Raw genomic sequence first — 115,343 nt, 5'->3', positions numbered from 1 at the left:
CAAAAGGAATTCTTCACTTTCAAGACCACAGAAGGAGTGGACCTGAACGGATGGATGATGAAACCTGTGAACTTCGATCCTTCAAAACGCTATCCGGTACTGATGTTCCAGTATAGCGGTCCGGGTTCGCAACAGGTTCTGGACAAATGGGGAATCAGCTGGGAAACATACATGGCAAGTCTTGGCTACGTAGTGGCTTGTGTGGACGGTCGCGGCACAGGAGGCCGTGGAAGCGAATTCCAGAAGTGCACCTATCTGAACCTGGGCGTAAAAGAGGCAAAAGACCAAGTGGAAGCTGCCAAATATCTGGGTGGCCTGCCTTATGTGGACAAAGGACGCATCGGCATCTGGGGATGGAGCTTCGGCGGATACATGACCATCATGAGTATGAGCGAAGGTACACCGGTATTTAAAGCCGGAGTCGCTGTTGCCGCACCTACAGACTGGAAATATTACGATACTGTATATACCGAACGCTTCATGCGTACTCCGAAAGAAAATGCCGAAGGCTACAAAGCTGCTTCAGCATTCAGTCGTGCAGACAACTTGCATGGAAACCTGCTTTTGGTACACGGTATGGCAGATGACAATGTTCACTTCCAGAACTGTACCGAATATGCCGAACACCTGGTACAGCTTGGAAAACAGTTCGACATGCAGGTATACACCAACCGGAATCACGGCATTTATGGCGGAAATACCCGGAATCATCTGTATACGAGGTTAACGAACTTTTTCCTGAACAATTTATAAGAAATCGTTCGAAGAGATGTCAGAGTTCACCACAGATTACACAGATTAATACAGATTATTCATGTTGATAATCAACGATTTGAAAACTAATACTGTGTTAATCTGTGTAATCTGTGGTGAATATAACTTTTGAGACAGCCTCTCTATCATTAAACAAAACAGTACTATCATATGGGAAACGATCAACGGGTACGCAAACCCGAATGGCTTAAGATCAGTATCGGAGCCAACGAACGCTATACGGAAACCAAACGTATTGTCGAATCGCACTGCCTGCACACCATTTGCAGCAGCGGGCGCTGCCCTAACATGGGCGAGTGCTGGGGAAAAGGTACGGCCACGTTCATGATTGCCGGTGACATCTGTACCCGCAGTTGCAAATTCTGTAATACCCGGACCGGTCGTCCTTTGCCTCTGGACCCTGACGAACCGTTGCACGTTGCAGAATCGGTTGCCTTGATGAAGCTTTCACATGCAGTCATCACATCGGTGGACCGCGATGATCTACCCGACTTGGGCGCCGCCCATTGGGCGCAAACAATTCGTGAAATCAAACGCCTGAATCCGGAAACGACCACCGAAGTACTGATCCCCGACTTCCAGGGGCGCAAAGAACTGGTTACCCAAGTGATAGAAGCCGGTCCGGAAATCATTTCCCACAATATGGAAACCGTAAAACGTATCAGCCCACAAGTGCGTAGTGCGGCCAATTATCACACCAGCCTGGAGGTGATCCGTCAGATAGCCGAGAGCGGTACAACAGCCAAATCGGGTATTATGGTCGGTTTGGGCGAAACTCCTGCCGAAGTGGAGGAGTTAATGGACGACTTGATTGCCGTCGGTTGCAAAATCCTTACCATCGGACAATACCTACAACCGACCCATAAACACTATCCGGTTGTGGCATACATTACCCCGGAACAATTCGCCATCTATAAAGAAACAGGGCTCAAAAAGGGATTCGAACAAGTAGAAAGCGCACCATTAGTACGTTCATCATATCATGCGGAGAAACATATCCGATTTAATAAGAAGTAGTAAGAACATAACAGGCTCCTTGTTTGTTTTACAAGTAAACGGCAAAATAATACAATAAAAAACATATGGGTAACAAAGGAGTACTTTCTTCCGCATTTAATATGTCATTGGGCTTTATCCCTGTTATTGTTTCCATCCTTTTATGCGAATTTATAACACAGGACATATCAATCTATATCGGTACAGGTATCGGACTTATCTTTTCATACAGGTCCCTGTCCCGTAAAGGGGCGCGCATACCCAATTTTATCCTTTATATCTCTACGGGAATTTTGACACTACTGACTCTGGCAAGTCTCATTCCCGGAGATTTTGTCCCGGTAGGAGCTTTGCCCCTGACACTTGAAGTCAGTATACTGATTCCAATGGTTATTCTTTTCTTACACAGGAGAAGGTTCATTAACCACTACCTGCGCCAGAGTGCCCAGTGCAACCGCCGACTGTTTGCCCAGGGAGCGGAATCGGCTGTCGTATCGGCACGGGTTGTTTTGATTCTGGGTATTCTGCACTTTGCCGTTATCAGTCTGACTATCCTGATAGCACACCCTCTCACCCCGACTTCCACGTTAGTGCTTTACCACATATTGCCGCCTGCCATATTTATCCTCAGCATTCTGTTCAACCAGATAGGCATCCGTTATTTTAATCATGTAATGGCCCATACAGAATACGTGCCCATCGTCAACACTCGTGGCGACGTAATTGGAAAAAGCCTGGCTGTAGAAGCTATCAACTACAAGAATGCTTATATCAACCCGGTAATACGCATTGCCGTTTCTACCCACGGCATGCTATTTCTTTGCAATCGTCCGCAAAGCTGTATTCTCGATAAGTTCAAAGTGGATATACCGATGGAATGTTACCTCCGGTACGGAGAGACGCTGGCCGAAGGTGCCAACCGTTTATTGAGTAATGCTTTCCCAAAAGCTTCGGATCTGAAACCGACATTTACCATCTCCTATCATTTCGAAAATGCACAGACCAACCGTCTGATTTATCTGTTTATTGTCGACATGGAAGATGATTCTATCCTCTGCGATCCACGGTTCAAAGGAGGAAAACTGTGGACTTTCCAACAGATAGAACACAACTTAGGCACCCACTTCTTCGGCGAATGCTTTGAGTTGGAATATGAACACCTGAAACAGGTTATTGGTATAAGAGAAAAATACAAGGTATCTTAGCCAGATCGGGCACTTTTCCCTGCCACTCTTTGATGGTCTTGGTGCGGATGTACTCGCCCTCACAAGTGATATTCGCTGCAATGCAAAGACGTGTTTGCGGACGGCAGTTATGCAAAATATCCTCCACCATCTTATTATTCCGGTAGGGCGTTTCTATAAACAACTGTGTCTGATGTTCGGCATATACCCGTTGTTCAAGAGCTTTGAGCTTTTTGGCACGCTCAGTCGGCTCTATAGGCAGATATCCGTGAAAGGCAAAGCTTTGTCCGTTAAATCCCGATCCCATCACAGAAAGAATGATAGACGAAGGGCCCACCAACGGGACTACCTTCAGGTTCTTACGTTGCGCAATAGCCACGACATCAGCTCCCGGATCGGCAACAGCCGGACAACCGGCTTCCGAAATCACTCCCATAGACAATCCACCGATCAACGGTTTCAGGTAACCGGAAATATCTTCAGGAGAAGTGTGCTTGTTTAAGGGATAAAAGGTGAGCGAATCGATGTCAATCTCACGATCTACCTTTTTCAGGAAACGGCGGGCCGAACGGACATCTTCGACAATAAAATGCCTGATGCCCAGAATAATTTCTTTATTGTAGGGTGGTAATACAGACTCGATGGGAGTGTCGCCCAATGTAACGGGCAAAAGATAGAGAGCGGTATCCATGAACAAGGGATTTTTATAATAAGAATGTTACGGATTAAAACGAGATTCAGTGAACATACGTTCGTAATCGTTCATCTCAAGCAATTGCCGTAAAGTTGTTTTTTTATGATGTTTCATATACGAAGTGATGATTTTTGTACCAATCCAAGTACCCACCATCGAAGGCATGTTCTCACCCAGAGTATTGGTGAAAGGAGCCGGACGGGTATATTGGCGTACCACCATCGGATCTGTTGCATGCAGATGATCTTTTTCAAGAATATATCTCCACACCTGCTGCTGGTTCTCTTTGCACCATTCTCTTTCTATATCCGAATAACCTAATGCTTCTTCCGAGGAAGAATAATCTAACAGGTGCTGCACTACATAATTGATTTTACCGAAGTGCATCATCACATCGAGCAGTGTACGGGAATAATCCATCGGGAAAGGATACTGGCTCATCAGATAGAACACCAGACAATCGGGTACAATCCGGTCGGGACGCATAGTGCGCCGCTGATAAGGATAATAGTAACGCTTGTAAAGCGGATAATCTTCACCCATATACTTGTCAAGGCTGATGCCCAGTACGCTGTCGGACAGAACGATAGATTCATTGAATGCCGAAATTTGTGTGTATATCATGGGAATCATGATATCCGGCACTTCCTTCTGCAGTTTTCTGAAACCTTTGGTCAATTCTTTCTCAACGGATCCCAATTCGGGATATCTGTTTTCCACATCCTCTATCAGACGAATCAGAGTGGTGTCCGAATAGAAAGTTTTCAGCCTCTGGAATATATGGTCATCACTTACCTGCCCGATGACCAATACATCCTCAATCAGCAGTTTAGTAGGCAGAGAATATTCCAGATTCATTTTTTGTAAAGCAGAAAAGCTGTTGAAACGAACGTATTCGTCCAACAGCTTATCATATCTGACTACGGAAATACCCTCTTCCTCCATTGGATCTGCTACAGGCTCCGCCTTCCCCATCCGGCAGGATACGAAAAGCAGGCTTAACAAAACAAGGAGAATATAGTCCTTCCGCATTTTCATAGCCTTAACCGTAAATGATATTACCGTTTTCGTCTTTATATTCGTCCAGCCCCTTTTCATAAGTAGCCATAGCACGAAGACTCATACCAACACTCGAGAAACCACCATCGTGGAACAGGTTCTGCATGGTCACCTTACGGGTAAGATCAGAGAACATTACGATGCAATAATCTGCACACTCATCAGCAGAAGCATTGCCCAGCGGAGACATACGGTTGGCAAAATCGTACAGTTTGTCCATACCCTTCACACCGGAACCGGCTGTGGTAAAGGTAGGCGACTGAGAAATCGTATTTACACGCACATTATGCTCACGGCCATAAATGTAACCAAAGCTGCGGGCAATAGACTCGAGCAACGCCTTAGCGTCAGCCATATCGTTGTATCCATAGAAAGTACGCTGTGCAGCTACATAGCTCAATGCCACGATAGAACCGTATTCGGCAATTGCGTTTTGTTTCTTGGCAGCCTGAATCATTTTATGGAATGAAACAGCTGAAACATCCAGGGTAGTATTCAACATATTATAGTCGAGATCATCGTAAGTACGTTTCTTACGAACGTTCGGCGACATACCGATAGAGTGCAATACAAAATCAATCTGACCACCGAGAACTTCCATCGAGCGTTTAAATACGTTCTCCAAATCTTCTACGTTAGTGGCATCTGCAGCAATCACTTCGCAATTCAACTTCTCAGACAAAGCAGAAACCTGTCCCATGCGGACAGCAACAGGAGTATTTGATAATGTAATAACAGCACCTTCTTCAACGGCTCTTTCGGCTACTTTCCAGGCAATAGACTGCTCGTTTAATGCACCGAAAATAATACCTCTTTTTCCTTTCAACAAATTGTAACTCATACCTTTTAATGTTAAATTAGGTTGCAAAGATATAGATTTTCTGCATAAAAGCATGAAAAGTGTGCAAAGAAAAGACCGAAACCACAAAAAATACACTGAAATAGGGTCTTTATTACACATAACAGCCACTTCCGTCGCCACAAAGGCCGGATTATTAAAGCAACCGTCTGTCACCTTAAATGACGGCAGCATTCGTCGTTAATGCCGGTTGCATTTACAGAGTCTCCTGCCCTGTCCATATCAGTAGTCCATAAGAGCAGATATATTATTCACAATTGTTTATCGGGATTGAAGATAAGAGAGATTGGTCGTGGAAATAAAAAAAGAGAAGTAATTCAAGAAAAATAAAAAAAACGCCATAGTTTTCCAGGTACTTATCTATAATTAACGGTCCAGAATATCTTTACCTAATATTAAGTTAACAAATACATTGTATTCATAACAAGTCACTCTGTTTCGAGGCAAAGATAAGAAGAACTTTTAATAAACGATAAATTTAAAAGCTTTTTTTTATTTATATCATAAAATATGTTCTCGGGTTTTATAAAAGACTCAACTATTCACAAAACAAAGTAGACTATTAGTAATACACAATGTTATCGCTAAAAGCCCATAATTCGGTTTCTAACAGGCAAATCTCAAAACAGAGAAGACAAAATAAAATTCAGGGATTAAATAAATTATGATTTTAGTCGTGTCTGGAACTTCGATAAACAAGTTTAATGCTTCATGATCTATTAAGTACCTGGAATACTTAATAAAAACTGAAAGAGATTGGCATTATCAGCACAGTTCAGAGAGGAGAAAAACGAGAAAGGAAATACAGGAGAAATACAATAACCCTAATTCGATAAGCTTATGAAATAAAAAAACAGAAAGAAACTTTTAACTCAAACTCCGAAGCGACCAAGCTCCATCGGAAAACCTAAAAACAAACTATTCAAATTTATGTTTAACCGAACAATTTAGTGTATGACAGAAAAAACTAACCTGTTTCCGAACCTAATCCGGTTTCGAGAAACAAATCGCCTGAAAATGGCAATCGCTGCTTCTATCATGCTATGGTGTGCTACACCGCAGCAAGCAGCAGCCAATACTTACGAAGAACACGGAATTGAAACTGTACAACAAGCCAACACCAAAGTAAAAGGTACAATAGTGGACGAAACCGGAGAACCCATGATCGGCGTATCCGTAAAAGTCCTGGCAAACAATACAGGTACAATCACGGACCTGAATGGAAAATTCTCTATCGACGCCCCTAAAGGAAGCACAATTGAAATTTCATTTATCGGTTACAAAACCGTCACAGTGAAGGTAGACGGCTCTCCTATCAACATTACGATGAAAGAAGATTCACAACAGTTGGATGAAGTGGTCGTAGTGGGTTATGGCTCACAGAAAAAGGTCAATGTGACCGGTTCTGTCAGCATGGTGGACTCTAAAGTGATTGAGTCTCGTCCGGTACAAAACGTATCTCAAGCACTTCAAGGTGTAATCCCGGGATTAAACATGTCAGTGGGAAGCAGTGGTGGTACTCTGGACAGTAGCCTGAATATCAATATCCGCGGTGGTGGTACCATAGGCGAAGGTTCAAGTGGCAGTCCGTTAGTGCTGATTGACGGTATCGAAGGCGATATGAACACAGTAAATCCAAATGATATTGAAAATATTTCGGTATTGAAAGATGCTGCCTCCTCTTCTATTTATGGTGCACGTGCTTCGTTTGGTGTTATCATGATCACAACCAAAAGCGGTAAAGCTGGTAAAACCAGAGTCAACTACTCGGGTAATGTACGTTTCTCGGACGCGATCCAAGTACCCGAAATGGTAGACTCTTATACATTCGCACAATACTTTAACAGAGCAAGTACAAACGGTGGAGGTAATCCGGTGTTTAACGACGATGCCATGACCAGAATTAAAAACTACATCGATGGAAAATACACCGACCCGACACAACCCGAATATTACGGAACCGTGGCCGGAACCGATGGGAAGTGGCAAAACTACGGCGGTGCTTTTGCCAATACTGACTGGTTCTCCGAGTTTTACCGCGACTGGGTACCTTCTACAGAACATAACCTCAGCATCAGTGGAGGTACTGAGAAACTGACTTACATGATCAGTGGAAGTTTCCTTGACCAGACCGGCTTGCTGAAACATGGTGAAGACAAATTCAACCGTTACACCCTGAATGCAAAAATCTCGGCAAAACTGACAGACTGGGTCACTTTGAATTATACCAGCAAATGGACACGTGAGGACTATCACCGCCCGACATACCTGACCGGTTTATTCTTCCACAATATTGCACGCCGCTGGCCGACTTGCCCGGTAATTGACCCGAATGGACATTACCAGCGTGACATGGAAATCGTTCAGCTGGAAGACGGAGGTAAACAGACAAGCCAGAAGAACTGGTATACCCAACAGTTACAGGCTGTTTTCGAACCGATTAAAGACTGGCGCATCGTGGCAGAAGGAAGTATGCGCACATATATCCGCAAACAACATTGGGCTGTATTGCCTATTTATGCTTACGATGTAAACAACGAACCATATCTTCTTTCTTGGAACGGTGGTGCCGCAGGTTATTCGGAAGTGCAGGATTCACGTGAAGACGAAGACTACTTCTCTACCAACATCTATTCGGACTTCACCAAAACACTGGGCGATCATTACTTTAAAGTTATGGGTGGTTTCAATGCCGAACTTTATCGTCCAAGCGGCCTGACCGGTTTCGGTACAGATCTGATCAGTCCGGAAGTTCCCTCACTGGGATTGACTCAAGACAACAAAAAGGCCAGCGCATGGCAACGTGAAAGAGCTATCGCCGGTTTCTTCGGACGTGTCAACTATAGCTACAAAGAACGTTATATGCTGGAAGCTAACTTACGTTACGACGGTTCTTCCCGCTTTATCGGTGACAAACGCTGGGGACTCTTCCCTTCATTCTCTGCCGGATGGAACATTGCACGCGAAACATTTTTCGAACCGTTGACCAAAGTGGTCGGCACATTGAAACTGAGAGGTTCTTGGGGACAGCTCGGTAACAATAATACGGACAATACAGACGCATGGTATCCGTTCTATCAGAATATGCCAACCGGAACAGCCTCTTCAGGATGGTTGCTGGGTGGTAAAAAACAGAACACAGCAGGTCTTCCGGGCATTGTTAGCAGCTTGATGACATGGGAAACCATCGAATCATGGAACGTAGGTCTCGACTGGGGATTGTTCAATAACCGCTTGACCGGTTCGTTTGACTACTACAACCGTTACACTTACGACATGATCGGCCCGGCTCCTACACTGCCTTCTGTTTTGGGTGCCAGCGCTCCTGCCATCAACAACTGTGACATGAAGTCTTACGGATGGGAACTCGAACTCTCATGGAGAGACCGTGTTCAACAATTCAACTACGGTGTTCGTTTTGTACTGTCGGACAACATGCGTAAAATCCTGAAGTATCCGAATCCGACAATGTCTCTGGATAAACACTATGGCGGTAAGATTCTTGGAGATATCTGGGGATACGAAACAGTAGGAATCGCACAAAGCCAGGAAGAAATGGATAAACATCTGGCAAATGGCGGTACACCAAACTGGGGAACAGCCTGGGGTGCAGGTGACATCATGTATGGCAATATCGACGGTAAAGACGGTGTCAACAACGGCTCAAACACACTGAACGACCACGGTGACCTGAAGGTAATCGGCAATAATACTCCGCGCTACAACTTTGGTTTAACACTGGACGGATCCTGGAAAGGCCTCGACTTCTCTATCTTCCTGCAAGGGGTAATGAAAAGAGACTACTGGCTGGACGGCCCATACTTCTGGGGAGCTGTTGGCGACGGACAATGGCAATCTGCCGCCTTCACAGAGCACATGGACTACTGGCGTCCGGAAGGTGACCCTCTGGGAGCCAACACAGGTGCTTACTATCCGAAACCTTACTTCAACACCGACAAAAACCAGCGTACGCAAAGCGGTTATCTGCAAAATGCTGCTTATTGCCGTCTGAAGAACATGCAAATCGGATATACTTTGCCGAAAACATGGACCAAGAAAGCCGCTATGGAATCGGTACGTATCTATGTATCAGGAGACAATCTGCTGACGTTATCTGATATCAGTGGTGTATTCGACCCGGAATTGCTGGGTAGCGACTGGGGTGATGGAAAACTGTATCCGTTGCAGAGAACTATTTCAATCGGTTTAAATGTTAACTTCTAATTCATCGAACGAACTATGGGACTAAAATTAAAACATATATACTTCTGCTCATTAATAGGAATGGGCGGATTGGTAATGACTTCGTGTGAAGACTTCCTGGATCGGGCACCACTCAGCCAAGTGACTCCGGAAGCCTACTTCACTACGGTGGACCAGGTAGGAAGCTATATCATTAATTACTATAATGACTATCTTGAAAACTCCAATGGTACCAAAATGTATCATCAGACAGCATGGAACTCGGGTGTACAACGCAATGATGCCAACACGGACAACCTGTTGGCTGATGAAAGTAACCTGAATTACTTTGCAGGCAACTGGCAAGTAAGTGAAGGTAAAACAATACAAACCCCGCTGAATCGTATTCGTACCTGGAACTATTTGCTTGAGCAAGTGTTACCTAAAGAAGAAGCCGGTACCATCCAAGGCTCTGCCGAAGAGTTGAGCCATTACATTGGTGAAGCTTATTTTTTCAGGGCACTGGCCTACTACAATGCTTTAGTGAAATTCGGAGATTATCCAATTATTGAAAAAGTATTGCCGGACCAGAACGAAGTATTGATTGAAAACAGCAAACGTGCACCCCGTAACGAGGTGGCCCGTTTTATTCTCAAAGATCTGGATACTGCTATCAGCCGCTTGAAAGATCAGGGTTTTAAAGACAATCAACGCATCAACAAACAGGTGGCTCAGTTATTTAAATCGAGAGTCGCTCTGTTTGAAGCCACTTTTGAAAAATATCACCAAGGGACAGGACGCGTACCGGGAGATACGGATTGGCCGGGTGCTAAGATGAATTACAACAGTGGTAAAACCTTTAATATCGCAGGTGAAATAGACTTCTTCCTGACCGAAGCCATGAACGCTGCCGCAGCAGTAGCCGATCGGGGCACACTGACGGAAAATTCTCATGTGATGGGTCCTGAATACGGACAGATATATGACTGGAATCCATATTTCGAAATGTTCAGTACCCCCGATGCTTCCGGTTACAACGAAGTGTTGTTGTGGAAACAATATATCAAATCATTGAGTGTTTCCCATTGCGTTCCGGCACGTTTGAAGAACGGTGACCGCACCGGACTCACTCGCGCACTTATCAATAGTTTCGTAATGAAGAACGGTTTACCTATCTATGCTTCCGGCTCAGGCTATCATGGAGACGTTACCATCTCAGAAGAAAAACAAGACCGCGACGAACGTCTGCAATTGTTTGTATGGGGTGAAAAAGATGCGTTACTTACTGATACCAAGAATACGGCAGTGGCTGATACGGGCGTAGTGATCCACTTCGAAAAACCAGGTATCATTTCAGAACAGGAACAGACTCGTGATGTAACAGGATATCGCCCACGCAAAGCCTATACATACGATGACGATCAGAGTAAGAGTGACGAATTGTTGGGAAGCAATGCTTGCATTATTTTCCGCGCGGCAGAAGCTAACCTGAATTACATGGAAGCCTGCTACGAAAAGACCGGTTCGCTGGATGCCAAAGCCCAAGGATACTGGAAAGCACTTCGCCGCCGTGCCGGTGTAGATGAAGATTACACCAAAACAATCGCCGCTACAGACCTGACACAGGAAAACGACCTGGCAGTCTACTCCGGTGACAAAATGATTGATGCAACTCTCTACAATATCCGTCGCGAACGCCGTTGTGAATTTATCGGTGAAGGTATGCGCTGGGATGATTTGAAAAGATGGCGTTCATGGGATCAGCTGCTTACAAAGCCTTACATCATTGAAGGTGTAAACTTCTGGGATGCCGCTTACAAGAACTATACAAAAACAGTAGACGGTAAAGAAGTTTCGGCAGTAGTTGCCGATGGTACAACAGAAGCTAATGTCTCGCAGAAAGAAGACAGCAAGTATTTACGCCCGCTTCGCAGAACGAAAACAAACAACCAGTTGTATGACGGTCTGACTTGGCGCAAAGCATACTATCTGGATCCGATCGGTTTGCAAGACATGCAACTGACAGCTACCAATCCGGAAGACATCAATACTACGGTAATGTATCAGAACCCGTATTGGCCGATGGCTGCCGGCAAAGCACTGGAGTAAAAGTTTTCCAATAGGAACGAAGTATAATAATATAGAATTTTACTAAGTATTGATTTTTAGTATAATAATAAGATGTTGCGGTAAGAGATTTATAGCAACTACATAAGGTTTAAAAAAGGAAAAAAAGGGAAGGGAGGTCCGTGAGGATGTCCCTTTTCTGTTAAATCATAATCGCATTGTACGTACATCAAAAAAGGAAAGCCGCCCGAATTTCTCCGAACGGCTGTCTTTTATATATACCATCTTCAAACGGCTTATTCCCATTCAATCGTTGCAGGTGGTTTTGAACTGATATCGTAGGTTACACGGTTTACACCTTTTACCTTATTTATAATATCATTTGACACTTTACCGAGGAATTCATAAGGCAAATGCGCCCAGTCGGCTGTCATGGCATCTGTTGAAGTCACAGCACGCAAAGCTACTGCACGCTCGTATGTACGTTCGTCTCCCATTACTCCTACAGACTGAACCGGAAGCAAGATAACACCTGCCTGCCATACCTGATCGTATAATCCCCAATCGCGTAAACCTTGAATGAAAATATCGTCAGCATCCTGCAAGATACGCACCTTTTCGGGAGTAATATCACCCAAAATACGAACCGCAAGTCCCGGCCCCGGGAAAGGATGACGGGTAATCAAGTGCTCGGGCATACCTAACTCACGGCCTACACGACGAACTTCATCTTTGAACAGCAAACGCAGCGGTTCACAAAGTTTCAGGTTCATCTTTTCAGGAAGTCCACCCACATTGTGGTGACTCTTGATAACAGTACCGGTGATGGAAAGAGACTCGATACAATCCGGATAGATAGTACCCTGAGCCAACCATTTCACATCTTTCAGTTTATGTGCCTCTTCATCGAATACATCGATAAAGCCTTTACCTATAATTTTACGTTTGCGTTCGGGCTCGGTTACACCTTCCAGTTCTGAGAAGAACTTACGGCTGGCATCTACACCGATCACATTCAGTCCGAGGCATTCGTAATCATGCATTACATTCTTGAATTCGTCTTTGCGGAGCATACCGTGGTCAACGAAAATACAAGTCAGATTCTTACCGATGGCCTTGTTGAGCAGCACAGCGGCTACTGAAGAATCAACTCCTCCGCTTAAACCTAATACTACTTTGTCATTGCCCAACTGAGCCTTCAATTCGGCAACTGTACTTTCGATGAACGATGCCGGACTCCAGTCCTGCTTGCATCCACATACATCGACAACGAAATTACGAAGCATCTGTGTACCATCCTCACTGTGGAAAACTTCCGGATGGAACTGTACGCCCCATACTTGTTCACCTTCCACCTGATAAGCGGCAATAGCCACTTTGTCTGTAGACGCAATCGTTTTAAAATTCTCAGGAACAGCAGTAATGGTATCACCGTGGCTCATCCATACCTGCGTACCCTCTCTCACACCTTTGAACAACACATTGTCCTTGCAGAAAGAAGTCAGGTGAGCACGTCCATACTCACGGGTACCTGCCGGTTCTACTTTGCCACCATTGGTATACGCCATAAACTGTGCACCATAGCAGATGCCCAGAATGGGGTATTTACCTCTGATTTCGCTCAAATCAACCTTGAACGCACTCTCGTCATACACGGAGAAGGGGCTTCCCGACAGAATCACTCCCTTGACAGTTTCGTCGTCTTTGGGGAACTTGTTATAGGGGACAATCTCGCAATACGTATCCAACTCGCGCACCCGGCGACCGATAAGCTGCGTGGTCTGTGAACCGAAATCAAGTATTATAATTTTCTCTTGCATATATAGATATGTTATGAATTTGGCGCAAAATTACTGCTTTTCTTTCAATAAATCACGTATTTCAGTCAACAATATCTCTTCTTTTGTAGGTGCGGGCGGTGCAGCAGGAGCAGCAGGCGCCTCAGCTTTCTTCTGGGTCAGCTTTGTAATCAGTTTAATAAATAAAAATATAGAAAAAGCGATAATAAGGAAATCGAAAGTTGCTTGCAGAAAGTTACCATAATTCAAGGTAACAGCAGCCGCAGTTTCTTTCCCATCAGCTCCGTACTGCGCAGCTTTCATTACCCATTTCAAGTCCGTAAAGTTCACTCCCCCAATGAGTAACCCCAGGGGAGGCATAATGATATCGGCTACAACCGACGAAACGATTTTGCCAAAGGCACCACCAATAATCACACCGACAGCCATATCCACCACATTCCCTTTCATGGCGAAAGCTTTAAAGTCTTGTAAAAAAGTACTTTTTCCCATCTTTTTTTATATTTAATATGAATTTAATATGCGAATATAAAAACATTTTCTTACTTTTGCACCGCATTCTAATGAAACAAATGCGAATTTAGAAAAGTATTTGAACAAATATTATAAAACCCTTAAAAGTTTAAACAAAATGATTAAAGTAGGTATTAACGGTTTTGGCCGTATCGGACGTATGGTATTCCGTGCAGCAGTTAAGAACTTTGGTAACGACATTCAGATCGTAGGTATTAACGACTTGTTGGATGCTGAATACTTGGCATACATGCTGAAATATGATTCAGTACACGGTCGTTTTGAAGGCGAAGTTGCTGTAGAAGACGGTGCTCTGATTGTAAACGGAAACAAAATCCGTCTGACTGCAGAGATGGATCCTGCTAACTTGAAATGGAACGAAGTTGATGCTGACGTTGTAGTTGAATCAACTGGTTTCTTCCTGACTGACGAAACAGCTCGCAAACATATCCAGGCTGGTGCTAAGAAAGTTATCATGTCTGCTCCTTCTAAAGACTCTACTCCTATGTTCGTATACGGTGTAAACCACACTTCATACGCTGGACAAGACATCATCTCTAACGCTTCTTGTACTACTAACTGCTTGGCTCCTATCGCTAAAGTATTGAACGACAAGTTCGGTATCGTTAAAGGTTTGATGACTACAGTTCACGCTGCTACTGCTACTCAGAAAACAGTAGACGGTCCTTCTAAGAAAGACTGGAGAGGTGGTCGTGGTATCCTGGAAAACATCATCCCGTCTTCTACAGGTGCTGCTAAAGCTGTAGGTAAAGTATTGCCGGTATTGAACGGTAAACTGACTGGTATGGCATTCCGCGTTCCGACTTCTGACGTTTCTGTAGTTGACCTGACAGTTGTTTTGGAAAAAGCTGCTACAATGGAAGAAATCAACGCTGCTATGAAGGAAGCTTCTGAAGGCGAATTGAAAGGTATCCTGGGCTACACTGAAGATGCAGTTGTTTCAACTGACTTCCGTGGTTGCGCTAACACTTCAATCTACGACTCTAAAGCAGGTATCTCTTTGGATTCTAACTTCGCTAAAGTTGTTTCTTGGTATGACAACGAATGGGGTTACTCAAACAAAGTTTGTGAAATGGCTCGCGTTATCGCTGCTAAATAATCAAGCTAAGATACAATATATGGAAAGCTGTTTCGGGAAACTGGAACAGCTTTTTTATTTTACGGCTCACCCTAAAAGACGTACGAAGACACGGAATGCTTATTTTACAGTTCAGCTCTTCTCTCCGTCTCCCATAGCAAAAACTACAGTGAAACACGTTAAATAAGAAGAAAACTATACGGAAGTCTGTGATACTCTGTGGTGAAATTTGTAATTTTGTAAATGTAACATTGATATTACTTGATATGACAAATATAGCAAATGCACAAAATCCATTCTTCGAGAAATATACGACTCCGCATGGGACCGTTCCTTTTGATAAAATAAAAACAGAACATTATGAACCGGCCATTCGCGAAGGTATCAGCCGTCAGGCAGCAGAAATAGATGCCATCGTCAACAATCCGGAAACTCCTACATTTGCTAACACCATTCTGGCCTACGAACAGTCCGGAGAATTACTCGACCGGGTAACAACCGTATTCGGCAATTTACGCAGTGCCGAAACTAATGATGACTTGCAGCAGACTGCTCAGGAAATGATGCCGCTGCTGAGTGAGCACAGCAATAATATCAGCCTGAACGAGGCACTGTTTGAACGCATCAAAGCTGTATACCTGCAGAAAGATTCTTTAGGACTGACTCCGGAACAAATGAAACTTCTGGAAAATGCCTATGACGGATTCATCCGCCGCGGAGCCAACCTACAAGGCGAAGCTAAAGAAAAATACCGTGAATTAACCAGAGAGCTGAGCAAACTAACGTTGGACTTCAGCGAAAACAACCTGAAAGAGACCAACAACTATCAGCTGGCACTGACAGACCAGAGCCAACTGGACGGTCTGCCTGAAAGTGCTATAGAAGCCGCAGCCGAAACAGCACGGGAAAAAGGAGTGAATGGATGGGTATTCACACTGCATGCCCCCAGTTACATTCCCTTCATGACGTATGCCGACAACCGCGATTTACGCCGCGAACTCTATATGGCCTACAATACGAAGTGTACGCACAATAATGAATATAACAACCTGGAAATTGTAAAAAGGATAGTAAATATCCACATGGAAATCGCACAATTACTGGGTTATGACAATTATGCAGAGTATACACTGAAGAAACGCATGGCCGAAACCAGCGATGCTGTATATACCCTTCTCAACCAACTGCTGGATGCTTATACTCCCACAGCACGCAAAGAATATGAAGCAGTACAGGAGTTAGCCCGCAAAGAGCAGGGAGACGATTTTGAGATAATGCCCTGGGATTGGAGCTACTACTCCAACAAGCTGAAGGACCAGCAATTCAACATCAACGAAGAGATGCTTCGTCCCTACTTCGAACTGAACAAAGTGAAAGCGGGAGTCTTCGGATTAGCCACTCGATTATACGGAATCACATTCCACAAGAACCCTGATATTCCGGTATATCATAAGGATGTGGATGCTTATGAAGTAATGGACAAAGACGGTAATTTCCTTGCTGTGCTCTATACGGATTTTCACCCGCGTGAAGGTAAACGCTCCGGTGCCTGGATGACAGAATTCAAAGGCCAATGGATAGAAAGCACAGGCGAGAACAGTCGCCCGCACGTATCGGTAGTGATGAACTTCACCAAGCCGACAGAAAGCAAACCGGCTTTGTTGACTTATGACGAAGTAGAAACTTTCCTCCACGAGTTCGGACACGCTTTGCATGGAATGTTTGCCAACTCAACTTACCAGAGCCTGAGCGGGACGAATGTCTATTGGGATTTCGTAGAACTCCCCTCACAGATTATGGAGAACTTCGGCATCGAGAAAGAATTTCTTCATACCTTTGCCAGCCATTATCAGACAGGAGAGCCTTTGCCCGACGAATTAATCCAAAGACTGGTAGATGCCTCTAACTTTAATGTAGCGTATGCCTGCCTCCGCCAAGTCAGCTTCGGTCTGCTGGACATGGCATGGTATACCCGCAACACTCCATTCGACGGAGACGTAAAAGAGTACGAACGCCAGGCATGGTCCAAAACACAGATACTGCCTATGGTACCGGAAACTTGTATGAGCACTCAGTTCTCACACATATTTGCCGGAGGATATTCGGCCGGATACTATAGCTACAAATGGGCGGAGGTTTTGGATGCGGATGCGTTCTCTCTGTTCAAGCAAAAAGGAATCTTCAACAAAGACGTAGCTGACTCCTTCCGAAGTAACATTTTGTCGAAAGGCGGAACGGAGCACCCGATGATACTTTACAAACGTTTCCGGGGACAAGAGCCTACGATCGACGCATTACTAATCAGAAACGGAATAAAAAATAGAAAGAAATGAAATATAAATACTTATTATTATTACTTTTGATGCTCCCTTTTGTAAGTGGATGCAACGATTCGGACGATGTGAATGGTATCTTTACCGGAAAAGTATGGAAATTGACGTATATTACCAAGAAGAACGAACATAAACCTTATGACTTCTGGGGTGACAAAGACAAGTATGAACAATCTATCAAGAATTACATAAATAAAGAAGGTGCATACACAATCAAATTCGAAGGGGAGACCACAGACAATGTCATCAGCGGAAAGTTTAACGGAACGCTTTTGTCACATTCCTACACCGGAACCTGGAGCGCCAATGGCGAAAGCAATGCTTTCTCAGCTTCCGTGAAAGGGTCTGAAAGTGATCCGTTGGGATTTAGCAACAAATTTGTCGAAGGCCTCAACAGGGCTACCTCGTACAAAGGGAATTATGACAACCTCTTTATCTATTATAAGGATGAAGGAGGAAGAGAGTTATGCCTGGTATTTCATGTGGATAAGGACAAGAATAAATAATATAGCAGCGAATGGACACAGCAAACAGCAAACAATCAGATTTGGACAAGCGTTATATCCGCATGGCTTCCATCTGGTCGGAAAACTCTTATTGCCAACGCCGTAAAGTAGGAGCACTGATTGTCAAAGACAAAATGATTATCTCAGACGGATATAACGGAACACCATCCGGCTTTGAGAACGTTTGTGAAGATGATAACAACGTCACCAAGCCCTATGTTCTGCATGCTGAAGCCAATGCCATCACCAAGATAGCACGTTCCAACAACAGTAGTGACGGTGCTACGATGTATGTCACTGCTTCACCTTGCATCGAATGTGCCAAACTGATCATACAGGCAGGCATCAAACGAGTGGTGTACTCTGAGCACTACCGCCTGGAAGACGGAATAGAGTTACTGAAACGTGCAGGTATCGAGGTCGTTTTCGTCGATACGAGTGAAAAATGAAACAACATACATAAACAACTGACTACAACGCAGCTCCCCGGTAGTTTGTCGTCCGTAGCCAATAACCATAAAAAAGATATGAGTACAAAGAACTCTTCACGGTTTACCCCTGTCATCATTGCTATCAGTGTGGTAATCGGAATTCTGATAGGTACATTTTATGCCAAGCACTTTGCCGGCAACCGGCTCGGCATTATCAACGGATCTTCAAACAAGTTGAATGCCCTGCTACGCATTGTTGACGACCAGTATGTAGACACCGTCAACATGGCCGACCTCGTAGAGAAGGCAATGCCACAGATTCTGGCAGAGCTGGATCCCCACTCCACCTACATTCCGGCACAAAATCTGGAAGAAGTGACATCGGAACTGGAAGGCAGCTTCAGCGGTATCGGTATCCAGTTCACCATTCAGGACGACACCATACACGTGAACAGCGTTATTCAGGGAGGTCCTTCGGAAAAAGTAGGACTGATGGCAGGTGACCGCATCGTGATGGTAGACGACAGTTTGTTTGTAGGAAAAAAAGTGACCAACGAACGTGCGATGCGCACTCTGAAAGGGCCGAAGGGTACTCAAGTGAAACTGGGCGTGAAGCGCGCTACGGAGAAAGAGCTTTTGAACTTCACTATCACACGTGGTGACATTCCGCAAAATACCATCGATGCGGCATACATGCTGACAGATGACTTCGGCTATATACAAGTTAGTAAATTCGGACGTACTACACATGTTGAGTTGCTGAATGCCATTGCCTTACTAAATCACAAGAACTGCAAAGGACTGATCATCGACTTACGTGGCAACACAGGAGGATATATGGAAGCTGCAGTGCGCATGGTCAACGAATTCTTGCCCGAAGGTAAACTGATCGTATACACAGAAGGACGCAAATACCCTCGTGCCGACGAGTTTGCCAACGGAACAGGCAGCTGCCAAAAGATGCCTATCATCGTACTGATCGACGAAGGTTCGGCTTCAGCCAGTGAAATCTTTACCGGTGCTATCCAGGATAACGACCGCGGTATGGTTGTAGGACGCCGTTCGTTCGGCAAAGGTCTGGTACAGCAACCCATCGATTTCAGCGACGGCTCAGCTATCCGCCTGACCATTGCCCGCTACTATACTCCATCCGGACGCTGTATCCAACGCCCTTACCAGAATGGCAAAGACCGCAACTACGAAATGGATTGGCTGACGCGTTATGAACATGGAGAATACTTCTCGAAAGACAGTATCAAGCTCGACGAAAATCTGCGCTACTCTACAGCTTTGGGACGTCCGGTATACGGTGGTGGCGGTATCATGCCGGATGTATTCGTTCCACAAGATACAACGGGTGTTACTTCATATCTGACCGAGGTACTGAGTAAGGGACTTACCATTCAGTTCACGTTCCACTATACGGATAACAACCGCGATAAGCTGAAGAAATATGAAGATGAAGAATCATTGTTGAACTACCTGCGCCGCCAGGGACTGGTCGAACAGTTCATACGCTATGCTGACAGCAAAGGAGTCAAACGGAGAAATATTCTGATTCAGAAATCATATAAGTTACTGGAAAAGAGCATTTACGGTAATATCATCTACAATATGCTGGGAAAAGAAGCCTATATTCAATATCTCAACCAAAGCGATCAGACTGTGAAAAAGGCTGTCGAACTACTTGAGAGCGGAGAAGCATTCCCCAAGGCTCCCGTCAGCGTAGAACCTCAAAAGGAGGAAAAGAAAGATGGAAAGAAAAAAACAACTGCGCAAGTGGATAGCACAGGAGAAGAAGAAATACTCCGACTCTACGCTTAAGGCATTGTCGGAGAAGGTGCTAACCACCCTTGAAGCATACCCTGAATTCCAAAAAGGGCATACCATACTGCTCTATCACTCAATGAAGGACGAAGTACAGACTCACGCCTTCATTGAGAAATGGAGCCGGTCAAAGAAAATTATACTTCCCGTAGTGATAGGTGACGAATTGGAACTACGTGTCTACACAGGACCTCAGGATCTTGCCATAAGTTCGTATGGCATTGCCGAACCGACAGGAACACGATTCACCGATTACCGGGCGATCGATCTGGCAGTCATTCCGGGTGTCGCTTTTGATCGGCACGGACATCGTTTAGGGCGCGGCAAAGGTTATTATGACCGTTTACTCCCTCAGATCACGGCACCCAAAGCCGGAATTTGTTTCCCGTTTCAATTGATTGAAGAAGTTCCTGCAGAAGAATTTGACTTCCGCATGGATACCGTCATAGCGCAATGAAAACGAATTATCATACACATACCACTCGCTGTATGCATGCCGTAGGAGACGACGAAGACTATGTGCGTAGCGCTATCAAAGGTGGTTTTCAGGAACTGGGCTTCTCTGACCATAGTCCGTGGAAGTATCATACGGACTTTGTATCGGATATACGTATGCTGCCGGAGGAATTACCGGAATACGTAGAAAGTATCCGCACCTTGAAAGAAAAATACCGCAACCGGATCAGTATCAGAATCGGATTGGAATGCGAATATTTTCCCGAATACACCCATTGGCTGAAAGAAATCATCAGAGAGTACCGGTTGGACTACATCCTTTTTGGGAACCATCATTACCACACCGACGAAAAGTTTCCATACTTCGGACACCACACTACCAACCGGGACATGCTCGACCTCTATGAGGAAAGCTCTATTGAAGGAATGGAGAGCGGACTATTCGCCTATCTGGCCCACCCCGACCTCTTTATGCGCTCCTATCCGGAATTCGATACACATTGTACCAGCATTAGCCGCCACATCTGCCGGGCTGCGGCACGACTAAACATCCCGTTGGAATACAATGTCGGTTATATGGCCACCAATGAAGCCCGGGGAATAATGACCTATCCCTGTCCACAGTTTTGGCACATTGCGGCCAATGAAGGATGTACGGCCATCATCGGACTGGATGCACACAACAATCTCGATTTAGAAAATCCGGTCTATTACGACCGGGCTTGCAAAGAGCTGAAAGAGTTGAAAATGCCGGTCATAGATACGATTCCATTCCTGGAATATTAAGCAAACAACGTTTCACTGAAACAGAGGCTTTATCCACTCCGGACAGAAGCTCTGTTGACCAAGAACGAAGGCTCTGTTTGATACAAACAGAGCCTTCGTTCTTGGTAGAGATAACGGTTGTCAGCGAAAAATAATATTAGTAATCACCGTAGCACCGACTTTCTGGTTAAGATTACGAACCAGCAGTTCCCTTCCCATCATCAACTCCTGACGAAGGGCAGCAGAAGTCAAATGCACATATAATACTTGATTACGAATATATAAATCTCTTGTATACGACATTATAGTAGGTCCCAACACTGTTTCCCACGAATCCAGCAAACGCTGTTCGTTCAGTGGAGATTCCAGACTCTCTTGACGTAGATATTTCTGAATCAGTTTGCCAATAGGCTCCGCATCATTCCGTTTCATTGGTCTTTTTCCTCCATTTCATTAATTGCCCCGTTTTCTACACGGAACATTTTATAATCACTGCCTACCTTATATAATATACGATCCAAATGCTCACGATTTGTATCCGTTATAAAAATCTGCCCGAAATTGTCACCCGCTACCAACTTCACGATTTGTTCTACGCGCGAAGCATCCAGCTTGTCGAAAATATCATCCAACAGCAACAAAGGCACCGTGCTTCCCGTACGTTTCAGAAAATCAAACTGGGCAAGCTTCAACGCTACCAGATAAGTCTTGTTCTGCCCCTGCGAACCTTCCCTTTTAATGGGAAAGTCACCCAGTAACATATTCAACTCGTCCTTATGTATCCCCCGGAGTGAATATCCCATAATCTTATCCCGTACCCGACTCTCCTTCAAGACTTCAAGCAGAGAAGCCCCCCTTGCATGTGACTCGTAAATCAGCCCTACCTGCTCCTTATCCTGCGAGATATACGAATAGAATGACTGGAATATAGGGATAAACTCACTGATGAATGCCTCCCGCTTCCGGAACACCACCTCACCGGCCTGTGCCATCATTTCCTCCCAAACCAAAAACAATTCTTCTTCCACCGGCTGTTCACTCTTCAGCAGCGTATTTCGTTGCACCAATGCTTTATTGTAACGGATCAAAGCATCCAGATACTCTTTGTCATACTGTGAAATAACCACATCCATAAACCGGCGCCGCTCGTCACTACCACCGGCTATCAATTCCGAATCGGCCGGCGAAACCATTACCAAGGGAATAAATCCGATGTGATCCGACAAACGGGAATATTCTTTCTTATTGCGTTTGAATTGTTTTTTCGACCTACGCTTCATTCCGCAATAAATCTCTTCGGGTGTTCCGTCCATCGCCTCATAAAACCCTTGAATGACAAAAAAGTCCTGTTCATGACGAATATTCTGCGAATCGATCGGATTTCCTGCACTTTTACAAAAAGACAAAAAGTAGACTGCATCGAGCAGGTTGGTTTTTCCCATCCCGTTCTGCCCGAAAAAGCAATTCAACTTAGCCGAAAAATTCAGTTCTACCTGCTCCAGGTTCTTATAATTCAGTATAGATATACGCTTCAGTATCATGTATGCACATTGAGTTTGGTTACAAAAGTAGAAAGATTTTCGGGGTTTTAGGCCGTAAAACAAAAAAAGATGCCTCTAAATTTCGTTTATATATATAAAAAAACTACTTTTGCTGACCAAAATATCCAGTTGAAAAAATAACAAAAAGAATCATATAAAAATGGCAGAACAAAAGAACCACAACAACGAACTGAATGTGGAAGATGCACTGACACAGTCGGAAGCATTTCTTGTTAAAAACAAAAAAGCAATCATTGGCGCCGTTGTAGCCGTAATCGTAATCGTAGCAGGTGCAATCCTCTACAAGAATTTCTACGCAGAACCTCGTGAAGAAAAAGCACAGGCTGCTCTTTTCAAAAGCGAACAGTACTTTGAGCAAAGTGCATACGAACAAGCACTGAACGGTGATAGCATCGGTTCTATCGGTTTCCTGAAAGTAGCCGATCAATTCAGCGGTACTAAAGCAGCCAATCTGGCAAAGGCATACGCCGGTATCTGCTACCAGAATTTAGGTAAATATGAAGAAGCCATCAAAGCACTTGACGGTTTCAGTGGAGACGACCAAATGGTAGCTCCTGCCATTCAAGGTGCCATTGGTAACTGCTACGCTCAGTTAGGTCAGCTCGATAAAGCAACTTCTGCTCTTCTGAAAGCGGCAGATCATGCAGACAACAGCACCCTGAGTCCTATCTTCCTGCTCCAAGCCGGAGAAATCCTGATGAAGCAAGGCAAGAACGAAGAAGCAGTAAAAGCCTTCACCAAGATTAAGGACAAATACTTCCAGTCTTATCAGGCAATGGATATCGATAAATACATCGAGCAAGCTAAACTGCTGAAAAAATAATAACGGGGTATATACCTTATTATATAGAAAGCTACCCAAACCAATCTGGGTAGCTTTTTTTCAACCAACCAAAAACATATAGATTATGGCAACAGCATATCATAACTTATCAGATTACGATTTTAATTCAGTTCCGAATGCAGAAGAAATGAAATTCGGTATCGTTGTTTCCGAATGGAATGCTAACATCACCGGTGCCCTGCTGGACGGAGCTGTGAAAACTTTGAAGAAACATGGAGCCAAAGAAGAAAATATCCTGGTAAAGACAGTCCCCGGAAGTTTCGAACTTACCTTCGGCGCTAATCAGATGATGGAAAATAGCGATATAGATGCAATTATTATCATTGGTTGCGTAATTAAAGGAGATACTCCACATTTTGACTATGTTTGCATGGGAGTGACACAAGGCGTAGCGCAACTGAACGCAACTGGCGATATACCAGTTATTTACGGATTAATTACCACCAACACTATGGAGCAGGCAGAAGACAGAGCCGGCGGCAAACTGGGTAATAAAGGAGACGAATGTGCAATTACTGCAATAAAAATGATCGATTTTGTTTGGAGTTTAAATAAATAGTTGTATCTTTGCATCGCAATTGAGAAACAAACCTACTTAAGAGAAAGCAAAGGGACTCAAAAGCAAACAAAAGGGCAAATACCAGAGTGGCCAAATGGGGCAGACTGTAAATCTGCTGTCTTTCGACTTCGGTGGTTCGAATCCATCTTTGCCCACAAAAATTGCGGAAGTAGCTCAGTTGATAGAGCATTAGCCTTCCAAGCTGAGGGTCGCGGGTTTGAGCCCCGTCTTCCGCTCTAAAGAGAATCTGAGAAATTAGATTCTCTTTTTTTATATATAACCCTAACATCCTAACCACATATGAGAACTCCTTCACAAACACATGTGCTCGGACTGGCACATCCTCCCATGCCCATTGTGCGCCTTGCTTTCATTGGGCTTGGCAATAGAGGTGTATTGACTTTACAACGTTATCTGCAAATCGAAGGAATCGAAATCAAAGCACTTTGCGAAATCAGGGAAGGTAACCTAACTAAAGCGCAGAAAATTCTCCGGGAAGCAGGCTATCCCCAACCGGATGGTTATACCGGGCCGGATGGATGGAAACAAATGTGTGAACGGAATGATATTGACCTGGTGTTTATCTGTACCGATTGGCTGACACATACTCCCATGGCAGTTTATGCTATGGAACACGGTAAACACGTAGCCATCGAAGTTCCGGCAGCCATGACCGTAGAAGAATGCTGGAAGCTGGTAGATACAGCCGAGAAGACAAGGCAACACTGTATGATGCTTGAAAACTGTTGCTACGATCCATTTGCACTGACCACACTGAATATGGCACAACAGGGTGTATTCGGAGAGATAACGCACGTAGAGGGAGCATACATACATGATCTGCGCTCTATCTACTTCGCCGACGAAAGTAAAGGAGGATTTCACAATCATTGGGGAAGGAAATATAGTATAGAGCATACCGGTAACCCCTATCCTACCCACGGCTTAGGCCCCATTTGCCAGATACTGAATATTCACCGGGGCGACCGCATGAATTATCTCGTTTCATTATCGAGTCTGCAAGCCGGCATGACGTCGTACGCCCGTAAGACATTCGGAGAAAATTCTCCCGAAGCCCGTCAAAAGTATCGGTTGGGAGATATGAACACCACCTTGATTCACACAATGAAAGGCAAGAGTATCATGGTTCAGTATAATGTCGTCACTCCACGCCCGTACAGCCGCCTCCATACAATCTGTGGTACGGAAGGCTTTGCCCAGAAGTATCCCGTTCCCTGTATCGCCCTTGAGCCCGATGCAAGTGCTCCTCTCGAAGGAAAAGCGCTTGAAGATATTATGGAACGCTACAAACACCCTTTTACAGCTACTTACGGTGCAGAAGCCCATCGGAGAAATCTGCCCAATGAAATGAATTATGTCATGGATTGCCGTTTGATTCATTGCCTGCGCAACGGGCTCCCATTGGATATGGATGTATACGATGCCGCCGAATGGTCATGCATCACAGAACTAAGCGAGCAATCGGTATTAAACGGCAGTATTCCTGTAGAAATACCGGATTTTACAAGAGGAGCATGGGAAAATAATTAAAACTATATAAAAACAAGAAAAGGGACCGGTTTTAAAAGAGGGCACTGAAAAAGTCCTGCTGTATCTCTTCTACTTAAAAAATGACGGTATAAATCCAAAATAATACGGCTTTATACCGTTTTTTTGTATCTTAGAGTCACCAAAAGAATACCGCAATGCTAGCATCTCAAGAACGTTTGACTTTTAGTGATTATTCAAGTCTTTATGATTTGATCATCCCTCAGGATAACCTACTTCGACGTATCAACTCGCTGATAGACTTTTCCTTTGTTTATAATGAGCTTGTTTCCAAATATTGTCCGAACAATGGTCGTACCGCCGAGAGCCCTATTCGTATGTTCAAGTACCTTCTTTTAAAAACAATTTATGATTTGTCTGATATTGATGTGGTTGAACGTTCACGCTATGATATGTCCTTTAAATACTTTTTAGGAATGGTACCGGAAGAGGATGTGATAGACGCCAGCTCTTTATGCAAATTTCGTAAGCTCCGTCTGAAAGATATGGACTTGTTGAACCTGCTTATCAACAAGACGGTAACTTTGGCAATAGAGAAAGGCATTATAAAATCCACTTCTGTAATCGTTGATGCCACACATACCGGTTCGCGTTCAAATCCCCATTCTCCTATTGAGATACTGAAGTTGCGTTCCAAACAGTTACGTAAATGTCTCTATGAAGTGGATGAAAAGATAAAGGAACTATTACCCGAGAAGAATTCTGATGACGTTCTGGAACATGAGCTGACTTATACGCAAACACTGATTGATACATTAAAAGAACAGGCCCCCTTCGTCTGTATTCCCAAAATAAAGGAAAAATTGAACCTCTTAAAAGAGACATTGGATGATATCAGCGACCATTACACTGTCTCTGAAGATGAGGATGCACGTATCGGGCACAAATCGGAAGATAGTTCTTTCTTTGGGTATAAGACGCATATCGGAATGACCGAGGAGCGCATCATAGCAGCGGCTGTCATAACTTCCGGTGAGAAGGGAGACGGCCCCCAGCTACCCGCATTGATTGAACAAAGCCGAAAGAATGGTATCGATGTACAAACAGTGATTGGTGATTCAGCTTATTCGGGAAAGGATAATCTGGAGAAAGCTCGTGATGAACACTTTGAGTTGGTAGCTAAATTGAATCCCGGTATCAGCCAGGGTTTCAGAAAGGAAGAAGACAAGTTTGATTACAATAAGGATGCCGGCATGTTTGTTTGCCCTGCCGGTCACATAGCTATACGGAGGGCAAAACAGGGGAGAAAAAATGGAGCATGGAATCAGGCGTATACTTATTATTTTGATGTGCATAAGTGTCAATGCTGCTCAAGACGAGAGGGGTGTTATAAGCCGGGAGCTAAATCTAAAACCTATTCTGTTCCCATAAAAACCGATGAGCAGCAACAACAGGTAGAGTTCCAACAAACCGAACGGTTCAAAGAGAAGGCTGCCGAACGTTATAAGATTGAAGCTAAAAATGCGGAACTGAAACAGGTATATGGATATGACAGGGCGCAGTCCTACGGATTGTCATGTATGAAAATGCAAGGAGCAATGGCTATTTTTGCAGCAAATCTCAAGAGAATACTCAAACTGAGTTAAAGTAAATGTAATCCATGTCCGTGGACGACAAATACGGCTTGTATAAACCAAAGAGTTGAGTTATTCTCCTTAATATAAGAAAAAGTTGCATGTGAATGAAATGCAGCATTCAACATACAACTTTTTCCGGTAATTTCTAAAAAGGATTGGAAGCTAAAAAAAGATCACTTTTTCAGTGCCCTCTTTTAAAACCGATCCCTTTTTTCAACCTTTAATTAAGAGATATCTGTGTTAAATTAATATCCCGGGTTCTGATCGCCAGCCAATAACGGATTTAAGTCAATAGCTGTTTGCGGAATTGGTTTCAGACGCATACGAGAACTCCATTTCATTGTAAGTTCCGTATCACCGTCAGGAGTCATGATGGATACATTGTTCATGTGCTCTTTCCAGTAATCGTCACTATAACGAGTCATATCGTCACCACGGAAACCTTCACCGGCCAATTCAATACGACGTTCGTTCTGAATCAGTTTCAAACCTTCTTCTTTGCTCAAACCAGAAGGAACATCCGGCATACCGCAACGGTCACGCAACTGATTTAAAGCTGCTTCTGTTGCAGCATCATACCCAGTAGTCTGTGTATGCGCTTCAGCATAAATCAATAAAATTTCAGCATAACGGATACAAGGATAATCACCGGTTGCCTGTCCATCGCCATTAGCATCATTTTCCAATGAAAGCATCTTGCGGAAGTTAAATCCGGTCTTTGATTCGTTATTACCATTCTTTATCCATTCATACACAAACTTATCACCATAATTAGATTCATACCAACTCTTGAATGGCATCAAGATAGAAACATACATACGGCTATCACGGTTACGGAACTCCTGAATATATTTATAATCTTTCAATGTTCCATTCTTTATCTTTTCCTGACAGAAAGCGATAAACTTAGCTTCTCCTTCGGGTTTTTGATAAGCATCCAAGTCTGCCTTAATCTCGTTGTACGCTTTAGCACGTTCTTCCGGAGTAGGCAACTGCGGTACACTGTGGCCATCAACTCCCCAATAAGCATCTACCAGATTCTGTGTCGGAGTTACAGAAGACCAACCACCCAACTGATTCGGACGCATACTTGTATAACGAGTCATATCTTGATAATCCCAACTGGAAGCAGCATATTGACGAGTCATAATGTATTCGGGATTATCCGGATTAGCATTTTCTGTATGCCACAAAGCTTCATAATTAAACATACCCTTAATGAATTCGTCTTTATCGATTCCTTTTTCTTCAAAATCAATATACAAACTCATTTCTTCCGCCTCTTTCTTCTGTGCTTCCGATAAAGAAGAAATCTTGAACAAAGAGAAGCCTCCCTTATCCATCACTTCCTTAGCAGTAGTTTCTGCTAAAGCGTAGTCTCCAAAATACAGAGCCGCTCTTGCTTTCAATGACAAACAAGCATATTTTGTGATACGTCCCTTTTCATTCGGATAACCACCAGTATATTTCTCAGGCAATATTGCAGCAGCCTCAGTAAGTTCTTTCATAATAAAATCACGAATAACACTTACCTCGTCACGGGGAATATTAGGCGAGTTATAATCCAGCACTTCAGTAATCAAAGGCACTTTACCGAATGTCATAGTCATGCCCAGATAAGTCCATGCACGCATTGCACGCACCTCCGCCTTGAATCTTTCTCTTAAAGATTCATCCATCTCACAATTACCGACTTTCTGCAAAAATAAATTCTCCTTACGGATTGTCTCAAAGTTCCAGCCTTCGTCATATAGAGGACTAAAACCATCTTGCTGGAATATTTTTGCCTTAGACTCGTGTGCATATTGACAATATACATCATCCGAATAAGCATCTCCGTAAATACCGATACCCGGAATTGCTGCAGAATAAATTGAGTTCAGATTATACCAAGCATCTTTTTCAGATGTCCAATATGTCTCGGCCGCAATATTAGCAGGCGGCTCCACTTCCAAGTCGCAACTACTAACACTTACACTAACTAAAGTGCAAAGGAATATACCCTTGAATAATTTATTTATAGTTTTCATCTTTTATAATCAATAATGTTAGAATGTTAGATTTACACCAAAAGCAATCGAAGACGTACCACGAGTATTAACGCCGCGTCCTGAAGCTGTTTCAGGGTCGAAATCTTCCATACGGTGGTCAGCACGAATAGTAAACGGATTTTCAGCCGCAACATAAAGCTTCAATGCCTCCAGACTCAACTTCTGCAAAACCGGCTTCTGGAAAGAATATCCGAATGTTATATTCTTGATGCGGAAATAATCGGCATCGAACAACCAGTAGTCAGAGAAGTATTGGTTATAAGTTGAATGTTTACTTGTACGGGGATAAATGCGCGGATAAGCTGCATTCGGATTAGGATTGTCTACCGTCCATCTCTTCAAGTGATATTTACGCGGACTTGCATAATCTGAAAATGCCCAAGCATTTTCCATACTGAAGTTTACTTTTGTACCGGTAACTCCCTGACCGAACATACTTAATTCAAATCCTTTATAACGAAGATTCAGATTCACACCATAAGTAATATCAGGTACATCACAACCGATATAAGTTCTGTCTTTGTCGGTAAGTTTACCATCACCGTCCAAATCTACATATTTTATATCACCAGCCTGAGGTACCAAACCATCGGTGATGTAATTACCAGCATCAATATCCTCCTGAGTCAACAAACCGTCAGAGCGGTATCCATAGAAAGTACCGATTGCATAACCAACCTTTTTAATCCACGGACTTTCAATAATCGGGTCATTGGCTCCCAGGTTAGTTACCTTATTCCAGTTCTTACTCATGTTAAAACCAACTGTATACGCAAAGTCACCCAGAGTTTTATTATGTGTAATACTCAGTTCTAACCCCTTATTACTTACTGTACCAATATTTTGTGAAACCTTGAAATCAGAACCGATACCGATTTCTTTCGGACTCGGATATGCCAACAGGATGTCATCTGTCTTCTTGTTATAATAATCGGCTGTAAAGCTCAACAGACCATTGAAAATATCAAAATCCACACCGATATCAGTAATAGTAACTGTTTCCCATCCCAGTGTCGGATTGGCTGGTTTAGATTCTACAATACCTGAAACGATGGCATCCTCAAAGTTATAGTTACCTCCCTGCTGATAGGAAGAGAAATAGTCATATTGACCTACGTTATTGATATTCCCCAACTGTCCCCAAGATGCACGTACCTTCAAGTTATTGATCCAGTTGATATCTTGCATAAATCCTTCCTGATTAATACGCCAACCTGCAGAAAATGAAGGGAAAACGCCCCAACGATTATCCTTATGGAAACGAGAAGAAGCATCAGCACGGATATTGGCCTCTAATAAATAACGATCCATAAATGAATAATTTACACGACCAAAGTAAGACATCAACTTATCTTCGTTACTTCCACCTTCAGCATAAGTATCATCCGGCGCACTTGAACCACCATTCATGTCTGTCATACCATTAGTCGGGAATTTCAGACGATATGATTTTTGTTTCTGATATTTATAATGTTCGTAAGATACACCAGCCAATACATTCACATTATGCTTTTCGTTACTCCAAACGTAATTGGCCAATGCATTATAAGTAAGACGACTGTTTTCTTCCCAGCTGTATTCCATCTTAGAGTTGGTTACATCTGTACCATTCAACTCAGTACCGGTCTGAAAATCCTTAATCTTATTCTTATTTGCAGTATAAGTCTTAGATTTATAATCCCAGGCTTTATAAATCATTTCACCAGTCAACACCAGCCCTTTTACAGGTTTAATATCTAAGGCCAGATTTATCAAAGTATTTTCAGTCTTACTGTTCGACCATCCTCCTTCTTCCAAACGACGTAAAGGGTTACGTTCCATGTTTACTGTTGCAGCAGGCTTTCCACCTTCATAACTACCCCATTCACCGTTACTATGACGAGCAACATAAGTTGACGGGATTGTCAGCAAGTGTGTATAAATAACCCCTCCTTTGTCATTATCAGAAGTACTTTGGATATAATTGATGTTAGAACGCATCGTCAACCAAGACTTAATATCTGAGGAAATGTTGGTAGTCAAGTTATAACGTTCACTTTTTGCACCAGGAGTAAATTTATCATCATACATATATCCTAATGAAGTGAAATACTTCACTTTATTACCACCACTAAAGCTTACAGAATGTTTCGTCATAACAGCTTCATCCTTCAATACTAAATCATACCAATTCGTATTCGGGTACATATCTGGATTAGAACCATCACGGAACATTTGTATCTCCTTATCAGTATAAGGAAGCGTGCTTGTATTCGGGTTTTCATTCAAAGCAGCTTCATTACTCAAGCGTGCGTACCATTCAGAACTCAATACATCAGGTGTATAAGTTGCCATTTTCACTGCAACCGAACCATCGTAACTGATCTTCAAATCACCTTCTTTACCACCTTTTGTTTTTACCAACACAACACCATAAGCTGCACGAGAACCATAAATTGCAGAAGATGCTGCATCTTTCAAAAACGAAATACTTTCTATCGAATTCGGATCAAGGCTTGAAAAGAAAGAAGCATCAGCAATTGCACCGTCAATAACAAACAGAGGAGAAGAAGTTCCCAAGTTTCCGCGACCACGCATATTAATTGATGGAGTAGATCCCGGACGAGATATAATGGTCACTCCCGGAACCTGTCCCTGTACAGAAGCCAACACGTCTGTATTTACACGTTCTTTCAATTCATCTGCGCCAACAGAAGATACTGCACCTGTCAAATTGACTTTTTTCTGAATACCATAACCAACAACCACAACCTCATCTAAAGTTTTAGTGTCCTCCTTCATTATGACATTGTAATTGTTAACTCCCGGTTTAAGTACAATGGTCTGAGGTACGTAACCGATATAAGTAATCTGAAGTTCCTTACCAGCAGTATTTAAGGTAAATTCACCTTCAATATTAGTAATGGTACCATTAGAGGTAGTACCTTTTTCTACTACTGATGCTCCGATGATGGCTTCACCCATTGCATCTTTCACGACTCCGGTAATTTTTCTCTGCTTCTGCTGTTGAACAGCCTGCACATCCTTGGCAGCTGCAGTCACAGTAGACACTACGATTTGATTGTCTACAATCTTATAGGTATATCCCGAGTTTTTGAAAACTTCGTTCAGTACAGTTTCGATCGGAGCATCCGACACATTGATGGATACTTTCTTGTTCAGCTTTACCTGATTGTCATTGTAGAAGAAAGTATACTCGCTTTGTTTTTCAAGTTCACGCAGTACACTCTCGATGGATACGTTTGTCTTCGTCATTGAAATCTTTAGTACTTGAGCGAAGGCACTCACAGGTACCATAGCTATCAGGCTAACTGCCAAAGCAAAAGCCAGATGCTTTTTCATTCTTTGCGGACTAAACCACCGCATGTTGCATTTTCTCATAAATACGATTAATTATTAGATTGTAATTTTGATTGATAAAGTGAGCACAGGACACTTCTAAAGCATCGCTGCACCAGGTTAACGTCATTTACGGTTTCTCTCTCATTCTTTTCTTTATTAATTTAGGTTTAAAATTTGATGTTTGGTATAAGTTCTAAACGAACTTGGTATAAATCTTATCTTTTGTCCTGTTTTCCAAGTTCCGTATGAACTTAGCTTTTATTACTATTTTTTTATTTCTTAAATCGTGTTCTACTTAAGTTCTTCGAGAACATAGTAGTCATTGCTTATTAATTTATAATTTAATGGCGCACTATGCGACATAATATTCAGAATCAGATCCAATGGTTCATTTCGCAATGTGAATGTAAAGCGATAATGATCAGCCACTTTCTGTGAGCAATCGATCTTTTGACCATACCATTTCTCTAAACGAGGTAAAATCATGGCCAATGTTTCGTTCTTGAAACTCAATCGTCCTCCAATACGCCAAGCAGAATATGAATTAGCATCTACATGATCTATACGCACATCACCGTTTGCTTGGCAAGTCAATTTTTCATTCGGACGAAGAATGTATTCTCCTTTAATTTGCTCTTTGTTATCCTTAGGTTCTACCCTAACTTTGCCATTGAGCAATACTGTTTCTACACTTTCGTCACCATCAAAACTAAAAACCTCAAATGCTGTCCCTAAAGCTGTAACATCCATATTCTTGGTTTTTACAACAAAAGGATGTCCCTTATCCGGATGAACATTAAAAAAAGCTTGTCCTGAAAGAGTTACTTCCCGCTTTTCTCCGGAAAACTCTTTAGGATATGTCAAACGACTTCCAGCATTCAACATCACCAATGTACCATCTGCCAGTCTCACTGAATCCATGGATTGGCGTCCTGAATTCAGAACATACCAAACTTTTGGATCTGATTTTCTGGATAATAACATTAAAGATAATGTTCCGCAAATTAGCAATAATGCTATGGATGCTACCCAGCTATACCGATGTAAGCTTTGCCTAAAACGTCCGCTTTTTCCTTTCTTTATTTGGTGCATAACGTTTGTTAGCATTCGTTCTTCCTTATCGACATCGGTATACATATCAGAAGTCTGTTCCCATTGACTATAAATTGCCTGATTCACAAATTTATAGTTATTAAGTTTTTCTCGCTCTTCCGGCGATAGGCCATCAGTCAGCAGCTTCTTTATTATATTCTTATTTCCTTTTGTCGCTTGTTTCATCTTTATTACCTTCTTATTACCTATCTATTTATAAATACACGCAACACCATAACATCCCCCAAAGAAAATTTAAAATCTTTAAAATAAAAGGGAAATCATGAAATAAGCTCTCTATACCTTATTATTATAGAGAAAGAAATATGATAAATAAATAGATGTTTTTACGTAAAAATTTTAAGGCTTCATTAATATGTCGCTCTACAGTTTTCTCACTGATAGACAGCCGAGTAGCTATTTCTTTATAGCTAAGGTGCTCTTCACGGCTTAAGTGAAATACTTCTTGTTGCCGAGGCGTCAGTTCAGAAATTAATTTCTTTATATAGGCCTGAAGATCGGCTGCATCCATTTCATCTTCAATATCATATTCAACTTCTGCACTACTGAGTATAGTCGTTTTATACGCATTTTCATTGAAACTTTTACGAAATTGATTAAAAATTATATTGCGGGTTATAATAAATAGAAATCCTTTGAAGCTTTCATTCTCTTTCAAGAAGATACGTGCCTCCCACAATTTTACGAAGACCTCCTGTACCACTTCTTCTACTTCAGCCATAGAAGATAGGTATAAACGGGAAAAGTTGTGAACTTTAGGCCAATACATTCTGTATAGAGCAGTAAATGCAGCTTCGTCCCCCAGTTTTAATGATACAATAAGCTCTTTCTCGGTCATAAATCTATCGGTGTGATGTGCAAACATACAATTTTTTAGGGAGAAACAATACAAATTTTAAAATAAAAATAGAGGATTTATAGCAAATGGGCGCATTTGAATATAAAAAGATGTGTTTAAATAATAATGATTATAGAAATATAAAAAAGATAGTAAAATTCATTTTAGGTTGACATAAGGGAGAGGATCTTTATATTTAGCTAACTCAGACTTTCTTTAAAAAGATGCTATAATAATTTCTTCTTGAATAAAAATACTATTATCATGCAATATAAAATTGCCTTTTTAAGTAAAAATACATTTTATTGCAGGATCTTATTCGTTTCCTGAATATAGGAAATTAATTCTCTATCTGTACGAAGTTAATATCCTGTTGACAAAACCTTAATTCTTTATTTATACGAAGTTAACATCTTAAAAAGTTAGAGTTCAAAAATCTGCTTTAAGAAGCTATTTACTAATTTTTCCCGTTTACATTTCTACTATCATAAATCATCGTTAATTCACTTAATACATATCATTAAAGAGCTATATCGTTTGTTTTATCGAGCAAATACACAAAATTGGAGGCTTTATCCTATCAAATATAACTTTCTCTAACAGCAACACAGCTGTTTTTTTCCTCAGATCTTTGGTTCGGGTGCTAAAACCAGCAATACAGATGAGATAGAAAATACAAAATGATAAAAAAGCATGAAATAATCAAAATGTAAACAGGACCCAATAATAAAAATAAATAAAGGATAAAAATGCAATAGTTCTCGAAGAACTTAAGTAGAACACGATTTTACACCCTAAAAAGATTCAAATAAGAAAATTGGAAAAAACAGTGAAACATGTTAATCAAGCACGGGATTCTTAAAGGGCAACACCTATTATTTGTTAAATTTAAATTATAATCTAATAATTATGGTATTTATGAAAAAATGCAATCAAAAGTGGTTTAATCCACAAAAAGTAAAAAAGCAAATAGCAATTGCTGTTGCTATTAGTTTAGTTTGTGCAATACCTATCAGCACATTTGCACAAGTACTCAAATTCTCAATAAAAAAGAGTAACACTTCTATCCAATCGGTATTACAAGAGTTAGAAAAAGGAAGTGAATATACTTTTTTCTATAATGATAATCAAGTGAAGTTAGATAAAAAGGTTTCTATAAATGTAGAAGATGCTCCGATAGAAGTTGTTCTAAATCAGATATTTGAAAATTCCGGGTACTCTTATAGAATAGTAGAGAATCAAATTGTTATATATACAATCCCCACCACAACTGCGCAACAAACGGTTCAACAGCAAAAACAACAAAAAGTGACCGGTGTAGTAAAAGATATTGCAGGAGATCCTATAATAGGAGCATCTATAATAGAAAAAGGATCTTCTTCAAACGGGACTATCACTAACGTGAATGGCGAATTTTCTCTTATAGTAACGGGCAATGAACTCCAGGTTAGTTACATTGGATATATTCCTCAAACCATTAATCTCAAACCGGGGGTAAGCTCTTATAATGTAATAATGAAGGAAGATACCAAAACATTAGATGAAGTAGTGGTAGTTGGGTATAGTACACAAAAGAAAGAGAGCTTGACTGGTGCGCTACAAACAGTTAAGAGCGATAAACTAAAAGATATTACTACCCCTTCAGTAGAAAATATGTTAAACGGAAAGGTTCCGGGAGTATATGTAGCTCCAGGGTCGGGACAACCCGGGTCAGGAGGAGCTGTCGTGATTCGTGGACAAGCAACTTTAAGTGGGACCACTGCTCCATTATGGGTTATTGATGGAGTGATTGTTGGTTCAAATGCCGGTGCTTTGAATCCAAGTGATATAGAAACAATGACTATCCTAAAAGATGCTGCTTCTACTGCTATTTATGGTTCACAAGGAGCCAACGGCGTTATTCTGGTAACAACCAAAAATGGTAAAGCAGAAAAGATGACAGTAAATGTCTCTGCAAAAGTTGGTATCAGTAAGTTAGGGAGAGGAAATATGGAAATGATGGATGGAGCGGAGCTATATGATTACTATAAATCATTCTCAAATCAGGAAGCGATTACTTTTTCACGTTATAATGATGAACTGCGAAATTGTAATTTCGATTGGTTTGATTTGGCTGCCCAAACAGGAGTTACCCAAGATTACAATGTTTCTTTATCCGGAGGTAATGAGAAAATCAGATCTTTCCTTTCCATCGGTGTCTATGATGAAGAAGGAGCAGTGAAAGGCTATGATTACACACGATATAACTTCCGGTTAAAAACAACCTATAACCCCTTTGAATGGTTGAGTATAAAACCTGCACTGGCAGGATCGCGACGGGATATTGAAGATAAACAGTATGATGTTACTTCCATGTTCCAAAGACTGCCATGGGATAGTCCTTTTGATGAAGAAGGGAATTTGGTTCCCAATAGATATACAGGATGGGTGAACAGTTCTAATAGCAATTATCTATACGATCTGCAGTGGAATAAATCGAACTCTACCAATTATGAATTTATGGGTAATTTAGATTTTGATATTAGAATTACTGACTGGCTGAGTTTTTCATCCGTCAATAACTATAAATACATAGGCTATAATTACAGTGAATATACAGATCCGCGCTCAAGTAGTGGAGAGGGAGTAGATGGGCGTATGCGTGAATATCAAACTACCACTGTACGTCGTTATTCTAACCATATCATACGTTTTAACAAAATGTTTGGTAAACATTCAATAAATGCGTTGGCTGCTTATGAATTCAACGATTATTGGGCTAAAGCAACAGATATGTATGGAATAGGATTTATTCCCGGTTTCGAAGTATTGGACGTGGTAGCTAAACCGGAGAAAGTTGGTGGTAGTATTAGTGAGTGGGCGGTACAGTCTCTTTTATTTAATGCAAACTATGCTTTTGATAATAAATATCTGGCACAACTATCGTTCCGTCGCGATGGAGCCTCTAATTTCGGAGATAATGCAAAATATGGAAATTTCTTTTCTATCAGTGCCGGATGGAACATTAATCGTGAGAAATGGTTTCATGCCTCTTGGGTTGATGTATTGAAATTACGTATATCTTATGGCTCGGTGGGTAACCGACCAAGTTCACTTTATCCCCAATACGATCTCTATTCAGTATCTTCTAAATATAACGAAGAATCCGGAGCCTTGATATCACAATTGGGCAATAAAGACCTTACTTGGGAAAAGACTTATACTACAGGCATCGGAGTTGACGTAGCTTTTTTTGATAATCGGTTGAGAGCAAGTTTTGACTGGTATAATAAGTACACAAGTAATATTCTATATGCAGTACCCATTTCCGGATTAGTAGGAGTGACAAGTATGTGGAAGAATATTGGTGAAATGCAAAATCAAGGATTTGAATTGTCCATTGGCGGTGATATTATCCGTACGAAAGACTGGGATTGGAATATAGAAATTAACTTGGGACATAATAAGAACAAATTAAAGAAACTCTATAAGACAAAGAACGCTGAGGGACAATTTGTAGAAAAGCCAATTATTATTTCAGATGGAACATCGATTGCAGGTACAGCCAAAAGAGTATTACAGCCAGGTTATCCATGTGATACTTATTATCTGAAAGAATGGGCAGGTGTAAACCCGGAAAATGGGGCACCTCAGTGGTATAAAACCGTAGAAAATGAAGATGGAACTTTATCACGTCAGAAAACAAGTAATTATTCTGAGGCTGATCAAGTGAAATGTGGAAGTTCATCTCCAGACATCTTTGGAGGATTTAGTACGGTACTCCGCTGGAAAGATATTGATCTGAATGCAGTATTTGGCTACTCTGTAGGAGGGCAAATCTATAATTATTCTCGCCAGGAATATGATTCAGACGGAGCATATAACGATCGAAATCAAATGAAACTTCAAAAGGGATGGAATCGTTGGGAAAAACCGGGAGATATAGCTACACATCCGGTGGCTTCTTATAGTAATACGAGTAAGTCGAACAGTTCTTCCTCGCGCTATCTTGAAAAAAATGACTATCTTAAATTGAGATCATTATCAATCGGTTACAACCTAAAATTGCCTCAATATTATATTAATAATATGAGAATTTTCTTCACTGGAGAGAACCTGTTCTGTGTTACAAATTACTCAGGCGTAGATCCGGAAATTCCGGCCAGTGATGGTTCTGTAATAGGTACTGCATTACCTTCGGTTTATCCAACTGTACGTAAATTTATGTTTGGGCTTAATTTAACATTCTAAAAGTAACGATTATATGAAAAAAATAATAACTCTACTATGTGCGGTTGCCACTTTAACCGCTTGTGACATAGACAGACTTCCTTATGGTTCAATGTCAGCCGAACAAATAACTCAGGATCCTACCTCTTCATTAGAGTCACTTGTAAATGGATGCTATGCACAATTAAAAAGTTGGTCGGATCCTATGCATCGTTTAGGGGAATATGCGGGTGATAATATGGCGAAAGATAAATCATCAACGGATGCCTTTTTCGATTTTATTTCTTATTCCCGCGATGCTGATAATTATCGTCTACAAAGCTTTTGGGACTCCGGATACAAAGCTATTGCACAAGCTTCGAATATTATTAAAATGATTGATGAAGGACAAAGCAAAACCATTGATTATCAACTGGGTGAATGCTACTATATCCGTGGTATGATGTATTTTTATCTTGGACGTGCTTTCGGACGTCCTTATTGGGACAAGCCGGAAGGACATATGGGAGTCCCTATTGTAAACGGTACGCCAGACGATGTGAATAATCTTAATCTTCCTGATCGTTCGACTGTTCAAGATACTTATGAACAAGCTATTGATGACCTGAAAGCAGCGGCCCGATTGATGGAAAATGGAGAAACCAAACGAGAAGGTCCTGCATATGCATCTAAAGAAGCGGCATGGGCCATGTTGTCTCGTATTTATTTATTTATGAGTGGAACTTATGAAGCACCCAATAGTGAAAATGCCCAGTTGGCCATTGATTATGCAACTAAAGTCATTGAAAGCACCACTGATGAAGGTGGACTGAAATATGAGTTGCTCTCCCGTGAAAATTTTATGCGATATAATACATTCATGCCGGAAAATAATAAAGAATCTATTTTTGTAGTAAAAATCATGGCATCAGAAAAGCCGGATTATTGGAATTCTATTGGTGGAATGTATTCTTATGCTGGACAGCAAGGCTGGGGAGAAATGTATGCGAGTGCCAAATACATGGATTTATTAAATGAACAGGGACGTAACGATTGGCGTCCTGACAAGAAAAAGATTGTAGATGCACGAGCAAATTTCATTTCACCAAGCTACATCACGGATAGTGATGGTAAATATGTTGAAGTATTCCGTTTCATAAAGAATGTATACAACAAAAACAACATACATACAGGATATACATATGTACAATTGCCCGTTTCTAAAAGAGGTAACACTGTGACTTGTAAAGAGGGGGAAACTAATTACACATTGTCATTAATAAACAGTAGTGAAGAAAAATATTCAATCAGCTATTCAGACGGTCAAATCTATCACGGTGTTATTGATTATGAAATAGAACTCTCAAGCGGGCAACCCAAATTCTATATTCTCAAATGTTCGAATGAAGGAACTGCAAGCGGAGAAGCTGAATCTCAATTACATTCTCCTGTCATCTCTCGTTTAGGCGAGGTTTACTTGAATCGTGCAGAAGCATATGCCAAAAAAGGTGATTATCCTCATGCACAAGCAGATCTGAATATCATTCGTGAACGCTCTTTACCCGGCGGAGGTTATAATGACTTAAATGCTTCCAACGCTAAGGCGCGAATAGAAAAAGAGAGACAATTAGAGCTGGCCTATCAAGCAGAACGTAGTTATGATGTATTTCGCAATTGTGAAACATTAACTCGCAAATATCCCGGAGTACATGATGCCATGCTTGAAATTCCTGCTACAGACTATCGGGTTATTTATTTTATTCCACAAAGTGCTATTAATTCTTATCCCGGAACCTTAACACAGAATCCGACCAGTAATTAGAAGCGTTTGACGAAACGTACTTCAATAGATTTTCAATAAAAATGTGAGGCTTATCTATAACTAAATAGATAAGCCTCTTTCTATATGTAATACGATTATTATTAGTTGTCTTTTTGAAATTGCCCTTATACCAAGTTCATACGGAACTTGGAAAATTCATCATTTTAAACCTAAATAAAAAGAAAGAAATGCACAAAGAAAAATGACAACTTAGTTAGCCGAGGTACGTTGGTACAAAAAGAATCATGTACCCTCTTTATCAATCAAAATTACAATCTAATAATTAATCGTATTTATGAAAAAATGCAATCTGCGGTGGTTTAACCCGCAAAAAGTCAAAAAACAACTGGCGTTTGTTTTGGCAATCTGTCTGGTTTGTATGGTGCCTGTCACTACCTATGCCCAAATTCTTAAAATATCCATGAAGAGGACTAATGTCTCTATTCAAAATGTGATACGGGAATTAGAGCAAAAAAGTGGGTATACCTTCTTTTACAATGACAATCAGGTAAAACTCAGTAAGAAAGTTTCTGTAGATGTTACGGATGCACCTATTGAGAAAGTATTGGATCAGATTTTTAATAACTCCGGTTATACTTATAAAATAGTAGATAATCAGATTGTTGTTTCGGCAGCAAAGATAGAAACTTCTAAAACATCCTCTCTCCAACAACAGAAAAGTGTACGTATCACGGGACAAGTGAAAGATACTGCCGGAGAACCGATTATTGGTGCTTCTGTTGTAGAAAAAGGATCGGCAAGTAATGGTACAATTACTGATATGGAAGGAGGTTTCAAGTTAACAGTATCAGGTAATGAATTGCAAATAACCTATATTGGTTATATGCCACAGACCGTAAAAATTCATCCGGGAGTAACCAACTATAGTATCACAATGAAGGAAGATACCAAGACTCTGGACGAAGTGGTAGTGGTAGGTTATGGTACACAAAAGAAAGTAAACTTAACCGGTTCGGTAGCTTCGGTTAGTACTGATGAAATCAAAGACCGCGTACAGACGAACGTGTTGTCGGCTGTGCAAGGTACAGTACCTGGAGTAACCGTTATTTCACGTCCCGGACAAACACCAAGTATTAACTTCCGTGGACGTGGTAACTTAGGAACTTCGTCACCTCTCTACGTAATCGATGGTGCAATTGCGGATGCCACATTCTTTTCTAACCTTGATCCAAATAGTATCGAATCTATTTCTTTCCTGAAAGATGCTGCTTCATCGGCCATTTACGGTTCACGTGCGGCCTATGGTGTAGTATTGGTAACTACCAAACAGGGAAAAAATGATAAAATGAACGTTTCGTACAGTGGTTACGTAGGTTTGAGTAACCCTACTTACAAACCGGAGTACGTCAATTCTACCCAATATGCAGAGTTGTACAATGAGGCTCTCTACAATTCCAATTCAAAAGGTGGAAAATACCAAGGGTATACCGAGGAAGAAATTGGCTATTTCAGAGATGGTTCTAAACCAGACTTATATCCAAACACAGATTGGAATGATCTGATATTAGACAAAAATGTACTGACCACTCAGCATTCCTTGGATTTCAGTGGTGGAACAGATAAGATACGTTACTTTATCGGTTTGGGCTATGTGTATAAAGACAACATGATCCCCGGACAAGATAGCCAACGTTACAACTTGAATACCAATCTGAGTTCAGATATCACCAAGTGGCTGACTGTAAAGGCAGGAGTAAAATATATCCGCAATGATTCCGACCGTGATTGTGGCGCACCTTCATTGGCCAGTTTCTCAATGGTACCGGTTACATTCGTTGCAAAACAGTCAAATGGTGATTGGGGAACTGTGAACGGAGGTCAATCAGCAACAAGTAGCTTCATCACAAACAATCCACTCCGTGCATTGAGCAAATCGGATTGGAGTAAATCAAAAAGTGAAAATACCATGTACGATCTCGGTTTTGATATCAAACCGGTAAAAGGGCTTATTATTAGCGGACAAGGTGTATTCAAAGGATATGAATATAAGAGCAAAAGTTACACCGCCTTACAACCTAATGCCATAAATTACTTTTCCGGAGAAGAAATAGTTGGAACCGGAGTAACCAAAAATAAAATGAGTATGGACTGGCAGAGTACAAATACAATGCTTTATACGGCGACAGCCAGATATGACTGGTCGAATGATAAACATTCAGTAGGAGCATTGGTAGGTACATCTTACGAGCATTATAAATATGAAAGACTGGCAGGATCACGTGAAGAGTTTCCATCTGACGCATTAACAGATATGGAAGCCGGCTCTACGTCGGGAGCAGGCTATACCAATGGTGCAGGTTCATCAGAATATAAGATGTTGTCTTATTTTGCTCGTGTTAACTATACTTTGATGGATCGGTATTTATTGGAAGTAAACATGCGTGCAGATGCATCTTCACGTTTCCACAAAGATCACCGTTGGGGATATTTTCCTTCATTCTCGGCTGGATGGAGAATGAATGAAGAAGGCTTCATGAAAGACATCGAGTGGATCAATAATCTGAAAATCAGAGCTTCTTATGGTACTCTTGGTAATATAAACAATGTAGGAAATTATGATTATTTTCAGAATTACAGCAGTGGAAACCATTATAATTTCAGTGATTCGCCCGTAATCGGTATCGGTGAATCCAAACCTGCTAATGAAACGCTCGGTTGGGAAAAAGTTGCTTTAACTGATATTGGTTTGGATTTCGACATTTTCAATGGACTTCTGGGTGTAACAGCTGATTACTATATCAAAAACACAAGTGATATTTTGTTGGGATATAATGTACCTACAGAAACCGGTATCACAGCTGCACCTTCACAAAACATTGGTAAAGTGAAAAACACAGGTTTCGAATTAGCCTTGAATCACCGTAACAAGATTGGAGCTGTTAACTACAGCATCGGAGCTAACATTGCTACCAATAAAAATAAAATTACCAACTTAGGCGGTTCGGACAATATTATTCAGACCAGCAGTTATATCGTGAAGTATATCCTGAAAAAAGGGGAATCAATCGGTTCTTTCTATGGATTTAAAACAGACGGACTGTATACTCAAGCTGATATTGATGCCGGGCATTACTACACATTAAGTGGAGTAGTACCTAATGCAGGTGATGTTAAATTTGTTCCTCAACGTGACATCGAGTACAAACAGGAGATCACAGACGAAGATCGTACTATTCTTGGTAAAGATGTGCCCGACTTCACATATGGTGTAAACTTAAGTCTACAATATAAAGGTTTTGAATTCAGTATGTTTGGACAAGGAATCAGTGGAACTAAGGTAGCATTTGACGTATATGGTGTTCACCCATTCTACCATGGTCAGGATAACCCAAGAAAATACCATCTGAAGAGATGGACAGAAGAGAATCCAAATCCATATGCTGCTTATCCTCGTCTCTACTCGGCAAGTAGTGTACACACAACTTATAATCGTAATTTCAGTGATTATCATTTGTTTGACTCGGACTATTTCCGTTTCAAGACTTTGTCATTGGGATATACGGTACCATCTGCCACAGTGAAGAGCTGGGGATTGCAGTCATTGAAGGTATATGTAACAGGAGAAAACCTGTTCACAGTACGTGCTGATAAAAAGATGGAAGACTTTGATCCGGAAACAGCCGGTGGTGTGATTTATACGCTGGGAACCAAATCGGTAGCATTTGGTGTAAACATATCATTCTAAAATCATTCATTAAAAAATAGAATTCACAATGAAAAACAATATAAGAAAAATTGCATTGGGATTATGTCTCACAGGAGCGTTAACAGCCTGCGATTTAGATGTGGTTCCACCTGCTGACATTGCAGCAGAAAACTTTTGGCAAACGGAAAAAGATGCATGGTATGCTTTAAATACCTGCTATTCTACATTGGATGGTGTAGACATTTGGGATGAATTGTGTACAGATAATGCACATAGCCACAAACCTTGGGAAGGAAACTTCGAAATGGTACAACAAAACGGTATAAGTACAGCCAATGGATATGGAAGCTACTATTTTGGTACCGTTCGTGTAGTGAATAACTTTATTGCTAATGTAGATAAATGTGCAGTCAGTGATGAACTAAAAACACGCATGAAAGCAGAAGCACGTTTTTTCCGCGCTTTAAGTTATCTTGATTTGACCACGAAATTCGGAAAAGTTCCGGTAATTACGGACGTTTTAGCTTATGACGCACCGAATGTTAAACGTGACGAAGTGGAAACTGTCCGGAAGTTCATTCTTGACGAATTGGCAGAAATAGCGGAAATCCTTCCTGATAGTTATAACGGTAGCTACATGTATGAAACAGGACGTATCACTCGTGCCGGTGCTCTGGCCCTTCGTGCACGTGCCGCCTTGTATTTTGGAAATTACGCCGAAGCAGAGTCATCTGCCGGAAAAATCATTTCTGAAGGACATCATTCTCTATTCCGTGTGTCGTCACTCACCACAGCGCAACAAAAAGAAGCCAACGAAATGGATGCTTATATTGATTATGCAGCCAAAGGTATCGATAAAGATAAATTCGTGAAAGGTATGTTCAGTTATGAATCATTGTGGCACAAAGGTAACGCATCTCCCGCCAATCCGGAGTATATTGTAACACGTGAGTACATGGCTGATGCAAACAACTATGATTGGACAAGATATACATATTTCATACCCAAATCATTCTCTCAATACGACGGATACTGTTCTTATGAACCGATGCAGGACTTAATTGACGCATACTGGGATGTGGATGGTAAAACAATGCGTAATGACATCACTATGGAACAGCGTAAAGAACGTTATGCCGAAATATGGAAAGACTTTAAAGATATGAGCCAATCTCAATTCATTGAAAAAGTTCCGCAAACGGATATTATGAAATACGACTATATGAAAGAATTCCGCAATCGTGACAGTCGTTTATATGTATCTATGATGTTCCCTTTCAAAGGATGGCATGAAACTGTTAAAGGCACATTCTATTTCCGTTGGGATCCGGATCTGATAAATAAAGATGGTAATGAATCATGGACGGGATATTTTTATCGTAAAATGGTTACTCTCGATCCTTATGATACTTGGACTGCTGAAGAAGATTATCCGGTGATTCGCTATGCTGAAGTATTGCTGACATACGCAGAAGCACGTATCCAGAACTCCGGATGGGATACAGAAGTACAGAAAGCATTGAATGACCTGCGCGATCGTTGTGGTATGCCGGATGTACCGACTTCCATGCCTTCTAAAGAAGAAGCTCTGGCTTTTGTACGTAATGAACGGCGTATTGAATTAGCGGCAGAAGGCCATCGTTTTGATGATATACGCCGCTATGGAAACGACTATTGCAGCAAGGCTATGAATGGTCCTTCTTATGCTCCAAACGGATATGTTGTAATCAACAAAGTTTGGGATGAGCGTTTGATGCTTATGCCTATACCTCAAGGTGCAATTGACTTGAATCCATTGTTGAAAAACGATCAGAATCCGGGATATTAATTTAACACACATTATTTATTGAGGGTTAAAGCCCGTTCATGGTAATACATGAGCGGGCTTTTTTATGTCCCAATTTATGATATTCAGAACTGCAATTTCCTCATTTATAACCATTCAGGTGATAACCGGTTTTACATCTCTTCTGCCCAAGTTCGTTTAGAACTTATACCAAACATCAAATTTTAAACCTAAATTAATAAAGAAAAGAATGAGAGAGAAACCGTAAATGACGTTAACCTGGTGCAGCGATGCTTTAGAAGTGTCCTGTGCTCACTTTATCAATCAAAATTACAATCTAATAATTAATCGTATTTATGAGAAAATGCAACATGCGGTGGTTTAGTCCGCAAAGAATGAAAAAGCATCTGGCTTTTGCTTTGGTAGTTAGCCTGATAGCTATGGTACCTGTGAGTGCCTTCGCTCAAGTACTAAAGATTTCAATGACGAAGACAAACGTATCCATCGAGAGTGTACTTCGTGAACTTGAAAAACAAAGCGATTACACTTTCTTCTACAATGACAATCAAGTAAGACTGAACAAGAAAGTATCCATCAACGTATCCGACGCTCCGATCGAAACAGTATTGAACGAAGTTTTCAAAAACTCGGGATATACCTATAAGATTGTAGACAATCAAATCGTAGTGTCTACTGTGACTGCAGCTGCCAAGGATGTGCAGGCTGTTCAACAGCAGAAACAGAGAAAAATTACCGGAGTCGTGAAAGACGCAATGGGTGAAGCCATCATCGGAGCATCAGTAGTAGAAAAAGGTAATCCAACCAATGGTACGATTACTGATATCGATGGAAAATTCAGTTTAACTGTAGGAGGTAACGAATTGCAAGTTACCTATATCGGCTATATGCCTGAAATCGTTTCTTTGAAAGCGGGGATAAGTTCTTACAACATAACGATGAAAGAAGATACTAAAACCTTGGATGAGGTGGTAGTAGTAGGTTATGGTGTACAGAAAAAGGCTAACTTAACAGGTTCTGTATCATCTATTAATGCAGAATCGCTGGAATCTCGCTCTGTATCAAGTGTTTCTGCTGCAATGGCCGGAACAATGCCCGGTGTAACAGCTATCCAATCTTCTGGTGCTCCCGGATTGCAAACCGGTACGATTACCGTACGTGGTAAGAACTCCGTAAACGCTGCCAATCCGTTGGTTATTGTTGATGGTGTCCCGGGTAGCATGAATACAATTGATCCTCAAGACATTGAAAGTCTGACAGTATTGAAAGACGCTGCTTCGGCTGCTATTTATGGCGTACAGGCCGCTAATGGTGTAATCCTTATTACAACCAAAAAAGGTAAAAAAGGACAGGATGCCAAAGTGTCATATTCAGGAAGTGTAGCATGGGCAACCCCAACTACTAAACTCAATTTCCTTGGTGCGGCAGACTATGCTATGCTATACAATGAAGCAGTAAAAAATGAAAATCCCAATGCCAGTCTACCTTATAGTGATGAAGACATTGAACTCTTCCGGAATGGAACTGATCCAATTGGACATCCCAATACAGATTGGTATAAAGAAACATTCAAGAATTTCGCCTTTGAACAGCAACACAATTTCTCAATCAATGGTGGATCTGAAAAGACAAACTACAGTGCATCTGTCGGTTACCTTTATCAGGGTGGTTTAACAAACGAAAATGACTACAATCGTTTTACAGGTCGTATTAATGTTGAGTCTGAAATTAGCAAATGGTTCTCAGCCGGACTGAATGTATCCGGATATAGAGGAACACGTGAAGACGGTGCTGTAGGCTTCGGAACACTTATGAGTGAGGTAACCCGTAATAGCCCGACATTGCCGGTATACAATGAAGACGGTACATTTAACTATAGTGGAAAAGCCAACCCTGTAGCCGAATTGGGAAGAACTGGTTTCTATCGTCAAATGGACCAGCAGTTAAATGCTATCTTGCATGCTACTGTACATATCTTACCGGAATTGAGTGTTAAGGGATTATTCTCTGTACGTAACGATATTCGTAATATCGATTATTTCAAGAAACATTATTCTTATGGTTCAGGATCAAATATTTCTGATTCTGGTCTGAGAGAAGGATATGATAAATATTATATCTGGAATGAATACACTTCACAATTATTGGTAAACTACAACAAATCCTTCCAAAAGCACACTATCGGTGCATTGTTTGGTTTTGAGCAATGGGAGCAGATTTATAAATACACAGAAGCAACACGTAAAGGTGGTGGTAGTGATGAACTGACCGAATCATTGAATACACTGGACAAATCATCTCAAACCAACTCTGATGGTGGCACAGAACTAGCCCGTCGTTCATATTTCGGTCGTATCCAATACGATTATGCTGACAGATATCTGTTTGAAGCAAACTTACGTGCAGATGCATCTTCGCGTTTCCCGAAAGATAATCGTTGGGGTGTATTCCCTGCTTTTTCTGCCGGATGGAGAATCTCAGAAGAGAACTTCATTAAAGATAATCTGGATTGGATGAGTAATCTGAAGTTACGTTTAGGCTGGGGACGTACCGGTAACGAAGAGTTGAGCGATATCTATCCTGCTGTAGCAACTTATGCTTATGGATCTTATATGTTCGGCAACACACTGAATACAACCGCTTATGAAGCCAGATACGTAAACAGTGCACTCCAATGGGCAACAGTAACCAACTATGAAATTGGATTAGATGCAGGATTCTTAAATAACAAACTCGGATTTGAACTTTCTGTTTACAAGAAAAAAACAGATGATATGCTATTGAAGCTCCCGGTACAAGGTATTCTTGGTATGTCGGCACCAGTTCAGAACGCAGGTAGTGTAGAAAATACAGGTTTCGACTTGAATATTTTCCACAATAATCGAATCAATAAAGATTTTAGCTATGCAGTTAATTTAAACCTCGCTTATGTAAAGAACCGCATCACGAACCTTGAAGGAACTGAAGGAGAAGATCCTGACAATAACAAATTGTGGCGTTTGGAAGGTTATCCTATCGGCGCATTCTATGGCTACAAAGCAATTGGCTACTTTAATACGGAAGAAGAATTAGCTAATGATCCCAAACGTACCGGTACAGAAAAATTAGGTGATATTAAATACGCCGACTTGAATGGTGACGGTAAAATTGATGCAGCCAATGACCGCACAGTAATTGGACAAAACTTCCCGAGTTGGACCGGTGGCTTAAGCATTAATTTATTCTGGAAAGATTTTGATTTCTCTGCATTGTTCCAAGGTGCATTTGACGTTGATAAATACTGTGAAGCCGAATCTTCATACGCATTCTATAATGGTGGTAAAGTGCTGAAAAAACACTTGGATCGTTGGACACCCGAAAACCATAACGCAAGCTATCCGCGTATTACCAAAGATTCACAGACCAACTTCGTAACTTCTTCTTTCTGGTTGGAAGATGGCTCATATGTTCGTTTGAAGAATGTTTCATTAGGCTATAACCTACCTAAGAGTTGGTTGAACAGAATCGGTGTTAGCAGAATCAAAGTATATGTAGCCGGTGAGAATTTATTGACATTCTGTGGTCTTGAAGATATTGACCCGGAAGAATCGAGCACACGTGGATGGTCATATACCAACGTGAAGAAAGTTTCATTAGGCTTAAAAGTTTCATTCTAAATCCTCAATACTATCAAAAATATGAAAAAGAATTACTTATATATATTTGCAACAGCCCTTGTAGTAGGGTTCAGCTCTTGTAGCGACTTTCTGGATCGCTATCCGCAGGAGGAACTTTCTGACGGTAGCTTCTGGAAAACGCCGGATGACGCAAACAAAGTAGTATCAGATCTCTATGGCTATCTGTCTACTTGGGATCAAGACAACGACATAAACTCCGACAACGCCACAATGGGTATCAAATGGGCGGCAGGCAATGTTTCAAAAGGTATTTATGACCCAGCAGATCAAGGTTGGAGCGGTGATTATGCCAATGTTCGTCAGTGTAACCTGATCCTTTCTAAAATCGATGAAATTCCTGATTATCCTGAAGCAGATAAGACAAAAGCATTGGGACAGGTATATTTCTTCAGAGCATATATCTATTTTAATCTGATTCGCTCATTTGGTGACGTTCCTTACATTGATAAGCCATTAGACTTAAAAGAGATGGATGGTATAACACGTATGCCGAGAGCAGAAGTCTATGAAAAAATAATGGCTGATTTTGACAGAGCTATCGCTGCTTTGCCAACAGAATGGGGAGCTTCCGATTACGGACGCGTCACTAAAGGTGCAGCTATGGCTATGAAGGCAAGAGCGGCTCTTTATTATGGAAATTGGGATACTGCAGCTACAGAAGCTAAAAATGTAATGGATCTGGGGCTGTACGAACTGTACGATAAGGATAATACAGGTAAATATGCAGAGCTATTTTGGGAAAAAGCTGACGGATGTGATGAATTCATCCTTGTCACTCAGTTCAACTATCCGGATAAGACCCATTATCTGATGGGATGGGAATGTTTTCCAACAAAAGGCTGGGGTGGTATGAACCCCACTCAGAGTTTGGTAGACGCATTTGAAGACAGTGAAGGAGCTCCTATCAGCAAATCTAAAGTATACGACCCGACAGATCCGTTCAAGAACCGTGATCCGCGTTTGGAAGTAGACATTCTGCATGATGGTGAAGAAATGTATGGTGTAACAATAAAAGTTGCTCCTTTGGCCTCAAGTGGTAGTACCGGTATCAATCAGCACAATGATGCTACAGAAACCGGATATTACGGACAAAAATGGTTAGACCCAAGTCTCGATCCTCAGTCAGACGGTTGGAATATGGGTAAAGATTGGGTTCACATCCGCTATGCAGAAGTACTTTTGACTTATGCTGAAGCTAAAAACGAATTGAAGGGATTAGATCCGGAAGCTTTTGACGCAGTGAATCAGGTTAGACGTCGTGTAGGTATGCCCGAACTCCAAAATACCAATGCAAACTTACCAACTTATTGTGCAACTCAGGATGACCTTCGTCAGCGTATCCGTAACGAATGGCGTGTAGAGTTCGCACTAGAAGGAGGAAAACGTATGTGGGATATTCGTCGTTGGGGTATTGCAAAAGATGTACTAAATGCTCCATTTGAAGGATTAAAATATAAGATTGTAGACAATCCGAATGATCCCGACAAGAAAGTAGATGGTGGAAAGATGTGTATCCTCTATCAAGGAGAGCCTATTAAATTGGTAGGAAGCAGATACTCGGACAATAACTATTTGTTCCCCGTACCTCAGAGTGAAATAGACTTGAATCCTGCCCTCACACAGAATCCGGGTTATTAATAATAGTGTTTTAGACAATGGGGGCATTCTATTTGGGGTGCCCTCATTTCACTTATTATCTTCCACCTATACTTATGAAACGGTTACCGTATCTACTTTTCACCCTCCTTTTTATCATCTATTTCCTTTGTTACCAAGGGGTGCTGTCACATGTGATATACTATCACGAACAGCATCATTTGTTTCTATTCTCTAAAGAATATTTTCTTAAGCAGATTCATACGGAAGGACTGCTTAGCTATCTGACTGATTTCATTATTCAATTCTTTTACATGCCTGCATTAGGAAGTGCTATATTAGCCGGTATATTGGCGGGAATCTATCTGTTGACACATTACAACATAAAAAAAATAACCGGACAACCGGACATACTGCAATTATCATTGATCCCATCAGTATCCCTTTTCATCTATACGCTGCCTGTAGATCATTCACTGACTCTGATTATTGGAGCATTCTTAGGACTTCTGATGCTTGGCTGCATATCTTTTCTCACATCGAGGATATGGAGAAACATTACACTGCCCCGAATAAATATTCGCGGAAAGAAAAAAAAATTAATTATTTCTACGGTCATCATAACCATATATGCCATTGGAGCTTGCTATATATTCATACATTCATATAATATGCCCGAACGCATTATGATAATAGCGGAAAAAAGTGTAAAAGAAAAGAATTGGGAAAATGTACTGACACAAACCGAAAAATATATCAACTCGGGAAGAACCAACCAGCTGATCTCTTACTTTCATAACTTGGCTCTGTATCATACGGGAAAATTGCCTTATCAACTATTCGATTACCCACAAAAATTAGGAGTCAAGGCACTATACTTCCCATGGAACAGCAATAGCCGTGAGAGTGAGTACGGACATTTTATATATGAAGACTTAGGATACATCAACGAAGCACAGCGGTGGGAATTCGAAGCAATGGTGGTATGGGGAGAAACCGCACCCCATTTGCTTAACCTGGCAAGATACAACATAGCAAACAAAAGGCCTGAAGTGGCACAACGGTTCATCAATCTCCTAAAGCAGTCCCTCTTCTATAGGAGAGATGCCGAGGAATTGGAAAAACAGCTTCATGCAGGCAGTGTACCGGGTCTGCGCCTGGCACTTGAAAACAATAAAGAACGCCCCATACGATTTGCAAACGTCATCAATATAGGACCCGAATTACAATATCTGTGTGAGCAGGACACGACAAACAGAATGGCTTTTGAATACCTGATGAGTGACCTACTGCTGAGCAATAACGTAGTACGGTTTGTGAATAACCTGAAGTTCATACGTAATTTCAATTATCCTCAAATGCCACCCGTCTACGAAGAGGCGCTCTATATCTATAAATTAGGGATAGATGAAGAAACTTTTTCAAAATCAGGATTCAACGTCAGCGAAAAGACGGAAAAGAGATTCCAAAGGTATTACAGCCTATATAAAAACAGGGAAATGCAGAGGCTGAAAGCGGAGTTTGGAAATACCTACTGGTATTACCTGAACTTCATCAGTCCGTATGGAGATAAAATCATAAGGAACTAATATGTAAAGACATGAAAACAATCTATATACTTCTTATCATGGTTCTCAGCTGGAGTCTGCAGGCATGCACACCCCAATGCGGCAAACCGGATGCCTGCACGGACAGTATTCCCCGTATATATCCCGATTATGCGGGAGTCACATTCCCGCTGAATATTGCACCTCCCAATTTCAGGATCGGGGAGAATGCGGATGCCTTCCAGACGGAAATAGGCACAGGGAAGACTGCGGACATCCTCTACACAAGCAAGAGACCCGAAGTGATTATACCGACAAAGAAATGGAAGAGACTTCTCCAAAAGGCGGCGGGAAAAGACATCTTTATCCGAATCACCCTCTTAAAAAATGGGAAATGGACACGCTATGCGGATATCAAGAATACCATATCGAACGAACCGATAGATGAGTATCTGGTCTACCGGTTGCTGTACCCGGGATATGAACTATGGAACGAGATGGGGATTTACCAGAGAAACCTGACTGGCTATGAAGAGACTCCGATAGCGGAGAACCGAAATTTCGGCAAACAGTGCATCAACTGCCATACATTCAATCAAAACTCTCCGGAAACCATGATGGTACATGTACGGGGAAAGTCGGGAGGGACACTGATATGCAAAAACGGAAAAGTGGAAAAGGTAAACACCAAACCCGAGGGATTCAAGAACGGGGGAACCTATGCGGCCTGGCATCCTTCAGGAAGATATATTGCATTCTCAATGAATGAGATACAGCAATTCTTCCATTCATCGGGACAGAAGCCCATCGAGGTATCCGATCTGGCCGCCGACCTGATGGTTTATGATACGGAAAAGAAAACATTCCTCACTGACTCACTGATATGCGGAGAGCAGTACATGGAAACATTCCCCAACTGGACACCGGCCGGGAAGACACTGTATTTCTGCCGGGGAAACGCTTATAAAGAGAAGATGCCGCTGGATAGTATCCGTTATGACCTGTGCAGGATCGGATTCGACCCGGAATCCGGTAAATTCGGTACGCCGGAGTGTGTGTACAGAGCCTCCGCACAGGGAAAAAGTGTTTCTTTCCCAAGGATCTCACCGGATGGAAAATACCTGATGTTCACTCTGTCGGATTATGGAAACTTCTCCATCTGGCATCCGGAAAGCGAACTTTGTCTGTTGACAATGGATACAGGAGAAATACGGCTTTTAAATGAAGTGAACAGCGACGATGTGGAGAGTTTCCATACATGGTCATCATCCGGACGCTGGTTTGTTTTCAGCAGCAAACGGTTGGACGGACTATGGGCTCGCCCCTTCTTTGCCAGTTTCGATCCGGAGACCGGAAAGGTGGGAAAACCTTTCCTGATGCCGCAAAAAGACCCGGACTTTTATGACACGTTCACTAAAACTTATAACCTGCCGGAATTGATTAAACAACCCGTAAGAAACGGAAATGAAATGATAAAAGCTATACATTAATTTAACACACTTTATTCTGAAAGAGAGGGCTTTCTATTTTGCAGGAAGCCTTCTTTTTTAGAACTTTGCAACATCACTCAATAAACATTTAATTCAGAATAAACACATGAAAAACATTTTCTTTACCTTGAGTCTGACTATAGGACTGCTTCTTCCTGGCAAGCTACATGCCCAAAGCCAGTATCCATTTCAGAACACGACATTATCCACTGAAGAAAGAGTAAATGATCTTATCCAACGAATGACCCTCGAAGAAAAGATTGATCTGCTTTCCGGATACAATGATTTCTACCTGCATCCCTGCGAACGATTAGGCATACCGGCATTCAAACTGGCCGATGGCCCGCTAGGCGTTGCATCCTGGGGATTATTCGGACGTGCCACCGCATTTCCATCGGCACTTTCGCTGGCTGCCTCCTGGAACAAAAATCTGGCAGAGAAAACAGGAGCAATGTATGCTCAGGAATGGCGTGCAAGAGGCATTCATTTTCTCTTAGCACCCGGAGTCAACAACTATCGGGCTTCAAAAGGAGCCCGTAATTTTGAGTATTTTGGCGAAGATCCTTATCTGGCATCCGAAATGGTAGTACCTTTTATAAAAGCAGTACAAGACGGGGGAGTTATTGCCACCATCAAACATTTCGCTGCCAACGATCAAGAGTTTGACCGATACACTGTCAGTTCCGAAGTATCCGAACGTGCCTTACAAGAAATCTATCTGCCTCCTTTTAAAGCCGCTGTACAAAAAGCAGGTGTCAAAGCCGTCATGACGGGTTACAACTTAGTGAACGGAGTACATTGTACTGAAAACAAACATCTGATCGATATTTTAAAGAAGGATTGGGGTTTCAAAGGTATGCTAATGTCAGACTGGGCATGTACCTATTCCGCCGACAATGCCGCAAACTACGGTTTGGATCTTGAAATGGGCAGCAATGACTGGTTCACCCGCAAAGAACTTCTCCCACTCATTAAAGAAGGAAAGGTTACAGAAGAAGTGATCAACGATAAAGTACGCCGCATTTACGGTGCCTGTATTTCAATGGGATTTTTCGACAGGCCTCAGCAAGACACCGATATTCCGACTTTTAATCCTCAAGCCAATCTGATGGCTTTGAATACCGCTTGCGAAGGAATCATCCTGTTAAAGAACGAACAGAATGCATTGCCGATCCACCAGCCTAAAGTGATAGCCGTAATCGGACCTACTGCCAATCCGGCTATCGTTTCAGATAGAATATACAATGTAAACAGCATCGTTTACGGTGGTGGAGGAAGTTCGAAAGTTCATCCCTGGTATGTAGTATCAGCGTTAGAAGGTATCCGTCAAGAGTTTCCGGAAGCAACCGTACTTTACACGGAAGGAATATCCAATCAATTCAAACCCAGTTTATTCCGTAACAGTAAATTCCGTACGAAAGAAGGTAAACCCGGACTGGAAGCGAGCTATTATGCACTATCTTCCGACACTTCTGCCACACTCTCGGACAAAATGATCCAACAACAAGCAGTAGCGGCAGGAAGAACCGTAAGCGTTAATCAATCGGCCGACCGAACTGTAGAAACCAATAAAGAAGAAACCGGATTGGTTATCCGACGCACCGACCGCACAGTAAATTATGAATGGTGGGGATATCCTTTCAACGAAAGTAAATTGGGAAATGATTATCGGGTATGCTGGGAAGGATATGTAGATGCCGAGAAAACAGACAGTATCCGATTCTTTGTCGACGCACAAGGTGCCTATCGTCTATGGATAGACGGAACATTAGCATTGGATGCCTCTCAATCTCAATCATTCGATGTTCGCAATACCGCAATTTCCGCACAAAAAGGGGATGCCAAACATATTCGGCTGGAGTTCTGCAACCAACGCAGTACACCGGCAGAGATCCGGATGGGATATGCTTATCAAAGTGATATTGACTTTTCTGAAGCGAAACGACTGGCTGCCAAAGCCGATCTGGTGGTTTTCTGTGCCGGACTGGATGGCAGTATCGAACTGGAAGGGCGCGACCGTCCTTTCGACCTGCCTTACGGACAAGATATGTTGATTCAGGAACTGGTAAAAATAAATCCTAAGCTGATAGTTGCCATCCATGCAGGAGGCGGAGTAAACATGACCCGATGGATCGATCAGGTGCCTGCGGTAGTACACGCCCTCTATCCGGGGCAGGAAGGCGGACATGCTTTAGCCCATATTCTTTCGGGTAAAGTGAATCCGTCAGCCAAACTTCCATTCACTATTGAGAAAAAATGGGAAGACTCACCTGCCTGCGGTCATTACGATGAAACTCGTAAAGAAAAGAAAGTATATTATACTGAAGGAATATTCACCGGTTACCGTGGATACGATCAAAAAGGTATCGAACCCCTTTTCCCTTTTGGATTCGGTCTTTCGTATACCACCTTTGACTATTCGGACCTCAACATCCGTATGACGGATAAAAAACAGAAGCAGCTCGTCGTTTCATTCACCGTAACCAATACCGGACAGCGAGACGGATATGAAGTCGCTCAACTTTATGTACGCGACATGCAATCTAAAGAGCCACGTCCCTTGAAAGAATTAAAAGGTTTCGACAAGGTATATCTGAAAGCAGGAGAAAGCAAACAGATAGAAATCGGTTTGAGTGAAGACGCATTCCAGTATTTTAACGCCAAACAAAACCGATGGGTATTTGAAAAAGGTGAATTTGAAATTCTAGTAGGCGCCTCCTCTAAAGACATCAGACTGGCAGAGAAAATAAAAATGTAGTATTTATCAGAAGGAAGGCGTGTCGGAACTCACTACAGAGGACACAGAGTAGCACAGAGTGAATTTCCCGTCATTGGTTATCAACACTCTTAATCTGTGATAATCCGTGGTGAATACGAGTTTCGACACACCTTTCTTCTTTGCTGCCTTCCTTTTATCCTTTCTTTACCTTTTTATATTCCCTGGGAGACATTCCCATTATCTGGCTGAACAGCCGTGAGAAATAATAAGCATCTTCAATACCCACTCTATAACAGACCTGATTCACTTTCATATCGGTAAAATCGAGAAACTGACAGGCTTTCTGAATCTTAATCTGATTAAAATAACTCAATGGGGCATATCCTGTACGCTTCAAAAACAGATTAGAGAAATATGAGGATGAATACCCCGTGTAATCAGCCAGCTCGGCTAAAGTCAGCTTCTTGCCCAGATTCTCCTTCATATAATGAATAGCTGCATTTACAGGATCTTCTTCTCCTACCGGACGATGCTCTGAAAAAGCCTCCCGATACTCTCTGAGATAGCGCAATGATCCCAAATAATGATGGAATACAGAACTGGCATATGAAAGATTCTCCAAGCTATACCCCATCTTCAGTACCCGAAAGATCTCCTCAAACAGTTCTGTCCGATAACTAATACGCGAATGCATTCCCGGTTTTATATCCGTGAGCCTACAGGTACGATGCGTACAATAAAGCGGAGCAAGTGTTCCTCCGAAGTGAATCCAGTAAATTGTCCATGGTTCCTTTTCATCAGCGCCATACGCATGAGGAAGTCCTGCAGGAAGTATAAAGTATTGGTTAGGCACTACCGGGTGTTTCTGCCCATCGAGACTGAACCATCCTCTACCCTCCGTACAATAGATAAACACATACTGGTCAATCGGAGTTTCCCGCTCCCGAAAGTGATTATAAGCCTTTGGATAATAGCCTATATCGGTTATATAGAGTATAGAAGTTGCAGGATCAGTCTTCATACGTTGCACAATGGCAGGAGGCAACACCAATGCCTGTTCGCCCAGAAAGCCGTCTTTTTGTTTTGCCATACTAATAAGATTCATCGGTTCACGCCGCAAATATAGAGATAAAAAAGAAATATAGTCCATCTTTTTAATCGGTTTCTCTATTTATTTCTATTCTCAAACCCGCTTACTTTGCAATATCAATTAAACCATTTAATAACATGAAACAGACACGAGGCTATTTACTACTTATCTGCATCGTCTCAGCCATGGGCGGATTACTGTTCGGCTATGATTGGGTTGTTATCGGAGGAGCTAAAATCTTCTATGAACCTTTCTTTGGTATTGAAAACTCTGCGGCTCTACGTGGCTGGGCTATGAGCAGCGCACTGATAGGCTGTCTCGCAGGAGCCTTGCTCTCAGGAATCTGGAGCGACAAATACGGACGCAAAAAGATGCTTGTCATAGCCTCCTTCCTGTTTGCACTTTCGGCTTGGGGTACGGGAGCAGTCGATCATTTTTCCTACTTCATCTTCTATCGCATTGTAGGCGGATTGGGCATCGGCATCGCATCCAACATTTCTCCCGTATATATTGCAGAGGTATCTCCTGCCCATGTACGCGGCAAATTCGTATCGCTCAACCAGCTCACCATCGTATTGGGTATCTTATTGGCACAATTGGCCAACTGGCAAATCGGGGAATACTACACACAAGGTTCCGATATACTCAGCGAAACAAGTGTGCAATGGGCCTGGCGATGGATGTTCTGGGCAGAACTGATCCCGGCAGGAATTTTCTTCCTGTTATCGTTCATCATCCCCGAAAGTCCCCGTTGGCTGGCTACCGTCCATCAACAGGAGAAAGCACAAAAGACACTGACACGCATCGGAGGGGAAACGTATGCCCGCCAAACCCTGGAAGAACTGAACCAACTCACTCAATCTCAAGGCAACCGGCAAAACGACGAATGGAAATCGGTCTTCCGCCCGGAAATGCGCAAAGTACTGATCATTGGAATCGTTCTGGCCATATTCCAGCAATGGTGCGGCATTAATGTTATCTTCAATTATGCCCACGAGATCTTTTCATCAGCCGGATATGCTGTTTCCGATGTACTGATGAACATCGTAGTGACTGGGATCACTAATGTGATATTTACGTTCGTCGCCATCTATACGGTAGACAAATGGGGACGTCGTACACTGATGCTGATCGGTTCGGCAGGATTAGCGCTGATTTACCTTATATTGGGAACCTGCTACTTCCTGGATGTAAACGGTTTACCCATGCTTCTACTGGTGGTACTTGCCATCGCTTGCTATGCTATGTCACTTGCCCCGGTAGTCTGGGTGGTGTTATCCGAAATCTTCCCCGTGAAAATACGAGGTATGGCTATAGCCATCTCTACCTTCTTCCTTTGGGTGGCTTGTTTCATACTGACCTATACCTTCCCGGTATTGAATGAAAGTATAGGTGCCGAAGGAACTTTCTGGCTATACGGTGGTATCTGCCTGGCCGGATTCCTGTTCATACGCCAAAACCTGCCCGAAACAAAAGGGAAAACACTGGAAGAAATAGAAAAAGAATTAATCAAATAATCCATAAAACAAGATGAGAAAAAGTGTTAATGTATGGGAGGAAGACATCCTGCTCCCTACCTATGGCATCGGACGCCCTGAGAAAAACCCGATGTTCCTGGAGAAACGTGTCTACCAGGGCAGCAGCGGAGTCGTATATCCGTATCCGGTCATCGAGAAAATTGAAGATACCTGCGAAGAGAAAAGTTATCATGCCGTATGGCTGGAGAACGAATACATAAAAGTCATGATCCTGCCCGAATTAGGAGGACGTATTCAAATGGCATTCGACAAGGTAAAGCAACGGCATTTTATCTACTACAATCACGTAATAAAGCCGGCACTGGTAGGACTCACCGGTCCCTGGATCTCCGGAGGCATTGAGTTCAACTGGCCTCAACATCACCGTCCCAGCACCTTCTTGCCGGTGGACTACAGCATCGAACGATGTAAAGACGGAAGTGTCGTTGTATGGGTAAGCGAACGGGAACGGATGTTCGGTCAAAAAGGAACAGCCGGATTTACACTCCGCCCGGGACATGCCGTACTTGAGATACAAGGAAAAGTTTCCAACCCGACTCCGCTTCCACAAACTTTCCTTTGGTGGGCCAATCCGGCCGTAGCGGTCAACGACTGCTATCAGTCAGTGTTCCCATCGGATGTCAACGCTGTATTCGATCATGGAAAACGAGACGTGTCTCGTTATCCTATTGCTACCGGAACCTACTATAAAATGGATTATTCCGCCGGCGTGGATATTTCCAGATATAAAAATATTCCCGTACCGACCTCCTACATGGCAATCCGGTCTAACTATAATTTTGTAGGCGGATACGAAAATGATACACAGGCAGGTGTCCTGCATGTGGCCAACCATCACATATCTCCCGGAAAAAAACAATGGACCTGGGGAAACGGGGATTTCGGACAGGCATGGGACCGCAACCTGACTGATGCTGACGGTCCGTACATAGAACTGATGACCGGAGTCTATACGGACAATCAACCGGACTTCAGTTGGTTGCAACCTTATGAAGAGAAGACTTTTACCCAATACTTCATGCCCTATCGGGAATTGGGAGTTGTGAAAAACGCCTCCTCCGAACTCTTAATGAATCTGGAAACCGAAGGAGAAGAATGTCGTTTGAAGCTGTTTGCCACCTCGGCTCAGCAAGGATTACGCATCGTAGTCCGTCAAGCGGGTGTTATACGCTTTGAGGAAATCGGTAGCCTCTCGCCTGAACAAGTATTCGACCGGCTGATCCCCATAAATGATCTTCACGAAGCGGAAGTCATTATCTACGATACCAAGGGACGAGAAAAGCTTAGTTGGAAAGCCGAACCGGAAACAATCAAAGCAGTTCCGGAAGCGGCCAAACCCGCCCTTGCACCGGAAGAGATCAAAACCAACGAAGAACTCTATCTGACCGGACTGCATCTGGAACAATATCGTCATGCCACTTATTGCCCGACCGACTATTATCGGGAAGCACTCCGCCGAGACAATGGAGATGCACGTTGCAACAACGCCATGGGACTATGGCTGATACGCAAAGGAGAGTTTGCGCAGGCTGAACCATATCTTCGGAATGCCATTGCGCGACTCACCGAAAAGAATCCTAACCCCTACGATGGAGAAGCTTTCTATAACCTCGGACTTGCCCTAAAATTCCAGGGAAAAGACGATGAAGCCTACGATTCGTTCTACAAATCGTGTTGGAATGCGGCATGGCAAAATGCAGGCTACTATTCGCTGGCCCAGATTTCCGTGTCCCGTGGCAATTGGGAAGAAGCTCTCGGAGAGATTGACAAATCCCTGCTTCACAATTGGCACAATCTGCGCGGACGCCATCTGAAAGCAATCATACTCCGCCATCTCGAACAAAAGGAGGAAGCTCTTGCCTGGATAGAAGACTCCTTGAAGACAGATGCATTCAACTTCGGCTGCCTGTTCGAAAAATACCTGATCACCCGGGATGAAACAGTATTGATCCAACTTCGGAATCTAATGAAACGTGGAGCACCCGATTACGAAGCCCTGGTACTCGACTATACTTCTGCCGGACGATTTGAAGAAGCACTGGCTGTAGCCGAACTTGCCATTGCTCGACCTGTCGGTGAACAGACACTCTTACATTATTACAAGAGTTGGTGCCTGATCCGTTTAGGAAAAACAGCCGAAGCACAAATAGCCATTGACGCTGCCGAAAAAGAACCGGCCGATTACTGTTTCCCCAATGCCCTGGAAGCGATAGAAGCCCTTCAGTGTGTAGTCGATTTTGCGGGAAAAGCCCCCAAAGCACTTTATTACCTGGGAAATCTGTGGTATGATAAACGCCGGTATCCCACTGCCATCGCAGCTTGGGAGCGCTCTTCGCGCGAAGACGAGACATTCCCCACCGTATGGCGTAATCTGTCACTGGCTTACTTCAACAAAATGAACCGCTCGGACGAAGCTGTCGCCTTACTGGAAAAAGCATTCCGCCTGGATCACACGGATGCCCGTGTACTGATGGAACTGGATCAATTGTACAAACGGCTGAACCGTCCGCACATAGAAAGACTGTGCTTTCTGGAACAGCACATAGATATCGTAATGACCCGCGACGACCTGTATCTGGAATACGTCACTTTACTGAACCAAACCGGGCAATATCGGGAAGCAATCCGACGGATCGACCAAAGAAAATTCCATCCGTGGGAAGGAGGAGAAGGAAAAGTACCCGCACAATATCAGATAGCACGCCTGGAACTGGCAAAGGAGTTGATAAGCCGGAAAAAATATGATGACGCACTCACCTTAATAGATGAATGCTACATATACCCTGCCCATTTGGGTGAAGGGAAACTACCGGGAGCACAAGAAAATGACTTTAATTATTACAAAGCATATATCCTGCAACAACAAGGGAGACCGGAAGAGGCTCACAGCCTGTTCGTCAAAGCCTGTTCGGGAAACAGCCATCCAGCCGCTGCCATGTATTACAACGACCAGAAGCCGGATAAAATATTCTACCAAGGACTGGCATACCGGAAATTAGGAGAGGAAGAAAAGGCACGCAGCCGGTTCAACCAATTAATTACTTATGGAGAAGAACATCTCTTCGACCGATTCAAGATGGATTATTTTGCCGTATCTTTACCCGATCTTTTGATTTGGGAAGACGATATGGATAAAAAGAACCGCATTCACTGCAACTACCTGATGGCACTGGGACATCTGGGACTGGGAAATAGAACAAAAGCCGAACACTTCTTTGATATAGCCGCCTCAATGGATAACAATCATCAAGGAGTACAAATTCACCGGAAATTAATGAATACCATTCTATCATGAAACAATCTTTTCAAAACACCCGGTACCGGGCGATTCTGCTCCTGACCGGATTGATGCTTGCCATGACCGCTATGGCGCAAACCCTAACGAATGATGCTCTTGACTTGTCGGGCATGTGGCGCTTCCAACTGGATCCGATGGGATTCGGTAAAACTCCCGGTTCGGAGCTCTATCTGGACAAGCTCTCTGAAACCATTATGCTCCCTGGATCGACAGACCAGGGAGGTAAAGGAATTAAAAATACGGCACGCTACGTAGACCGTTTAAGCCGTAAATTCGAATACCAGGGAGCCGCCTGGTACCAACGTGAAGTAGTGATTCCGGAAGATTGGGCGGATCGGGAGATTTACCTGAAGCTGGAACGTTGCCATTGGGAAACCACCGTCTACGTGGATGACAAAGAGGCAGGAATGAAAGAGCACCTGAGCACACCGAACACGTTCGTATTGACTCCGCTACTTACTCCGGGAATCCACACACTGACCATTTGCGTAAACAATACACTTAAATATCCGATGGATCAATGGAACCATGGAACAACCGAATATACGCAGACTAACTGGAACGGAATAGCCGGAGACATCTCACTATATGCCAAGGAGAAAGCGCATATCCGCCAGATCAATGTATACCCCGATGTCAGCTCAAAAGTTGTGGAAGTATCTGTACAACCCACTCCTCTAAAGACCGGACAGACAGGAAAACTGGAGCTATGCATCCGCGAGCAAGGAGGTAAAATAATAGCCCGCCAAGCACTGAATGCAGACAGTCTTCAGGTACATACAGGCATACATCAAACTCTCCCGATGGGAAATCAGGTGAAACTCTGGGATGAATTCACACCTTATTTATACGAGATAGAAGTCAGTTGGAACGTAGACGGAAAGACAGATACTCAAACCCGAACTTTCGGCATGCGGAACGTAGAGCAGGGTAAACATCATATCCGCCTGAACGGAAGAGACATTCACTTACGTGGAGTACTGGATTGTGCAGTCTTTCCCCTGACCGGTTATCCGTCGACAAATGTGGATGACTGGAAACGCATCTTCACCACCATTAAAGAATATGGAATGAATCACGTACGCTTTCATTCCTGGTGTCCGCCGGAAGTAGCTTTCGAAGCCGGTGACGAAGTAGGTATGTATCTCCAGGCCGAACTTCCCATGTGGATCAAAGATGTGGGTAAATATCCTGACCGGCGTGATTTCTTTGAAAAAGAGATGTATGCCATTCTCGATGCCTATGGCAATCACCCCTCTTTCATCCTGATGTGTAACGGCAACGAAAACGAAGGTGACTTCGCCGTATTGGAAGCTCTGGTAAAAAAGGCACAGAAGTATGATAACCGACGGCTCTATAGCGCCTCGACCGCACGTACTCATACTCCTTCGGATCAGTACTATGTGTCGCATGTTACCTCGAAAGGATGGATTACCGTATACGAGGGAAAGCCATCGACAGACTGGGACCGTTGCAAAGAATCGGATATCAATGTACCGGTGATTGCTCACGAAACCGGACAACGCTGTATGTATCCCAACTTTGAGGAAATTAAGAAATATACCGGCGTTGTAGAAGCACGCAATTTCGAGGTATTCCGCGAACGGCTTGCCAAAAACGGCATGTTGCACCAAGCCAACGATTTCTTCCGGGCAACCGGAGCACATACGGTGCTGCAATATAAAGAGGTAAACGAATCTCTGCTCCGTACTCGCAACTCCGGTGGTTTTCAGTTGTTGGGACTGGCCGATTTCCCCGGACAGGGCAGTGCCTTTGTAGGCATCCTCGACGCTTTCTGGGAAAGCAAAGGACTGGTAACACCCGAAAAGTTCAGAGAATCGTGTGCTCCGACCGTACTCCTGGCACGTTTACCCAAACGCACTTTCAGAAACGGGGAAAAACTAAAGGCAAAAATGGAGATTTACCATTTCGGCAAAGATGCCCTGAACAGCCGGAAACTGAACTGGACACTGACCGGTGAAGACGGAACCGTATACCACAAAGGAAGCCTGAAGACAAAAAGCATACAACCTGCTACGGTAGATTCACTCGGAATCATCGAACTCCCCTTGAACGGGATGGACAGTGCCCGCAAACTGACCTTGAAGGCAGAGCTGGGCGGTATACGCAATGAATGGGATGTGTGGGTATATCCGGAACAACCGAAAACGGAACAGCACAACTTTGTCTACACCCGTACCTGGAACGACGAAACCAAACAGTGGCTCAACGAAGGCAAGAATGTACTGTTAATTCCAGAAAAGTGTAAAGGACGCAAAGCGCACTTTGCCAGCCATTTCTGGAACCCGATTATGTTCAACTGGAATCCAATGATCGTAGGTACACTGATCGATAACGAGCATCCTGCCTTTCTCGACTTCCCCACCCGGAACTATGCCGACTGGCAATGGTGGGACATCCTGAACTATTCGACAGCCCTGGAACTCGACGAACTGAAAGAAATCACCCCATTGATACAGAGCATCGACTCATACGAGACCAACCAAAAACTGGGTATCTCGTTCGAAGCTAAGGTAGGAAAAGGAAAACTATTCGTGCTCTGTGCCGATCCGGAAAAGAAAATCGATGAAAGACCTGCGATGCAGCAGTTACTAACGTCTGTCCGTAATTATGTGTCATCCGGGCATTTCAACCCGACAAAGAGTTTACCCGTCTACCTGTTGGATGCACTTTTCGCCCCGGCATCCGAAGAGAAATCCGGAGACAAGGGCAGCAAGGCGATCGAATTGCTATTGAATAAATAGTCAGACAAACCTTAAAATACATTAAAAGAATAGCGGTCGCTCTATGGTGACTGCTATTCTCATTGTATTTATAATAACGCAAGTCTAAAAGTAGAACATTATAAACCGATCTTTTTTAATATTATGAAAATCAAACTACTATTGCTACTTTGTTGTGGTCTGTGGAGCAGTTGCAACTCGTATGACTATTGTCCGGTCACTCCTTCTGAAAATGATCTTGTATTCACCGGACTTGCCCGGTCGTGGGACGAAGCAATGCCCTTGGGAAATGCCACCGTCGGTGCCTTGGTATGGCAACGTGACTCCACCCTACGCCTGTCACTGGACAGAACCGATTTATGGGATTTACGTCCGGTAGACAGTCTGTCGGGAGATAACTTCCGCTTCTCCTGGGTAAAAGAACATATTCGCCAAAAGAACTATCTGCCCGTACAGAAAAAGCTGGACTGGCCTTATGACATGAATCCCGCGCCATCCAAGATTCCCGGAGCTGCCATCGAATTTCCATTAGAGCAGATCGGCACTCCGACTCAGGTAAGACTTTACCTGAACAATGCCTTATGTGAAGCAGACTGGGCAGACGGTACACAAATGCAAACTTTCGTTCATGCTACCGAACCGATCGGATGGTTTGTATTCCGTAACCTGAAAACCCCGATAGAACCCTCCATCATCACTCCTGTATACAATAAAACGAAGCCGGATGGCAGCCTCGATCCGGTTTCGGGACAAGATCTGCACCGATTGGGCTATCAACAAGGAAAAGTGGTTCGTGAAGGAAACCACATAACCTACCATCAAAAGGGGTACGGAGACTTCTCGTATGACGTAACAGTCTGTTGGAAACAAGAAGGCGAAACCTTGTACGGTACTTGGAGCGTCACCTCTTTCTTATCCGGCGAGCAAGCTTCCGAAAAGGCAGAAGCCGCCCTACAACGCGGTCTAAAGCATGATTATCAGGCACACCTGGAATATTGGGACAAGTACTGGGCACAATCATCAATCACTCTACCCGATTCTGTACTGCAAAAACAGTATCAGAACGAAATGTATAAATTCGGTTCCACTACCCGCGAACACTCATACCCCATCTCCCTGCAGGCCGTATGGACAGCCGATAACGGCAAACTTCCGCCCTGGAAGGGAGACTATCATCACGATTTAAATACCCAGCTAAGTTACTGGCCGGCCTATACAGGCAATCACCTGACCGAAGGAATGGGCTATCTGAACACGTTGTGGAACCAACGGGATGCATACAAACGCTACACCCGCCGGTATTTCGGTACCGAAGGGATGAATATACCGGGGGTCTGCACCCTGACAGGAGAACCCATGGGGGGATGGATACAATACTCCATGTCGCAAACCGTAGCTGCATGGCTGGCACAACACTTCTATCTGCAATGGAAATATTCGGCAGACCGCACTTTCCTCAAAGAGCGTGCTTATCCATTCATTAAGGATGTGGCAATCTATCTGGAGCAAATTTCAGAAGTCACCCCCGAAGGAGTACGTAAACTGGAATTCAGCTCAAGTCCCGAAATATTCGACAACTCCCTGCAAGCATGGTTCAGCGACATGACCAATTATGACCTGGCAATGATGCACTTCCTCTTTAAGGCTGCTTCCGAACTGGCACACGAACTGAACCTGGCCGACGAAGCCGGACACTGGGCATCCCTGGAAGCCCAACTACCGGATTACGACGTAGACGAAGAAGGTTGCCTCACTTTCGCCAAAGGATATCCCTACAAAGAATCACACCGTCATTTTTCACATGCCATGGCTATCCATCCGCTGGGACTGATAGACTGGAGCGACGGAGAAAAGTCACAACACATCATCCGCGCCACCCTGAAGAGACTCGATGAAGTGGGGCCGGACTACTGGACAGGATATTCATACAGTTGGCTCGCCAATATGAAAGCCCGTGCATTCGACGGTGAAGGTGCCGCACAAGCCCTGAAAACCTTTGCGGAATGCTTCTGCCTGAAGAACACCTTCCATGCCAACGGTGACCAGACCCAAAGCGGCAAATCCCGCTTCACTTACCGCCCCTTCACGCTCGAAGGCAACTTCGCTTTTGCAGCAGGCATACAAGAAATGTTGCTGCAAAGTCACACAGGCGTAATACGCATCTTCCCGGCAATACCGCAAGAATGGAAAGATGTATCCTTCGAAAGCTTACGCGCCGTGGGTGCATTCCTGGTATCCGCCCGGATGGAAGGTGGAGAAATCAATCGGGTACGCATCTATTCGGAGAAAGGCGGCATGTTGAAAATAGCCCGTCCCGGTACACTGAAGCCGAATAAGAACTATACTTTATCCGGTATGGATATCTTGAACATAGATACTCAAGCCGGTGAATGGATCGAGTTGAACCCCTAATGCACTCCGACAAAAAGTCAAGAGTGTATATATAGTGTCATTTTGTATTTTCTACCCGGTATAGCTTCTACTATATCCGGGTAGTTTTCTTTGCAGTGATAAAAAACGCCTTTCCCGGCAATCAGGCTTTTGCAGAATATCACCTTTCCCACCTGTTTAGATACAGATCCCTACCCTTTCCGGCAAAAGCGCCACATTCATCTTCATCGAAAGGGGCAAACAGCTACATTCTGATACTTTCCCGACACCTACCGACACACGGCTAAAAAGTGGAAAAGAGGCAGAATAAGAGCAATGATTTTTATCTTCTGACCTAATGTAACTTTAGTTCTAATGAAATAGAGCGTTGGTTCTAAACGAATGCCGCCTCCCTTTTAAAGAAAGAAAGCTTTCGTTTAAAAGATTTCATGCATAGATATTGGAAAAATTTCACCTTTTACGTATTTTTTTGCAGTTTACATCCGTTTTTTATGCAACCCTCTTCTCTGCCAGAGGCATTTTATCCCAATTGTGAGTCAGCAAAAAACAGGATATACTATCAGAATCACACCGATTGAGCCATTCTTCTTTCAGAAATCAAAAGCTGTTTTAAAGCCGGTCATTTATTAAAATAATATAAATTAAAACTATTACACCGAGGGTAGCCCTCAAATGGTGTGTATTTATAACGTAGATCAAAAAGTAAATAATAAGCTCGAGCAACCTAACAAAGGAAAAGAATCTCATAAAAGGAACAGAAGAATGAAAGACAGAGTTGCAACCCACAACACACTACACGCAGCATTATATACCCCGGACAAACATTGCACTACCGGGTTCAAACAACTTGTAAAAGATGACATTATCAGGCTTTTGCAGAAAGAAAAGCCAACCTGCTGCAGAGATGGCAACTTCCGTTGAAGAACAGAAGCAGCCATCTCTGTAGGTCACAGGAATTATCCTGTTATAATAATAACCGGAATATCTATGAATTAAAGATGTAACAGAGAACGTTTTAATCGTATAAAAGATAAGAGTTGTGAAAAGTATTCTTATCTTTGCGCGATAGAAATGAAACACTATTATTAACAACAATTTTATTAACTAATCAAATCTTATTCAAACATGTTTAAACATCTAAATGCCCTGTTTATCGGACTTGCCCTGTTTGCATGCACCTCCGGTGCCGTAGCACAAACCATCAAGCCTATCGAGACTCCAGTGCCCGTACGTCCCGCCGGACAAAAAGACGTAGTCGGACTGACTGCTCCTAAACTCGACGTGGTACGTGTCGGATTCATTGGCTTGGGTATGCGTGGACCGGGTGCAGTAGAACGCTTCACTCACATCCCCGGAACACAGATCGTAGCCCTTTGCGACCTTATCCCCGAACGCGTAACCGGTGCACAGAAAATCCTGACAAAAGCAAACTTACCGGAAGCAGCTTCTTACTCCGGTAGCGAAGATGCCTGGAAAAAACTCTGCGAACGTAACGATATCGACCTCGTTTACATCGCGACTGACTGGAAACATCACGCACAGATGGCTATCTACGCCATGGAACACGGCAAGCACGTTGCCATCGAAGTTCCTTCGGCAATGACGCTGGATGAAATCTGGGCTTTGATCAACACTTCAGAGAAAACTCGCAAACACTGTATGCAGCTTGAAAACTGTGTATATGACTTCTTCGAACTGACTACACTGAACATGGCTCAGCAAGGCGTATTCGGTGAAGTGCTTCACACAGAAGGTGCTTACATCCACAACCTCGAAGACTTCTGGCCATACTACTGGAACAACTGGCGTATGGATTACAATCAGAATCATCGTGGCGATGTATATGCCACTCACGGTATGGGCCCGGCTTGCCAGCTGCTCGACATTCACCGTGGTGACAAAATGAACTACCTCGTATCTATGGATACAAAGGCTGTCAACGGTCCGGCATACATCAAAAAAACAACCGGCAAAGAAGTAAAAGATTTCCAGAACGGTGACCAGACTTCTACACTGATCCGTACGGAAAAAGGTAAAACGATCCTGATTCAGCACAACGTAATGACTCCGCGTCCTTACAGCCGTATGTATCAGGTAGTAGGTGCCGACGGTTATGCAAGCAAATATCCTATCGAAGAATACTGCATGCGTCCGACTCAGATCGCTTCAAACGACGTACCTAACCACGAAAAGCTGAACGCACACGGCTCTGTACCCGCTGACGTTAAAAAAGCCCTGATGGATAAATACAAACACCCGATCCACAAAGAACTGGAAGAAACAGCTAAAAAAGTAGGTGGACACGGTGGTATGGACTACATCATGGATTACCGTCTGGTTTACTGTCTGCGCAACGGTCTTCCTTTGGATATGGACGTTTATGACCTTGCAGAATGGTGCTGCATGGCCGACCTGACCAAGCTTTCTATCGAAAACAGCTCTGCACCGGTAACTATCCCTGACTTCACTCGTGGAGCATGGAACAAGGTGAAAGGTTACAGACACGCTTTCGCAAAATAATAAAACCTCTTTTTGACACGGGTTTCACGAGTCCTCCGGCAAGTAGTTCGCTACGCAATGCCGGCCGGTTCATGAAATCCGTGTCCGATTATAAGACTACACAACCCATCCATGAAGATGAAAATATCAAAGCCCTCTAAACAGGGAGTAATCAGAGAAACGAAAGACTACTTAATGATTGCCTTGGGAATGATCCTTTACGGCATCGGTTGGACTCTCTTCCTGCTTCCTAACGACATCACCACCGGTGGAGTGCCGGGCATTGCCTCTATTGTTTATTTCGCTACCGGATTTCCGGTTCAATACACTTACTTCGCCATCAATGCTGTATTGCTGATGGTATCCCTCAAAGTGCTGGGATTTCGATTCAGTCTCAAAACCATATTCGGTGTATTCACTTTAACCTTCTTCCTGTCTATCATCCAAAAATTAACGGCGAACGTAACCTTACTACACGATCAGCCGTTCATGGCTTGCGTGTTGGGTGCTTCTTTCTGCGGAAGTGGCATCGGTATTGCTTTCTCGGCCAACGGAAGTACCGGAGGAACAGATATCATTGCGGCTGTTATCAACAAATATCGCGACATCACTCTGGGAAGAGTCATGCTGATCTGTGACCTGATTATCATCTCCTCCAGCTACTTTGTATTGAAAGACTGGGAAAAGGTAGTTTACGGATATGTGACTCTTTATGTTTGCAGCTTTGTGCTGGACCAGGTGGTGAACAGTGCACGACAATCCGTACAATTCTTCATTATCTCCAACAAGTACGAAGAAATAGGCAAACGCATCAACGAATATCCACACCGGGGAGTGACCGTCATCAATGCAACCGGTTTCTATACCGGCAAAGAGCAGAAGATGATGTTCGTCCTGGCTAAGAAACGGGAATCAACCATTATCTTCCGGTTGATAAAAGACTGTGATCCGACTGCTTTTGTTTCGCAAAGCGCAGTGATCGGTGTATACGGAGAAGGCTTTGATCATATAAAAGTTAAATAAATTATCATTCTAATACCCTCGAAACATGAAATTAAGACTATCTCATACCTTAAATAGCCTTATGCTGGGTGGCCTCCTGATGGCCTCCGCTTTTGCTTCGGCCGGCAACGAACCGAAAAAGCCTTACTGGCAAGACGTACAGGTAGTAGCCGTAAATAAAGAATACCCCCGTTCTTCATTTATGACCTACGAAAACCGTGCGAACGCCTTGACCGGAAAGTTCGAAAAAAGCAAATATTATCAACTTCTGAACGGAACCTGGAAGTTCTACTTTGTAGATTCATACAAGAATCTGCCGGCTAACATCACTGACCCTTCGGTGAGCACAGCCGACTGGACAGATATTAAAGTACCGGGCAACTGGGAAGTACAGGGCCATGGCGTGGCTATCTATACCAATCACGGTTATGAATTCCAGCCCCGTAACCCACAACCTCCGACTCTACCGGAGGCCAATCCGGTAGGTGTATACCGTCGTGACATCGATATCCCCGCCGATTGGGACGGACGTGATATTTACCTTCATCTGGCCGGTGCCAAATCGGGTGTATACGTGTACATCAACGGGCAGGAAGTAGGTTATAGCGAAGATTCCAAAAACTCTGCGGAGTTCCTGATCAACAAATTCGTGAAGCCCGGCAAAAATGTACTTACTCTAAAGATTTACCGTTGGAGTACCGGATCTTATCTGGAATGCCAGGACTTCTGGCGTATCAGCGGCATCGAACGTGATGTTTTCCTCTATTCACAACCTAAAGCCGCGTTGAAAGACTTCCGCGTGACATCGACCCTGGACGATACATATAAAGACGGTATCTTCAAACTGAGTGCAGACCTGAGAAATAACGGTTCGGCTGCCAGCAACATGGCTCTGGTATACGAATTGCTCGATGCCAAAGGTAACGTAGTAGCCACCGGAGAAAAGACTGCTGATGTAGCTGCCGGAGAAACCCGCACAGTATCTTTCGACCAGACACTCCCGGGAGTCAAAACCTGGACTTCGGAAGCTCCTAATCTTTACAAACTGGTGATGACCGTGAAAGAAAACGGTAAAGTGAACGAAATCATTCCGTTTAACGTGGGTTTCCGCCGTATCGAAATCAAACCGATCGAGCAACTGGCGGGTAACGGAAAGCCTTATGTATGCCTCTTTATCAATGGCCAGCCGCTGAAACTGAAGGGAGTAAACATCCACGAACACAATCCGGCTACCGGTCACTATATGACTGAAGAGCTGATGCGCAAAGATTTCGAATTGATGAAACAACATAACCTGAATACGGTTCGCCTATGCCATTATCCGCAGGACCGCCGCTTCTATGAGTTATGCGACGAATACGGACTTTATGTATATGATGAAGCAAACATCGAAAGCCACGGCATGTACTACGACCTGAAAAAAGGTGGTACGTTAGGAAACACCCCCGAATGGCTGAAAGCACATATGGACCGCACGATCAACATGTTCGAACGTAACAAGAACTATCCGAGTCTGACTTTCTGGTCACTGGGTAATGAAGCCGGTAACGGTTACAACTTCTATCAGACCTACCTTTGGTTGAAGGATGCCGATAAAAACATCATGGACCGTCCGGTAAACTACGAACGTGCCCAGTGGGAATGGAACTCCGATATGTACGTTCCGCAATATCCGGGAGCACAGTGGCTCGAAGCTATGGGTAAACGGGGCAGCGACCGTCCGATAGCCCCTTCCGAATATTCACACGCAATGGGTAACTCGAACGGTAACCTCTGGGATCAATGGAAAGCAATCTATAAATATCCGAACTTGCAGGGTGGATACATCTGGGACTGGGTGGACCAGGGCATTGACGCAGTAGACGAGAACGGACGTCACTTCTGGACATACGGTGGTGACTATGGTGTAAATACGCCGAACGACGGTAACTTCTGCTGCAATGGTATCGTTAGTCCGGACCGTACACCGCATCCGGCAATGGCTGAAGTGAAGTATGTTCATCAGAACGTAGCTTTCGAACCGGTGGATCCGGCCAATGGAAAATTCCTGGTTAAGAATCGTTTCTACTTCACAAACCTGCAGAAGTATATGATCTCGTATACCATTAAAGCAAACGGAAAAACGGTGAAAGGTGGTAAAATGTCAGTCAATGTAGAGCCACAGGGAAGTAAAGAAATTACTATTCCGGTAAGCGGACTGAAATCGAAACCGGGAACCGAATACTTCATATACTTCAACGTAACTACGACTGAACCGGAGCCGTTGATTCCGGTTGGACACGAAATTGCATACGAACAGTTCCGCATGCCGGTTGAACCGGGTGAACGTACTTTCGCTACCGGTGGTCCAACTCTGAAAGTATCGGCAGAAGGCAACGAACTGAGTGCTTCCTCTTCAAAGGTAAGCTTCGTATTTGATAAGAAAACCGGCTTGGTTTCTTCATATAAAGTAGGCGGAACCGAATACTTTAAAGATGGTTTCGGACTTCAGCCTAACTTCTGGCGTGCACCGAACGATAACGACTATGGCAACGGTAACCCCAAACGTCTGCAAGTGTGGAAACAATCGAGCAAAAACTTCAATGTAGTAGACGCCAACATAGTAATGGAGGGCAAAGATGCCGTATTGACCGCCAACTATCTGCTGGCTGCCGGTAACCTTTACATTGTTACATACCGCATCCATCCTTCGGGTGTAGTAAAGGCTGATTTCACTTTCACTTCTACCGATATGGAAGCTGCCAAGACCGAAGCCTCCGAGGCAACGCTGATGGCTACTTTCACTCCGGGAAGCGATGCGGCGCGCAAGGCTGCTTCTAAACTGGAAGTACCCCGTATCGGTGTACGCTTCCGTCTGCCTGCAGAAATGAACCAGGTAGAATACTTCGGACGCGGACCGGAAGAAAACTATGTGGACCGTAATGCCGGTACTCTGATCGACCTCTATAAAACAACCGCCGACAATATGTACTTCCCGTACGTACGTCCGCAGGAAAACGGCCATCATACCGACACCCGTTGGCTGACCCTGAATAAAAAAGGCGGTAAGGGACTGACGATCTATGCAGACAAAACAATCGGCTTCAATGCACTGCGCAATTCGGTAGAGGACTTTGACGGAGAAGAAACCGTATCCCGCCCCTATCAATGGCTGAACCGTGATGCCGGTGAACTGGTTCACGATGAAAGCAAAGCCAAAGATCAACTGCCGAGAAAGACGCATATCAATGATATTTCACCGAGAAACTTCGTTGAGGTATGTGTAGATATGAAGCAGCAGGGTGTGGCCGGATATAACAGCTGGGGCGCACGTCCTGAACCGGGCTACAACATTCCGGCAAACCAGGAATACAAATGGGGATTTACAATCGTACCAAGATAAACTAACTTAAAAATAGAAACCATGAAAGATTTACTGAACATCGTATCTAAATTCAAAGTACAAGGCACTGTAAGCGAAATCAAACCACTCGGCGCCGGACTGATTAACGACACTTATAAGGTAAACACTACCGAAACAGATGCTCCCGACTATGTGTTGCAACGTATCAACCACGCCATTTTCCAGAATGTGGAAATGCTTCAGGACAACATCGCTGCTGTAACCGGACACATCCGCAAAAAACTGACGGAAGCCGGAGAAACAGATATTGACCGCAAGGTACTGACTTTCCTTCCGACAGAAGAAGGCAAAACATACTGGTTCGACGGTGACAGCTACTGGCGTGTGATGGTATTCATCCCCCGTGCCAAAACTTATGAAACAGTAAACCCGGAATATTCATATTATGCCGGAGCTGCTTTCGGTAACTTCCAGGCAATGCTGGCTGACATCCCGACAACACTGGGTGAGACTATCCCCGATTTCCATAACATGGAATTCCGCCTGAAGCAGCTTCGTGAAGCTGTAGCAGCCAATGCGGCCGGACGAGTAGCCGAAGTACAGTATTATCTGGACGAAATAGAGAAGCGTGCAGACGAAATGTGCAAGGCCGAACGCCTGTATCGTGAAGGCAAACTGCCGAAACGCGTATGCCACTGCGATACGAAAGTGAACAACATGATGTTCGACGAAGATGGCAAAGTGCTTTGTGTAATCGACCTCGATACAGTAATGCCAAGCTTTATCTTCTCTGACTACGGTGATTTCCTGCGTACAGGAGCCAATACCGGAGACGAAGACGATAAGAACCTGGATAATGTCAACTTCAACATGGAGATATTCAAAGCATTCACCAAGGGATATCTGGAAGGAGCCGGTTCATTCCTCACTCCGATCGAGATTGAGAATCTGCCTTATGCAGCAGCTCTCTTCCCTTATATGCAATGTGTACGCTTCCTGGCAGACTATATCAACGGCGATACTTACTATAAGATCAAATATCCCGAACACAACCTGGTACGTACCAAAGCACAATTCAAGCTATTGCAAAGCGTAGAAGAACATACTCCCGAAATGGAGGCATACATCAAAGAGTGCCTGGGATAAACTTCCCACCTTTCCAGGTGTAAACAATTGAACGGCGGAGAAACGGTTTCAGTTTTTCCGCCGTTTCTTTTTCCATATACTCCGGAGTAGTCAGAGTAAAAGTCAACGTCTCATCCTCTTTAGAAAGCTCCGCCTTCATCAAAGTCATATCGGCTTGCAGACGGGCATCGATAAAATCGTAATCAGTAGAGTCGGAAGAAGTAAAGAAATCATCTATATGAGGTTCTGAAGGCAGAAACTCATCGGCAGGAAGTTCTTTCCAATCGGTGGTATAGAAGCGGATATGACTGTCGCATGCCGGAGCACAAACTGTAGAAACAGCACAGACCACTTTTACACTATCGCTCAGCGGTAACAGTTTCATCTGCCAACTGCTCGCATCAGACATTTTAAGAGATATATAATCGGGACTTAATTCCGTCATTTCCGACTTACCCCCGAAACGGTTGGTCACCTGGGCCTTCATCTTACTTTCGATGAAATCGATACAATCTGCACGGTTCACCGATGTCAGCAACGGACACAGTGAGTCAGGTATATTCACAAACACCGTTTTGGCTTCCTGTGCTTTGACAGAAAAGGAAGAAAAAATACCCAGAATAAATATCAGGAGGGTAAGAGTAGAATTTTTCATATCTGATAATCTTGTTTCTTTACGTTCTTATTTAGTTCCCAAATATAGGAATATCATTCCGATTAACACCAGAATAAGGTCAATCGCCTTGCTTTTTAAATTCTTTTCACGGAACATCATAGCGCCGAAAAGGAAAGATACGATGACGCTTCCTCTCCGAACCATCGAGACAATCGAAATCATCGAATCTTCGTAACTCAATGCATAGAAGTAAACAAAGTCCGCAGCGCAGAGGAAGATGGAAATAAAGATGATGGCCCAGTCCCAGCGGAAGGGCGTAGACGATTTACGTTTGGGCCACCAGAGCAAGGCAAGGATAGGACACATGATGAACACCTGATAAACATTATACCACGACTGTACCACCATCGGAGGCAACTGCTTCATCAGATACTTGTCATACAATCCGCTGACCGCACCTGCTACGGCTGCCAACACAATAAAAAGAATCCACTTGTTATGTTTAAAGTCAATGCCTTCTTTTTTCCCCGAGCGGCTTAGCATAAAGAAAGAAACTACGGCCAGCAACACACCGATCCACTGATAGAGATTCAGACGCTCGCCAAAAACCAGCATAGCTCCCACAAGCACCATTACAGGGCGGGTTGCATTAATGGGACCTACAATCGTAATAGGCAGGTGTTTCATCCCGAAATAGCCCAGTATCCACGAAGAAAGTACGATAAAAGACTTGATAATGATAAATTTGTGTACTTCCCACCCAACCACGGGTACATCGAACATAGTACCCTCCAGCACTCCGGGGACAAATGCCGACAGCAAGATGAAAGGCAGAAATATAAGACTGGAAAAGAGCGTATTGAGAAACAAGACAGGCAGAACCGCATTGTCCTTTAACGACTTCTTTTTAAACACATCATAAAAGCCCAGCAAGGTCGCTGAAAGAAAAGCAAGGAGTAACCACATAACAGAGTTTATTTAAAAAGAACTCATTCAAATATATCCTGAGGATATTAATTATAACTTCACAAATTAATATCAATCAACATATTAACAATTAAATCAATTTTATTTGCACCAAATTTGCACTATTCATCCTATCTCCCCACTCTTTAGCTTTCGGTTAGTGCTACCTTTTTGAACCCTTTCCGGCATAATAATAAAAGCAATATTATGACCGATGAAGAACTAAGAAAATTTTGTTTAGAGCAAGCTGTTTTAATTTCAATCAACAAGAAACCGCTAAACGAATTTGGCCGTATATCTGAATCAATTTCATTATTTGACTTGTCGGATATGATTTTTCAATATATCAAATCAGATACAAAACCGGCAGTTAAAATCAGCGTTTCAGTTGATTGATTCTGGGATTAATAGTGTTTATTTCCGATTAATACAAAAGTCATATATGATTCTTTCATAAGGAACATCTCCTTTATACAGAAAGCCATACTCCCCGTAAGGTATATCAGAGTCAACTATGACTTTAAACGCATTATTTTGCATTGGTATTGCAGTAAACGGTATTGTATCAACATTAAAGGCTCTGTATCTACTCCCTGAAAGTACCTTTTCTTTTTCCAATCTTAATGCCCTGTTTTTATTTGTTCTAAACAAACGAGCAAGTATAAAATCATTAGGCGTAATGCCATATACAAAAGGATAATTTCTTATCATCATTCCAACTTCCTTCGCATTCAACATCCGATCTTTGGTTTCATCTATAAAAAAAAAGAAAAACTCTGGTCTCTGATTATCTGTGACCGTTTTAGATTCAGTACTCCTAAGACTTAAGGATATACTTGGTTTTTCCCACCCAATCAGGTCTAAATTATTCTTTCCATCTGCAAACGCCGAAGGAGGAATCATGCTTATCTCCCCTGCCTTTCCTCGAAGATATAATCCAAATTTAATATCGTCTTGTGCAAAGCATATTACAGGATAAATCAACAATAATAATACCATTACATTTTTTTTCATTGCATATTTCATGTTTAGACACAACTCTTACAATCTCAACTGTCCGACAACCAAACTAACAGAGTATATTTCACTTTTAGGTATCTTAAATTCAGGATACTTTTCAGAAAACTCCGAAACACATAATATCGCATCATCGGCATCATAAATTCTTTTTATAACGATCCCTTGCGCCGTATCCAACACATGAACCCGCCCCCATTGTATAAAGTTTGAATTTTTAATAAACAGGCAAGCGACTTCATCGCCAGAATTATATGCAGGGGTCATGCTGTCGCCTTGTACTTGAATGGTAAAATCGTATTTAGGGAATGCTTTTACCAAAGGAATTTGTTCGCACTGGCTCTTTGTAACTCCCTCCATTGCTATAGAAATAGCCCCCGCCGCGGCTGTATATGGGATTCTTGGACGTGTTTCTTCAACATATTTAGTAACATCACCTTTGCGTTTCATATCTCCTTTTCCTGTAAAAAACCATTCTACAGAAACGGGGAATTCTGCAATTGCAGAATATATTAATTGCAGAATATCAATATTCGGACTGCTTTGCCTCTCTCCTAATATTGAAGACATTGTGCCTATCGGTACTCCCGATTTTCTACAAAGCTCTGATCTATTACCATCAAAAAGCTCATTTACAACTATTTGTATTCTTTCATTTATCGTAGTCATAGCGCATAATTATTTAGAAACAATCTAAAATACTTCAATTGCATAAAATTAATGCATTTAAATTTCAATTTTTACGCAATTGCATATATCTTTGTCGCATCAAAGTTAATCAATCAATCAAGAAATAACAAATTAAATAGATAGAATTATGAAAGCAATCATCGACTACAAAAAAGTAAATAGCGAATTAACCGGTGCAATCATGGTAAATGAATACAATGGCAATCTTAGCTACATCGCAGTAACAGCATCTTCAAGTAAGACATTCAAGTCCATGAAGGGCGCTGAGAAATACATGGCCAAATTTAATTACGTAAAATAGTAAAAACAAATAATAAGTAAAACAATGGAAACATCAACACCAATTAAGCCGACTCTTCTTGAAATGGAGATCGGAGCAAAAGTAGCCTTCCCTAAAGATCGAAGAAAGTCAGTAAGAACTACAGCCTCAGACATTAAAACGGATGAAGGCAAAGTATTTACGACTTGGATTGAAGACGATAAACTATTTGTGAAACGTAATAAATAAAATAGTCATGGCAAGAAAAATAACAGGAAAAGTAGAGCCGGTTGCCAAGAAATGGCTTAGCAGGACTGAGGCAATGGCATATCTCGGAGTATCAGAAGATTATTTAATGACACTTAGAAATGCGGCCGAAATATCATTTTCACAACGAGAGAGAATGATATGGTATGACTTAGCGAGTATAGAACGATTTTTAACAAGAAACAAAGTAGTATAATGCTAACCCCTAAACAATCCCCTTTCGCCCTAATCGGCATGTTTCTCGCCTGTTTGCTTGCAGAAGGCGAACCGGAACCGGGCAAATTAATCATCGCACTTCTGGCCGTAATTGTAACGGTACTGTATGTGATAGTATGTAACGAAGTAAATCAACGGAGAAATGAAAAGAGAAAATCTGAATTGTATCGGTAATTGCCGCCTCTGTTCCGTTCTGGGCGAATGTCCGGCCGATCATGTTCATTGCGAAGATTGCGGAACCGAAATAGAACCGGGCGAAGGTATTGAGGTCGAAGTCGAAGCAGTGCAGAACGGCCGACACGGTACGAAAATGATAACGGTATGTCCGGGATGTTTCGCGGAGTACTATCAGGGAGATGAAACGATAGAGTTTGAATAAAACAGTACAGAAATGAATAAATACACTATAAGATATTATTACGGTTCATACTCCGGAATACGGGAAGTATATGCCGATGATGAGGAAACCGCTATTACCTATATGTGGCGGATGTTACGGAAAGATATGACATTGCCAGTGGCTTATCAGTCCGAAGAAATAATTGATGTAGAATATGATGCAGATTGATTAATAACAATTAAGAAATGAAGCAAAGTGAACTAACGCACGGTTCTCTATTTAGTGGGATCGGTGGCTTTGAATTAGGTGCTGAGATGGCCGGAATTGATACTTTGTGGAATTGTGAGATAGAAAAATTTCAAGGTGAAATATTAAAAACCAAATTTCCTTATGCAGAAAGATTCACTGATATTACAAAAACAACCGGTCTCCGATATGTGGACATCATTAGTGGAGGATTTCCGTGTCAAGACATCAGCGTTGCCGGAAAGCGTGAAGGTATTAAAGGGAAGCGTTCCGGGTTATGGAGCGAAATGTATCGAATTGTACGGGAAGTTAGACCTAAATACGTCATCATTGAAAATTCGCCAGCTCTCACTATTTCCGGTCTTGAGCAAGTCTTATGCGATCTTTCCAAAATCGGGTTTAATGCGGAATGGCAATGTATATCAAACTACGCTTTTGGATACCCGCACAAAAGGGAAAGACTTTACCTTATTGCCTACTCCGACAAAATCGGATTACAAGGCGACATTTGCAACGATGGACGCTTTAACTCGATATTTAAAGAGTGGACATCAGATACGAGTATCGGATATACTTGCGCAAAAAGGATTCTTGAAATCCCAGCGCATAGCATTGTTAGAAATGATGATGGGTTTCCCAATTGGACACACAGAGTCGGCTCGATAGGAAATGCTGTTAATCCTTGCGTTGCAAAATACCTATTTGAATGTATTAAAGAATTTGATAAACAATTAGCGTAAAACATAACAGAAAGGAATAAATCAATTATGACACACTGGAAAACCCAATTTAATTACCCATATCTGGGCGCTCACAGCCTCCCGGAAGGCAAAGACCTAATTCTTACTATCCGAGAAATGAAGCGCGAAGAAGTGACCGGGGAAAGCGGTAAGAAAGATATGTGCTTAATCGCATATTTTCACGAGAATGTCAAACCGATGGTAGTTAACAAAACCAACTGTAAAACATTGGAGAAACTATTCAAAACGCCAGATATTGAGCAATGGATCAATAAGGCTATGCAAGTCGGCTCCGCTCGTGTAAATGTAAAAGGAGAAATGATAGATGCACTTCGTATCAGACCATTTGCGCCGAAGCTGGGTGACGATAGATCAACCGTTGAAACTGGTTCCGCAATCTGGAACAACATTATAGACGGTTTAAAAGGTGGCTATACAGTAAATCAGGTCATCGCTAAGTATAAACTAACCAAAGAACAAATAAAAGAATTACAGAAACATGAAATCCGCTGAACAAAAAGAATTTGAATGGAAAGAAAAACGGCGTGGTCTGATTACAGCCTCCGTTCTTCCTGATCTGATGAAAGCCGGCAAAGGTACGCCATTTGGCAAAGCCGCTTTAGATGTGATGTTTGCTGTTCGCTATGAACGCCGAACCGGAGTAACCCGCGAAAACGGAACTGCAAAGGCCTTCGACTGGGGGCACGAAAATGAACCGCTCGCCGTGGAATGGCTACGAACGCAGCTATTAAATGAAATCAAGTCCTGTACTACCGATTTTGAGGACATCGTATTTAACGAGCCGTTTGAAGGCTTTGGCGATTCGCCGGATGCCTATGTATATGACTTTGATGGGAAAGTATCGGCACTGGTTGAAATTAAGTGCCCGATGTCACAAGGAAAGATCGAATCGCTACAACTGCTGCAGGAAATTAACGACAAAGATGAATACTATTGGCAGTTTCTCGGGCATTTCCTCGGTCGCCCGGATGTAGATACCCTGTATTATGTCATCTATGACGGCTATGTAAATGACGGGCGTTTGCTTGAAATGCACCGGAGTGATCACACTGAAAACATACAGAAGTTGTATGACCGGGTACGACTGGCAAATGAAATGATAGACGAATCATTGCGGAGTGGTCGGGATTTTCCGGAATGTATCGACAAGGCTAAGGAAGTTTTAGCGATAAAGGTTGAAATTGAAACATTAAAGCCCAAAGCAAAAGGCAATGTTCCTGTACAAAACCAAATAACAAGGCTTAAAAAGCAATTAAAGAAATTGAAATTAGCAAGTACTGTCACAACACATTAACATAATATTTTAAAACATACAATTATGATGCACACTTGGTTTTTATGCAAAATCCGTTACGAAAAAATGGATTCAGAAGGAGTTAACAAAAAAGTTACTGAACCCTATTTAGTCGACGCACTCAGCTTCACCGAAGCGGAAGCACGTATTATCGAAGAAACAACACCATTTATCACTGGCGAATTTACCGTTACCGATATAAAACGCGCCAATTATAGCGAACTCTTTCCATCTGATGAAGAAGCGGCCGATAAATGGTATGCCGGACGACTTGCTTTCGTTGTGCTGGATGAAAAGACCGCAAAGGAGAAACGAACCTATACGAATGTACTTGTACAGGCCGCCGATCTCCGCGATGCTATGAAGAAAGTAGATGAAGGTATGAAAAATACAATGGCGGACTATCAATCTATTGCATTGAAAGAAACTGCAATTATGGATGTCTACCCATATCATTCAAAGGACAAGTAACAACAAACCGGGTGAAAGTCCCGGTTAACGGAGCGTAGCTTAAAGGATAGAGCAGCGGCGCGCAGTAAAGACAGCAGTATAGGCGGTTCGATTCCGCCTCGCTCCACTACTAACTAATATTATCAAGATGGCAAAATACAACAATATTAAGTACAAAGGATACGATTCTATTCGCGAGTATAGACGGGCACAAGAACTGAAACTGCTCGAGAAAAAGGGAATTATCTCTGATCTGCAAGAGCAGTGTAAATACGAGCTTATTCCGGCACAATACGAGTATTATGAAGTGAAGGGGGCCCGGAAGATGTTGCAGAAAAGAAAGCTATTGGAAAAGTCCCTGTCCTACTATGCCGACTTCGTTTATTATCGTGATGGCGAATTAGTGGTGGAAGATGCGAAAGGGATGAAAACGAAAGAGTATATAATCAAAAGAAAACTGATGCTTAGCGTACATGGTATCAGAATAAAGGAGGTTTAATTATGGCAAAGAAAATCATTCAATCACAAAGTAAACCGGATTGCCGGAGGTGTAAGTATGGAGGTGAAGAAAAGAATTATATGTGTTACTGCTCCGCTCTGAGTGTCTTTAGATCGGTAGGTGTAAGGCCGTGCAGTTATTATGTTTCTCGATAATATGGATGGATATACGTTAATGGAACAAATGCGAAGAGCACGCAGGCGCAACAGGCTTACCGCTACCGAACAAGCACTATTTTATGAATTAGTTGCAGTTTGTAACAGCGAGGGCTGGGAGGACGTTTTCAGTTGCTCAAACATTGAACTATGCTGTTCCCTCAATATCGACGAGAAAACTTTAGTTCGGGCACGGTTATCTCTAATTAATGCAGGACTGGTTTATTATAAATCGGGTAAAAGCAGAAGAGTAGTCGGTTTATATTCTTTCTCTAAAAAGTTCAAAGATGAATCGCCAAAGAAAAAGCCGACTACCGGAAAAAATACGGTAGATGTGCCAACCAAAAAGCCAGTCGAAAAGAAAGGAGATACGCCAGCCGATGCGCCAACCAATATGGGAACCAATCAGCCAGCCGATGCGCCAGACTATATTAAAACTAAAACAGAAACTAAACTAAAAGAACTCTCTCTATCTCTCGATGAGCTTTCTTTTGTCTCTTTTGAGTTTTTAGATGTCTTTCTGTTGTGGCTGGAATACAAAAAAGAACGAAGAGAAAAATATAAATCTGATCGGTCTGTTAAGGCATGCTATGACAAGTTAGTCAAACTAAGCGGAAATGATGCGAATGTAGCAAATGAAATCGTTAATCAGTCTATCGCCAACAACTGGGCAGGGCTTTTTGAACTTAAAAATAATTGTAGAAATGGAAACAAGGAGCAAACAAATGATGTCGATCAAGCAACTATTATCATTCGGAAGACCGACATCTGACCCTGTGCCCGCAAAGGATCGGGCAGAATGGTTTAAAGAGTGTTGTCGCTTTGTATGCAGCAATTTTCAAATAGACGAATCAAACCGAAATGTGATGAATCAAATATTTCTGTACATGGAAAAGGACAGATCGAAACTGGACCCGGAAAAAGGTATTTTGCTTTGTGGCCCGGTCGGAACCGGAAAATCTACCATTATGCAGATAATGAACCGATACAGATACTTTGTAAGCGGACAGGATAAAGGCGGTTATCCGATGGGAGGTTTCCGTATTGATTCTGCTTCATTCATTGCAAATAGCTTTTCTATGCGAGGCAAGGATGCACTGGAATTGTACACGTACAACAATGGCAGTCCGCGCATGATGTGCTTTGATGAATTAGGGCGTGAACCCATTCCGGCAAAATACTTCGGTACAGAGTTGAATGTAATGCAATATATCTTTCAGTGCCGATACGAGCTCAGGAGAGAAGCTTTAACGCATGTAACAACAAATCTACCAATAGAAGATTTGCAACTTAAATACGGCGCTTATATCGCTGATAGAATTAATGAAATGTTTAATGTGGTCGAATTAGGAGGCAGCAGCAGACGATGACACCGATAAAAAGAAATAAGAATCCAGCAGGCGACTTTAAAAAGTCAGTGGTTCGCATAGACCTCGATGACTGGAAGCGGCTCGACGCTATCAGAGCTAAATACAAATTCAAAAGTATCTATGAAATCATGCAATATCTGGTAGGTGCATTTCTGAGAGTAGCCGATCCGGAACACGAAGAAAATGACGATCCCATACCGGACGAAATTACGGAGATGTTCAGCGACTTTGCGCAGGCTGAGAGACAGTTCAACTACTCAAAGCCGAAACGGGCATTGCCGCAACACGTGAAAGACGAGAAGAACGGACAACTACGATTTAAATTTTAAATAATGATTAAGAAACCAATCAACGCAAATTATTTGCAAGACGTTCCGGAACATCATAAGCCCGTGAACGAACAGAACCGGAGGTATATCGACCGATTCGTTACAGAGAATTACGAACGCTTAAACAGCAAGTTTAAAACAGACGAAAAGATCAATTCAAGCGGATTCGGAGCACTCGACAAGCTGAACGAGACACTTCTAAGGCTTTATACTGATCCGGACTTATGCTTTACGAACTGGCCAGATGCAGAACGGTATATGTCGAGTAAGTTCACTGAAAAAGAACTACGCGTCCCGGTTCGGAAACCAAAGAGAGGGGATGAAGTGGAGAATTAATTTAAAAACACAAGAAAGAAATTAATATGAGACTAAGACAAGCAAAAAAGATAATGAAAAATATCCGACTATATAAAGGTATGGTTTGGATATACGGAAGCGGAAGAGTAGATAAAGCTAATAATCGTATGTGTCGATACTATTCGGCAAAAGACGAACGATTTAAAGCAATCGTACAGTTATCTAACAAAAAACCATTAGTAGCACTTAAACTTCTAAGAGGAAAAATTTAACTAATAACAATCAAAGAATGGAGCAATTAAAAATGTTTATTGTAGAGGGCTTTAACGAGCCGTCAGAAGTTGATGTCATCAAGAAGAATGGTGAGGTATTTATTTATAGTTATTCAGGTGATGATTGTTTTTATAATGCTGGTGATGATATGTTTTTCAATACTAAAGAAGAAGCTGATAAATTTCATTCTGAAATAATGTTCGGGCTTGATATTGAAAAAATCAGAAGATATATTAGTTATATGTGGGACGAAGACAGGCTGGAAGAAATACTGCCTGATGGGATTTATTGTTCATTTAAAGAAGGTCAAAAGAGCTTTTGTATCTCTTATGATGATAAAACCGTACTCAAAAATGCGCTTAATGGTATTCTAAATATAGATGCAGTTTCATTTCGCTTGTCAGATATAGACTGTGTTAAATATGGTAAAGAGTGGCTTTCTATTATTTTGAAAAATGGCAAAGAAATAACGCCTCGAACCGAGAATGAAGTATTTATCATAGAAAGCATTTTTGGCAGTAATAATAGTGGTGTGCATAATAGGCTGATATCAAAACCCCAAAAGATATGAATGAAAATGATATAAAAAAATGGATATCGGATAATGAACAGGATCTTTTCTGTGATCCCGAAGAACCTAAATACATTCCTTCTCCCGTGGTTGAGGACTTTATAGACGAATTGGCTGAAAGGCAAGTTGGTGAAGTTTTAGAAGTGAAGAAGAAAGCACTTCAATCTTACTGTCTTGATTCCTGTTTGGTGCATGACGTAAATGATAGGGAGAAAATACTATTATGCTGCAACGAAGAATGTCCTCTTGTAGCTAAGTTTATTAAGAATTTGGAGTAAAACAGAATAGAAAGGAATATTTATGAAGAGTAAAAAAATAACCGTAATCATATCCTACGATTACGAAGATAAAAATACCGTTAGTAATGATCGGATTGCCGATAGAGTAAAAAATGACTTGTTGAAAGGCAGCAACCCCAATCACGAAAAGATAGAATCTGTTACAGTGGAAGATAACCAATAAATATAAAGAAAGAAAGGAATATAATGGAATTAAAAGAATTAACAGCGAAGATATGTGATTTATTCGGATGCATAAGTGTTGATACACTTCCGGATAAGATAATGTTTGCCTTGTTTTCTCAAAATCCAACTCTTTATTTTGATAGATACAAAGAATTGTGTCCGGATTTGACTGTAGACTGGTTACAAAGGGTGTATCAGTTCTACCATGCAGACAGGAAGGAGAAGAAACAGGATTACACGCCAATCTCTCTCGCAAAACTCGTTTCTTATCTTAGCTGTATGTCTGGTGAGAAAGTAGTGTATGATTGTTGTTGCGGGTCCGGTGCTCTGACTATTCAAAAATGGTGTGTTAATCCGGGACTTAAATTTGTATGCGAGGAACTGGATGGTAGTGTACTTCCGATTTTATTGTTTAATCTCTGTATTCGCAATATCGAAGCAACGGTAGTTAATAAAGATATTCTCTCCGGGAATATTTTCACTTCATACAAAGTAGTGAAAGGATCGGTTTATGGGACTGTACAGCATTCGATGTTCCCGGAAACAGAATTGCTAAAAGCTGATGTAGGTGTATCTAATCCTCCTTTTAATTTGAGGGTGCCGGTATCCGGAATAATAACCAATGATTTACCTTCCAAATATACCTGTAATTTTGCCTTTGTGGCTCATTGCCTACAAAGAAGTGAAAGATGTGCATTGATTCTTCCCAGAAATGTCCTGACAAGTAAGGAAGAGAAAGAGTGCAGGAGATACTTTGTTGAAAAGGGATGGCTGTTAGCAGCTATTTCTTTACCGGAAAAGATGTTTGAGTCTACCTCTGTAGCGACTTGCATACTTTTGTTTGATAAGAGGAAAACAAGTAAAGACGTAATGCTTATTAATGCAGAGGAAATGAAATCTATTGAGGTGAGAGAGCAACGTGGAGAAGGTGACGCTTCGCATTACAACCGCATCTACAAAAAGAATTTCAATACCTTTTCAGACGAACAGATTGCTGCTATATGTGAACTTGTAATGAAAGAGCATGATTCATTCTCCAAAAGAATTTCACAGGAAGAGTTGGAGCAACACGGATATTGTCTGACCATTGGTCCGTATCTTCCTATCGAATTTAAAGGCACTATTCATCGTGACTTTAACGCTATCATATCAGATATTAACCGTATTATTCGTGAACGTAATGTCATCAAAGTTACCGTCAACAAAGTTTGGGCAGAAAAATTAGGACTTACAGAAGTTATAAGGGATTGTGAAGCATCTAACGAAGTGGTTAAATCTATGAATGCAAGCTTTGCATCATTTAAAAATTACGATGTAAAGGAAAAGATTATTGAGAATAAATACATCCAATCTTCCAATTCTAAAGTATTTTGTATCGAGAATACGGATAAGGAGATATTATCAAGTATCATGCCTTTCTTTATGAATATGTATAAACAACATATCTATTACCTTAACAATGAAGAAAACAGACTTCTCGTTGAACTTAGAGATTCTATGCTACCAATACTGATGAATGGAGAAATAACTTTTAATGATAAATAATTAGCGTAAAACAGAATAGAAAGGAATCAAACATGAAAGTAGGAGAATATTCATATTCTATACACGGACGAAATTACAGAATATGCGTGTGTGATTATTCAGACGGGAAAATACAAACATCAAGTCCCGTTCGTAACGAACCGCTTTATATTGACCGCGAAGAAGCTCGGAAACGTGTATACGAGTTGAACGGCTGGAAGTATAAACCTAAAATGACAAAGCATGAATAAAGCAGAACATTACATTCAACAGGCCACAACGGAACGAGTTCGTTCGCGTGGCCTGATTCGAACAGTCGCAACAGAGGCTATTCGAATACAGCGAGAAGAAACGACAGCAAATGCAGTCACAGTATTTAAACAGATGTGCCCGTCAAGAGTAAGCAAGGGTTGCGCGAATGTGACTCACAAGAAAGAAACTCAGTCAACCCGATGCGATGGGAATTGTAAGCGCATCAAGTATTTACTTGCTGGTATGAATAAGCTGGAATGAAGTATTTAATTAAACGGATTCAATGCGTATCGGGCGAAGTAACCGATACGCATTATGTGAACATTGAAACAAATGACATTGAAGCTACCAGAAAGGAACTGCACGCATGTTATCAATGCGATAGGATATTATTTAGTTATGAACAAATAAATAAAGCACAATGAGCAGAAACCCGCATTACATTAAGATGATCAACTCGCAGCGCTGGAAGAACCTACGTTGCGATAAGCTTAGAACTAATCCGGTTTGCGAAGTATGCGAGGCGAACGGGCTGAGTACACTTGCAACCGAAGTACACCACAAAACCCCGGTTGAATCCGTTTCGCATGAACTCGGAATGAAACACCTTATGTTTGATCGAACGAACTTACAGAGCCTTTGCCATGCGTGCCACTCTGAGATACACAGACGCGCGTTTAGCCATTCGAAAGAAGCAATTCAGGCAAACAATAGACGGGCAACAGAGCGTTTTGCTGAGAGATTTTTGACTGATACGGAATAGAAAACATAAAGTACTGTTCCTGAATGGATTGAGCCGCTCCACCTCGACAAGAGGGGGGCGGTTTTTTTATTTCAGGCCATGACGGGCCAAACCCACTCCCACCAGTTTTTATACGCGCGGAGAATTTTCAAAACGAGGGGGGTATCCGTTGGGGGTGACATTTTCCGTTACAATCTACGAGCTACCAAATACTTACTTAAAAAACATACGTGTAAAAAGCGCGTAAAAACATGGCAACTTTAGACGACATAACAGAAAAAATCCGTTCCGCAATGGAAGCACAAGGCACATACACCCCTGAACTTGATTTGTGTATAGAGCTTTGCGCCGGGTCTTATATGGCGTTCCGGATTGCTCTATCTGACATCTCAAAAAAGCGGATGAAATCTTTCACTAAAGAGATAACCCGCGAGAATAATGAAAAGCTGGTTGCGCATCCGGCTTTTAAAACTCTGTTTGATGCGCTTGAAGCTACTCGCAAGCAGTTGCGCGAACTTGGCTTGACATTGCAGACCCTTGCATCAGGTGAAGCCGACGAAGTAACCGAATTAATCGACGAAGTAAACAAGGCGGATGACTATGAATAAGGAGGAACTTATACAGCTAAAGACTGCTACCGTTGACGTATTGCGCTCCGTTGATATAAACTCTTATCAGTTAGATAAAGCGGATATCCGGTTAAACACTTATATAGCCGGATGTATAGGCAACCCGGAAGCGCATAACCTTTACGAGTTACTGGCGATCCGTCGTTTCTTTTATCTGCTGGATAAATACGACTTTAGGCCCGGTAAAGTCCGCCGCTTTATTGTGTTTTACGAAAAGTTGAAGTTTTCCGGCACTAAGGGCCTGACGCGATATAAGCTAACTCCGGTTCAGGTATTTCAATTCACGAACATACTCGGTTTTTATAGACCCGGGACAAATAAACGCCTGATTCGTGACGCTCTGCTATTTGTTCCTCGTAAATTCAGCAAAACGACAAGTATCGCAAGTCTGGCGGTATTCGACTTGTTGTTTGGCGATGCTAATGCACAAGCATACGTTGCCGCCAATTCCTACAATCAGGCTAAGATATGTTTTGATGAAATCCGCAACATCCTGAAGGCGTTAGACCGGAAGTTGCGACATTTTAAGATTAACAGAGAGATCATAAATAACAAAATAAAGGGCAAAACCTCTTTCGCCCGGTGTTTGGCTTCCAGTCCCGACAAACTGGACGGACTTAATGCAAGCACGGTGATAGTAGACGAATATTCGCAAGCCGATAGCGCCGCTTTGAAGAACGTTTTGACTTCTTCAATGGGCGCACGGCTCAACCCTTTGACCATCGTAATAACAACCGCCTCAGACAAGCATACAACCCCGTTCACTGAAATGCTTTCGATATACAAAGCTATTCTACGCGGTGAGGCTGAGAACGATTCTATTTTCGCCCACATCTTTGAACCGGACGTAGACGATGAAGAAGGCGATCCGGCAACGTGGTATAAAGTACAACCCCACATGGGGATCACAGTTTACGAGGACTTTTACAAGGATGCTTATCAAAAGGCGCTATACAGCGCGCCTGACGCATTAGAGTTTCGAACAAAGCTCCTTAACATCTTTGCGGTCAATTCTGAAACGAGATGGATTGAGGCAAGGGAGATCGAGGAACGGTTTAAGGCTATCCCTGTGGATAAGATCACAAGTCACCCGCCTACGATGGTAGGAGTTGATTTATCGGTACGTGATGACTTTTCAACTGTAACGTACAATATCTATTCCCCGGATACTAAGTCTTTTCATTCCGTTACGGATTACTATTTTCCGGAAGGCGCTTTGCCCGGACACCCTAACCGGGAATTATATGAAGGATGGGTCAAGGCCGGATATTTGAAACTATGCCCGGGCGAAGTGATCGACTACGAAATGATCGTGAATGATATTTTAGCCCGGGCAAAGTACTTGAAAATTCTCGGAATTGGATATGACCCATATAAATCGGCTGAGTTCGTAAATCTATTATCCGCATCTACAGGAGATGCGGGCGACTATATTCAGCCCGTAAAGCAAACGTACGGTTCGTTTACAAGTCCGATAGAATCCTTTGAACTTGCATTGCACCGCAATAGAATGACGTTTGATCCGAACCCTATTACGCCGTATTGTTTTGGCAATGCTGTACTCGATGAAGATCGAAACATGAATAAAAAACCGATTAAACGTACACATAATAGTAAAATCGACTCAACGATAACAAATCTAATGACATTTAATTTATTTAACAACTATACGCCATAATATGAAAATAGATTTTAATTTTAGCTTTAGCACAGGAATAAAGAGCAAAAGGTCTTTACCTGCAAACTCAGAGCAAGACTCCCATCGAAAGAGCTCCGATGGGGGATTTGAGATAGTTGGAGGAGCAGCCAGAGAACAGCCGGTTACTGTAAAAACGCCGGAACAGGCCATGCGCTTATCAACTGCATTCAGGTGTACCGACATTCTTTCCGGTACAATTGCATCGTTGCCTTTCAATATAAAGCGAAAGTACCCCGCAGGCAATTATGAAGTAGATGCAGAAAACGAACTCCATTATCTATTAACCAAGAAATCAAACAAAAGAACGAATAGTTACGATACTATGTGTAACGCAGTTATTCAAATGCTAAATCAAGGAAATGCGTATATTTTCATACGTAGGACTTTTGGAGATATTTCAGAGCTTATATTGTGTTCCAACGGATCAGTTTTTTACGATAAAATAAGAAATGTATATACGATTTGCGACCCTATAAATTGCATTTATGGGGTTTATGCAGCAGATGATGTTATACATATAAAAAACAAAAGCCTTGACGGTGGTTATACAGGTGTCAGTGTAATAACTTATGCGGCTACTGGCTTTTCTGTTGCCGCAAGTGCTGATAATCAGAGTTTGCGAACTTTCCAGAATGGGACTCAGATAAAGGGCGTTGTTTCTGGTGTAAAAGGGGCTTCTACTGGCCTTAACGGTCTTACGGATGACCAAACAGAAACGGTAAGCGATAGGCTGGACAAACAGTTTAGCAAAGGAGTGAATATCGTTTCCGTAAGTGGTGATATGCGTTTTCAACAACTTTCTATTAGTCCTGTTGATGCGCAACTGATGGAGCAAAAAGAATTTTCCGTATTTGATATATGCCGTTTTTATGGGGTACATCCTGATAAGGTATTCGCTGGCCAGCCGCAAAATTACAAAGCTTCCGAGATGAGTCAGGTCGCTTTTCTTGCGGATACATTAGACCCTGTTCTGTGCCGGATCGAAGCGGAATTTAACTCAAAGCTTATTCCGCGTACCGTATCCGGTATTTATAAAATAGAATTTGATCGTAAAGCCCTGTACAAAACAGACATTGCCACTCAGACTGCTTGCATGGAGAAAGAAATACAATACGGCGTTTCAACGGTAAATGAATGGCGTGTACACCGTGAAGATAAAGCACCCGTAGTTGGTGGTGACACAGTATTTATGTCATGCAATGTCGCCCCTATTGATTCTCCCAAAATCCACGGCGGAGATGTCGAGCTACCAAAAACAGAGAAAGAAACATAAGATAAAACGATAATTGTAGCACAATGGAAATACGCAGTTTTACAGACTTGGGTACACCCAAAATCACCGAAGGGCGAAATATCGAAGGGTATGCGATAGTGTTTGATCAGGAAAGCAGGGTTATATATGACCCTGTAAAGAAACTGGCTTTTATTGAAATCATAGAGCGCGGTGCGGTTACTGACGAATTGATAAGAGCCTGTGATATAAAAGCTGTTTTAGAACATGATAAACGCAGGCTGTTAGCCCGTTCCCGTTATGGGGTAGGCTCGCTTTCGCTTGGTATTGATAATTACGGGCTTGGTTATAAATTTTCTTCTCCTAAGACAACTGACGGAGACTTTGCCGTAGAAATGATTGACAGGGGAGATATTTACGGTTCATCCTTTGCCTATTATGTTGATGACAGGGACAAAAGCAAGGTTACATACTCAAAACGGGACGGTATGATAATACGAACGGTTCATAAGATAGATTATATCTCCGATGTCTCTCCGGTATCTGATCCGGCATATTTTGGAACAGACGTAACCGTGCGCAGCCTTAACGATATACCGGACTTACTCAAACGTGACAACAGTGATTATTTAATAGAATTAGAAACATTAAAAAAATTAATTTGACATGACAAAATTAGAAGAAATTGCTTTGATTAAAGAACAGATGCGCAATCTTGTATCAACCGCAAAAGAAGAAAAACGCAGCCTTACAGAAGGCGAACAAGAAAAGTTTAATGATCTTCTTTCAAGAAAGAATCAATTGACTATTGATGAAGCACTCCGTAATTTAGAGCGTGAAAAAACAGTTGGCCTCCCGGAAGATAAAAGAGCCTTGTTTGCGAAAGCGCTTTATGATGTTTGTAATCACCGATCTTTGTCGGATTATGGGAAATTTGCCGATGCGAAAGGTATCACCTTCTCAACACGCGCCGAAAGTGCTCCGGTCATTACCGATACCGCTGCTGCCGCCTCTATGATTCCGACTACAATTGGAGACATCATCGAACCCCTTGAAAAGGGGTTAATAGTTAATAAGCTGGGGATTAAAATGCAATACGGCTTAATTGGCGAATTGATGTTCCCCACCTTGGCAGCTGTTGAAGCGACGATTGAAGGGGAAAATACAAAATTAAATCCAACAAAACTCGAGATCGGTAATTTAAAGGCTAAACCGTGGCGCGTTGGGCTTTCAATTCCTTTGTCAAACAGTTCTATCGACCAAACAAACGACCGTCTTTTTGATGTAACTGTTAAGCAGTTATCTTTGTCCGTCGCTCGCCTTCTTAATAAAGTAATGTTCTCCAGTACTAAAGTGGGTGAAGCCGCTAAAGGAGTTTTTGTCAAAGACGCTCCTAATGTTGAGTATGAAACAGCATTAACTTTTGAGGATGTAGTTGCGCTCGAAACCGAAGTGATGGATGCTGGTGTTGATGTTTCAGACGGAACAGCCGCATACATTTGCAGTCCGAAAGTTTACGGCAAACTGAAAACGACACGTATCGAAGCGGGTTCCCCTGAAATGATTTTAAAAGACGGTATGATGAACGGCTACCCGGTTCTTATGACTAACTATATGGGTGCTGGCGAACTTGGATTCGGAGTGTTCTCAAATGTAGGTATCGGACAATGGGGAAAAATCCGCCTTGTAGTAGATGATACCTCAATGGCGGACACAGACGAAACAAAATTCACCCTTAATTCTAAGTATGATATTGTTGTAGCCCGTCCAGAAGCCTTTGCCATAGCAAAGAAAAAAACGGCAACGCCCGCTAAGGCATAACGACAAAACTAAGTATTAATCAAAGGCTGGGGCTTCGGCCTCGGCCTTCTTCATTTTTAAAAGATGAAAGAATACGTAACACTTGAAGAGTTAAAGCAACATCTTAATGTTGATTTCGACAATGACGACGCTTATATACAGGGGTTGATCATTCCGGTACAACTCAGTATTGAGGCTTATCTTAATGCCCCGATTGAATCGTTCGTTAAAGACGACCGGATAGACCCGCGAATCTGGCACGCCATCCGCATTATAGCTGCAAACTATTATGCGAACCGTGAAGATATAACTTTCGCATCGCCTAATATCATTCCGGGCCATATTGCCTTCTTACTTCAACCCTTAAAACGATATACATAATGCAAGCGGGACTATTGACAGACATTATAAGTTTTCTACATCCCCAGACGATTCGCGACGCTTTGGGCGGTACGTCTGAGAGATGGACGGAAGCTTTCGAAAAGCGTGCGTGTGTCCGGTATAAATCCGGTGCGCGCAAAGAGATAAACGGCGAGGTACTCAACACTCACACCGTCACGATCATGGTACGTTACAGCAAAGATATAAGCGAAAAAATGCGCATTGTCTACGAGGGACGTAAATACAAAATAGCCTTCATTCATCCGGATAGAAAGGCACAGTCTATAACCATCGAAGCAGAATTAATCAATGAGTAATATCGTACAAGCATCCTACCGGGTTGAGGTTGATGCCTCTAAGGTTAATGCGTTATTGGCCGCACTGAATGACAAGGAGGCAAAGAAGGCTATTAAATCCGGACTCCGTAAATCAGCAAGTATCATTCGAAAGCAAGCGCAAAAAAATTGGGTTGCATCTGTTCCGGGTGGGGCTGGATTAAAAAAAGAAATAAACATTGCAGTTTACCGCAATGCGTCCGGCGCACGGGTTGACTTACTCGACAAACGGCGGAAAGGTTCGAAACAGTTTGTTTTGAAATTCTTCGAAAGCGGTACGAAAGAACGAGCTACCAATAGAGGGGCAAACAGAGGTATTATAGAGGCTACTCACTTCTTTAAAAGCGCAGTAGACTCTAAAAAAGGTGAGGCTGAGAACTCACTGGGAAGAAACATTTTGGATTCAATACAAAAAGTAATAGATAAAAAGAAATGAGCTTATCAATCAGTAAACATACATTTTCAAAACTCAGTGAGTCGGAAAGTTTAACGCAACTTGTCGGAGATAGGATTTATCCTATTTCTACTAAAAACGCTACTTCTTTCCCGTTCGTTTTGTATAAGCGTAGCGCACTTACTCCGGCTTATACAAAGGATAGATACGCCAGTGGGGATAGTGTCACTATTGAGGTTATTGCCGCCAGCGATAACTATTCAAATTCAGTCGAGGTTATTGAGGCGGCACGCAAAGCGCTTGAAGGGAAGCGGGGTAAATACGACGATTTCAAAGTAACAGGCGCTAAACTTATCGCCGCCGATGAAGATTTCATTGAAGAAACTTTCATCCAGCGACTTACATTTGAAATTGAGACGGATTCAGTAGAGTAACTAACATTTAAATATTGAAAACAATGAAAGTAAATGCAGTATTAGGAAAAGATTTCATGCTATTTGTTGGCGGAAAGGCGTTGGCATTGGCTACATCCTGTAAATTGTCAATTTCGGCCGAAACGATTGACACGCAAAGTAAAGATTCCGGTATTTGGACGGAAAAGGACATTAAAAAATTGTCTTGGAACGGTTCAAGTGAAAACCTGTTCAGTGCAGACGATAAAGTAAACGGCTATGATGTTCTTTTGGACTTAATGTTAAAACGCAAGCCTATCGAAGCAAAATTCGGTATTCCGGCAAATGCGGATTCAGATGAAGTTCCCTCTTCCGGTTGGACTCTTCCGGCCGCATCTTACTCCGGTAATGTCTTAATTACAAATCTGGAATTAAATGCACCCGATGGCGATAAAGCAACTTTTTCCGCTACATTCGAAGGCACGGGAAAACTTAACCCCAGAGTATCCGGAGATGGAGGTATAGTAGATGATCCGACCGCGTAAATGATGAAAGGGCGGAAAGCCCGCCTTTTCTTTTTTCCAACAAATAAACTTATCATAAATGAAAACGATCACTATCAAAAAACAGAAGTACATTTTAAAGTATACATTGCGCGCCTTCTTTATCTTCGAAAATCTCACCGGAAGGCAGTTTGCATTCGGCCGGATGTTGGATGAATACCTACTGTTTTACTCTATTCTTCTGGCAAACAACAAAGATACATTCTTAATGCCTTTTGATGAATTTATAGAGGCGTGCGAGTCTGATCCGGCTCTGTTTCTCTCTTTCAAAGAGTTCTTCGTAAAAGAGATTGAACTACTTGAACAGGCAGCAGATAGCACAAAAAAAAAGACGACTCCGAAGAAGCGTGCAGTATCCGGGAACTCTACGCCCGTGTTGTAGGTGAGGGCGGTATTGCGCCTGATTATTTCCTCGACCGGATGACGCTCGCAGAAGTTCGCTACTTCTTAGAGGGATTAGGCAGGCGTAACCGGGAAAGCTGGGAGCAGACCCGGATCATTGCGTATGTCATCGCTCAGGCGAATAGTACAAAACAACTAAAGCAATCGGATATACTTCGTTTCCCATGGGATGAAGCGGACGACGAAAAGAAACGCACGTCCGTTACGGATGAAGAAGTGAAACGGTTGAGGGCAAAAGCAAAACTAATCGAAAAAGAAATGAATCATGTCTGATATAATAACACGACTATTACTTAAAACGAATGACTTTGACGCAAATTTGAATCGGGCCAAAGGTTCAGTTAATAGCTTTCAAGGCGGTATTTCCAGCATGGCAAAAACTGCCGGGGCTGGCATAATGAAGTTTGCCGGGACAATTGGTGTTGCGGTGGGGGCCGGCGAAGCGTTTATGAAAACGATACGCGGTTCTCAGACAACCAGCGATGAGTTTGATGCTCAAATGCGCACATGTCAGACATCCGTAAATGAATTTTTTACCAGTTTGTCTACCGGGGATTTTACTTATTTTCTGGGCGGATTGGATAGTATAATATCCAAGTCCAGAGATGCGTATGCTGCATTAGATCAATTAGGAAACGCCCGCATCAGTTACGACTATTTTCGGGAAGATTTTAATGCTGCCATGGCTGAAGCTCGTAGCGTAGCTATGGATAGTACTGCGCCAAAAGAGCAAAGGGAGGCCGCATTAAAGGAATGGATAAAAGCTCTTGAAGATAAAAAAAACAAGGCATCATCTGTCAGTTCAGATGCTCTTACAGCTTTAAAAACTGTATTAGTGGAAGGAAATCTGTTAAATGCCGACGATGTGACATTAGAAGACTTTGCCAAGGTGCTTAGTTATGATGTTGCCGGAAGTAAACGCGATGTTCTAAAGTCTGAAATGGCTAATAAGTATGATACTTATAAAATCAAATACGCTGAATTGGAGCGGCGTAAAAAAAGCGGAGGGCTTGCAGACTGGGCATTTCCGGAGTCAAAAGAAGCAAAAGATAGGACATCTCTTAATGATTTTATAGCTTCTAAGCAAGCCGAACTCAATAAGGAATATAAGGATGCTATTTTGTTTCAACAGGCTATTGTAAAATGGAAAGATGAAGAATTGATCAAAGCGGTACAGTTGGGAAAAGAGTACAAACAAATAAATCAGGAACTTGCCAATGATAAGAAAACATTTGATAGGGTTCGGGATAGAGTCAATAAACCTAAAAAGAATCCAAAAGAAGACGAAGAAAAAAAGCCCTTAAAGGATACTCTTTCATGGTATGATGCCCAGATAACGGAGTTAAACAAAACTCTTGCAAGTTCTGCAGATAGGCAGACACGCGCCACTATTCAGGCCACAATAAATGAACTTGAACAAAAGAGAATAAGCCTAAAAATGCAGATCGATGGTGATGTATTCAAAGGCAAGCACGGCGAAATGAAAGATGGTGAATTGTTATTGCCAGCCTCTAAAGTTCCGGATATAGCCAAGATTTACTCCGATTCCGGTACAGAGTTTGCCAAGCTGGAAAGCATGTATAGTGAAATGATTGCAGAAAGACAGAACGCATTATCAAAAGCAACAGATGAGGAGCAGCAAGCATTTATTCAATCTCAGATCGGCAAGCTAAAAAGTACATTGAAAGAACTTCGTTCCATGCAGAAAGAATCAGATGTGACAGGTCATATCTATGCTGCCTATCAAAACAATGCAGGTAGTAAAAAACAGGGTTCATTTGATTTAAGGAAAGAAATCGGAAACATGAAGTTGCCCAAGTTCGAATCTCCAATAAAAAAAGAGGATATTGATTTAAATCAGCAGTATGCTGACTCTTTAGGAGATGTAAGTAATGTTATGGGCAGCTTATCCGGCCTGTTTGATAGCAATACTGCATCTGTTTTGCAGTGGGGCAGCAGCCTAATAGGAACTATAGCACAAGCTATCCCAAAAATCTTAGAAATGTCTACGGCTAACGAAATAGAGGCCGCTTCCGCTACTAAAAGCGCATCCGCAAATACTTTGGCGGCTGGTTCAGAGGCACTAAAAGCACATGCAGGTATTCCATTCGTCGGTATTGCAATGGGGGTTGCTGGGGTTGCAGCGATAATTGCCGCAATGGCAAGTATTCCCAAATTTGCAAACGGCGGTATCGTTCCCGGAATTTCGTTTGCAGGTGATAAAGTTCCTGCAATGCTAAATAGCGGTGAAATGATTTTGAATGGTTCACAACAAGCGAACTTATTTAAAATGCTCAATACTGGATTGAATATTAGCCACCCCAACATTTCACTACCTTCCGGTCATCTGGCAGGCATAATCTCACCCTCTGAGAATGATCGCAGAATTGATGTATCTGGCGACTGGATACTAAGAGGCGATACCATTTTTTTACAACTAAAAAACTACATGAAGAAAACTGGAAAAAAATTATGATGAATTACGGCACAATATATACACTATACTTTCGATCACGGAAAGAAGATAACTATACAGTAGAGATTCAGAAAGAGGACTATACAGGAAGAGTTGCTGAGTTAACAGGGAGCGGCGACGCTCCTTTTTCTGTAGAAATTGCGGATGATGACTTTCTTTATGTTCCTACCCGTTTTTCTACAGCTACCATTAGAGTGGTAGGAAACGACTACTTGCAAAGCCTATACTCGACCGGATATCAGCAGTACCGCGTTAACTTCAAGCAAGGTAATAAAATTGTTTGGACTGGATTCGTTACCCCTGAATTATATACTCAGGATTACACTTCCAACAAATTTGATTTAGAAATTCAGTGCGTATCTGCAATGAATACATTAGAGTATATCAACTATAAATTAAAAAACGAAACGGACAAAGGATTTATTTCACTGTGGGAATTATTGACTCGTTGCGTCTTAGAGTCTCGCGGCTCTTATTCGGCTATATATATTCCACATGTTTACGCCAAAAATTTGGCAGATTATAATGCAAATACAAACATCTTACAGAGCATGACAATTAGTGAACAAAACTTCTTCGATGAAGATGATAAACCCATGACTCTAAAAGAGGTGATTGAAGAACTATGCAAGTTCCTGAACTGGACTTGCGTTGACTACAAAGGTGCATTATACTTTGTAGATGCAGATCACCGTGGAGACTATTATAAATATGTTCCTAATTTTTCATCTTATACATTTGAATCCGGAAACGTTGTTAGTGTGCAAAATGTCGGCTTTATCGGTGCGGATCATACACTTGATATTCTGGGAGGTTACAATAAGGCTATTGTAAAAAACAGTAATTATCCGGTAGGAAACTTATTACCAGAAGATCGATTTGAAGAAATGCAAATTTTAAAAGTACTTGATAATTCAAATGATAAAAATCAAGTTTGCCACAGAGTGTTTCTTATCCCTAATCAGTGGGAAACGGTAGTATTCAAAGAAGGTCTAACGATAAAAGTTGATGATTTGCAAAAATACAAAGATATAGCACACACATTTGAAGGGGCTATTCCCATGAAATATTGCACATATAAACAAAATAAGGATTTAAATGGCAATTGGATTCCTGAAATAACCGACTATTCATTTACAAACGTAATTCAAATAAGAAGGCCTAAAGAACGTTATGAAGCCGGGCCACTAAGTACGTGCAAAGTAATGACCACCAAAGGTGCTTCTGCTATATACTCAAACGGAATATTTTGTATATCAGGGAGCTATAAGTTTATTAATTCTGATGATATGATACCATGGGATAATAGTTCTGTTTCAGACGTTCTTTATGCCCAAATACGTATCGGTGATATGTATTATGGAAGTCTCAGGCCAGATGCAGGACAAAAAAATACATGGGCGCAAAATCCAGAATACGCATTTAAATTGAAACCTGAGAGAGTTGAAGCAAAGCAAGATTATGTCTCAATAGAAAACCAAAAAACGTTATCAATGCCTTACACCGGAATAAGCGGCGTGATAGTCTCCATTGATAGAGTTTTGCAAGGTGATTTTGAGTTTACTCTATTGATGCCCGTCGGAAAAAGTTTTAGCGCCGGCGGAGTTCTTGTGAAAGACTTTAAGATCGTATATCAAAAACCAGATGAAGAAAAGCTTATATCTAACAGCAGCATAGACCGTTATTATGAAAACGTCGTTAACGAAGGCTACATTAACGAATTAGACGAAATCGAGTTTAAAATATCCAGCTATAACAATGATGGGGCGTGCTATTCGAAAGTAATGTTAGGTGATAATTACCTAACCGATAACCTCTATTCTTCTATTGAACAGAAGTTAGTCCGGCCGGAAGAGCATTTAATCCGGCGCATCATTAATCAGTACGGAGCTACCAAATTCAAACTTACGCAAATACTGGTAGATGACGAAGCAATTACGCCTATCACAACTATAACCGATAAGTTTCAGCCAAACAAACGGTTTACGATCACGGGCGGTACAATTGACTTCGCGATGAATCAGTTTAATTGTAAGATGATTGAAAATGGTAGATATTAAAACTACATCCATACCCGCAAAGCCCCGGTCAAAGAACTATCCGGCCGGGGCTGTTATCACCCGGACGATTGGCGGCGTTGCTGTTAACGGCGGAGGCGGTGGAGGCGCTTCGGTTGACATTGTAAAGGCTACCGACACAAAGTCGTTTACCGATAGCAACGTACTGTCATCACTCCGAACGCTGTTAGAGATTCGTTCGCGTATCATTGCCGAATCGGATACCGCCACAGAGTTAACCGATGATAATGCACTCTCTTCAAAGCGCACTTTAAAAGAGATTGATGCAGCGATTAAAGAGGCTTTGAAGAAGTTGGATGATGTTTACCTGAGTAAAGTAAAAGCGGATACAGCAGCCGAAACGATCACTTTTTTGAAAGGTCTGTTGATTGGTAATGATCTTACGTTTATCAATGAAAGTGGCGACGCGGAATTACAATCTTTAGTTGCCCGGATGAAAGTTAAAGCCGCTACATTGGAAGTAACCGGATCGGCCAGTGTTGGCACACTCCATTCGGAAGGGAATATTTCAACAGGCGAGGATATTTGGGCTAAAGGTGACACGCATACTTTAAATTTACTCGTTCAGGCACTTGCAAAAACATACGATCTGAATGTTGAGCATGTCGCAACCCTGTTTCAAACTATAGTCAAGGACTTTATTAGCTCGGAGAGATTCATTCCCGGACTGATGGGTGAAGGGATGAAGCTATACAAGGCTATCAATGGGGATTGGAACCTTGAAATTGATAATGCCGTAGTCCGTAAGGCCATGACCATTTTTGAACTTATCATTTCGAAAGTTCGTGCGGTTAACGGCGGTCTGGTGATTTCATCCGCTAACGGGCGTGTTAAGTCCGTTTCGGAAACGTCCGGCGATCCGGCTTACTATGTTTTAGGTATAGAGGGCGACATGATGTTTGTCGCTGATGACTTGGTACGTTGTCAGGTCTACACATCCGGGCACGTTAAATACTATTGGGTTCCGGTTGCCTCGGTTAATGATGATTCGATTCTTATACTTAAATCCGTTTTTCCCAATGGTACAACTCCGGCCGTTGGTGATGATCTGGTTCAGATGGGCAACCTCACGAATCCAAACAGACAGGGTATTTTGTATCTCACCGCTTCGGAAGATGGCAAACCGCGCATTTCTGTACTGGACGGGGTAAACTCCACGTCTTTGGCCGGAAAGAACAAAGTGATTTTGGGCTGTCTCGATGGCATGACGGATACAGACTTTCCGGCTGACTTCCAGCCCTCCGGATACGGCCTGTATGCGATGAACTGTTTCCTGAAAGGTATTTTCATTCTGAGAAATGGAAAGAGCATCGAACAGGAGTTTAGTAATATTTCTACCGAGTTAGCGGCTATACCGGGAAAGATCGAGCTTGCCATACGTAGTATGAAAGTAGCGGACGTTAATCTGCTTTACGACTCTAACCACAAACTAAATGCTAACCCCTATCAAATGGGAGCGTATAAGTATGATGTTCATTTAGAAGTAGGCAAAACCTATACCCTTACTGTGTGCTATAAGTGTGCGGACTCAGATGTTATCAGGGCGTATAATAATCCTTCGTACGGATGGATAGGCTCTTTGCCGAAAAGCGCAGAAGAAATGGTACTTTCGCAGCCTATAACGCCCATTAATCCGGATGGGGCATATTTCTACTTCTATAAGTTTCCACAACAGGAATCAACGGGAACATACATTAAATGGGCTGTAATTACCGAGGGTAGTGTGGGCGTAGCTAATTGGATACCGTCTGCAACTGAAAGAAAATTGAATATCGGAGGTGAGAACCTGATGTTACAATCCCAACAGGCATTGGATGGATCAAGCGCACAATATACGTTTCAGTTATCGAAAGCGTGGACGGACTTAAAAGGCAAAACCTTGACAATCTCGTTCGACTATGCGTATAGCAATTTAAAGATGGGATCATCACAAAGATTCGGACTTGAAAAAGCTATTTATAAGTCGGGCACATCCCAATATTACTATATCGGCGCATTTAAGTATGTTGATTCTACCAGTCCCACGACTGACAAAGGTAGGTATGTTCATACTATCAAAGTCCCCGATGACATAGAGGATAGTTTAGATACCGATATTACAGCGTACATACAGTTAGGCGGTAGTACTGTTTGCCGAATCAATAACTTTCAAATAGAAATAGGAGACACAGCGACCGGATGGAAGCCCGCACCGAAAGACTCTTTCACTGAGTCAAAAAAGTACACCGATACACAGATACTTGCCGTTGACGGGAAAATTGAACTATCCGTTAAAACTAAGGTGGAAAATTTGGGTATAGGTGCTAACAATTTGTATAGCTACACAAGTTCACAGCTTAACACGTTAAGAGAAGCACCTCAAATAGTTGAAAGACTCCTTTCTGAGCATGGATTCTGTTTGGTTGGTGCACAATCGGGAAATAGCTCAATCAGAATACCCAATATAATTCCACCGATACCCGGTAAATACACTGTTTCCGGATGGATTAAAGGCTCTCAAAGCTCAAATCCTGGAATTACAATTGATGTTTGCGATTCGGTAGACAAATTCACCATTAGGGCAACAACTGATAATCAGTGGAAGTACTTTAAACACACTTTTAATGCTACAAACAATACGGAAGCTCAAAGCAACATATATAATTTTGTTGATATAGAGAATATTTCATGGGCTTATATATATGTGAAAGACTTCAAAGTAGAGGCGGGTGAAATAGCAACCGCATGGAGTCCCAATTTTCAGGATGCAGTTTACAAAGGTGCTGAATATACCAATAGTCAAATTAGTGTAGTCGAAGGTAAGATAACATCCACCGTTGAAAAGATAAATACCGTTGATGGACGTGTTACCGGACTTGCTTCACGTGTCACACAGACCGAAAGCAGCATAAATTCGGTAGTAGGAGATGTTAACGTATTAAAAAATACAACAGATCGTCACGTTACAAAGCAGATAGATTTAACCGGGTGGGATAATAATAAATTTTTCCCGTTGATTATATCTATGCAAACTTACCATAAATCAAAGGTTGAAATAAGTAGACCGCTTGATGCAGGATACGGGAAGCCTTCATACGGTACACACGAAGGCGGTTTCTCTATGAACTTAACGTTTGAAATGTCCGGTTCGGGTTGGGGTTCGTTACCTGCAATAACTAATATCTTTGACTATACGAGAGCGTGGAGTACAGGACCGATAGTTGTTGACTTGGGACAAATAACCGAAAGTTCTACGTGTGTAATGGGAATTAGAGGAGGTTCTAAATACGATGTTACAGTATATGACCAAACAGACCCAAACGCTATTAATGTATATCAAACCGATTATACCGCACTATACGGGAAAAAGTTTCCCGTTCGCACCGATGGAACTGAACCCGTCCGCACATACGGATACTATACCGAAATAAAGCAGACGCAGGAAAGCATAGCTTTAACTGCAAACAAAGTGGACGATCAAGGTAGGCGATTAAGTGCGGCTGAGTTAACTCTAAGTTCAGACCACGCAAAATTAAGCGTAGTAGAACAAACGGCAAATTCCGCCAATTCATTAGCAGGCACAGCCAATGGCAAAGCTGAAGCCGCCAATTCATTAGCAGGCACAGCGAACAGCAAAGCCAACGCAGTAGACGGTCGTGTCACCGCCACCCAAAACGGCTTAGTCGAAACCGGAATCAACATCACGTCCAGAAAGATCGTTTTGAAGTCAGACAACGTTCTCTTTCAAAATAACGCAGGTCAGCAGACAGCCGCCATCAACGCAAACGGCAAACTGTCTGCCAATGTGATTGAAGCGGCGGAAGTGGTTGCACAGGCATTTTCAGCACAGCGAATCACAACGGGAAACCTTACGGTAACTGATGGTGCTTATCTTGGCGGATGGCAGATTAAAAACAATGCCATATATTCCCGTAATGTAGCAGACGCGAAAATACAACTTGAAATCTCCGGAACACGTTTCTTGCGTATTAATCAATACGGGGGTGCACCGACATCAGGGGGATTCCCGTTAATGGAGATTCGTAATGACAATCAAGACTGCCTCTCACTTTCCACATACGGACAGGGCGGTAAGGCATTGAAAATTATCGCCAACTCTGAGGGAGGAAGCGCTATACAAAGCCACGGTTCGCATCTGTTTGGGCAACGTGCGAGTGAAAAATGGAATGCTCCCGGAATGCTATGTACCGGATATGTATATCAAGCGGGTACGGTTACGAACGAATGGGGCAACGGATGTACCTTAACCAGTGCACAAAAAATAGCTACAGGGAAATACAGGATATACCACAGCCTGAAGCATCCGCAGTACGCTGTCTTAGTACAGGGATTGGGCGGTTATGGCTGGGTATTCGGTCAGGTAGAAACGCAAAACAATTCTTATTTTGAGGTTTTAATGCTTGATTCAAATAAAGGCCCCCGTGATTGTGCATTCCGTGTATTCGTTGTAGGGCGCAACGTTTGGTAAATACCATTGTAAGCGAAGATTATAATTATAAATTAAAAATAGAGTATGAAGATCAATTTTAGAAAACTAAAAGTACAAACGGCTATCGACGGAGAAATAGAAGAGTTCGACGTAGCTAAAACAGTGGGAAATACAATTTACTGTAATACCCCCGATCTGGGTGAACTGGAATTTGCCCAACGGATATATAAAGAGGGCGAGATTGAAGTTGACGAACAAGGTGCAAATATCATTCGAAATTACGTTGATCCGGCTCCGATACTCGCAGTGGTAAAAACCGCTATTTATAGCGAATTAGACAAAGTAATTATTAACTCTCAAAATCAATAAATTATGTTTCAAGAAGAATCAAGAACAATTCAAGTAAACGGTAAAGCCGTTTCAGGAGATTATCAGTACAATGTAAACTACAGTGTCAATAACAGTAATCTCAGCCGCCTTCATTGCGAAATCAATAAAACAGTCACAGAAGAAATTGACACTCCTACAGGCAAGCAGCCCGTAACTGCACAACGGTACATCGGATACCTGCTGTTGGAATCAGGTAGCAAACAGATGTCTCTTCCGGAGTCGGAGAATGTTGCAGCGCACTTTGAAGTATTTGACCAGATCACGGCAGAAGTTAAGCAAACGATCACTCCGGCGGTGTCCTCAAAGAAAGCCACTAAATAAAACAAAAGTAAAACACGATGATTGACTACATGAAAAATCTGTTCGTAGGTTTGCTAACCGGGTTAGCAGCCTACTTAAACCCGATCAGCGGAGATATTAAAAGTCTTGTTGCTCTTTTCTTCTTTAACTTCCTGTTTGGTCTGGCCGCTGGCCTACTGGCCAATAATGAAAGTTTCAGTTTAAAGAAGGCATTCCGGTGCATCATTGAAGCGATGGTATTTTTTCTGCTTGTAGCCGCTATTTATTTTATCGGCGATCACAAAGGAAATCCGGACGGGGCTTTACAATGCGTATCGTTTATAACTTACTCAATATTCTACTTTTATGGCGTGAATATTTTACGCAATTTGAAACTAATGGCTACGTCCGGAACTGCGTTCTATAAAGTTGTATCGTTTCTGTATTACGTCGTTAGCGTCGAGTTTATCAAGCACATACCGTTTTTAACTAATTATCAAAAGGAGGCGACAAAATGAAGTATTTTACAATCAAAGAACTTAGCCACAGCGATACGGCCGTAGCACGTGGAATCGATAACTATCCAACGGCCGAAGCTATTCACAATTTAACGAAGCTGGTTGAGAATGTTCTCGACCCGCTTCGGGAAAAGTACGGTAAGCCCATCCGGGTAAGTTCCGGTTATCGAAGTGCTATTCTCAATCGGAGCGTTAACGGTGCGACATCCAGTCAACACCGAATAGGCGAGGCGGCTGATATTACGGTAGGAAGTAAGGAGGAAAACCGGAAACTCTTCGAGATCATCCGGCTGGAATTGCCTTTCGATCAATTGATAGACGAACGTGATTTTAGTTGGGTTCACGTATCATTCCGTGAAGGTAGAAACAGAAAACAAGTGCTGAAGCTATGAAATATCTACCTTATGTCGTTATTGCAGTTCTTATCCTGTTTATTGTGTTCCGCCCGGCAAGGGTGGAACGCGTACCGGGTGAAGTGGTCAGAGATACGATCGTCACAAATCGTATTGATACGATCCGGGATACAGTACCCGTTCCGGTTTATGAAAGCGTTGTAGATTCGTTCCCGTTCGTTGTTCCCGTCCCTGTACCGGGCGATACAGTCCGGGATACATTGTATTTGCCTATTACGCAGAAAATCTACAAAGACCGCCTTTATACGGCTTATGTGTCGGGCTACCGGGCCAAGCTGGATAGTATAGAGGTGTACAGTAAGATGCAGACCGTATTTGTCAGAGAGCGGGCAAAGCGGAAGCGGTTTGGGCTGGGTGTGCAGGCCGGATACGGTTTTTCCGGGAATAAAGCAAGTCCCTATGTCGGGATTGGGGTGAGTTATAATTTGTGGGAATGGTAGTTGCTGGCCTCGATTCTTAGGAGTCGGGGCTTTTTCTTGTTTATTACTTGTTGTTTATTATTCTTATATACTTATATATTGTGGCACGAGTTACTCCTAATATCCTTGCAAGTTCTGATTTTGATTTTATCTCGGGATAATATTCACAAAAAAGTTCATATTTCTTCATGCTACCTAATGGCCTTCCAACCGCTTTCTCCCCAGTTGGGTGAATGTTTTTTAATAGCTTAATGATACTATCTATTTTAATCTTAGTAGTATCTATATCTTCTAAAATAAAATATAGAGATACTTCCTTTTTTTCTCTTATTTTGGCAAGGTTAATAATTATATCATTTAATGATTTTCCAATACTATTAATAGAAAGTAGGTATATTTCTATCTTCTCTTGTGGAGTAGCGAGCTCTATAATATCGAAAAGCATTTTGTACTTATTATTGATTTCTATATGTATTGGAGATGTGTTTGGCAGCTTTTGAAATATGATTTTACGCTCTTCCTCTTGTGATGCTTTCGTTTTACATAAATGCACATATCCTATTTTCATGGTTTTGCTCATTGTTTTTTTATTTTTCAAAGATATAAAATGTATAATTAATATTCTAATATATTATACACAAAAAGAACTGTCCTTTAAATGATAGCTCTCTCAAGCTAACTTTGTTACATATTTAATGCTCGAAAGAGTAATGTATAACTATTAAAAACAAATACAGATATGGAAGCAATAGTATTATTTGCAGTTGTCATCTATGGTATTCTATGCGTAATGCATAAGATGATGAAAGATTAGAAATAGTAAGAGGATGTCCTTATGTCACCCTCTTCTCTTCCAAATACTTCATCGACATACGAAGAAATTAAAGGGGACTTATTCAGTCCCCTTTAATTTACTACCTTAGATCATTAAATAATCCCGCTATGCTACCTATTATCTGATTCAACCGCATCCAGCCTCCAACGCTATTAATATAATCAATTACTTTCCTATTTGCATCATCAACCTTCTGCCTATTGAAATCAATATAGATAGATGTCACCGAAGAGCCTATTTCATGCCCTAACGCTTCGGAAATGGTTTCTTTGGGTATATCCAAGCCTGCCGCTATGGTCGCCCATGTATGGCGAGCCCAATACGTCGTGATTTCTGGGAATAACGGTTCTCCTGTTCTTTTTCTTTTATCATCTTCTTGCTGTATCATCCCGATTGATCGAAGATTTCTTCCCATAGTAGCCATATAGCTTTTATAATTTCCGCCGTAGACCTCTGCAGTATTTATTAGATACCTTTTGCCAGCATATCTATTTATGATCTCCATTGCTTCGGGCTCCACTTTTATCGAATACAATCTACCTGTTTTCTTTCGTCTATATTCTATTCGCCCATTTATTGGAGGCTTGGCATCAAACAAATCAATACCGTTAATACCTATAAGATAGACCATTAGCATAAACATATCTCTATACTCTTTTGCTTGGTTTGTACAATTGAAATCACGTAGAGTTACCAACTGCTCAACAGAGAGAGAACGTTTGCGAGTTCCCTCTCTGGCTATTTTAAATTTTCTAAAAGGATAAAGCGTCGTTTCATCATTGTCGATAGCATAATTAAATACAGCACGAATGTTTCTCAGATGTGCCGCACGAGAGTTTACCTTCAAATTATTGCATATCATCCATTTGTCAAAGCCTTCCAACCATTTTCGGGTTATTGTATCAAATGTGCAATTTTCATCAAAGTTAGTAATTCTATTTTTAGTCTCTAAATACAACTTAATCGTATTTTCCTTCTCTTTTGTAGCCACAAAATCATCTAAATAGTCTATAAACCTCTTTTCTACAGGAGCCTGATTTTTGAGTAGACTTTCTATTTGTTCTTTTAGTTTCTTATCGCTGATAGCTTTCAGTTTCCCTTTCTCCTCTAAAAGAATAAGGAAAGTATCTACTTTATTTTTCAAATTACGCACTGCAATGTTTTTTGCTCTGTAATTTTCCGCCCCTCTAACGTATTCTGATCCCGTCCACTCATTAGGTGTTGCATTAAAATCAGTACTAACAAGGAATTTGCCATTATGCCGAACGTTAATCTTTATAGGGAAGGTCCCATTTTTTTTAGGACGTCGAGTATCGAGATAAAAATTAGTTTTTGCCATATAGTAATATATATATTAGAAGTTTGGTGCAAATTAGGGCAATAAATTTGCACCAAATTTGCACCACAAATATAATCAATACCCACTATAAACCGCCATAAACGGTATTATTTTTTTTATAAAACAACTTTTTCACACAAACGACTATACACAATACACTTATATACAATACATTAACTAAACAAATCACATTTTACTCAAATATATCCTGAGGATATTCTACATTCACCAAGAAAAGCGCATTGCCGGGAGCAGAGGTTCCGGCTTTACAACGGTCTTGTTGCTCGATTATTCTACGGAAGCCATCTACGGACAACTTACCTCTGCCTACTTCCAATAAAGTACCGACGATAGCACGTACCATGTTGCGCAAGAAACGGTCGGCCTGAATGGTAAATACCCAGGTATATTCATCCTCCTGTGTCCATTCGGCATGCATAATCTTGCAGATGTTGGTCTTTACATCCGTATGCAATTTACTGAAACTGGTAAAATCCGTATAATGAAACAAGGTCAGAGCAGCCTCGTTCATCTTCTGAAAGTCGAGCGGATTGTGTATCCGGTAACGATACTGGCGATTAAAAGGATACTTTACGGTAGTGATATAATATTTATAAGTACGGGCTGTCGCATCAAACCGCGCATGTGCGTCCGGCCTTACCCGGCAAACTTTATAGACTGAAATATCCTGAGGTAAAAGACGATTCAACTTCTCGGCTACCTTATCCGTATCCAGCACCTCTCCTTCGTAATCGAAGTGGGCAACCATCAGCGAAGCATGTACCCCGGCATCTGTCCGTCCCGCTCCAATCACTTCCGTATCTCTCCGTAAAAAAGTGGCAAGTGCCTTCATCAGGCATTCCTGTATACTGATACCGTTAGGCTGAATCTGCCATCCATGATAATGGGTGCCATCATAGGCCAAATAAATAAAATATCTTTGCACGCTCATTCCGTTCACTTGGTTTTTGCGTGCAAAGATACTGCTTTAATTGATAAGTAGGGATTGATACTTATCAATAATTAATTGCTTTACTTGATCCACACATTGATTATCTCACCGATATACATCTTGTGCAAAGGTTTATCCTTCCATTCTCCTTTCAATTCCGGACTATCAAAAGCACCGGAAGCAATCGGCTGGGAGAGCATTTTTTTGCATTCTATAATCATCCATGCTTCCGAGAAAGCTTTACTGCCCGAAGGAGTAGTGAGAGGAGTCAGTCCGGCACCTTTCACCTTATCAGCATCTCCTCCACTATGGCTTCCGCAATATTTCAGAGCATCCCGATAAGCTTCCGTATAAAAGCTGATAGTATATGTGTCATTCTTTTCCATCAACTGATAAGTATAACGCGTAGGATAAATGAAACAAAACGAAACCGGTTTATTATAAAGATATCCCAATCCGCCCCAACTTGCCGTCATCATGTTATATTTTTCTTCCGTACCGGCTGTAATCAGCATCCAGTCCTCAGAAAGCATCTTAATGATATTGCCCGGGATCTTATCCGCAGAGATGCGTCTGTAGCCTGCCATGGAACCGTCCGCAGCACCCCCCGGAATTTCCCGGCTAAACTCTCCCGGAACAACTTTAGGTTCTTTGGCTATGAGAGGAACCAGCGCTTCCGTTCCTCCCAACGCCTTCGCTGCCTTTTCCGTCAGGTCATCAAACAGATCGATTGTTTTGATACGGAGTTTTCCATACTTGGCAACCACTTTTGTTTTGGCTTTATTCAATCCCGCCTCATCTGTTATCCAGTCTTCGGCCTCCATTTCTTTATTGTCACCATGAAAATAAGAAATGTTGTACATCTCCATCTTGCAAGATCCATCCAGACAGTTCATCACCAATCGATATTTGATGGTAGCACGATCCAAAAAGAAACTGTTGGTTGCAGATAGTTGAAGATATTCTTCACCCAGACATGCAATCTGCCCTCTTTCCTTATCAAAATAGGCAACCCTGCCCTTTTGTCCTTTTGAAGGTGCAAAACGTTTCTCGGCCCACTTCAACAATACATCATAAACTTGTTGTTTTGATAACCTGGGAGCCTGAATATGTTCTGTAAAGATGACCTTTCCATTAACAACCGGCACTGCACCAGCCAAATATTTACTATTGTCTTCCTGCGCCCAAAGAAGTATAGGGAAACAGATTAAAAGGGATAATAAAATTCTCTTCATACGTTTATAAGTATTTTACAGAGTCCCGACTTTACTCTGAAATCTTCACGTTTGTTACCCGTTCAAGTAAGAAACGGTTTTTATTCCAGTGGAAAGGCTTAAATTCTGTATTGGTTTTAATCACATTGTTGCGAAATATCAACCCGTCTACGGACTTTGCATAAAGAATCGGTGCATCAAATGTATCGAATTCATTGTCCTCAATCACAATACCTCCGTCTTTTCCACCATGAAAATACTTCTGTTGATCCTTCAAATTAGGTATTTCAGGATAAATAGAGATAATTGCATTGGTAAACTGGAACATGTTGGTAAGCGCATTGATAAAACGATTGCGGCGAATGGTAACATCACGACAAGCACCTGTCTCGAACCAGCCATTACAATCGCCACACAATAAAATAGCCGTACCGGAGGTATGATCAAACAGATTGTCTTCTACCACTGTTTTTTTAGGAGTGCTGAACAGTGTACCGCGAGCACGGTTATTGCGAATCGTATTGCCGGCAAACAGCACTTCAGGAGTCCATGTCAGGTTTTCAATCCCAAAACCACTTTTTTCATTAATAGCCGGATCAACAGGGTCTTTAAAAGTTATGCTGAACTCACGGGCTCCCGATATTTCATTTTTATCATAAGGACGAATTGCAGTAATCTGGTTTTGATTGCCAATCAGCTCCATCGTTTCAGAACGTACAAACTGAACATCATCCCCCGGACGTCCCCATTCGAACCCCCAGGACTGATCGTGCATATAGCGTCCTATCAACGTATGATCATCTACCCGCTTGATTACTTTCAGATAAGTTCCGTGTACATTAATGGCGTCATCCATCATTCCTTCGTACAGGCCATTCTTCGAAATAATCTTTCCCTTACATCCGGAGAAGTGAGTGGCATCTGCCTGCGTTGTGAAATAACGAGGATCATTATCGCCTTTCAGACAAACCCCGAAACCATCGAGTGTAATATCTTCGCAAAGCTGTGCCAAAAGTCCCATGCCTTCCGCATAATGCACTTTGACATTAAGCAAAGAAGTATTAATGTCATGTGACATGAAAATACCGGGAGTAGGACGTCCCCATCCACGCATGGCTACTACCGTGCCCGGCACCAGACGCGCGTCTTTCCATTTCGGAGAACAGATACGGCGGGGAGCCACTTCGAAAGCTCCTTTGGTAGGACAACCGATATCACTGGTGTTGTATACGACATGTTTTGTTTTACCATCGAAAGCAATTCCCCAAGAGTATCGCATTGTCCAGCCTTCACCCAGTCCTTCAAATACAGAATCCTTACTTATACGATAATCCACCCACGATGCAGGTTCAAAAGTGATTCCTTTTTCCGGATCATTCTCTATCACTTGCACCTGAGCAATATGAGGCTGTTCAAAATCAATACTAAAGTTCTTCAATACGCAATTCTCCGAACGGAGCAAAGAAACCGGAATCATCCTTCCATAAAATACAAACTCGGAACCTTGTCCGTCAATAGTCAGGTTCTTCATATCCTCCAAGGCAATGCCCACCTTTTTGGGATTGTCCTGATCGTGATTGGATATATAATATTCGCGTACATCCGAACCGTTTTCATGAAAATTGTAGCGTCCGGCAGGAAAACGAAGTACCACTTCTTCACCATTACGGCATTCAGCTTTAATCTTAGCTATGGCCTTACGCACAACAGGTGATGCGTTTTTCTTACTATTGGCTTTCAAGCCAAACTGGGAAATGTCGTAAACACGTTCTTGTGCACAAACATCCGACACGGATAAAGAGAGCAGCAGACTCAGAGTAAAGAGTAGGATTGTCTTCATAGTTTTTTCAATTTCTGTTTAATAATTAGGCTACAAATATACATTCATTTTCCGATTCTTCCATTTTTTTGTTGTGGCGCGCAAATTTGCGCGGCACAATTTTAGGTAATTTAGTATATCCCACCCCAGCATCGAAGATGCTTCACTTTCCTTAACTCTTTTTACGTGCCCATATCCTGTTTTTGATCACTAAAAATT

General features: G+C 42.2%; 96 protein-coding genes and 3 tRNA genes (1 of these 99 running past the window's edge). 78 read left to right on the top strand and 21 right to left on the bottom strand.

The window, feature by feature from the left end:
• From FDF36_RS07780 to FDF36_RS07770, 3 genes are all read left to right on the top strand, one after another.
• On the top strand, positions 1 to 753 hold the 3' portion of the coding sequence (locus tag FDF36_RS07780; protein ID WP_220390954.1) for a S9 family peptidase. Its footprint begins 1,458 nt before the window's first position; 753 of the gene's 2,211 nt are visible here — the last part of the coding sequence; the start codon falls outside the window, past its left edge; it ends in the stop codon at positions 751 to 753.
• Positions 754 to 924: 171 nt separating this feature from the next.
• Positions 925 to 1,791, top strand: coding sequence for a lipoyl synthase (lipA, locus tag FDF36_RS07775; protein WP_195317611.1), 867 nt, complete (start codon positions 925 to 927; stop codon positions 1,789 to 1,791).
• A gap of 65 nt (positions 1,792 to 1,856) precedes the next feature.
• Positions 1,857 to 2,975 (top strand): hypothetical protein, encoded by a 1,119-nt coding sequence (locus tag FDF36_RS07770; RefSeq protein WP_195317610.1) that lies wholly within the window; start codon positions 1,857 to 1,859, stop codon positions 2,973 to 2,975.
• On the opposite strand, the gene FDF36_RS07765 is transcribed toward FDF36_RS07770, so the two are convergent.
• The 3 genes from FDF36_RS07765 to FDF36_RS07755 are packed head-to-tail and all read right to left on the bottom strand — an operon-like array spanning position 2,941 to position 5,548.
• Entirely contained in the window at positions 2,941 to 3,645 is a 705-nt protein-coding gene (locus tag FDF36_RS07765) for an SAM-dependent methyltransferase (protein ID WP_195317609.1), read from the bottom strand. The two genes, FDF36_RS07770 and FDF36_RS07765, sit on opposite strands and share 35 nt — an antisense overlap.
• Positions 3,646 to 3,672: 27 nt before the next feature.
• On the bottom strand, positions 3,673 to 4,686 hold the full coding sequence (locus FDF36_RS07760; protein ID WP_005818580.1) for a gliding motility protein GldB-related protein: 1,014 nt from the start codon (positions 4,684 to 4,686) through the stop codon (positions 3,673 to 3,675).
• A gap of 4 nt (positions 4,687 to 4,690) precedes the next feature.
• Positions 4,691 to 5,548 carry an enoyl-ACP reductase FabI gene (locus tag FDF36_RS07755; protein ID WP_005775707.1) on the bottom strand — a complete coding sequence of 286 codons (858 nt, stop codon included), beginning with the start codon at positions 5,546 to 5,548 and terminating at the stop codon, positions 4,691 to 4,693.
• 972 nt (positions 5,549 to 6,520) lie between these two features.
• Here FDF36_RS07755 and FDF36_RS07750 point away from each other — a divergent pair.
• Positions 6,521 to 9,790 (top strand): SusC/RagA family TonB-linked outer membrane protein, encoded by a 3,270-nt coding sequence (locus FDF36_RS07750; protein ID WP_220390953.1) that lies wholly within the window; start codon positions 6,521 to 6,523, stop codon positions 9,788 to 9,790.
• Between the two features lie 15 nt (positions 9,791 to 9,805).
• Positions 9,806 to 11,857 (top strand): RagB/SusD family nutrient uptake outer membrane protein, encoded by a 2,052-nt coding sequence (locus FDF36_RS07745; RefSeq protein WP_220390952.1) that lies wholly within the window; start codon positions 9,806 to 9,808, stop codon positions 11,855 to 11,857.
• A 254-nt stretch (positions 11,858 to 12,111) separates the two neighbouring features.
• Here FDF36_RS07745 and guaA read toward each other — a convergent pair whose 3' ends face one another.
• Together guaA and mscL are read right to left on the bottom strand one after the other, a co-directional pair.
• Positions 12,112 to 13,635, bottom strand: coding sequence for a glutamine-hydrolyzing GMP synthase (gene guaA / locus FDF36_RS07740; protein WP_005775702.1), 1,524 nt, complete (start codon positions 13,633 to 13,635; stop codon positions 12,112 to 12,114).
• A gap of 30 nt (positions 13,636 to 13,665) precedes the next feature.
• Entirely contained in the window at positions 13,666 to 14,106 is a 441-nt protein-coding gene (gene mscL / locus FDF36_RS07735) for a large-conductance mechanosensitive channel protein MscL (protein WP_005775701.1), read from the bottom strand.
• Positions 14,107 to 14,245: 139 nt separating this feature from the next.
• On the opposite strand from mscL, the gene gap reads away from it, so the two are divergent.
• The 7 genes from gap (at position 14,246) to FDF36_RS07700 (ending at position 21,565) form a co-directional block, all read left to right on the top strand.
• A complete protein-coding gene (gene gap, locus FDF36_RS07730) occupies positions 14,246 to 15,247 on the top strand; it encodes a type I glyceraldehyde-3-phosphate dehydrogenase (RefSeq protein ID WP_005775699.1) in 1,002 nt (333 codons plus the stop codon).
• 245 nt (positions 15,248 to 15,492) lie between these two features.
• Positions 15,493 to 17,559, top strand: a complete 2,067-nt coding sequence (locus FDF36_RS07725) for a M3 family metallopeptidase (RefSeq protein WP_220390951.1) — start codon at positions 15,493 to 15,495, stop codon at positions 17,557 to 17,559.
• The gene (locus FDF36_RS07720; protein ID WP_005818567.1) at positions 17,556 to 18,065 is read left to right on the top strand and encodes a DUF4847 domain-containing protein; all 510 of its coding nucleotides are present in this window, start codon (positions 17,556 to 17,558) and stop codon (positions 18,063 to 18,065) included. The genes FDF36_RS07725 and FDF36_RS07720 overlap by 4 nt, the downstream gene beginning before the upstream one ends.
• Before the next feature lie 11 nt (positions 18,066 to 18,076).
• On the top strand, positions 18,077 to 18,514 hold the full coding sequence (locus FDF36_RS07715) for a dCMP deaminase family protein (RefSeq protein WP_005785242.1): 438 nt from the start codon (positions 18,077 to 18,079) through the stop codon (positions 18,512 to 18,514).
• Positions 18,515 to 18,592: 78 nt separating this feature from the next.
• Positions 18,593 to 20,320 (top strand): S41 family peptidase, encoded by a 1,728-nt coding sequence (locus FDF36_RS07710; RefSeq protein WP_005818565.1) that lies wholly within the window; start codon positions 18,593 to 18,595, stop codon positions 20,318 to 20,320.
• Positions 20,250 to 20,780: a 5-formyltetrahydrofolate cyclo-ligase gene (locus FDF36_RS07705; protein ID WP_220390950.1), complete on the top strand. Its 531-nt coding sequence runs from the start codon at positions 20,250 to 20,252 to the stop codon at positions 20,778 to 20,780. The genes FDF36_RS07710 and FDF36_RS07705 overlap by 71 nt, the downstream gene beginning before the upstream one ends.
• A complete protein-coding gene (locus FDF36_RS07700) occupies positions 20,777 to 21,565 on the top strand; it encodes a histidinol-phosphatase (RefSeq protein WP_032531783.1) in 789 nt (262 codons plus the stop codon). Before FDF36_RS07705 ends, FDF36_RS07700 begins: the two co-directional genes overlap by 4 nt.
• A 120-nt stretch (positions 21,566 to 21,685) precedes the next feature.
• Here the strand turns inward: FDF36_RS07700 and FDF36_RS07695 are convergent, their stop codons facing one another.
• Positions 21,686 to 21,976 (bottom strand): DciA family protein, encoded by a 291-nt coding sequence (locus FDF36_RS07695; RefSeq protein ID WP_005775689.1) that lies wholly within the window; start codon positions 21,974 to 21,976, stop codon positions 21,686 to 21,688.
• Positions 21,973 to 23,085: a DNA replication/repair protein RecF gene (gene recF / locus FDF36_RS07690; RefSeq protein WP_220390949.1), complete on the bottom strand. Its 1,113-nt coding sequence runs from the start codon at positions 23,083 to 23,085 to the stop codon at positions 21,973 to 21,975. Before recF ends, FDF36_RS07695 begins: the two co-directional genes overlap by 4 nt.
• A 160-nt stretch (positions 23,086 to 23,245) precedes the next feature.
• Between recF and FDF36_RS07685 the strand changes: the two genes are divergently transcribed.
• The 6 genes from FDF36_RS07685 (at position 23,246) to FDF36_RS07660 (ending at position 27,664) form a co-directional block, all read left to right on the top strand.
• Positions 23,246 to 23,929 carry a tetratricopeptide repeat protein gene (locus FDF36_RS07685; RefSeq protein ID WP_005785232.1) on the top strand — a complete coding sequence of 228 codons (684 nt, stop codon included), beginning with the start codon at positions 23,246 to 23,248 and terminating at the stop codon, positions 23,927 to 23,929.
• Positions 23,930 to 24,014: 85 nt separating this feature from the next.
• On the top strand, positions 24,015 to 24,509 hold the full coding sequence (ribH, locus tag FDF36_RS07680; protein ID WP_005785230.1) for a 6,7-dimethyl-8-ribityllumazine synthase: 495 nt from the start codon (positions 24,015 to 24,017) through the stop codon (positions 24,507 to 24,509).
• A gap of 72 nt (positions 24,510 to 24,581) precedes the next feature.
• A tRNA-Tyr gene (locus tag FDF36_RS07675) sits at positions 24,582 to 24,664 on the top strand.
• Positions 24,665 to 24,672: 8 nt separating this feature from the next.
• Positions 24,673 to 24,745, top strand: a tRNA-Gly gene (locus FDF36_RS07670).
• Between the two features lie 64 nt (positions 24,746 to 24,809).
• The gene (locus tag FDF36_RS07665; protein ID WP_220390948.1) at positions 24,810 to 26,060 is read left to right on the top strand and encodes a Gfo/Idh/MocA family protein; all 1,251 of its coding nucleotides are present in this window, start codon (positions 24,810 to 24,812) and stop codon (positions 26,058 to 26,060) included.
• Positions 26,061 to 26,215: 155 nt separating this feature from the next.
• Positions 26,216 to 27,664: an IS1182 family transposase gene (locus FDF36_RS07660; RefSeq protein WP_220390113.1), complete on the top strand. Its 1,449-nt coding sequence runs from the start codon at positions 26,216 to 26,218 to the stop codon at positions 27,662 to 27,664.
• 236 nt (positions 27,665 to 27,900) lie between these two features.
• Here FDF36_RS07660 and FDF36_RS07655 read toward each other — a convergent pair whose 3' ends face one another.
• The 4 genes from FDF36_RS07655 to FDF36_RS07640 all read right to left on the bottom strand — a co-directional run bounded on the left by FDF36_RS07655 (position 27,901) and on the right by FDF36_RS07640 (position 35,026).
• Entirely contained in the window at positions 27,901 to 29,685 is a 1,785-nt protein-coding gene (locus FDF36_RS07655) for a RagB/SusD family nutrient uptake outer membrane protein (protein ID WP_220390947.1), read from the bottom strand.
• Positions 29,686 to 29,703: 18 nt separating this feature from the next.
• On the bottom strand, positions 29,704 to 33,087 hold the full coding sequence (locus FDF36_RS07650) for a TonB-dependent receptor (RefSeq protein WP_220390946.1): 3,384 nt from the start codon (positions 33,085 to 33,087) through the stop codon (positions 29,704 to 29,706).
• A gap of 252 nt (positions 33,088 to 33,339) precedes the next feature.
• Positions 33,340 to 34,326 (bottom strand): FecR family protein, encoded by a 987-nt coding sequence (locus FDF36_RS07645; RefSeq protein ID WP_005775675.1) that lies wholly within the window; start codon positions 34,324 to 34,326, stop codon positions 33,340 to 33,342.
• 124 nt (positions 34,327 to 34,450) lie between these two features.
• Positions 34,451 to 35,026, bottom strand: coding sequence for an RNA polymerase sigma-70 factor (locus tag FDF36_RS07640; protein WP_005810129.1), 576 nt, complete (start codon positions 35,024 to 35,026; stop codon positions 34,451 to 34,453).
• A gap of 891 nt (positions 35,027 to 35,917) precedes the next feature.
• Here FDF36_RS07640 and FDF36_RS07635 point away from each other — a divergent pair.
• The 9 genes from FDF36_RS07635 to FDF36_RS07595 all read left to right on the top strand — a co-directional run bounded on the left by FDF36_RS07635 (position 35,918) and on the right by FDF36_RS07595 (position 57,548).
• Positions 35,918 to 39,229, top strand: a complete 3,312-nt coding sequence (locus FDF36_RS07635; protein WP_005810137.1) for a TonB-dependent receptor — start codon at positions 35,918 to 35,920, stop codon at positions 39,227 to 39,229.
• A gap of 13 nt (positions 39,230 to 39,242) precedes the next feature.
• A complete protein-coding gene (locus FDF36_RS07630) occupies positions 39,243 to 41,009 on the top strand; it encodes a RagB/SusD family nutrient uptake outer membrane protein (protein ID WP_220390945.1) in 1,767 nt (588 codons plus the stop codon).
• 295 nt (positions 41,010 to 41,304) lie between these two features.
• Entirely contained in the window at positions 41,305 to 44,715 is a 3,411-nt protein-coding gene (locus FDF36_RS07625; RefSeq protein ID WP_220390944.1) for a TonB-dependent receptor, read from the top strand.
• 28 nt (positions 44,716 to 44,743) lie between these two features.
• A complete protein-coding gene (locus FDF36_RS07620; RefSeq protein WP_005775680.1) occupies positions 44,744 to 46,504 on the top strand; it encodes a RagB/SusD family nutrient uptake outer membrane protein in 1,761 nt (586 codons plus the stop codon).
• A gap of 314 nt (positions 46,505 to 46,818) precedes the next feature.
• Positions 46,819 to 50,136 carry a TonB-dependent receptor gene (locus FDF36_RS07615; RefSeq protein WP_220390943.1) on the top strand — a complete coding sequence of 1,106 codons (3,318 nt, stop codon included), beginning with the start codon at positions 46,819 to 46,821 and terminating at the stop codon, positions 50,134 to 50,136.
• Between the two features lie 21 nt (positions 50,137 to 50,157).
• Positions 50,158 to 51,795, top strand: a complete 1,638-nt coding sequence (locus tag FDF36_RS07610; protein WP_220390942.1) for a RagB/SusD family nutrient uptake outer membrane protein — start codon at positions 50,158 to 50,160, stop codon at positions 51,793 to 51,795.
• 17 nt (positions 51,796 to 51,812) lie between these two features.
• The gene (locus FDF36_RS07605) at positions 51,813 to 53,342 is read left to right on the top strand and encodes a DUF6057 family protein (RefSeq protein ID WP_220390941.1); all 1,530 of its coding nucleotides are present in this window, start codon (positions 51,813 to 51,815) and stop codon (positions 53,340 to 53,342) included.
• Between the two features lie 11 nt (positions 53,343 to 53,353).
• Positions 53,354 to 54,790 (top strand): TolB family protein, encoded by a 1,437-nt coding sequence (locus FDF36_RS07600; protein WP_220390940.1) that lies wholly within the window; start codon positions 53,354 to 53,356, stop codon positions 54,788 to 54,790.
• A 106-nt stretch (positions 54,791 to 54,896) separates the two neighbouring features.
• Positions 54,897 to 57,548: a beta-glucosidase gene (locus tag FDF36_RS07595; RefSeq protein WP_220390939.1), complete on the top strand. Its 2,652-nt coding sequence runs from the start codon at positions 54,897 to 54,899 to the stop codon at positions 57,546 to 57,548.
• A 154-nt stretch (positions 57,549 to 57,702) separates the two neighbouring features.
• Here FDF36_RS07595 and FDF36_RS07590 read toward each other — a convergent pair whose 3' ends face one another.
• Positions 57,703 to 58,659 (bottom strand): AraC family transcriptional regulator, encoded by a 957-nt coding sequence (locus FDF36_RS07590; RefSeq protein ID WP_220390938.1) that lies wholly within the window; start codon positions 58,657 to 58,659, stop codon positions 57,703 to 57,705.
• A 77-nt stretch (positions 58,660 to 58,736) separates the two neighbouring features.
• On the opposite strand from FDF36_RS07590, the gene FDF36_RS07585 reads away from it, so the two are divergent.
• From FDF36_RS07585 to FDF36_RS07550, 8 genes are all read left to right on the top strand, one after another.
• The gene (locus FDF36_RS07585) at positions 58,737 to 60,116 is read left to right on the top strand and encodes a sugar porter family MFS transporter (protein WP_220390937.1); all 1,380 of its coding nucleotides are present in this window, start codon (positions 58,737 to 58,739) and stop codon (positions 60,114 to 60,116) included.
• 13 nt (positions 60,117 to 60,129) lie between these two features.
• The gene (locus FDF36_RS07580) at positions 60,130 to 63,432 is read left to right on the top strand and encodes a DUF5107 domain-containing protein (protein WP_220390936.1); all 3,303 of its coding nucleotides are present in this window, start codon (positions 60,130 to 60,132) and stop codon (positions 63,430 to 63,432) included.
• Positions 63,429 to 66,200 carry a sugar-binding domain-containing protein gene (locus FDF36_RS07575; protein WP_220390935.1) on the top strand — a complete coding sequence of 924 codons (2,772 nt, stop codon included), beginning with the start codon at positions 63,429 to 63,431 and terminating at the stop codon, positions 66,198 to 66,200. The genes FDF36_RS07580 and FDF36_RS07575 overlap by 4 nt, the downstream gene beginning before the upstream one ends.
• A 123-nt stretch (positions 66,201 to 66,323) precedes the next feature.
• Positions 66,324 to 68,591, top strand: coding sequence for a glycosyl hydrolase family 95 catalytic domain-containing protein (locus tag FDF36_RS07570; protein ID WP_220390934.1), 2,268 nt, complete (start codon positions 66,324 to 66,326; stop codon positions 68,589 to 68,591).
• Between the two features lie 1,104 nt (positions 68,592 to 69,695).
• Positions 69,696 to 71,090 carry a Gfo/Idh/MocA family protein gene (locus tag FDF36_RS07565; RefSeq protein WP_220390933.1) on the top strand — a complete coding sequence of 465 codons (1,395 nt, stop codon included), beginning with the start codon at positions 69,696 to 69,698 and terminating at the stop codon, positions 71,088 to 71,090.
• 111 nt (positions 71,091 to 71,201) lie between these two features.
• Positions 71,202 to 72,092 carry a YitT family protein gene (locus tag FDF36_RS07560; RefSeq protein ID WP_032531179.1) on the top strand — a complete coding sequence of 297 codons (891 nt, stop codon included), beginning with the start codon at positions 71,202 to 71,204 and terminating at the stop codon, positions 72,090 to 72,092.
• A 25-nt stretch (positions 72,093 to 72,117) separates the two neighbouring features.
• The gene (locus tag FDF36_RS07555; protein ID WP_220390932.1) at positions 72,118 to 75,453 is read left to right on the top strand and encodes a glycoside hydrolase family 2 TIM barrel-domain containing protein; all 3,336 of its coding nucleotides are present in this window, start codon (positions 72,118 to 72,120) and stop codon (positions 75,451 to 75,453) included.
• A gap of 21 nt (positions 75,454 to 75,474) precedes the next feature.
• Positions 75,475 to 76,560: a phosphotransferase enzyme family protein gene (locus FDF36_RS07550; protein ID WP_005775657.1), complete on the top strand. Its 1,086-nt coding sequence runs from the start codon at positions 75,475 to 75,477 to the stop codon at positions 76,558 to 76,560.
• Here the strand turns inward: FDF36_RS07550 and FDF36_RS07545 are convergent.
• Positions 76,541 to 77,194, bottom strand: a complete 654-nt coding sequence (locus FDF36_RS07545; protein WP_220390931.1) for a DUF3256 family protein — start codon at positions 77,192 to 77,194, stop codon at positions 76,541 to 76,543. The two genes, FDF36_RS07550 and FDF36_RS07545, sit on opposite strands and share 20 nt — an antisense overlap.
• Positions 77,195 to 77,221: 27 nt before the next feature.
• Positions 77,222 to 78,121: a DMT family transporter gene (locus tag FDF36_RS07540; protein WP_005775654.1), complete on the bottom strand. Its 900-nt coding sequence runs from the start codon at positions 78,119 to 78,121 to the stop codon at positions 77,222 to 77,224.
• A gap of 207 nt (positions 78,122 to 78,328) precedes the next feature.
• On the opposite strand from FDF36_RS07540, the gene FDF36_RS07535 reads away from it, so the two are divergent.
• Positions 78,329 to 78,517: a hypothetical protein gene (locus FDF36_RS07535; RefSeq protein WP_220390930.1), complete on the top strand. Its 189-nt coding sequence runs from the start codon at positions 78,329 to 78,331 to the stop codon at positions 78,515 to 78,517.
• An 18-nt stretch (positions 78,518 to 78,535) separates the two neighbouring features.
• Here FDF36_RS07535 and FDF36_RS07530 read toward each other — a convergent pair whose 3' ends face one another.
• Positions 78,536 to 79,135: a hypothetical protein gene (locus tag FDF36_RS07530; RefSeq protein ID WP_220390929.1), complete on the bottom strand. Its 600-nt coding sequence runs from the start codon at positions 79,133 to 79,135 to the stop codon at positions 78,536 to 78,538.
• A gap of 27 nt (positions 79,136 to 79,162) precedes the next feature.
• Positions 79,163 to 79,807: a S24 family peptidase gene (locus tag FDF36_RS07525; RefSeq protein ID WP_005819340.1), complete on the bottom strand. Its 645-nt coding sequence runs from the start codon at positions 79,805 to 79,807 to the stop codon at positions 79,163 to 79,165.
• Positions 79,808 to 79,955: 148 nt separating this feature from the next.
• Between FDF36_RS07525 and FDF36_RS07520 the strand changes: the two genes are divergently transcribed.
• The 42 genes from FDF36_RS07520 (at position 79,956) to FDF36_RS07315 (ending at position 108,986) form a co-directional block, all read left to right on the top strand.
• Entirely contained in the window at positions 79,956 to 80,129 is a 174-nt protein-coding gene (locus FDF36_RS07520) for a hypothetical protein (RefSeq protein ID WP_220390928.1), read from the top strand.
• Between the two features lie 24 nt (positions 80,130 to 80,153).
• Complete coding sequence (locus FDF36_RS07515; RefSeq protein ID WP_005819344.1) at positions 80,154 to 80,336, top strand: hypothetical protein; 183 nt, start codon at positions 80,154 to 80,156, stop codon at positions 80,334 to 80,336.
• A gap of 7 nt (positions 80,337 to 80,343) precedes the next feature.
• Positions 80,344 to 80,550 (top strand): helix-turn-helix domain-containing protein, encoded by a 207-nt coding sequence (locus FDF36_RS07510; RefSeq protein ID WP_220390927.1) that lies wholly within the window; start codon positions 80,344 to 80,346, stop codon positions 80,548 to 80,550.
• A 162-nt stretch (positions 80,551 to 80,712) separates the two neighbouring features.
• Entirely contained in the window at positions 80,713 to 80,949 is a 237-nt protein-coding gene (locus FDF36_RS07505; protein ID WP_220390926.1) for a hypothetical protein, read from the top strand.
• A 12-nt stretch (positions 80,950 to 80,961) separates the two neighbouring features.
• Positions 80,962 to 81,138: a hypothetical protein gene (locus FDF36_RS07500; RefSeq protein WP_005811065.1), complete on the top strand. Its 177-nt coding sequence runs from the start codon at positions 80,962 to 80,964 to the stop codon at positions 81,136 to 81,138.
• Between the two features lie 17 nt (positions 81,139 to 81,155).
• A complete protein-coding gene (locus FDF36_RS07495; RefSeq protein WP_220390925.1) occupies positions 81,156 to 81,896 on the top strand; it encodes a DNA cytosine methyltransferase in 741 nt (246 codons plus the stop codon).
• A 27-nt stretch (positions 81,897 to 81,923) separates the two neighbouring features.
• On the top strand, positions 81,924 to 82,409 hold the full coding sequence (locus FDF36_RS07490; protein ID WP_220390924.1) for a hypothetical protein: 486 nt from the start codon (positions 81,924 to 81,926) through the stop codon (positions 82,407 to 82,409).
• Positions 82,396 to 83,211, top strand: a complete 816-nt coding sequence (locus FDF36_RS07485; RefSeq protein WP_220390923.1) for a YqaJ viral recombinase family protein — start codon at positions 82,396 to 82,398, stop codon at positions 83,209 to 83,211. The genes FDF36_RS07490 and FDF36_RS07485 overlap by 14 nt, the downstream gene beginning before the upstream one ends.
• A gap of 21 nt (positions 83,212 to 83,232) precedes the next feature.
• Positions 83,233 to 83,682, top strand: coding sequence for a DUF4494 domain-containing protein (locus FDF36_RS07480; protein WP_122141898.1), 450 nt, complete (start codon positions 83,233 to 83,235; stop codon positions 83,680 to 83,682).
• Positions 83,683 to 83,711: 29 nt separating this feature from the next.
• A tRNA-OTHER gene (locus FDF36_RS07475) sits at positions 83,712 to 83,788 on the top strand.
• Between the two features lie 21 nt (positions 83,789 to 83,809).
• Positions 83,810 to 84,160: a DUF1064 domain-containing protein gene (locus FDF36_RS07470; protein ID WP_220390922.1), complete on the top strand. Its 351-nt coding sequence runs from the start codon at positions 83,810 to 83,812 to the stop codon at positions 84,158 to 84,160.
• 174 nt (positions 84,161 to 84,334) lie between these two features.
• Positions 84,335 to 85,087: a hypothetical protein gene (locus tag FDF36_RS07465; RefSeq protein WP_409013149.1), complete on the top strand. Its 753-nt coding sequence runs from the start codon at positions 84,335 to 84,337 to the stop codon at positions 85,085 to 85,087.
• Positions 85,088 to 85,202: 115 nt separating this feature from the next.
• A complete protein-coding gene (locus FDF36_RS07460) occupies positions 85,203 to 85,685 on the top strand; it encodes a P-loop NTPase family protein (RefSeq protein WP_259281394.1) in 483 nt (160 codons plus the stop codon).
• Positions 85,682 to 86,014: a hypothetical protein gene (locus FDF36_RS07455; RefSeq protein WP_005819368.1), complete on the top strand. Its 333-nt coding sequence runs from the start codon at positions 85,682 to 85,684 to the stop codon at positions 86,012 to 86,014. Before FDF36_RS07460 ends, FDF36_RS07455 begins: the two co-directional genes overlap by 4 nt.
• Positions 86,015 to 86,017: 3 nt before the next feature.
• On the top strand, positions 86,018 to 86,350 hold the full coding sequence (locus FDF36_RS07450; protein ID WP_220390920.1) for a hypothetical protein: 333 nt from the start codon (positions 86,018 to 86,020) through the stop codon (positions 86,348 to 86,350).
• A gap of 26 nt (positions 86,351 to 86,376) precedes the next feature.
• Positions 86,377 to 86,583: a hypothetical protein gene (locus FDF36_RS07445; RefSeq protein ID WP_220390919.1), complete on the top strand. Its 207-nt coding sequence runs from the start codon at positions 86,377 to 86,379 to the stop codon at positions 86,581 to 86,583.
• A 17-nt stretch (positions 86,584 to 86,600) separates the two neighbouring features.
• Positions 86,601 to 87,155 (top strand): hypothetical protein, encoded by a 555-nt coding sequence (locus FDF36_RS07440; protein WP_220390918.1) that lies wholly within the window; start codon positions 86,601 to 86,603, stop codon positions 87,153 to 87,155.
• Positions 87,152 to 87,433 carry a hypothetical protein gene (locus FDF36_RS07435; protein ID WP_220390917.1) on the top strand — a complete coding sequence of 94 codons (282 nt, stop codon included), beginning with the start codon at positions 87,152 to 87,154 and terminating at the stop codon, positions 87,431 to 87,433. The genes FDF36_RS07440 and FDF36_RS07435 overlap by 4 nt, the downstream gene beginning before the upstream one ends.
• 22 nt (positions 87,434 to 87,455) lie before the next feature.
• The gene (locus FDF36_RS07430; protein ID WP_009292900.1) at positions 87,456 to 87,617 is read left to right on the top strand and encodes a hypothetical protein; all 162 of its coding nucleotides are present in this window, start codon (positions 87,456 to 87,458) and stop codon (positions 87,615 to 87,617) included.
• Between the two features lie 23 nt (positions 87,618 to 87,640).
• Positions 87,641 to 89,164, top strand: coding sequence for an HsdM family class I SAM-dependent methyltransferase (locus FDF36_RS07425; RefSeq protein ID WP_220390916.1), 1,524 nt, complete (start codon positions 87,641 to 87,643; stop codon positions 89,162 to 89,164).
• Between the two features lie 32 nt (positions 89,165 to 89,196).
• On the top strand, positions 89,197 to 89,394 hold the full coding sequence (locus FDF36_RS07420; RefSeq protein WP_032579760.1) for a hypothetical protein: 198 nt from the start codon (positions 89,197 to 89,199) through the stop codon (positions 89,392 to 89,394).
• A gap of 422 nt (positions 89,395 to 89,816) precedes the next feature.
• Positions 89,817 to 90,158 (top strand): HNH endonuclease, encoded by a 342-nt coding sequence (locus tag FDF36_RS07415; RefSeq protein WP_220390915.1) that lies wholly within the window; start codon positions 89,817 to 89,819, stop codon positions 90,156 to 90,158.
• A 230-nt stretch (positions 90,159 to 90,388) separates the two neighbouring features.
• Positions 90,389 to 90,745, top strand: coding sequence for a P27 family phage terminase small subunit (locus tag FDF36_RS07410; RefSeq protein ID WP_005819393.1), 357 nt, complete (start codon positions 90,389 to 90,391; stop codon positions 90,743 to 90,745).
• Entirely contained in the window at positions 90,738 to 92,444 is a 1,707-nt protein-coding gene (locus tag FDF36_RS07405; protein WP_220390914.1) for a terminase TerL endonuclease subunit, read from the top strand. Before FDF36_RS07410 ends, FDF36_RS07405 begins: the two co-directional genes overlap by 8 nt.
• A 1-nt stretch (position 92,445) precedes the next feature.
• Positions 92,446 to 93,738 (top strand): phage portal protein, encoded by a 1,293-nt coding sequence (locus tag FDF36_RS07400; protein ID WP_220390913.1) that lies wholly within the window; start codon positions 92,446 to 92,448, stop codon positions 93,736 to 93,738.
• 23 nt (positions 93,739 to 93,761) lie between these two features.
• Positions 93,762 to 94,361: an HK97 family phage prohead protease gene (locus tag FDF36_RS07395; RefSeq protein ID WP_186993453.1), complete on the top strand. Its 600-nt coding sequence runs from the start codon at positions 93,762 to 93,764 to the stop codon at positions 94,359 to 94,361.
• Position 94,362: 1 nt separating this feature from the next.
• Positions 94,363 to 95,517 (top strand): phage major capsid protein, encoded by a 1,155-nt coding sequence (locus FDF36_RS07390; RefSeq protein WP_220390912.1) that lies wholly within the window; start codon positions 94,363 to 94,365, stop codon positions 95,515 to 95,517.
• Positions 95,518 to 95,580: 63 nt separating this feature from the next.
• Positions 95,581 to 95,877, top strand: coding sequence for a head-tail connector protein (locus tag FDF36_RS07385; RefSeq protein ID WP_065739561.1), 297 nt, complete (start codon positions 95,581 to 95,583; stop codon positions 95,875 to 95,877).
• The gene (locus FDF36_RS07380; RefSeq protein ID WP_220390911.1) at positions 95,877 to 96,194 is read left to right on the top strand and encodes a phage head closure protein; all 318 of its coding nucleotides are present in this window, start codon (positions 95,877 to 95,879) and stop codon (positions 96,192 to 96,194) included. The genes FDF36_RS07385 and FDF36_RS07380 overlap by 1 nt, the downstream gene beginning before the upstream one ends.
• A complete protein-coding gene (locus FDF36_RS07375; RefSeq protein ID WP_220390910.1) occupies positions 96,187 to 96,648 on the top strand; it encodes a hypothetical protein in 462 nt (153 codons plus the stop codon). The genes FDF36_RS07380 and FDF36_RS07375 overlap by 8 nt, the downstream gene beginning before the upstream one ends.
• Positions 96,645 to 97,040 (top strand): tail completion protein gp17, encoded by a 396-nt coding sequence (gene gp17 / locus FDF36_RS07370; RefSeq protein WP_005819407.1) that lies wholly within the window; start codon positions 96,645 to 96,647, stop codon positions 97,038 to 97,040. The genes FDF36_RS07375 and gp17 overlap by 4 nt, the downstream gene beginning before the upstream one ends.
• A gap of 23 nt (positions 97,041 to 97,063) precedes the next feature.
• Positions 97,064 to 97,543 carry a phage tail tube protein gene (locus tag FDF36_RS07365; RefSeq protein WP_220390909.1) on the top strand — a complete coding sequence of 160 codons (480 nt, stop codon included), beginning with the start codon at positions 97,064 to 97,066 and terminating at the stop codon, positions 97,541 to 97,543.
• A gap of 58 nt (positions 97,544 to 97,601) precedes the next feature.
• On the top strand, positions 97,602 to 97,943 hold the full coding sequence (locus FDF36_RS07360; protein ID WP_220390908.1) for a hypothetical protein: 342 nt from the start codon (positions 97,602 to 97,604) through the stop codon (positions 97,941 to 97,943).
• A gap of 38 nt (positions 97,944 to 97,981) precedes the next feature.
• Positions 97,982 to 98,236, top strand: coding sequence for a hypothetical protein (locus tag FDF36_RS07355; protein ID WP_220390907.1), 255 nt, complete (start codon positions 97,982 to 97,984; stop codon positions 98,234 to 98,236).
• Entirely contained in the window at positions 98,229 to 100,439 is a 2,211-nt protein-coding gene (locus tag FDF36_RS07350) for a coiled-coil domain-containing protein (RefSeq protein WP_220390906.1), read from the top strand. Before FDF36_RS07355 ends, FDF36_RS07350 begins: the two co-directional genes overlap by 8 nt.
• Complete coding sequence (locus tag FDF36_RS07345; RefSeq protein WP_259281393.1) at positions 100,436 to 102,499, top strand: hypothetical protein; 2,064 nt, start codon at positions 100,436 to 100,438, stop codon at positions 102,497 to 102,499. The genes FDF36_RS07350 and FDF36_RS07345 overlap by 4 nt, the downstream gene beginning before the upstream one ends.
• Complete coding sequence (locus FDF36_RS07340) at positions 102,486 to 106,985, top strand: hypothetical protein (protein WP_259281392.1); 4,500 nt, start codon at positions 102,486 to 102,488, stop codon at positions 106,983 to 106,985. The genes FDF36_RS07345 and FDF36_RS07340 overlap by 14 nt, the downstream gene beginning before the upstream one ends.
• Before the next feature lie 45 nt (positions 106,986 to 107,030).
• Positions 107,031 to 107,315 carry a hypothetical protein gene (locus FDF36_RS07335; RefSeq protein WP_065739553.1) on the top strand — a complete coding sequence of 95 codons (285 nt, stop codon included), beginning with the start codon at positions 107,031 to 107,033 and terminating at the stop codon, positions 107,313 to 107,315.
• Positions 107,316 to 107,318: 3 nt separating this feature from the next.
• On the top strand, positions 107,319 to 107,657 hold the full coding sequence (locus FDF36_RS07330) for a hypothetical protein (protein WP_220390904.1): 339 nt from the start codon (positions 107,319 to 107,321) through the stop codon (positions 107,655 to 107,657).
• A gap of 17 nt (positions 107,658 to 107,674) precedes the next feature.
• The gene (locus tag FDF36_RS07325; protein ID WP_005793701.1) at positions 107,675 to 108,133 is read left to right on the top strand and encodes a phage holin family protein; all 459 of its coding nucleotides are present in this window, start codon (positions 107,675 to 107,677) and stop codon (positions 108,131 to 108,133) included.
• Complete coding sequence (locus FDF36_RS07320; protein ID WP_032591900.1) at positions 108,130 to 108,525, top strand: D-Ala-D-Ala carboxypeptidase family metallohydrolase; 396 nt, start codon at positions 108,130 to 108,132, stop codon at positions 108,523 to 108,525. Before FDF36_RS07325 ends, FDF36_RS07320 begins: the two co-directional genes overlap by 4 nt.
• A complete protein-coding gene (locus FDF36_RS07315) occupies positions 108,522 to 108,986 on the top strand; it encodes a DUF6808 domain-containing protein (RefSeq protein ID WP_220390903.1) in 465 nt (154 codons plus the stop codon). Before FDF36_RS07320 ends, FDF36_RS07315 begins: the two co-directional genes overlap by 4 nt.
• A gap of 43 nt (positions 108,987 to 109,029) precedes the next feature.
• Here the strand turns inward: FDF36_RS07315 and FDF36_RS07310 are convergent, their stop codons facing one another.
• From FDF36_RS07310 to glaB, 5 genes are all read right to left on the bottom strand, one after another.
• A complete protein-coding gene (locus FDF36_RS07310) occupies positions 109,030 to 109,545 on the bottom strand; it encodes a helix-turn-helix domain-containing protein (RefSeq protein WP_220390902.1) in 516 nt (171 codons plus the stop codon).
• Between the two features lie 334 nt (positions 109,546 to 109,879).
• Positions 109,880 to 111,139, bottom strand: coding sequence for a site-specific integrase (locus FDF36_RS07305; protein WP_220390901.1), 1,260 nt, complete (start codon positions 111,137 to 111,139; stop codon positions 109,880 to 109,882).
• A 193-nt stretch (positions 111,140 to 111,332) separates the two neighbouring features.
• Positions 111,333 to 112,091, bottom strand: a complete 759-nt coding sequence (gene truA, locus FDF36_RS07300) for a tRNA pseudouridine(38-40) synthase TruA (protein ID WP_032543477.1) — start codon at positions 112,089 to 112,091, stop codon at positions 111,333 to 111,335.
• A gap of 80 nt (positions 112,092 to 112,171) precedes the next feature.
• Entirely contained in the window at positions 112,172 to 113,326 is a 1,155-nt protein-coding gene (locus FDF36_RS07295; protein WP_220390900.1) for a DUF4468 domain-containing protein, read from the bottom strand.
• Between the two features lie 31 nt (positions 113,327 to 113,357).
• A complete protein-coding gene (glaB, locus tag FDF36_RS07290) occupies positions 113,358 to 115,145 on the bottom strand; it encodes an alpha-1,3-galactosidase-related protein (RefSeq protein ID WP_220390899.1) in 1,788 nt (595 codons plus the stop codon).
• Between the last annotated feature and the right edge of the window lie 198 nt (positions 115,146 to 115,343).

Origin of the sequence: Bacteroides fragilis (assembly GCF_019583405.1) — a bacterium.
GTDB classification, from domain to species: Bacteria; Bacteroidota; Bacteroidia; order Bacteroidales; family Bacteroidaceae; genus Bacteroides; species Bacteroides fragilis_B.
The sequence above is the reverse complement of the archived record's forward strand: the minus strand, read 5'-3'. Positions and strand labels throughout refer to the sequence as shown.

Coding starts and splice junctions, on each gene's coding strand:
- lipA (WP_195317611.1), top strand. CDS start 925: ATGGGAAACGATCAACGGGTACGCAAACCCGAATGGCTTAAGATCAGT.
- FDF36_RS07770 (WP_195317610.1), top strand. CDS start 1,857: ATGGGTAACAAAGGAGTACTTTCTTCCGCATTTAATATGTCATTGGGC.
- FDF36_RS07765 (WP_195317609.1), bottom strand. CDS start 3,645: ATGGATACCGCTCTCTATCTTTTGCCCGTTACATTGGGCGACACTCCC.
- FDF36_RS07760 (WP_005818580.1), bottom strand. CDS start 4,686: ATGAAAATGCGGAAGGACTATATTCTCCTTGTTTTGTTAAGCCTGCTT.
- FDF36_RS07755 (WP_005775707.1), bottom strand. CDS start 5,548: ATGAGTTACAATTTGTTGAAAGGAAAAAGAGGTATTATTTTCGGTGCA.
- FDF36_RS07750 (WP_220390953.1), top strand. CDS start 6,521: ATGACAGAAAAAACTAACCTGTTTCCGAACCTAATCCGGTTTCGAGAA.
- FDF36_RS07745 (WP_220390952.1), top strand. CDS start 9,806: ATGGGACTAAAATTAAAACATATATACTTCTGCTCATTAATAGGAATG.
- guaA (WP_005775702.1), bottom strand. CDS start 13,635: ATGCAAGAGAAAATTATAATACTTGATTTCGGTTCACAGACCACGCAG.
- mscL (WP_005775701.1), bottom strand. CDS start 14,106: ATGGGAAAAAGTACTTTTTTACAAGACTTTAAAGCTTTCGCCATGAAA.
- gap (WP_005775699.1), top strand. CDS start 14,246: ATGATTAAAGTAGGTATTAACGGTTTTGGCCGTATCGGACGTATGGTA.
- FDF36_RS07725 (WP_220390951.1), top strand. CDS start 15,493: ATGACAAATATAGCAAATGCACAAAATCCATTCTTCGAGAAATATACG.
- FDF36_RS07720 (WP_005818567.1), top strand. CDS start 17,556: ATGAAATATAAATACTTATTATTATTACTTTTGATGCTCCCTTTTGTA.
- FDF36_RS07715 (WP_005785242.1), top strand. CDS start 18,077: ATGGACACAGCAAACAGCAAACAATCAGATTTGGACAAGCGTTATATC.
- FDF36_RS07710 (WP_005818565.1), top strand. CDS start 18,593: ATGAGTACAAAGAACTCTTCACGGTTTACCCCTGTCATCATTGCTATC.
- FDF36_RS07705 (WP_220390950.1), top strand. CDS start 20,250: ATGGAAAGAAAAAAACAACTGCGCAAGTGGATAGCACAGGAGAAGAAG.
- FDF36_RS07700 (WP_032531783.1), top strand. CDS start 20,777: ATGAAAACGAATTATCATACACATACCACTCGCTGTATGCATGCCGTA.
- FDF36_RS07695 (WP_005775689.1), bottom strand. CDS start 21,976: ATGAAACGGAATGATGCGGAGCCTATTGGCAAACTGATTCAGAAATAT.
- recF (WP_220390949.1), bottom strand. CDS start 23,085: ATGATACTGAAGCGTATATCTATACTGAATTATAAGAACCTGGAGCAG.
- FDF36_RS07685 (WP_005785232.1), top strand. CDS start 23,246: ATGGCAGAACAAAAGAACCACAACAACGAACTGAATGTGGAAGATGCA.
- ribH (WP_005785230.1), top strand. CDS start 24,015: ATGGCAACAGCATATCATAACTTATCAGATTACGATTTTAATTCAGTT.
- FDF36_RS07665 (WP_220390948.1), top strand. CDS start 24,810: ATGAGAACTCCTTCACAAACACATGTGCTCGGACTGGCACATCCTCCC.
- FDF36_RS07660 (WP_220390113.1), top strand. CDS start 26,216: ATGCTAGCATCTCAAGAACGTTTGACTTTTAGTGATTATTCAAGTCTT.
- FDF36_RS07655 (WP_220390947.1), bottom strand. CDS start 29,685: ATGAAAACTATAAATAAATTATTCAAGGGTATATTCCTTTGCACTTTA.
- FDF36_RS07650 (WP_220390946.1), bottom strand. CDS start 33,087: ATGAGAAAATGCAACATGCGGTGGTTTAGTCCGCAAAGAATGAAAAAG.
- FDF36_RS07645 (WP_005775675.1), bottom strand. CDS start 34,326: ATGAAACAAGCGACAAAAGGAAATAAGAATATAATAAAGAAGCTGCTG.
- FDF36_RS07640 (WP_005810129.1), bottom strand. CDS start 35,026: ATGTTTGCACATCACACCGATAGATTTATGACCGAGAAAGAGCTTATT.
- FDF36_RS07635 (WP_005810137.1), top strand. CDS start 35,918: ATGAAAAAATGCAATCAAAAGTGGTTTAATCCACAAAAAGTAAAAAAG.
- FDF36_RS07630 (WP_220390945.1), top strand. CDS start 39,243: ATGAAAAAAATAATAACTCTACTATGTGCGGTTGCCACTTTAACCGCT.
- FDF36_RS07625 (WP_220390944.1), top strand. CDS start 41,305: ATGAAAAAATGCAATCTGCGGTGGTTTAACCCGCAAAAAGTCAAAAAA.
- FDF36_RS07620 (WP_005775680.1), top strand. CDS start 44,744: ATGAAAAACAATATAAGAAAAATTGCATTGGGATTATGTCTCACAGGA.
- FDF36_RS07615 (WP_220390943.1), top strand. CDS start 46,819: ATGAGAAAATGCAACATGCGGTGGTTTAGTCCGCAAAGAATGAAAAAG.
- FDF36_RS07610 (WP_220390942.1), top strand. CDS start 50,158: ATGAAAAAGAATTACTTATATATATTTGCAACAGCCCTTGTAGTAGGG.
- FDF36_RS07605 (WP_220390941.1), top strand. CDS start 51,813: ATGGGGGCATTCTATTTGGGGTGCCCTCATTTCACTTATTATCTTCCA.
- FDF36_RS07600 (WP_220390940.1), top strand. CDS start 53,354: ATGAAAACAATCTATATACTTCTTATCATGGTTCTCAGCTGGAGTCTG.
- FDF36_RS07595 (WP_220390939.1), top strand. CDS start 54,897: ATGAAAAACATTTTCTTTACCTTGAGTCTGACTATAGGACTGCTTCTT.
- FDF36_RS07590 (WP_220390938.1), bottom strand. CDS start 58,659: ATGGACTATATTTCTTTTTTATCTCTATATTTGCGGCGTGAACCGATG.
- FDF36_RS07585 (WP_220390937.1), top strand. CDS start 58,737: ATGAAACAGACACGAGGCTATTTACTACTTATCTGCATCGTCTCAGCC.
- FDF36_RS07580 (WP_220390936.1), top strand. CDS start 60,130: ATGAGAAAAAGTGTTAATGTATGGGAGGAAGACATCCTGCTCCCTACC.
- FDF36_RS07575 (WP_220390935.1), top strand. CDS start 63,429: ATGAAACAATCTTTTCAAAACACCCGGTACCGGGCGATTCTGCTCCTG.
- FDF36_RS07570 (WP_220390934.1), top strand. CDS start 66,324: ATGAAAATCAAACTACTATTGCTACTTTGTTGTGGTCTGTGGAGCAGT.
- FDF36_RS07565 (WP_220390933.1), top strand. CDS start 69,696: ATGTTTAAACATCTAAATGCCCTGTTTATCGGACTTGCCCTGTTTGCA.
- FDF36_RS07560 (WP_032531179.1), top strand. CDS start 71,202: ATGAAGATGAAAATATCAAAGCCCTCTAAACAGGGAGTAATCAGAGAA.
- FDF36_RS07555 (WP_220390932.1), top strand. CDS start 72,118: ATGAAATTAAGACTATCTCATACCTTAAATAGCCTTATGCTGGGTGGC.
- FDF36_RS07550 (WP_005775657.1), top strand. CDS start 75,475: ATGAAAGATTTACTGAACATCGTATCTAAATTCAAAGTACAAGGCACT.
- FDF36_RS07545 (WP_220390931.1), bottom strand. CDS start 77,194: ATGAAAAATTCTACTCTTACCCTCCTGATATTTATTCTGGGTATTTTT.
- FDF36_RS07540 (WP_005775654.1), bottom strand. CDS start 78,121: ATGTGGTTACTCCTTGCTTTTCTTTCAGCGACCTTGCTGGGCTTTTAT.
- FDF36_RS07535 (WP_220390930.1), top strand. CDS start 78,329: ATGACCGATGAAGAACTAAGAAAATTTTGTTTAGAGCAAGCTGTTTTA.
- FDF36_RS07530 (WP_220390929.1), bottom strand. CDS start 79,135: ATGAAAAAAAATGTAATGGTATTATTATTGTTGATTTATCCTGTAATA.
- FDF36_RS07525 (WP_005819340.1), bottom strand. CDS start 79,807: ATGACTACGATAAATGAAAGAATACAAATAGTTGTAAATGAGCTTTTT.
- FDF36_RS07520 (WP_220390928.1), top strand. CDS start 79,956: ATGAAAGCAATCATCGACTACAAAAAAGTAAATAGCGAATTAACCGGT.
- FDF36_RS07515 (WP_005819344.1), top strand. CDS start 80,154: ATGGAAACATCAACACCAATTAAGCCGACTCTTCTTGAAATGGAGATC.
- FDF36_RS07510 (WP_220390927.1), top strand. CDS start 80,344: ATGGCAAGAAAAATAACAGGAAAAGTAGAGCCGGTTGCCAAGAAATGG.
- FDF36_RS07505 (WP_220390926.1), top strand. CDS start 80,713: ATGAAAAGAGAAAATCTGAATTGTATCGGTAATTGCCGCCTCTGTTCC.
- FDF36_RS07500 (WP_005811065.1), top strand. CDS start 80,962: ATGAATAAATACACTATAAGATATTATTACGGTTCATACTCCGGAATA.
- FDF36_RS07495 (WP_220390925.1), top strand. CDS start 81,156: ATGAAGCAAAGTGAACTAACGCACGGTTCTCTATTTAGTGGGATCGGT.
- FDF36_RS07490 (WP_220390924.1), top strand. CDS start 81,924: ATGACACACTGGAAAACCCAATTTAATTACCCATATCTGGGCGCTCAC.
- FDF36_RS07485 (WP_220390923.1), top strand. CDS start 82,396: ATGAAATCCGCTGAACAAAAAGAATTTGAATGGAAAGAAAAACGGCGT.
- FDF36_RS07470 (WP_220390922.1), top strand. CDS start 83,810: ATGGCAAAATACAACAATATTAAGTACAAAGGATACGATTCTATTCGC.
- FDF36_RS07465 (WP_409013149.1), top strand. CDS start 84,335: ATGGAACAAATGCGAAGAGCACGCAGGCGCAACAGGCTTACCGCTACC.
- FDF36_RS07460 (WP_259281394.1), top strand. CDS start 85,203: ATGGAAAAGGACAGATCGAAACTGGACCCGGAAAAAGGTATTTTGCTT.
- FDF36_RS07455 (WP_005819368.1), top strand. CDS start 85,682: ATGACACCGATAAAAAGAAATAAGAATCCAGCAGGCGACTTTAAAAAG.
- FDF36_RS07450 (WP_220390920.1), top strand. CDS start 86,018: ATGATTAAGAAACCAATCAACGCAAATTATTTGCAAGACGTTCCGGAA.
- FDF36_RS07445 (WP_220390919.1), top strand. CDS start 86,377: ATGAGACTAAGACAAGCAAAAAAGATAATGAAAAATATCCGACTATAT.
- FDF36_RS07440 (WP_220390918.1), top strand. CDS start 86,601: ATGGAGCAATTAAAAATGTTTATTGTAGAGGGCTTTAACGAGCCGTCA.
- FDF36_RS07435 (WP_220390917.1), top strand. CDS start 87,152: ATGAATGAAAATGATATAAAAAAATGGATATCGGATAATGAACAGGAT.
- FDF36_RS07430 (WP_009292900.1), top strand. CDS start 87,456: ATGAAGAGTAAAAAAATAACCGTAATCATATCCTACGATTACGAAGAT.
- FDF36_RS07425 (WP_220390916.1), top strand. CDS start 87,641: ATGGAATTAAAAGAATTAACAGCGAAGATATGTGATTTATTCGGATGC.
- FDF36_RS07420 (WP_032579760.1), top strand. CDS start 89,197: ATGAAAGTAGGAGAATATTCATATTCTATACACGGACGAAATTACAGA.
- FDF36_RS07415 (WP_220390915.1), top strand. CDS start 89,817: ATGAGCAGAAACCCGCATTACATTAAGATGATCAACTCGCAGCGCTGG.
- FDF36_RS07410 (WP_005819393.1), top strand. CDS start 90,389: ATGGCAACTTTAGACGACATAACAGAAAAAATCCGTTCCGCAATGGAA.
- FDF36_RS07405 (WP_220390914.1), top strand. CDS start 90,738: ATGAATAAGGAGGAACTTATACAGCTAAAGACTGCTACCGTTGACGTA.
- FDF36_RS07400 (WP_220390913.1), top strand. CDS start 92,446: ATGAAAATAGATTTTAATTTTAGCTTTAGCACAGGAATAAAGAGCAAA.
- FDF36_RS07395 (WP_186993453.1), top strand. CDS start 93,762: ATGGAAATACGCAGTTTTACAGACTTGGGTACACCCAAAATCACCGAA.
- FDF36_RS07390 (WP_220390912.1), top strand. CDS start 94,363: ATGACAAAATTAGAAGAAATTGCTTTGATTAAAGAACAGATGCGCAAT.
- FDF36_RS07385 (WP_065739561.1), top strand. CDS start 95,581: ATGAAAGAATACGTAACACTTGAAGAGTTAAAGCAACATCTTAATGTT.
- FDF36_RS07380 (WP_220390911.1), top strand. CDS start 95,877: ATGCAAGCGGGACTATTGACAGACATTATAAGTTTTCTACATCCCCAG.
- FDF36_RS07375 (WP_220390910.1), top strand. CDS start 96,187: ATGAGTAATATCGTACAAGCATCCTACCGGGTTGAGGTTGATGCCTCT.
- gp17 (WP_005819407.1), top strand. CDS start 96,645: ATGAGCTTATCAATCAGTAAACATACATTTTCAAAACTCAGTGAGTCG.
- FDF36_RS07365 (WP_220390909.1), top strand. CDS start 97,064: ATGAAAGTAAATGCAGTATTAGGAAAAGATTTCATGCTATTTGTTGGC.
- FDF36_RS07360 (WP_220390908.1), top strand. CDS start 97,602: ATGAAAACGATCACTATCAAAAAACAGAAGTACATTTTAAAGTATACA.
- FDF36_RS07355 (WP_220390907.1), top strand. CDS start 97,982: ATGACGCTCGCAGAAGTTCGCTACTTCTTAGAGGGATTAGGCAGGCGT.
- FDF36_RS07350 (WP_220390906.1), top strand. CDS start 98,229: ATGTCTGATATAATAACACGACTATTACTTAAAACGAATGACTTTGAC.
- FDF36_RS07345 (WP_259281393.1), top strand. CDS start 100,436: ATGATGAATTACGGCACAATATATACACTATACTTTCGATCACGGAAA.
- FDF36_RS07340 (WP_259281392.1), top strand. CDS start 102,486: ATGGTAGATATTAAAACTACATCCATACCCGCAAAGCCCCGGTCAAAG.
- FDF36_RS07335 (WP_065739553.1), top strand. CDS start 107,031: ATGAAGATCAATTTTAGAAAACTAAAAGTACAAACGGCTATCGACGGA.
- FDF36_RS07330 (WP_220390904.1), top strand. CDS start 107,319: ATGTTTCAAGAAGAATCAAGAACAATTCAAGTAAACGGTAAAGCCGTT.
- FDF36_RS07325 (WP_005793701.1), top strand. CDS start 107,675: ATGATTGACTACATGAAAAATCTGTTCGTAGGTTTGCTAACCGGGTTA.
- FDF36_RS07320 (WP_032591900.1), top strand. CDS start 108,130: ATGAAGTATTTTACAATCAAAGAACTTAGCCACAGCGATACGGCCGTA.
- FDF36_RS07315 (WP_220390903.1), top strand. CDS start 108,522: ATGAAATATCTACCTTATGTCGTTATTGCAGTTCTTATCCTGTTTATT.
- FDF36_RS07310 (WP_220390902.1), bottom strand. CDS start 109,545: ATGAGCAAAACCATGAAAATAGGATATGTGCATTTATGTAAAACGAAA.
- FDF36_RS07305 (WP_220390901.1), bottom strand. CDS start 111,139: ATGGCAAAAACTAATTTTTATCTCGATACTCGACGTCCTAAAAAAAAT.
- truA (WP_032543477.1), bottom strand. CDS start 112,091: ATGAGCGTGCAAAGATATTTTATTTATTTGGCCTATGATGGCACCCAT.
- FDF36_RS07295 (WP_220390900.1), bottom strand. CDS start 113,326: ATGAAGAGAATTTTATTATCCCTTTTAATCTGTTTCCCTATACTTCTT.
- glaB (WP_220390899.1), bottom strand. CDS start 115,145: ATGAAGACAATCCTACTCTTTACTCTGAGTCTGCTGCTCTCTTTATCC.